The following is a 95,915-nucleotide window of genomic DNA, read 5'->3' as shown; positions in this document are numbered from 1 at the left end:
AGCGCGGCTTCCGAGCACGCCGGTTTCGTTCCGGCCCGGGAAGCCTTCGATCGCAACGGCCACGACCGCGAACGGCCACGGCGGTGCCGCGGTCAGCACCATGGAATCCCGGCGCCCGGCCGGTACGGCGGCCCGGCCGAGGACGCGGCGCCGCGGCGCCGGCCGGAATCACGGTCGGCGGCGCGCAACGGCCAGGAAGCGCGCCCACCGCGCCGGCCGGCGAACCATCCGCCCACCAGCACGCAGCCGGTCGCGCGGGGGTCCGGCGGCAACGGCGGGGTCAAACGCGCGGTGGTCATCGGCGGTATCGCCGGGGCCGCGGTCGTCGGCGGTGTGCTGTTCTTCAACTCCACCGATTCGGGCGACAGCGGTTCGGCGCAGGCGGACACCTCGACCAGCGCCACCGTCTCGAAGTCGCCCGACACCCCGGCGGCGAGCGGTCCCGCGCTCGGCTCCACGGCCAGTACCGGCTCGGTCGAATGGGTCCAGGCGGGCCAACTGATCGAGCAGTTCTATCTCGATCCCGCCGGTTCCTGGTCGCTGCTCACCCCCGCCGCACAGCAGGTGTACGGCAGTCAGCAGGAGTTCCAGCAGTACTGGTCGACCCGCACGGTGGACAATTTCAGCCGGATCGAGGCGTACAAGGGCAACAATCCCGACGGTTCGGTGGATATGCGGGTGAACAACCTCAGTTACGGAGGCCAGACCCGCAATCCGACCCTGCGGATCGTCAGTTCCGGCAGCGGTCTGCTGATCGACAGCGATACCCGCTGACCGCCGGCCGGCTCCGGGGACACCCGGGGGCCGGCCGGGTTACGGTGTGCGACATGGATATCCGGGGGATGCTCGCCGACGAGCGCGCCGAAATGACCGCCCTGCTGCGAGAGCTGTCCGAGGCGGAGTGGGACGCGCCCACCCTGTGCACCGGCTGGCGGGTGCGGGAGCTGGTGGCGCATCTGCGCTACGACAGCATCCCGCTCACCGAATACGCCGGGTTCACGGTACGCAACCGCTTCTCCATCGACGGTGTCAACAACGCCATGGCCGCGGTCGGTACCCGGCGGACACCGGCGCAGCTGCTGGCGGAGTTCGCCGCGGCTCCGGGCTCGGTATCGCGCTGGTGGCCCCGTCTTGGTCTCGCCGACCTGTTCGTCCACCAGCAGGACATCCGCCGCCCGCTCGGCCGGGCCCGCGATATCCCCGCCGACCGGTTGCGCGCGGTACTCGACCGGCCCGACCCCTTCGCCCGCCCCGGCCGGTATACGAAGGGGTTACAGTTCGTCGCCACAGATTTCGACTGGGTCAAAGGGTCCGGTCCTCCGGTACGGGGCCGCGGCGAGGCGCTAGCGTTGGCGATGGTAGGCCGTCCGGCGGTCCTCGACGAACTCGAGGGCGAGGGGGTGGCGGAACTGCGTCGCCGCTGCAGCTGAACATCAGAGTTCGCTCCACCGATGGGAGACGCGCACATGACCGAGTCCGCGCTGTCCGCGATGGGCAGGATGGTCGGGGAATGGAAGACGACCACCAGCCGGTACCCCGATATCACCGGGCATACGGCGATCGAGTGGATGCCCGACGCACGGTTCCTGACGGTCCGTTATACGGTCCCCGATCCCGCGATCAGCTGGACCTGGCTCGTCGGCGCCGACGATCTGTACGAGGAGCGCCTCGTCATCCTGCACTACGACCAGTTCGGTGAGCACCGCGTCTACCAGGGTTCCTTCGACGGGCCGCTGTGGCGGGTGTGGCGCGATGCGCCCGGCCATTCCCAGCGGTTCACCGGGAACCTGGACGAGACGAGTACCACATTCCGCGCCACCTGGGAGCGTTCGGACTCCGAACTGGATCCGCGCAGCTGGGAACACTGGCTCGATTTCGTCTATACACGGATCTCCTGATCACCGACCACGCGGATATTCGGTGGTAGCGGCCCGTTAGGCTGGAACGGCACCTTGTGCTGATGTAGCCAGGCCGGAGACAAGGATCGAAACCACCATGACATCCCGTATCGAGCTCGCCCGCGTGGATCTGCGCGGTCGCACTCCCACGACCGCGCAACTGCGCACCGCGCTGCCGCGCGGTGGTGTCGATGTGGACTCGGTACTGCATCAGGTGCGGCCGGTGGTGGAGGCCGTCCGCGACCGTGGCGCGACCGCGGCGCTGGAATTCGGCGCGAAATTCGACGGGGTCACCCCCGACGCGGTACGCGTGCCGGCCCAGCGGCTCGCTGCGGCGCTGGACGAACTCGATCCGGCGGTACGCGCCGCGCTCGAGGTCGCGATCGACCGCACCCGCGCGGTCCACGCCGATCAGCGGCGCACCGACACCACCACCGAGGTGGTCCCGGGCGGGACGGTGACCGAACGCTGGGTGCCGGTGGAGCGGGTCGGGCTGTACGTACCCGGCGGTAACGCGGTCTATCCGTCCAGTGTCGTGATGAACGTGGTCCCGGCCCAGGCCGCCGGGGTGGAATCGCTGGTGGTCGCCTCGCCGCCGCAGCAGCAGTTCGGCGGGCTCCCGCATCCCACCGTCCTGGCCGCCGCCCGGCTGCTCGGCGTCGATGAGGTGTGGGCGGTCGGCGGGGCCCAGGCGGTGGCGCTGCTGTCCTACGGCGGGACCGATACCGACGGCGCCGAGCTCCTGCCGGTCGATCTGATCACCGGTCCCGGCAATATCTATGTGACCGCCGCCAAACGGCTCTGCCGCGGCCTGGTCGGGATCGACGCCGAAGCCGGCCCCACCGAGATCGCCGTCCTGGCCGACGCCACCGCCGATCCGGTGCACGTGGCCGCCGACCTCATCAGCCAGGCCGAACACGATGTGCTCGCCGCCAGTGTGCTGGTGACCGACAGCCCCGAGCTGGCCGACGCGGTGGACGCGGCGCTGACCGCGCAGCTGACGGTGGTGAAGCATGCCGATCGGGTCACCACCGCACTGACCGGGACGCAATCGGGCACCGTGCTGGTCGACGATATCGAGCAGGGCCTGCGGGTGGTCAACGCCTACGCCGCCGAACACCTGGAGATCCAGACCGCCGACGCCGCCGCGGTGGCCGCGCGGGTGCGCAGCGCGGGCGCGGTCTTCGTCGGTCCCTACGCCCCGGTCAGCCTGGGTGACTACTGCGCCGGATCCAATCACGTCCTGCCCACGGCCGGGTGCGCCCGGCACTCGTCCGGGCTCAGCGTGCAGACCTTCCTGCGCGGAATCCACGTGGTGGAGTACAGCGAGACTGCCCTGAAAGACGTGGCCGGACATGTGGTCGCGCTGGCCGATGCCGAGGACCTGCCCGCGCACGGCCAGGCCGTCCGCGCGCGTTTCGAGGCGCTGTCGTGACCGCCGCCGACGCCGCGGCGACCCCCGCGACCACGATTCCCGGGTCCGCCATCGGACTCGACGCGCTGCCGCTGCGGGAGAACCTGCGCGGCAAATCCCCCTACGGCGCCCCGCAACTCAGCGTGCCGGTGCAGCTCAACACCAACGAGAATCCGCATCCGCCGAGCCGGGCGCTGATCGAGGATGTGGCCGAGGCGGTCCGGGCCGCGGCCGCCGGCCTGCACCGCTATCCGGATCGCGACGCGGTGGCCCTGCGCGCCGATCTCGCCGCCTACCTCACCCGGCAGACCGGGATCGCGGTGGACACGGCCAATGTGTGGGCGGCCAACGGATCCAACGAGATCCTGCAGCAGCTGTTGCAGGCGTTCGGCGGGCCCGGCCGGCGGGCACTGGGTTTCGTGCCCTCGTATTCGATGCATCCGATCATCTCCGAGGGCATCGATACCGAATGGGTCGAGGCGAAGCGGGGTCCCGATTTCGCGATCGATATCGACGCCGCCCTCGCCGCCATCGCCGAACGGCGGCCCGATGTGGTCTTCGTGACGAGCCCGAACAACCCCACCGGGCACAGTATCGCGCCCACGGATCTGGCCCGCATCCTCGACGCGGCCCCCGGAATCGTCATCGTGGACGAGGCCTACGCGGAGTTCTCCGCCGCGCCCAGTGCCATCGGCCTGATCGACCGCTACCCGGCCAAGCTGGTGGTCAGCCGGACGATGAGCAAGGCGTTCGCCTTCGCCGGCGGCCGCCTCGGCTACCTCGTCGCCGCTCCCGCGGTCGTCGACGCCCTGCTGCTGGTGCGGTTGCCCTACCACCTGTCGGTGGTCACCCAGGCCGCGGCACGGGCCGCGCTGCGCCATGCCGACGAGACACTGGCGAGCGTCGCCGAACTGGCCGCGCAGCGTGACCGGGTCGCCGGGGGGCTGACCGAGATGGGGTACGAGGTGGTGCCCAGCGACGCGAACTTCCTGCTGTTCGGGAAGTTCGAGGATTCCGCGCGCGCCTGGCAGCACTACCTGGACGAAGGTGTGCTCATCCGGGATGTCGGGATCGGCGGTTACCTGCGCGCCACCATCGGGCTGGCCGCGGAGAACGACGAATTCCTGCGGGTCAGCGCGAAACTGGCCGCCACCGAACCGACAGCGCACAGCTGATCACCGAGACGGAAGTGAGTATGAACCGAACCGCGCGGGTGGAGCGCACCACCAAGGAATCCAGCATTGTGGTGGAACTGGATCTCGACGGCACCGGCAGGACCGATATCGCCACCGGGGTGCCGTTCTACGACCATATGCTCACCGCGCTCGGCACCCACGCCAGTTTCGACCTGACCGTGCGCGCCGACGGCGATATCGAGATCGAGGCGCACCACACCGTCGAGGACACCGCCATCGTCTTCGGCCAGGCCCTCGGGCAGGCGCTCGGTGACAAGAAGGGCATCCGCCGTTTCGGCGACGCCTACATTCCGATGGACGAGACCCTGGCGCACGCCGCGGTGGACGTCTCGGGACGGCCCTACTGCGTGCACACCGGCGAACCCGACCACCTGCTGCACGCGGTGATCCCCGGCGCGCCGGTGCGCGGCCGCAACGAGCCCGGGGCACCGTATTCGACGGTGCTCAACCGGCACGTCTTCGAATCGATCGCCCTCAATGCGCGGATCGCGTTGCATGTCCGGGTGCTCTACGGCCGCGACCAGCATCATGTGACCGAAGCCGAGTACAAGGCGGTGGCCCGCGCCCTGCGCGCCGCCGTGGAACCCGATCCGCGCGTCCAGGGTGTGCCCTCGACGAAGGGAGCGCTCTGATGCCGATGCCCCGATACCGCTATGGCTGCGCCGCCGCGACCGCGGCCCACGAGCACGGTCCCGCGGCCCCGCAGGTATCACGCACGGAGGTAGTGCGGTGACCTCGGTGGTGCTGTTGGACTACGGGTCCGGCAATCTGCACTCGGCAGAGCGCGCGCTGGTCCGGGCGGGCGCACAGGTCGAGGTGACCGCCGATCCCGAGGCCGCGCTCGCCGCCGACGGCCTGGTGGTCCCCGGTGTCGGCGCGTTCGCGGCCTGTATGGCCGGTCTGCGGGAAGTGCGCGGCGAGCGGATCATCGGGCAGCGGCTCGCCGGTGGGCGGCCGGTGCTGGGCATCTGTGTGGGAATGCAGATTCTGTTCGACCGCGGTGTCGAGTTCGGGGTGGAGACCGAGGGATGCGGGGAATGGCCCGGCACCGTCGACAAACTGGACGCGCCGGTGCTCCCGCATATGGGTTGGAACACCGTCACCGCCCCGGCCGACAGCGTGCTCTTCGCGGGGATGGACCCCGCCACCCGCTTCTATTTCGTGCACACCTACGCCGCCCGCAACTGGGAACTGCCACCCAGTGACCACCTCGCCGCCCCCGGACTGACCTGGTGCGAGTACGGCACCGGCCGGTTCCTGGCCGCGGTGGAGAACGGAGCCCTCTCGGCGACGCAGTTCCACCCGGAGAAGTCGGGCGACGCGGGAGCACAGCTGCTGTCCAACTGGGTGAAATCCCTCTGATCGCCGCCGCCCGCTACGCCGCGCATTTGGCGTTCGGCGGTGGCGGGGGCGCCGCCACGACACCGCGGGCGACATCGACCACGTAATCGCGGTTGCCGTCGAGTGGTTCGGTGCCGAGCGCGAGCCGCTCCACCACACACCCCGCCTCGAACAGGGCCGGGCCGACATTGTGGCGTCCCGGTTCGACCGCTCCGGTCAGGGTGCGCCCGCTCACGATCGAGTACAGCGTGCTGGGTTTTCCGGCGAGCATCAGCGCGGCCCGCATCTGGGTGCTGGCCGCGAACGGCACCACCTCGTCGGCGGTGCCGTGGACGAGGAAGGCATGCCGGATGCCCATCCGGCCGGCCTGTAGTGCCGGCGACCGTTCCGCATAGGCGAGCGGGCAGGTCAGGGGGACGCAGTTACCCGCGTCGCGCTGGATCTGCGCCTGCAGCGCGGGATAGTCCGACGCGGGCCCGGCCCAGTGCGTGGCCAGATCGGAGGGACCGAATGTATCGACCCAGTAGTCGAACAATCCGGCCGGGCCGTAGGCGGCGGCCAGGCCGGAGGTCATCGCACCCTGACTCCAGCCCCACAGGATGGTGCGCGCGACGCCGGGATGCGCGCCCTTGTACCACTGGGTCGCGGCGACCAGGTCCTGCCAGCCGGCCCACAGGTTCCACTCCCCCGTACGCCACTGGGCACTGCCCCGCATATCCATGGACAGGACCGGGGTCCCGGCCCGCGCGGCGATCGCGGTGACGTACTCGGCGTACTGGGCGGACGACCCCTTGTGCCCGTGCGCCGCGACGATCAGCGCGTTCCCGACCGCGCAGCCGTGCGGTTCGTAGACCAGTCCGGTGGCCTGCTCGCCCTGGACCGGTATGGAGACCGGGCGGGTCTGGACCGAGCACGCCTGGGTCGCGCCGGCGGGCGCGGCGGCCGGCAGGGTCGCCGCCGACGCCGCCAACAGCACCCCGGCCAGGAAGCTCATCACGCGTCTGCTCATCCTTCGAATATTCCACGGCCCGCCCTACATTCGCCGCAACCGCGCCGCGGGTTGTCGGATCCCGCCGTTAGCATCCGGGCATGTATTCGATCAGTACCGCGCAGCGCCGGGCCCGGATCGGCGTCCGGCACCGGCTCGCCGGCGCGCATCGCGGCGCCGACCCGCTCGAGATCGTGCGGTCGCTGGTGGTGCTGCACGCGACCGATCCGGCCACCGTGCACCTGTCCGTGGCGGCACGCGGTCACGATCTGGGCCCCGCGCAGGTGGAGCGGGCACTGTACGAGGACCGGTCGCTGGTGCGCATGCTGGCCATGCGGCGCACCATGTTCGTCGCACCGGCCGGCCTGGTCCCTGTGCTGCACGCCGCCTGCGGCGCCGATCTGGCCGCCCGACAACGCCGGACCTACGCGCGGTACCTGGACCAGGCGGGTATCGGCGGGGGTGATGCGGCGTCGTGGCTCGCCGAGGTCGCCGACCGTACGCATCGGGCACTGCTGGCCCGGGGTAGCGCGACCGGGGCACAGCTGAGCAAGGACGTTCCCGAACTGCGCACGCAGATCAATACGGCGCCGGAGAAGTCGTATTCACGGCCGACGAGTATCACCAGCTGGGTGCTGGTACTTCTCGGTACCGAGGGCCGGATCGTGCGGGCACGGCCGAACGGCACCTGGTCGAGCAGCCAGTACTCGTGGGCGCCGGTGGAATCCTGGCTGTCCGGGCCGCTGCCCGAACTCGGGGTCGACGACGCGCGCACCGAACTGGTCCGGGCCTGGTTGCAGACGTTCGGTCCGGCGCCGATCGGTGATATCAAGTGGTGGACCGGGTGGACGCTGGGTCAGGTGCGCAAGGCGTTGGCCGCGCTGGACACGGTGGAGGTCGAGTTGGACGGCGGCACCGGAATACTCCTGGCCGACGACCTGGAACCGGTGGCCGATCCGCCGCCGTGGGCCGCGCTACTGCCCGCACTGGATCCCACTCCGATGGGCTGGCAGTCGCGCGCCTGGTATCTGGGGGAACATCAAGAGCTGCTGTTCGATCGCAACGGCAATATCGGGCCGAGCATCTGGTACGACGGCCGGATCGTCGGCGGCTGGGCCCAGCGCAAGGACGGCGAGATCGTGACCCGGCTGCTGGAGGATATCGGCGCGGACGCCACCGCGCTGGTCGGGGCGGAGGCCGAACGCGCCGCCGGCTGGTTCGGCGCGGTACGCCCGATCCCGCGGTTCCGCACTCCGCTGGAGCGGGAACTCACCGCGTGAAACCGGACACTCCGGCGAAGTAGATTGCCCGGTATGCGAATCCGTGTCTTCCGAGAAACCGACCGTGACGCGTTGCGGCTGCTGTTCGTCCGAGCCGGAGCGGATTCCCCGACCGAGAGTTTGTGGGGACACCCGGAATCGGAGGCCGCGATCTACCTCGAACCGTATATGGACCACGAGCCGGAGTCGTTGTTCCTCGCCGAAGACGACGGTGTGCTGGTCGGTTACCTCACCGGCTGTCTCGACGGCGCGACGTTCCCCGGCGAGGACGCCCGGATAGCGCAGGCCATCCGGGCGCACCGCCTGATACTGCGGCGGCGTCCGGTCGCGTTCTTCGCCCGCAGCGCCTTCGACGCGGCCGCCACGGCCTTGCGCCGTTCCCCGACCGCCGGTGAGATCCATGATCCGCGCTGGCCGGCGCATCTGCACATCAATATGGCACCCGAGGCCCGGGGCACCGGCGCGGCGGCGGGGCTGATGGAGCGCTGGTTCGAGCGGTTGAGCGCGGCCGGGTCCCCGGGCTGTCATCTGCAGACCCTGGTCGAGAACACCCGGGCCGTACGCTTCTTCGAGCGAATGGGATTCACCCCTTACGGCGCCACCCCGCCGGTACCCGGTCTGCGGTACCGGGGTGGGCGAGTCCATCAGCGAACCATGGTCCGCGACTGCTGATTTCGCGGATGCGCTCCGTCACCCCGGTGGTGCGCCGCCGGAAACGGCCGACCAACTGTCGCTGGCCACGGCGGCGAGCTCGGTCCGGGACGAGACGCCGAGTCGGGTGTACAGGCGAGTGAGATGGGCCTCGACGGTTTTCTCGCTGACATGGAGTTCTTCGGAGATCTGCCGGTTGGTCCGCCCGAGTACCACCCGGGCCACGATCTCGGTCTGCCGCTCGGTCAGGTCGCCGAACCGGTCCGTGGTCGCTCGTGGTCGGTCGCGTCGCCGCGGCGACCGGCGTCCGCCGACCCGATGCATGCCCAGGCGGGCCTGCTCGGCCAACCGGGCCGCCCCGCAGATCTCCGCGGTGCTCAGCACGCTGTCGAACTCCCGCTCGGCGGCGGCGGCATCGTGGTCGGACAGGGCGTGCGCGAGCAGCAATCTCGCCCGGGCCGCCTCCACCGGTGTTCCGGCTGCCTCGTACGCGGCAACGGACTGCTCGGCGGTAGCGCGGGCAGCGGCAGCGTCACCGCAGGTCAGCTGGATTCTGGCCCGGCAGTATCTGGCGTCCCCGGCGCGCATGGACAACATCGGCATCGCCTCGGCGATGCACTCGACCTGGCGCGTGGTCTGCTCGGCGGCGTCGATGCGCCCGAGCGCGAGTTCGCCGTCGACGAGGTAGCGGTAGAAGTACGGCATCGTGGTCGGGAACATCGACCGCTGGTCGGGTCCGCCGGCCACGGCGAGCAGTTCGCGGCGACCGTGGCGGAAGCGGCCCGCTTCGATGAGGGCGACCCCGTGGACCAGCGGAGCATGCCAGGCGAACAGGGCAGTCGGCGCCTGCGCGTTCACCCGGACCGCCAGCGCGCCGGAGGCGAGGGATTCGGCGGTCCGGCCCAGCAGCATCAACAGCCAGCAGCGTGTCGCCTCGGTCAGCGCCACCATCGGCGAGTTGCCGAGCAGCAGCGCACTTTCCACAGCGTTCGCGGCCGCCGCGAGCCCGGCCTCCAACCGGCCCTGCATGAGGAAGGCGAGTGCGTGCAGATGCTGGAGTTCCACCAGATGCCTACCGTGCCCGGTATCCCGGGAGAGCTGGATACCGCGCGCCGCGTGCGCGGCCGCGGACGCGAACCGTTCCAGCGATATCTCGGCGTAGGTCACATTGGTGAGCCCGTCCAGCAGGTCGGGCGCGGCCTCGGTATCGGTCAGCGCGTCCAGCGCCGCGGCGGCCTCGTCGAGGTGGGCCGACGCGTGTACGAGCGAATCCCCGCACTGCAGAGTGCCCATATAGGCACCGGCCGCGGTCGCGGCCAGATACAACCGCCGATCGCCGCGGTTCCGCGCACTGTGGCGCACCTGCCGGGTGACCCGGACCGCTTCCTCCCAGTGGCGCGTCATCAGATGGTTCTTGGCCAGCTCGAGCTGGAGCGCGCCCGCCGCGGAACTGTCCGGTGGGGTCAGCGCCAATGCCGCGGTCAGCAGCCGCCCCCCTTCGGTGGCGTTGCCGAGCCCCTGCTCGGTCAGCGCGATCCGGGTCAGCACACCGGCGCGATCGGTGACGGCAGCGGCGGGTATGAGGTCCAGCGCGTGCCGCAGCACCTCGCTGCTCTCGCCGAGACGGCCGGCCGCGTTCAGCGCGTCGGCGAGCGAAAAGGACAGCGAGAGCCGATGTCCGGCCGGTGCGTCGTCGCTCAGCAGACGCAGGGCCGCCCGGAACCAGCGCACCGCCGCAGCCGGTGCGCGGGGGGCCACCGCCACGCCCGCCCGGGTGAGCAGGGTGATCGCCTGTTCGTCGCCGACCGTGCCACAGCGCTCCCAGTGGTGGGCGCGTATCGACAGTGCCGCACCGCGCCGGGCCAGCGCTGCCGCCGCGCGGCGATGCGCCCGGGTCCGCCATCCGTAGCCGGCGCCCTCGTAGACGGCGAGGCGGACGATGGGATGCCGGAACGTCAGTCGGCCCGGCGTCGCCGACCCGTGCACGATCCCGGCTTCCACCACTTCGTTGGTCGCGCGGCGAGCCTGCGCGGGGGTCAGTTCACTGATCTCGACCGCCAGATCCCATTCGACCGTGTTACCGGCCACGGCCGCGCCGTGCAGCAGTCGACGGGCCTCGGGAGACAGTGCGCGGACCTCCTGTGCCAGCGCCGCGCGGACCGCGGCGGGAATCTCGGCCGGACCGGCGCCGGAATCGGCGGGCTCGGTGGTCGCCGATCGCCGCCAGACCCGGGCGAGTTCCTGGAGGTAGAAGGGATTACCGCCGCACTGGTCGTGCAGTCGCGCCAGTTCGCCCTCGTCGAGGTTTTCGTCGTGCACGAGTTCGGCGGTTTCGCCCGGCGACAGCGCCGCGAGCTCCAGCACGGTGAGGGTGCGATCGTAGGCGGCACGGTACAGGGCCGCGGAGGCGATATCGGGAAGCGACGGACTGCGATGGGCCAGCAGCAGCATCAACCGGGGTGACCGGTGCCGCAACAGGTGCACGACCGCTTCGACGGAGGAGTGATCGGCCCACTGCACATCGTCGAGCACCAGCAGCACCGGGCGCCGGGCCGCGAGCCGATGCAGTATCGTCCGGATGGCGTGATGGCAGCGATGGCGTTCGATCTGCAAAGTGGTCGCCGAGGGCGTTGCCCACCCCGCCAGCGAGGGCAGCAGCCGGCCGAGTTCGGCCAGGCTGTCGCGACCGACGGCGGTGAGGTCGGCGCGGCGCAACGTGCTCAGGGGCTCGTCGAGGGCGTCTATCACTGCCGCGTAGGGAATCGCGTGCCCGAGTTCGGTACCGCCCCCGTGCATCACCTGAAAACCCAGCGCCGCGGCCCGGTCGGCGGCTTCCCGCAACAACCGGGTCTTCCCGATACCCGGTTCACCGGTGATCAGGACGGCACCGTCGGCCCCCTGCCGGGTGGCGAGCAACGCCGCCTGGATCACCTGCAGTTCCGCCGTCCTGCCCACCAGGGGCAGGCCATCTCGTCCCGGTGACATCACCGATCCGCTACCTCCGGGCCCAGCGGCCCGGATCGCCGATCTCTCCGGGCTTTGGCCGTGGATGGTAGCCAGCCCGAGTCCTTCTGTCGCGCCGAGGTTCTCGGGCGGGCCACCCGAATGTAGGGATCTCCCTACTGTCTGCGGGCCGGCGAGATCGGTGATCCTGGGCTTCGGCCGCACGCCCACCCCAAACCCGTGGCAGGCGAGGACGCGCCGGAGCAGAGATTGGATACCCAGTGACCCCGCCCGCCAGGCACCCCCGCGTATCGGTCCCGGTGGTGACCGTTCCGCCACACGCGATTCCGCATCCCGAACTCGTCGAGGCGGTGCGCGACCGGTACGAGCGAGTGTTCCCGCCCGGCAGCCCGCGATCCCGCGCGGTGGAGCGCGCCCTCACGATGGCCGGACGGCTCGCCATCGATGTCCATCCCATGCACCTGCGCACTGAGGAGATCATGGGTATGCGAGGGTTCGCGGCCCGTAACGCCGCCGCCTGGGAGGCGTTCCACGCGTACGCGGTACCCGCCGCGCGGGCAGCGCTGGACTCGGTGGGCCGCGGTGGCGCCGATATCGATCTGGTCGTTCTCGAGTCGTCCACCCTGCTGTCGATGCCGGCACCGATCAGCGCATTGTCACAGGCCCTGGGGCTGCGCCCGGACTGCGCCGCGCTACCCGTGTCGGGTATGGGCTGCCGCGGCGGCGCGCACGCGATCACGCTGGCGCACACGTGGATACGGGCCCATCCCGGCCATACGGTCCTGATCGTCACCGCCGATACGGCGTCGCCGCATTTCCACGTCGAAACAGAGCTGGACGAAGCGGGACTGGTGGGCAATATCGTCTCCAGCGCGCTGTTCTCCGACGCCGCGGCGGCGGCTGTGGTGTCCACCTCGCTCGAGGAGGGCGTCGAGCTGCTCGATATCACCCGCTACGAGGTGCCCGGCACCGCGGATGCCATCACCTGGGTCGTCACCGACGAGGGGCCGCGGTTCCGCCTCACCACCGACGCGGTGCGTTCCATCCCGGCCGTGGCCCCTGCGCTCCGGGCTCTGCTGAGCAGGCAGGGATGGACGGGGGCCGATCTCGCCGTCTGTGCCCTGCACGCGGGCGGCAACAACATCATCCGGGATGTCCAGCACACCCTGGGTCTCGAGGCCCACCAGGTGGCACCGGCGTGGCGGTCGCTGCTCCGCGGCAACCTCATGTCGTCGGCTGTGCTGGACGCGATCGCCCTGATCGCCGCGGATCCCGCGCTGCGCCCGGAGTGGGGCGCTCCGCTGCTGGGCGCCGGGTTCGGCCCCGGGTTCGGCACCGACTCGTTCCTCGGCCGGGCGCTGCTGCCCACGACCCGGGCCGCGGCGGCAGACCACACAACCATGGTGCGCGGTGACGTCGCGGTCGGCCGACCGTGGGGACCGCGGATCGAGAGAGAGGAAAGCCATGCCTGAGCCCTGCGGGCGTCCCGAGCGGATCGTCACCGTGGAGGAGCACGTACTTCCGGATTTCCTGAGCGAGTATCTGGACGGCGCCCGGAACAACCTCGACGCCGCGTACTGGGCCGAGGCCGAGCACCGGCTGCGCGACGTCGGCCACGAGCGACTCGCCGCGATGGACGCCCACGGCGTCACCGTGCAGGTGCTGTCGCCGACCGCGCCCGGTATCCAGGTCGAGCCCGATCCGGCGAAGGCCACCCGGCTCGCGGCGCGCACCAACGACTGGCTGGCCGAGGTGGTGGCCTCGGCCCCGGACCGGTTCGCCGGATTCGCGACGGTCGCGCTGCAGAATCCCGCCGCCGCGGTCCGAGAGCTGCACCGGGCGATCGGTGAGCTGGGCCTGGTCGGGGTGCTGGTCAACGGCCACACCTGCGGCTCCTACCTGGACGAGCCGCAGTACCAGGAGTTCCTGGAGGCGGTCGCCGAGCTCGGGGTTCCGTTGTATCTGCATCCGGCCAACGCGCCCGACGCGGCCGCCTGGACGGCCGGTCATCCGCAGTTGCGCGGGCCCCTGTTCGGCTGGGGCGTCGAGACGGCCGCCCATTTCCTGCGGCTGCTGTGCTCGGGCGTCTTCGACCGCCCGGCGACTCGTGAGCTCACGGTGATCCTGGGCCACGCCGGGGAAGGTCTGCTCGCCGCGCCGTCCCGGCTGGACTCGCGCTGGCAGGTGGCCAACGCACAGCGGCACGGCCTGCGGCTCGACCATCCACCATCGCACTACCTGCGCACCAACCTGTTCGTCACCACCTCGGGGGTGACCGACCCGCCGGCCTTCTGGGCGGCGATCGCCGGCGCCGGCGCCGAGCGGGTGGCCGTGGCGCTGGACTATCCGATGGAGGAAATGGGCCCGCAGCTGGCCGCGCTGCGGGCCCGGTGGCGAGTGGACGAGCTGGACGCCGGTGCCGATGACGAACTGCTGGAACGGGTCGCCTGGCGCAATATCAGCGAGTTGCTCGGGTTGACGCCGGCCCCGGCCATCCCGGCCACTTCGGCCCCGGCCGCGATCAACGGCATCCCGGTGCGGAGATGACCGGAGCGCCCGCCCTGGGGGGACATACCGTTTCGGGCGCGTCCGGCCGGACCCGGCTGCTCGGCGCCGCCGCGCTGGTCGTCGCCGGATTCGCTCTGCGCCCGCCGGTCACCGGCCTCGGCGCGGCGCTGGAATTCGTCCCGGCCGGCACCGGCATCGACTCGGCGATGCTCGGGTGGGCCGTCACCATACCGCTGTGGTGCTATGCCGTGGGCGGCCTGTCGACGCCGCGGCTGGCGGCGGTCTGGGATCCGGACCGTGCCTTCGCCGTCGCGCTGGCGGTCATGGCGGGCGGCCAGCTCGTGCGCGTCGCGGGCGGGCCCGGCCTGCTGATCGCCGGCACGACGGTGACCGCGTTGGGTACCGCGGTGGTGGCGACTCTGCTCCCGGTGCTGGCCGGCCGCTCCGGTCCTGGCGCGACCCGGATGACGGCCCTGTACGCCCCCGCGATCGGTGTCGGCAGCGCCGCGGGGGCATTCCTGACCACGCCGGTGAGCGCGGCCGGTTCGTGGCGGTGGGGTCTTGTGCTGTGGGCGCCGGTCTGCGGAGTCGCCGTAGTGCTGTGGCTGGCCGCGCTGCGGCGCCACCCGGAGCCCGCCGTGAGCCCGGCGCCCGCGCCGCCGCTCCGGTGGATACTCGTTCCGCGCGGACGACTGGCCTGGTCGCTGATCGTTTTGTTCGCCGCGTGGGCGACCACGGCGTTCGGTGTCATGAGCCTGCTGCCGTCGTTCTATCGCGAGGCGGGTACCGACCCGGCCACTGCGGGACTGTTGCTCGGCGTCGCGGCCGCCGCCGGTCTGCCGGCCGCGGCGTTGTTCCCCGGATGGGTGCGCCGGGCACCCGGCCGCGTCCTGCCCCTCGCCGTCGCCACCGTGACCCCCGCCCTGGGCCTGCTGGGACTGTCTCGGTACCCGCAGACGGTGCCGTGGCTGTGGGCCGCGGCGATCGGGGTGGGGCTGGGAACCCTGTCGCTCATCCTGAGTCTGATCTCACTGCGTGCCCCCGACCGGGGCTCGGTGACGGTCCTGTCGGCGACGACGCACGGAATCGGTTACGCGCTGGCGGGTGTGGGAGTCGCGGTGCAGAGCGCCCTGCACCTGTGGTCCGGAACCTGGGAGCCGGTCATCTGGCTGTTGGCCGGTCTGTGCCTGGTGCAACTCCTCGCGGGCACGGCTGTGCCGCGGCCGCCGCATCGCCCGAATGTGGTCATGCTCCGCCGCGGGTCGTAGCCGCCGTATGCGCGTCGAGGATGCGGGTGAGCAGACCGACGAGGGTGCGCCGTTCGGCCGCCGAGAGCCCGGCGAGCAGTTCGTCCTGCGCCCGGTCCAGCCGGCGGTCCAGGTCGTCGAGGTGCGCACTGCCCGATGCGGTGAGGGTGACGATATTGCGGCGGCGGTCCCCGGGATCGGCGGCCCGGTCCGCGAAACCCCGGGCGACCAGCTCGTTCAGGACCGCCACCATATCGCTGCGGTCGATACCGGTGCGCCGGCCGAGTTCGGCCTGGCTCGCGGCGCCCGCCTCCCGCAGTGTGGTGAGTACTGCGTAGTGGTATCGCCGCGATCCGGTATCGGCCAGCGCCTGTTCGGTGGCGCGATCGGCGAGTAGCGCGGTCTGGTTGATCAGCCGGGTCGGCAGGGAACGCAGCCTGCCGGGGACGTCCTCGTGCGCGATCTTCATATCCGGAATCTAGCAAGCAATTGTTGGCAGCTCCCACAAAACCCGCTATTGTTGGCCCAGCCAACATTGGCTACACCAACAGTAGTGGAAGGTCTCGTCATGCGAACGCGCCCCCATCACCTCTTCCGCACCGTCCTGCCGGCCGCCGTGCTCGGCGCCACCGTGCTCCATGGCGCGATCGACCCACCCGCACGGGCCGTACGCGAACTCACCGACCGCGCCGAGATCACCGCCCTGGTGGACCGGTTGTCCCGGGCACTGGACGAAGGAGACTTCGACCGCTTCCGCACGATCTACACCGCCGACGCCACCGCGCGCACTCCGGGCGGGGAAGCCCGCGGCCGCGACGCTCTCACCGCACAAGCCGCGCGGACGCACTCCCCGGACAAGGCGATCCAGCACTTCGTCAGCAATATCGCGATCGACCTGGCCGGAGACAGCGCGGAGATCCGGGCGAACCTGCTCGCCGTCTTCGCTCCGGCCCCCACGGACAACGCGCTACCGGCCCCCGGTTACACGCTGGGCGAGGTCTACCGCTTCGCCGCGCGGCGAACGGCCGAGGGCTGGCGCCTGACCCGGGTGCACTCCACTCCGCTCTGGTCGGTCGGGACCCGGTTCTGAGCGCCGGCGCTCCCGCGCGGCGGCCCGGCCGGACCGGTCAGCGGGTCGCCCAGGGCGCGGCGATCAGTGCCTCGGCATCCTCGTCCGGGATATCGATATCGAAAACCTCGCCGAGCACCTTCGCCAGCTCCGCGAGTTCCAGCTCCCGCGACACGCTCGTCCCGTCCGGGTACTCGGTGGTCAGGGTCCGTCCGTCGAGCGTGTGGTGGACGCCCGGAAGGAACCGCTGCACGAACGGCCGCTGGGTGAACGGCGAGCGCGGTGAGGTGGAGACGAAATGGTTACCCACCTCGTAGTCGATCCGGTATTGCGGTTCCAGCGTGAAGGTGTAACGGTCGACCCAGCCGGCCGACGCGAACTGGTACAGCACCCACTGGTCCCCACCGAGTTCGCCCCGGGTGCGTTCGAGCCGGAACCGCCAGCCGCCGAGGGTGAATTCGTCCGGACGATCGACCAGCGGATAGGGTTCGGACGGCCCGGCTCCGAACCCCACATCGGCCAGCCACGCCCGGTCGTCGTCGGAGACGGTGATCCGCAGCAGCGCATGGGTGGCCGGGCGCAGCCCGCCCGACCCCATGGTGACGCGGCCGGACAGTCCGGTGACGCCGAATCCGAAACGCTCCAGCGCCGCCGCGAACACCGTGACGTTCTCGTAGCAGTACCCACCGCGCCGCCGCCGGATCAGCTTGTCCTGTAGCGATTCCAGATCCAGCGGCACCGGCCGGCCCAGCACCGCCTCCAGATTCTCGAACGGCACCGCGGTGGTGTGCGCGGCCACCAGCTCCCGCAGCACGGCCAGCGTCGGAGTGCGCGGGCCGGTGTATCCGATCCGCGTCAGATACGCGTCCAGATCAAGTGCTGCGCCGTTCCAGTGGTAGGCGGCATCGGCCGGTTTCGACATGTCATCCCTTTCGCCCTGGTACACAACGAGCAACCGCCCGCACGCGCCGGATGTTCCGTGACTCCACGGAACTCGCGTCCCAGGCGCTCGATGGCGCTGCTACATATCGAGACCCAGGTCCAGCACGCGGACCGAATGGGTCAGGGCGCCCACCGCCAGGAAATCGACACCGGTCCGGGCATAGTCCGCGGCCATATCGAGGGTGAGGCCGCCGGAGGATTCCAGTTTCGTCTCCGGCGCCACGGCATTGCGGCGCTGGACCGCGGCCTGGGTCTGCCAGAGCGGGAAATTGTCGAGCAGGACCAGTTGAACCTGCTCGCCGAGTACGGCGTCGAGCTGATCGAGATCGTCGACCTCGACCTCGCAGTCGATCTCCGGCGCGGCGGCGCGGACCGCGCGCAGCGCCTCGACCACCGACCCCGCCGCGACGACGTGATTGTCCTTGATCAGCGCGGCGTCGCCCAGACCCATGCGATGGTTCACGCCGCCACCGGCGCGCACCGCGTACTTCTGCAGCGCGCGCAGCCCGGGCAGCGTCTTACGGCTGTCCCGGATCCGGCAGCCGGTGCCCTCGACCGCGTCCACCCAGTCGGCGGTGGCGCTGGCGATACCCGAGAGATGACACATCAGGTTGAGCATGGTGCGCTCCGCGGTGAGCAGCCCGCGGGTCGGCGCCACCACCGCCAGCGCCGTCTGCCCGGGCGCGATCCGGGTGCCGTCGGCCACCCGCTCGGTGACTTCGTAGCCCCCGGCGCCGATCACCTCGTCGAGCACCAGCAGCCCGATATCTATCCCGGCGACGGTGCCCGGCTGCCGGGCCACCACCGCGGCCTTCACCACCGCATCCGCGGGAACGGTGGCCGTGGTGGTGATATCGGGCCCGTAGCGCAAATCCTCGTCCAGTGCCGTCCGGATGAGACCGCGGACTTCCTCGGGATCCAGACCGGAATCCAATGACATTGTCTTCTCCTCGTTCTCGATCCGGGCGCGCGGCCGCGCCGGGTCGCTTCGCCGGCGGATACCGGGTTCCGGATCCGGTCGCGGACCGGTCGCGAACGCCGCGGTCACCCGACCGCTCACGACGGCGCCGCCAAAGGCGTCGGTTCGGTGATCACGCGCGGCGCGCCGCTGTCGTCCAGGCGCACCGCGATCGACTGCGCCGAGCCCGGTGCCGTCTGCGGGTGATCGCCGCGGGTGTGGCAGCCGCGGCTCTCGGTGCGCGCTCGCGCCGCCAGCAACAGCGCCTGTCCGGTGACGGTGAGCGCGGCGTCCTCGAACCGGGCCACGATTTCCGCGGGCGTCCCGGGGCGCGAAGGCGGTAGCGCGGTCGGTTCGTCGCCGCGCGCGGTGTCGAGCATCCGGGCCGCCCGGGCCAGCCCGGCACCGTCGCGCACGACCGAGGCGTACTCGGTCATCGCCTGCTGGAGCGCAGGTCGCGGCAGCACCGGCCTGCCCCGGACCGGCTCGCCCGGCACCTGCGCCGGTTCCCCTACCCGCTCCAGCGCCGCGAACCCGGCCCGCTCGCCCATCACCAGACCCTCGAGCAGACTGTTGGAAGCCAGCCGGTTGGCACCGTGCAGACCGGTCCGCGCGACCTCGCCGGCGGCGTACAGCCCCGGTACGCCGGTGCGCCCGTGCAGATCGGTGATCACGCCGCCGCACTGATAGTGCGCGGCGGGCGCCACGGGAATCAGATCGCGGCGCGGGTCGATACCCGCCGCGCGGCAGGACATGGTGATCGTCGGAAAACGCCGGGTGAAGTCGGGTACCTCCCGGGCGTCGAGGTACACGTGATCGGCGCCCAGCGACCGCATCCGGGCCGCGATGGCCCGGGACACCACATCCCGGGGCGCCAGATCACCGCGCGGATGCACCCCGGCGGTCACCGAGTCACCCCGCGCGTCCACCAGCCGCGCACCCTCACCGCGCACCGCCTCACTGATCAGCGGCTGCCTGCCGAACCCGTCGGGCGTGAACAGGACGGTGGGATGGAACTGCACGAATTCCAGATCCGCCACCGCCGCGCCCGCCCAGAGCGCCAGCGCGACGCCGTCGGCCGTCGCACCGGCCGGGTTCGTACTCAACGCGTACAGCTGCCCGAGACCACCGGTCGCGAGCAACACCGCCGGCGCGTGCACCAGGCCGAGTCCGCGATCGGAGACGGCCAGCACTCCCTGGACGCCGGACACGCCGGTGACCACCTCCAGTACCGCGGTGCCGAACAGCACCGGCAGTCCGGCCGCCGAGAGCGCCCGCTGCACTTCCGCGCCGGTGGCGTCGCCGCCGGCATGGATGATGCGGCGGGTGCTGTGCCCGCCCTCCCGGGTCCGCGACACCTGCCCGTCCCGGCCGAGATCGAACACCGCACCCAGATCGGTGAGAGCGGCCACCGCGTCCGGCCCGCCGGCGACGATGGAACGCACCGCGTCGGGATCGCACAGCCCGCCACCGGCGGCGAGGGTGTCGGCGACATGGGAATCCACCGAGTCCCCGTACGGCGCGACCACGGCGATCCCGCCCTGGGCGTACTGCGTGGCGGTATCGGCCGGGCCACCCTTGCTCAGGATCAGCACCCGCAGCCCGGCCCGCGCCGCCGCGCGCGCGGCCGTCAGCCCGGCGACCCCGCCGCCGATCACCACCAGATCGGCGCGGGCCTCCCACATCCGATCGAGTCGATCGGTCATCACGTACTCCACGTCCGCAGCGACGATGTCACGCCCGGACCGGCGTCATTCCCCGCCGCCCGGGGTGCCGATCTCGATCATCCGCTGGACCGAATGCCGGGCCAGGGCCGCGGTCTCCGGGTCGACGTGGACCTCGTCGCGGTTCTCCTCGAGGCAGCGCAACAGCGCGGCCGGGGTGATCATCTTCATGTACTTGCAGGCGGCACGATCGTTCACGGCCCGGAAATCGATACCCGGGGCGGCCTTGCGCAACTGGTGCAGCATGCCCACCTCGGTCGCGACCAGCACCTGGTTCGATTTCGCCGCGCGGGCGGCGTCGATCATGCCGCCGGTCGACAGGATGTGCACCCGGTCGGCGGGGAACTCGCCCTCACCGGCCAGGTACAGCGCCGAAGTGGCACAGCCGCATTCGGGGTGCACGAAGAGCTCGGCATCGGGGTGGGCGCGGGCCTGGTCGTTGAGCTCGTCACCGTTGATCCCGGCGTGCACATGGCATTCGCCCATCCAGATGTGCATGTTCTCACGCCCGGTCTCGCGCTTGACATGCGCGCCGAGGAACTGGTCGGGCAGGAAGAGCACCTCGCGGCCGGGGTCGATCGAGGCGACCACATCGACGGCGTTGGACGAGGTGCAGCAGATATCGGTGAGCCCCTTGACCGCCGCGGTGGTGTTCACATACGACACCACCACCGCGCCCGGATGCTCGGCCTTCCAGTCGCGCAGTTCCGCGGCCGTGATCGAATCCGCGAGCGAGCATCCGGCGCGCTCGTCGGGGATCAGCACGGTCTTCTTTGGGCTCAGGATCTTGGCGGTCTCGGCCATGAAGTGCACACCGCAGAAGACGATGGTCTCCTCCGGCGCCTCGGCCGCGATCCGGGACAGCGCCAGCGAGTCACCGACGTGATCGGCCACGTCCTGGATCTCGGGCAGCTGGTAATTGTGCGCGAGAATGGTGGCGTTGCGCTGCCGGGCCAGGCGTTTCACCTCGGCCGCCCATTCCGGTGTCGCCTCGACCCCGGTGTAGCCCGACGGCCCGTCGCTGATCCGCTCCCGCAGTGCGGTACCCGGCGCCGGGGCCAATTCTGCTCCCATCGTCGCCATGGTCGCTCCTTCCTCCGCGCGATCGGCGCCGGACGCCGATTCGCACTCAACCAGGTTTTCGACTTATGATCGAAAACGTGGACCAGTTTAGCACCATCCATGAATCGCTCACCGCGGTGTTCCAGGTTCGCCACTTCCCCGCCGACAACGCCGCAGGTCACAGCACTACGAAGACGGGCGACCGCCGCCCGCCCCGCCAACAGCGGGAACTCGCGGTGCTGCTGTGGCAGCGCGCACTGGCCCCCCAGCGGGGCACCTGGTCGCTACCCGGTGGCCGATTGCGCAACGACGAGGACCTGGACACCTCGGCCCGGCGGCAGCTGGCCGAGAAGGTGGACGTGCGCGAGGTCGACCATCTCGAGCAGTTGTCGGTGTTCAGCGCCCCCGACCGCGTCCCCGGACCGCGCCGGATCGCCTCGGCCTACCTGGGCCTGGTCCCCCTCACCGCCGACCCGCAACTGCCGGCGGACACCTCCTGGCACCGAGTGGCCGCACTGCCGGAGATGTCGTTCGATCACGGCACCGTGGTCGAGCACGCCCGGGCGCGGCTGGCCGCGAAACTCTCCTACACCAATATCTCCTTCGCCCTGGCGCCGGATCGGTTCACCATGTCCACGCTGCGCGAGATCTACTGCGCCGCACTGGGTTACGACGTGGATACGACGAACCTGCAACGGGTTCTGACCCGGCGCAAGGTGATCACCCCCACCGGTGACACCGCCGCCCCGGGCCGCGCCGGTGGCCGCCCCGCCTCGGTCTACCGGTTCAGCGATTCCGGACTGCGCGTCACCGACGAATTCGCCGCGCTCCGGCCCCGCGCCTGACGAGCTCCGGCCCAGCTCACAGAGCCGGAACCCGTCAGCGGTGACCGCGACCTCGGCCGAACGGACTGTGCCGATCGGCCACGCGGGCCGGTACCGCTCCTACGGACAGCGGCGGTATCAGGTCCGCATTTCCGGCCGCGGTACCGGCTGCTTCTCCGGGCGCCGCGCCCCGCGGTCCAGCGGCCAGACGACCACTTCGATCACCCAGAACAGCAGCAGGAACACCGTCACCACCACGGTCGGGATCAGCAGGAACAGGATGGACACCACCGAAATAACCGTGAACACCGCCAGCGCCGCCGGGGAGATGCCCTGCAACCGGCTACCGAACCGCACCGCCGCCCACATCATCCAGCGGCGTGGCAGCGAAATCGCGCATTCGCGCAGCGCCCGCCGGAACAGGCCGTCGGCGTCGACCTTGCTCACCAACTCCGAGCGGAGCAGATAGTCGTGCAGGATGGCGGCCCGCGTGTACACGCCGTAACGCGGTATCAGCCACACCACCGGCCGCGGCACCGACGCGAAATCGGTCCGGAATCCGACGGGTACTTCGAAATGTTGGTCCGCGCCCGCGTAACCCAGCGGTTCCCGGACTCTCCAGAACGTCCCATCGATCTCCTCGACCACGAGCGCACTGGTGAACCCCACGAGGCAATCTCCCTGTCGTGACATCGGTTTCGCTCACTCTACGACCGCCGGAGACGACCCCGGTAACCGACCGCGCGCCGGGCCCGCCCGCCGGGACAGCGGCCGGTCGATGGGGGCTACCGGGCATCCGGGACAGGTTTTCGGGCGACCCCGGCAGGCCCCGAACCGGCAGTGCGAGACGAGCGGCGGCGGCCCGCGGAACCGCGGTCGGACCCGGAACGCGAATCGTCGTATACCCGGCGCCGGCCGTCATATCCCCGAGCCGACTGCGGATCGCCGTGTCCGGATCCATTGCGACGACCAAAATGAGCGTGCGCCTCCGCCCGCGCCGCTGATCCGATTGCTCGGCCGGCCCACCGTCCACGACCCCGACCCGATCACTCGGCCCGATCACCGCCCCCGAGCCGACTTGATCATCCGGCGTGACAGTCGCGGCCCACGATCACGACCTCACCGCTCGCCGCGACCGGCACGGCCCCGCAACTTGCAGTTCAGCTCGGCGGCCCGGCGGGCGGGTCGCCGGCGGCGCCTTCACCGAGACCCGCCGGCGCGCCGGCCCGGGCCGGATCGGCGGAGGGCGCGGCGCCGGACCGAACCGGCTGATACCCGATGTCGTCGAACTCCGGATCGGCGTAGGGCTGGGGCCGGGAGTCGCCGAAGGCACTGACGAAACCGGTGCCCAGATCCTCGGCCGGGCTCAAACCGGCCAGCAGCAGGATCACCAGTCCGGCCAGCAGGGGCTGCAGCACCAGCGCGAAATGACTGTCCAGTTCCACCGGCAAGGCGACGATCCGGCCCACCGGCGGATCCTCGGGCCGCGAATTGTCCCAGGCGACGACCGCGTTTCCGACCCACGCCATGACCCAGGCGCCGATCACCGACCCCAGAAGCAGCCCGGCGCACTGGAGGGGACCTCGCATCCGCCGCCACCGCCAGGCCGCCACCGCCGACAGGAAGCCGGTGACCGCCCCGGCGCCGGCGAACAGCGCCGTCGCGTCGAACCGGTGCAGGCTCTCGCCGACCAGCGCCGCGCCGCGGCCCGGTTCCACCACCAGCACTCGTTCGGTCGGTGCCAGCAGACCCCACAGGGCACCCACCAGCACACTCACCACGACCATCGCGAGCAGCAGGACGAGGGCGGCGCGCGCCTCCCGGCGCGTCCCGGCCCGGTTTCGTCCGGGCATCGTTACCGCCTTTCCAGCCGGGCGGAATCGATCCGCCCGTGCCGGGAGCAGGTCGCCCACCAGCCGTCGGGATCGATCTGCACCACCATGCGACGGCCGCAGTGCTCGCAGAACCGCGGCGGTTCCAGCCCCAGTTGCACCGCTCGGGCGATCGGTTCGTCGAGCCCGGGCACGATCGGCCGGCCCGTGAACGGGTTGTAGCGCGCGTCCATATCGCCGACAGTACTCACGGCCTCGGCCCTTCCCCGGCTGACGTCGCCGATCAGAATGTCTCGTTGAGCGCTTTGATCGGCATCTCGAGTTCGCCGAGCAGGTCCAGGTCCTGTTCGGCGGGGCGGCCGAGGGTGGTGAGGTAGTTACCCACGATCACCGCGTTGATACCGCCGAGGATGCCCTGGCGGGCGCCGAGATCGCCGAGGGTGATCTCGCGGCCGCCGGCGAATCGCAGCAGGGTCCGGGGCAGGGCGAGCCGGAACGCCGCGACGGCACGCAACGCGTCGGCGGCCGGGAGGACCTCCAGCTCGCCGAAGGGTGTGCCCGGCCGGGGGTTGAGGAAGTTCAGCGGGACCTCGTCGGGTTCGAGCGCGGCCAGGTCCGCGGCGAATTCGGCGCGCTGCTCCAGAGTTTCGCCCATCCCGAGGATGCCACCGCAGCAGACCTCCATCCCGGCCGCGCGCACCATCCGCAGCGTGTTCCAGCGTTCTTCCCAGCTGTGTGTGGTGACCACGTTCGGGAAGTAGGACCGCGCGGTCTCCAGGTTGTGGTTGTAGCGGTGCACACCCATCGCGGCCAGCCGGTCGACCTGGTCCTGGGTGAGCATGCCGAGTGAGCAGGCGACCTGGATGTCGACCTCGTTGCGGATGGCCTCGACCCCGGCGGCCACCTGGGCCATCAGCCGTTCGTCGGGTCCGCGTACCGCGGCGACGATGCAGAATTCGGTGGCGCCGGTCTTGGCGGTCTGCTTGGCCGCCTCCACCAGGCTCGGGATATCCAGCCAGGCCGCGCGCACCGGTGACTGGAACAGGCCAGACTGGGAGCAGAAATGGCAGTCCTCCGGGCAGCCGCCGGTTTTGAGGCTGATGATGCCTTCCACCTCCACCTCGGGACCGCACCACTTCATCCGGACCTCGTGCGCGAGTTCGAGCAGGGGTTCGAGACGGTCGTCGCCCAGGCGCAGCACGTCGAGGGTCTGGTCCCGGGTCAGACCGATGCCACGCTCCAGGACCTGTTCCCGCGCCACGGTCAGCACGTCCTCGGTGGTCGCGGCGGCATCAGGTGTCCCGGCGGGTGCGTGTGTCACGGGCGGTTCCCTTCGTTCGAAAGGTTTTCCTGGTCCGTCTGCGCGGACCCAGAACTTGAACAGTGTTCAGGACAGGGTAGCGCCAAAGCTTGAACAGCGTTCAGGCTGGGGTAGCGTCAGGAGAAGCCAGCGATATCGGGAGGTCCGCACCGTGCAGTTACACCGGGACGACGTCGTGGAAGGCGCCATCGCCATCCTCGACCAGTACGGCCTGGCCGACCTCACCATGCGCCGGCTCGCCGGCGCGCTGCGGGTCCAGCCCGGTGCGCTGTACTGGCATTTCCCGAACAAACAGGCCCTGCTCGGCGCCGTGGCCGACCGGATTCTCGCACCGATGGAGCACCCGGTACGCGCCGGCGACTGGTCCGGCGCACTCACCGAACTGGCCCATCGACTCCGTGATTGCCTGCTCACCTACCGGGACGGCGCGGAACTGGTCTCGGCGACCTACGCCTCCCGCCTGACCACCAGCAAGGGCCGGGAACGGCTCGCCGCCGCGGTCATCCGCGCCGGTATCCCGCGCGCCGAGGCCGAACTCGCCGCATACACATTGCTGTACTACGTGCTCGGGCACACCGTCGACGAACAGTCCCGGATGCAGATGGACTCCGCCGGGGCCCTCACCGCGGACGACACCCTCGCCGCGTCCGAGGATCCGACGGCCCGCTTCGATTACGGCCTGCAGCTGTTCATCGCCGGAATCCGGCACCGCCTCGGCGCCGAGATCCGCTGACCGCGGCGAGGCGCCTCCCTCGGCCGACGGGGCACTCCACACCACCTTGAACACCGTTCAAGTATGGTGCTCCCGTGACCTCCGATCCACTGGCCTGGCTCGACGACCACGCCGCCGCGCGCACGACCGCCGGACTCCGCCGGCGCCTACGACCGCGCCCGGCCGCCGCGACCGGCCTGGATCTGGCGTCCAACGACTACCTCGGACTCACCCGGCACCCCGAGGTGATCGCGGGAGCCGTCGAGGCCGTGCACCGGTGGGGCGCGGGGTCCACCGGTTCCCGGCTGGTCACCGGGACGACCACCGAACACGAACTCCTCGAAACCGAGCTGGCCGAATTCACCGGAACCGCGGCCGGACTGGTGTTCGCCTCCGGTTACGCCGCCAACCTGGGCGCGGTCACCGCGCTGGCCGGCCGAGGATCGCTGATCGTCTCCGACGCCGGCTGCCACGCCTCCCTCGTGGACGCCTGCCGGCTGTCGCGCGCCCGGGTCGAGATCGCCCCGCATCGCGATATCGGCGCGGTGCGCCGCCTGCTGGCCACCCGCGGCGAGGAACGCGCCCTGGTCCTCACCGATTCGGTGTTCAGCGCCGACGGCGACCTCGCGCCGCTGGCCGAACTCCATCGGGTGACCCGCGCCCACGGCGCGGTACTACTGGTCGACGAGGCGCACGGGCTGGGGGTCCGCGGCGCCGGCGGTCGCGGACTCGTCCACGAGACCGGCCTGGCCGGCGAACCCGATGTGGTGGTCACCGCCACCCTGTCGAAAGCGCTGGCCGCCCAGGGCGGCGTGGTGCTCGGCGCCGGACGGGTGCGAGCGCATCTGATCGACACGGCGCGCACCATGATCTTCGATACCGGTCTGGCACCGGCCGCCGTGGGCGCCGCCCGCGCCGCCCTCCGGATTCTGCGCCGCGACCCCGGGCTGCCCCGGCGCGTACTGGACCGTGCCGCCGAGATCGCCCGGATCGCCGCGGTACCGGCTCCCGAATCGGCGGTGGTCCCGGTGGTGCTGGGCGACCCCCGTGTCGCCTACGAGGCGGCCCTGGCCTGCCGCGAACAGGGCCTGGAGGTCGGTTGCTTCCGGCCCCCCTCGGTTCCGGAGGGCACCTCCCGGTTGCGGATCACCGCCCGCGCCGACCTGTCCGCCGCCGATCTCGCCACCATCGCCGCCGTACTGACTCCGATCCTGGTCCGGGCCCGCGACACCGGGGCGGTCGCGATATGACTCCGCTGTTCGTCACCGGCACCTCGACCGAGGTCGGCAAAACCGTCACCACCGCCGCGCTGGCCGCCGTCGCCCGCGCGGCCGGTCGCGAGGTCGCCGTCTGCAAACCCGCACAGACCGGTATCGCTCCCGGTGAACCCGGTGATCTCGCCGTCGTCACCGCCCTCGCCGGAGTGACCCGGACCGTCGAACCCGCCCGCTACCCCGAACCCCTGGCTCCCGCCACCGCCGCCCGCCGCTGCGGCGCCCCGCTGCTCACCCTGGCCGAAACCGCCGCCGCGATCGACGAGCTCGGGTCCGCCGACCTGGTGCTGGTGGAGGGCGCGGGCGGATTGCTGGTCCGGCTGGGCGAATTCACGCTGCTCGATCTCGCCCGGGAACTGGCCGCCCCGGTGCTGGTGGTCGCCGCTGCCGGTCTCGGCACCCTCAATCACAGCGAGCTCACCACCTGGGCGCTGCGGCAGGCCGGGGTGGAATGCGCGGGCCTGGTGGTGGGATCGTGGCCCGACCGGCCCGATCTCGCGACCCGGACCAACCGCGCGGATCTCCCCCGGGTCACCGGCGTCGAACTCGTCGGCGCCGTACCGGCGGGCGCGGGTTCGTGGAGCCCGGCGCGTTTCCGGGCGGCGGCCCCGGGCTGGTTCGACCGGCACTGGGCGCGGCGGTATCTCGGAACAGCCGCCACGGGACCGGAAGTTGGTCCACCGACCGCCGCCTCGGTACCTGGATGAGTAATTCCAACGGGATGCTGCGCTGATGGTGTTCATCCGCACTTGATGCGCCCCGCGGCAACCCGGCTGCTCAGGTCTTTTCGCGTAGCCGGGCGGTGACGCGCACCGAGGTCTCGTGCAGCCTGTTGAAAATCTCCAGCAGCAGCTCCAGCTGTTCATCGGTGTAGTCGTCGGCGATCTTGGCGAATTCCCTTGCCAGCACATCGTAGTGGGGTGCGATCTCGTCGATGCGCTCGTCGAGGACGGTGATGATGACCCGTCGGCGGTCCTGCGAGTCGTGTTCGCGCCGGACGAAGCCGCCGGCCAGCAGCCGGTCGATCATGCGGGTGATCGCCCCGGTGGTGAGCCCGGTGCGCTGGGCGAGTTCGCCCGCGGTGGCCGGGCCGCCGATGCGCAGCAGATTCAGGCAGCGCAGGTCGGTGACGTGCAGGCCGAGCTTGTCGGCCATTGTGCCGTGCAGCATGACGGCATCGGTGGCGCTGCGCTGGGCGGCGAAGGTCAGCGCGGCGCCCAGTTGGTCGTGTCTGTTCGTCATCCCTTGACACCTTAGTCTTGCTCGGACAATATCTTACCCATTCAACTATTTATTCATTCAGTTGATGATCCATTGAGATGAATGTCAGGGGATTGCCATGACCACCCAGCAAAACGCCGACGAAGCGGCCCTGAACGAGCTGTTCGACCGCATCAACCGGGCTTGGGAGGTGGGCGACGCGAAGGCATACGCCGCCGCCTTCGCTCCCGACGCGGACTACGTGACCTGGTTCGGCGCGCACCTGAAGGGACGCGAGGCCATCGAGGCGTCGCACGCGGCGCTGTTCGCGAAGAACCTGAAGAACACCCGCCTCGACGGCGGGGTCACAGGGGTGCGCTTCGTGACACCGGATGTCGCGGTCGTACACGGTGTGGGCGCGCTGGTGAAGGGCAAGCGCCGCCGCAATCGCTTCAATACGAAGGTCAATGTCTTCGTGGCCGCCCGTTGGAACGGCAAGTGGACATTCGTCGCCTTCCACAACACCAAGTACAGCCGACTGTTGAACACCCTTGTCGCCAAGCATGATCCGGGCGTGCGGATGTCGCGGCAGGCGTAGCTGTCGGATGACCGGAACCCGCAGCCGGGAGGTGATCGGTAATCCCGCAGCATCCCGTGGGAGGAAGCACTCCTCTAGGGTTCGGGTGCGGCCGTCACGCGAATCCGGCGCGAGACCGCGGCGCCGGGCACGCGCCGGAGGGCCGCGCGATTCCGAGTCGGCGGCGCCGGGCGGGTCGCCACTGCCCTGCCGGCAGTCGTACGAGAAAGGCGCCCCTATGCACCCGGACCGGTCCGGCGAACCCGACCCCGCCGATGCCGCGACCGCGCCGCTGTGGCGGGCGGTACAGGCTTTCCGCCTGGTGACCCTCCTGTATGCGGTGGGCCAGCAGATCGCTTCCGTGCGGTACTACGAGAACCAGCGGTTGAGCTGGGCTTTCATCGCGCTCATGGTGCTGTGGTCGGGAGTTTCGGCGCTGCTGCTGGCCCAGTGGCACACCCCCGAGACCGCGCGCACCCGCACGCTGGTGGTGGCCGGCGATCATCTCGTGGTCCTCGGCCTGATCGCGGCGACCCCGCTGGTCGCCGACTACGACTGGTACCACGGACATCAGCCCTTGCCCACCACGATGTGGTCGGCGAACGCGGTGATCTCGGCGGCCATTCTGCGCGGCCCCGTCGCCGGAATCGCGTCCGGCCTGGTCGTCGCCGCCGCCATCATCACCATGCGACAGCAATGGGGTCAGGACGTCTGGGCCGATGCCACCGCCCCGGTACTGGTTTCGGTGGGCCTGGCACTGGGTCTGGCCGCGAATACGGCGCGGCGCGCGCAGGAGCAGCTGCAGCGGGCGGTGCGGCTCACCGCGGCCGCCGCGGAACGGGAACGGCTGGCACGGCAGGTGCACGACGGTGTCCTGCAGATCCTCTCCTACATCACCCGGCGCGGCACCGCCATCGGCGGCCCCGCCGTCGAACTGGCCCAGCGCGCAAGGGAACAGGAGATCGCGCTGCGGCGGCTGATCTCCGAACAGGGCGCCGCCCCCGGCGGTGACGCCACGACCGTCGACCTGCGCCCCCTGCTCACCGCATACGCCGCGCCCGCCGTGGTGGTCTCGACCCCCGGCGATCCGGTGCGGATCGGCCGTTGGATCGCCGAGGAGATCGCCGCCGCCGTCGCGGCCGCGCTCACCAATGTGGAGTTGCACGCGGGCCCCGAAGCCCGGGCGTTCGTCCTACTGGAGGACACGGGCGCGGAGTTGATCGTGAGTGTGCGCGACGACGGGGCCGGGATCGCGCCCGGCCGACTCGCCGAGGCCGAGAACGAAGGCCGGATGGGGGTGTCGCGATCGATCGCCGGGCGGATCGCGGCGCTGGGCGGCACCGCCGAACTGCTCACCGCGGCGACCGTCGGCGAGGGCACCGAATGGGAGTTCCGGATTCCCCGTGGCTGACCTGGTTTTCGTGTTCACCACGCCGGCGCACCGCGCGGCTCTGGCAGGATGAGGACGCGCGAACGCGGAAGGAGCGGCGGCGTGACCGAGCAGGCGGCGGAGACGATTTCGGTGATGGTGGTCGACGACCACCCGATCTGGCGTGACGGGGTCGCCCGCGATCTCACCGAGGCCGGTTTCCGGGTGGCCGCCACCGCCGAGGACGCCGCGGCCGCCGCCCGCCGGGCCGCCGCCACCCGGCCCCGGGTGGTGCTGATGGATATGCAGCTGCCCGACGGCAACGGAGCGTCGGCCACCGCCGAGGTCCTGCGGGTGTCCCCGGAGAGCCGGGTCCTGGTGCTCTCGGCGTCGGGCGAACGCGACGATGTGCTGGACGCGGTGAAGGCCGGGGCCTCCGGCTATCTGGTGAAGAGCGCCTCGGCCGCCGAACTGGTCGCCGCGGTCCGCGCGACGGCCGCCGGGCAGGCGGTGTTCACTCCCGGCCTGGCGGGCCTGGTGCTGGGTGAGTACCGCCGGATGGCCACCGCGCCGACCGATCCCGGCGCACCACACCGGCCCGCGCTGACCGACCGGGAGACCGAAGTGCTGCGGCTGGTCGCCAAGGGCCTGTCCGCCAAGCAGATCGCGACGCGGTTGGATCTGAGCCATCGCACGGTCGAGAACCATGTGCAGGCCACGCTGCGCAAACTACAGCTCGCCAACCGAGTCGAGCTGACCCGCTACGTGATCGAGCAGGGTCTCGACGAGTGAGGCCGCGGTAGGGGCCCGGAATTCGGGTAGATCCCGGCGCGGCACCGAGTAGTCCTACTCATCCGCCCGGCCCGGCGTCCGCCGACCATCGAGATATGACGACTTCGATCGATCCGGCGCTGGTCGCCCGCCTGTCCGGCGAGTTCGCTTCGGTCGCCGGCGACTTCACCACGCTCGGCGGCCGGCTGGACACTCTCGGCAGCGATCTGGAGGCCCTGCACCGGCAGCTGCGGGTGGCGACACCGCCCGGGACCGCCGGCGCGGCCGCGGCGGCCGGACCCGGAACCACGCCCGGGGAGTTCACGAAACCGGCCGGACCGCAGCAGACCCGGCCGACAACCGAACCTTCCGCAGCAGAGGCACCTTCACCCGCCACCGACCCCTCCGCGCCGCGAATTCTTCCGTACGCCACCGCACCGGACGCGGTGGGGACGCCCGGTGCGCGCGGCGGCGGTCCCGCGGGAACATCGGTCGGCCCGGCACCCACCGGTCCCGCCCCCTGGAGCACCCCGGTGGCCGCTGCCCCGCAGCGGCCCTGGCCGGTCCCACCGCCACCGCCGCACGGTGGATACGCCGGTGCGTATCCGAGCTACCGGGACCGGCCACCGACACCACCGCCGATACCTCCCGGCCACATTCCCGCCGGCCCGGCCGCGCCCCGCACACCGTGGTGGCAGCGCGAGGGTGTGATCAGCCGGTTGCTCGCGGTGGCGGGGGTGGCGGTGACCCTCATCGGTGTGGTCATGCTGCTGGTGCTGGCCGCCCAGGCCGGGATCTTCGGTCCGGTCCCCCGTGTCGTCGCCGGGGCGGCGTTCTCGGCGGCACTGGTCGGGATCGGGGTGCGGGTGTACCGGCAGACCGGCGGCCGGGTGGGCGGGGTCGCGCTGGCCGCCACCGGTTTCGCCGGCGCCTACCTGGACGTGGTCGCGACGACCACGATCTACGACTGGCTGCATCCGGTACCGGGCTTCTCCGTCGCGCTCGGCGTCGCCGCGGCCGGGGTGGGGCTGGCGGTGCAGTGGCGTTCCCAGGCGCTGGCGGTTCTCGTCGTCACAGGCGCCGCCGTCCTGGCCCCGTTCGTCGGCATCGAGCTGTCGCTGCTCGCGTTCCTGATCGTGCTGCAACTGGCCTGTGTGCCGGTGCAGTACCGGCACGACTGGCCGTTCCTGCATCTGGTGCGCACGGTTCCGGCCGTACTCGCCGTCCAGATCGCCGTCGTCGCCGCGGCGATCGGCACCTACGATCTCGGCCGGAACGTGCTGGTGCTCGCGGCCGCCACAGCGGTCGCCGTGGTGGGAGTGGCGGGCACCGTCGTCGTGGTGCGGCACCGCCCCGGGGATATCGTCGCCGCCCTGACCTGCGCGCTGGCCACCACCCCGTTGCTGGCCGCACCGGCCCTGTTCGACCGGCCGGTCGCCACCGCGATCTCGTCGGGCTACGCCCTGGTCCTGCTGTCGCTCGCGGCGACCGCACTGGTCCCGAAGGTGCGCGATGTCGCTCGCCTGCCCGGTCATACCACGACCGTCGCGGCCGTCGCCGGTTCGTTCGCGCTGCTGGAGACCTGCTGGGGTGTCACCACCGACGCGACACTCGCCCTGGGCCTTTTCCTCGTCGCCGCCTGCTATCTGGGTATCGCGGGCCGCACGGGCAACCGGGTCGCGGCGGCGCTGGGCGCCGGATACGCCACGCTCGGCGGCCTCGCCTTCCTGGCGGTCGCCGGCCCGGACACCCTGGCCACCGAGGGGCTCGCGGTCCGCGATCTGTCGGCCGGGACCGCGGCCTCGGCGATCGCCGGGCTGGCGGTGGTGGCGGTCGGGCTGTGGGGGTCGGGGCGGCTCACCGCACCGCGGCATCCCGGCGGTTCCCGCGCCACCGGATGGTGGATCGGCGCCGGCGTCGCGGCCCTCTACCTGGTGACCGCCGCCACCGTATCGCTGGGCGTGATCTCCGGTATCGCCGACGGATTCGTCGTCGGCCACAGTATCGCCACCATCGTCTGGATGGCCGGCGCGCTGGCCGCCCTGCTGTACGGACTGCGCCGGCTGAGCGGGGGGACGCCGACGGCGGCGAAGGTCGCTCTCGGGTCCGGGCTGCTGGTCACAGCCGCGGCACTGGCCAAGTTGTTCCTGTTCGATCTGGCGACCCTGGACGGCCTCATCCGGGTGACCGCGTTCCTGGTGGTCGGCGTGCTGTTGCTCATCGCCGGCACCCGCTACGCCCGGGCGTTCGCCGAAAACGGCGCCCGGCGCGGCGGTTCCGGATCCTCGGCCGACCCGCACTGATCCCCGCGCGGGACTGCGGCCCCGGTGGCGCCACAGCCACCGGGGCGGCCCTGGTTCAGGAACCCGTACGTGCCGCCGCGACCATGGCGGCGGTGACGGTCGCGATATCGGCGTCGTCGCTGATGTAGGGCGGCATCGCGTAGATCAGGTTGCGGAACGGCCTGAGCCAGGCACCCGCTGCCACGGCGGCCGCGGTGGCCGCCCGCATATCCACCGGCCGCTCGAGCTCGATCACCCCGATACCGCCCAGCACCCGGACCTCGGTCACCCCCGGCAGTTCCCCCGCCGGAGCCAGCCCCGCACGCAGGCCGGCACCGATCCGAGCCACCTCCGCCCGCCAGTCGCGTGCGAGCAGCAGTTCCACCGACGCCACCGCGACAGCACAGGCCAGCGGATTACCCATGAATGTCGGTCCGTGCATGAGCCCGCCGTGCGCGGCGCTGACGGACTCCGCGATCTCGCTCGTGCACAGCGCGGCGGCGAGGGTCAGGTACCCACCGGTGAGCGCTTTGCCCACGCACATGACATCGGGGGCGACCCGCCCCTGCTCGGCGGCGAAGAGCGTACCGGTCCGCCCGAACCCGGTGGCGATCTCGTCGAACACCAGCAGAACTTCGTGCTCATCGCACAACCGGCGCAGCTCGGCCAGGTAGCGGGGATCGTGCCAGCGCATACCGCCTGCTCCCTGGACCACCGGTTCCACCACGATCGCGGCCAGCTCGGGCGCGTGCCGTGCCACGGCTCGCTCCAGCTCGCGCACATAATCGTCGCGGTAGTCCCGGGGCGGAGCGGAGACGAAGACCTGTTCGGTCAGGACATCGGTCCACAGCGCGTGCATACCGCCCTCGGGATCGCACACGCTCATCGGTGTGAAGGTGTCGCCGTGATATCCGCCCCGCCAGGTGAGCAGCCGGCGCTTCCGCGGCCGCCCTACCGACCGCCAGTACTGCAGGCACATCTTCACCGCGACTTCCACCGAGACCGAACCGGAATCGCAGAGGAACACCCGGTCCAGCCCGTCGGGGGTGTGGCGCACCAGCAACTCGCACAATCGGGCCGCCGGTTCGTGGGTGAGCCCGCCGAACATCACATGGCTCATCCGGCGCGACTGCGCGATCAGCGCCTCGTCCAGGACGGGGTGGCGGTAGCCGTGCACAGCGGCCCACCACGAACTCATTCCGTCCACCAGTTCGCGGCCGTCGGCCAGCGTCAGCCGGGTACCCGCGGCCCCGGCGACGACCAGTGGTTCGGTGCCGGCCGGGAAGCCACCGTAGGGATGCCACACATGGCGCGCGTCGAGGGCGGAAATCTGCGCGGCGGTGAGTTCTGCGGGGGCGGCGGGCACGGCGATCCTCCACGTCGTAGCGCGACCGCGGCCGGCCGCACGAAACCTTGAACGCCGTTCAAGTTACCAAACCCCGCGGGCCGGGACCTCCGCAGCGGGGACACGCCGCCACCGCGCGGGCGTGCGCGCCCGGACCCGGCACGGCCGTGGTGCGGCCGCCACGACGAGGGCGGAGATCATCGGCCAACCCGATCGGGATCCGCGCTCCGATCACCCCCGGCCCCGTCCAGCACCGCCGTCACCCGGGCCAGCAGTCGCCGCAACTCCCCCACTCCGTCCACCCCCACATCCGCCCGGATCCGCTCCTCGATCCGCCCGATCCGCTCCCCGGCCAGTTCGAGCGCCGCCGACCCGGCCGCGGTGCACACCACCCGCCGGGCCCGCCGATCCCGCGGATCGACCTGCCGGCGCACCAGCCCGGCCCGTTCCAGCCGACCCACCAGTTCACCCATCGACTGCTGGGTCATTCCCGCGGCCGCCGCCAATTCGCCCACCCGCGATCCCGCCGGATCCAGATACCGGAACACCGCGTAGTGCGCGGGACCCAGTTCCGCGCCCAACCGCGGACGCAGTTCATCGTTCAGTTCCGCTTCGACGGCCCGGGTGGCCAGGGTGAGCAGTTTCAGCAGTGACGGGGTCGTTGACATATTACGAAGGTAACCTTTCTAATAGAGGTATGCCGGACCGGGTCATCTCCTTCCGCAGCGGTCACCGCGTCACCGTGCTCGCCGAGGGCACCGACGCGCACGGCCCCTATCTGCGATTGCGCCACGAACTGCCCACCCCCGCCCGGCAGGCGGGCCCACACTGGCACCCGGTCATCGGCGAGAGCTGGACGGTGCGGCACGGAGCGCTCGAGTTCCGCGTCGACGGCCACGAGGTCACGGCCGGCCCCGGCGATACGGTGCACGCGGCGGCCCGCACCGTTCACCGGTTCCGCAGCGTGGCGCCCGATACGGTGCTCGACCACGAGATCCGCCCGCCGCTGCGGCATCTGGAGATGTTCGCGCTGTGGAGCGCCCTGGACCGGGCGGGAGCGACCACCCGCTCCGGGATCCCGCGCAATCCACTGGCACTCGCCCTGCTATGGGAACTGCAGGACGGCTACCTCGCCGGAATACCGTCCTGGCTCCAGCGCGCGACCCTGGGGAGCCTCGCCGCAATCGCCCGGCGAACCGGTTACGCACGCCGCTGGACCGACTCGGCCGACCGGCCCCGGGCAATCGACCAGTGACCCCCGGCATCCGCGCGCCGAAATGGCGCTAGTGTCATGCCCATGGACGCGTCCGACTCGCTGCTCGAGGAAGTGACACCACCGGCGGTATATCCGAGCGGCACCCGGCCATCGGGCGACGCCGAGCATCCGCGCTGATTCCGGCCGTTCCAGCACCTGCGCCGGCCGGCTCCGGCGCCCGTCCACCCGCCGCGCTCCGCACCGACCCCGACCGAGAACCGTATGCCCGCTGACCCGCCGAGCTTTCGCCGCAACCCGCGCGCCACTCCGGTCCGCAGCACCTACCGGCTGCAGCTGCGACCGGACGGACTCACCTTCGCCCAGGCCGCGGCCATCGCGGAATACCTTCAGCAACTGGGCGTCTCGCATATCTATCTCTCCCCGGTGATGACGGCCGCGCGCGGTTCCACCCACGGCTACGACGTCACCGACCCCACCGCCGTCTCCGCCTCTCTGGGCGGCCCGCTCGGGCTCAAGGCACTCGCCGACGAAGTACGCAACCGGGGTATGGGCCTGATCATGGATCTGGTGCCCAACCATGTGGGGGTGGCCGATCCGCAGCAGAACCTCTGGTGGTGGCATGTGCTGCAGTACGGTCGCAAATCCCAGTTCGCGTCGTTCTTCGATATCGACTGGAGTCCGGGCAACGGCGTGGGCGGCCGGCTGGCGCTACCGGTGCTGCGCGGCGCGAACGACCCGGCCGCCCTCACCGTCGACCGGTCCGGGCCTGAACCGCTGCTCGCCCTGCACGACCTCCGTTTCCCCATCGCGCCCGGCACCGACGGCGACAACGCGCTGCGGATCCACGACAAACAGCACTATCGGCTGGTGAGCTGGAAATCCGGGATCTGCGGATATCGCCGGTTCCTCTCGATCAGCGGCCTGGCGGCGCTGCGCCAGGAGGATCCGGTGGTGTTCGAGGCCACCCATCGCGAACTCGCGGCCTGGTGCGAACACGATCTGATCGACGGTGTCCGGGTCGATCATCTCGACGGCCTCGCCAACCCGGCCGAGTACCTCCAGCGCCTGCGGCAGCTGATCGGGCCCACCCGACTGCTGCTGGTGGAGAAGACCCTCTCCAACCGGGAACCCCTCGACCCCACCCTGCCGATCGACGGGACCACCGGCTACGACGGCATCGCCGATTTCGGCGGGGTGCTGCTCGAACCGGCCGGGGAACAGATCCTCACCGAACTGTCCCGCCACATCACCGGGCACGGCAGCGATCGGGTGTGGGTCGGCGAGAAGGAACACCGCATCAAGCGCGCGGTCGCGGAGAGCATCTTGGCGCCCGAAATGCGCCGCCTGGTCGCCGCTGTCAAAGCCGACGCGGGCGCCGACGATTTCGACACCATGGCGCTCACCAATGCCACCATCGAGGTGTTGTCCTTCCTGCCCGTCGCCCGGGCCGACTACACCCCGCTGTACGGGATGATCAGCGCGGTGATCGCCGAGGTGGAAAAACGCAACGCTGAACTACGGGCGCCGCTGTCGGTCCTGGTGAGCGCGCTGATCGCCGGAGGCACCGCGTTCACCCGGTTCCATCAGGTGAGCACCGCCATCGGCGCGAAAGCCGTGGAGGACATCCTCTTCTACCGCGCGGCGCGGCTGGTGTCGCTGCAGGAGATCGGCGGCAACCCGGCACGTTTCGGCCGCACCGTCAACGAATTCCATCTCGCCAACGCCTCCCGCGCGCGCCGCTGGCCCGCCTCGATGACCACCCTGTCCACCCACGACACCAAACGCGGCGAAGATGTGCGGGCCCGGATCGGGGTGCTCTCCCAGGTGCCCCGGATGTGGGCCCGCGCGGTCACCCTGTGGCTCGAGAAGCTGCCCCCGCCCGACGGCGCCACCGCACTGTTCCTGCTGCAGAACATGTTCGGCATGTGGCCGGCCGACGGGCGGCCGGCGCCCTCGGTCCCGGGCCTGCGCGACCGGGTACACCGATTCGCCGAGAAGGCGATGCGCGAGTCCGGGGAGCACACCTCCTGGGAGGAACCCGATACCGAGTTCGAGAACGCGGTGCACGCCTGGCTCGATCAGGTGATCGACGGGCCGGTCGGCCGCCAGCTCACCGACCTCGCCCACGACCTGGCCCCGCACGCCTGGTCGGACTCACTGGCACAGAAACTGCTGCAACTGTGCGCGCCGGGTATCCCCGACATCTACCAGGGGTGTGAGATCTGGGAGGACTCGCTGGTCGACCCCGACAATCGCCGCCCGGTCGATTTCGGGTCCCGGGGCGGGATGCTGCACACCCTCACCACGACCCCGCCGCTGGATATCACCGGCGCCGCCAAGATGTGGCTGGTCGCCTACGCGCTGTGGTTGCGGCGGGAACGTCCGGAGTGTTTTGTCGGCGGTACCTACACCCCGGTGTTCGGGCACGGTGAGCACGCCGACAAACTGGTCGCCTACGCCCGGGGCCGGGTCGGCGCCGACCCGGAGATCATCGTGGCCGTCACCCGGCACAGCGTCGCGATCGGCGAGACCGGCTGGGGCGATACCTATATCGACCTCTCCGGCGGGTCCTGGACCGACCGGCTCACCGGGCACACCTTCCAGAACCGCGCCCGTACGGAGAAACTGTTCGCCCGGCTTCCGGTGGCACTGCTGGTGCGCTGACCGCGCCGCCGTCAGGACCCGGTCGCCGCGGCGGCGATCCGCGGGAACGGCGCCTGCGCTTCCAGCAGGAAACCCAGCTCCAGCAGCGTGCGCTCGCCACCGTAGGGCCCACTGAGCATGACCCCGACGGGCAGGCCTGCCGCGGTGAGACCGGCCGGGATCGCGATGGACGGCGAACCGGTGACATTGTTGATCGGGGTATAGCCGACGAAATTCGTGACCCGTTCGATCGATTCGGCGAACGGCACTCCCGGGTTCAGATATCCGATCTCGGGTGTGGTGTGGGTGAGCACCGGTGAGAGGACGGCGTCGTAGCGGGTGAGCACCGCGTCGTAGTCGGCGCGGGCCCGGTTCAGCCGGTACAGCGCACCCGGCGTGGCGAACAGACGCCGGCGGAACGCGGCGGCCAGGCCCTTGGTGAAGGTTTCCAGCCGGGCGGCGTCGAAGGTACGGCCGTGACTCAGCTTCCCGGTGACCCCCGACATCTGCGCGAGAAATCCCCAGTACTGCAGGAAGTCGGCGACGAGCTCCGCGGAGACCGGCGAGGGCATCGGCTCGATCGTATGTCCCGCGCTCTCCAGGATCCCGGCGGTCGCGGTGACGGCGGCCAGGGTTTCCGCGTCGGGTTCCAGGCCGTTGCACGCCGTGGTGAGCAGGCCGATCCGCAGTTTCCGCGTCGTGGGTCCCTCGACGGTGCCGATGGGCGGGAGCTTCGGATTGCGCCAGTAGGTCTCGGCGGCGGCGTGATACGCGGCCTGATCACGGACCGACCGGGACAGCACCCCTTCGGAGACGAGTTTGATCGGCAACTGCCGCGCCTGGGCATTGTCCAGATGCCGGAACCGGCTGGGTTTCAACGAGACCAGACCCGCGCATGCCGCCGGGATACGCAGTGAACCGCCCCCGTCGTTACCGTGCGCCACCGGCACCACACCGGCGGCGACCAGGGCGGCCGATCCGCCCGAGGAACCCCCTACGGTGTACCCGGTATTCCAGGGGTTGCGGGTGGGGTCGCCGTGCTCGAACTCGGTGGTGGAGGTGAAGCCGAATTCGGGCATGGTGGTCTTGCCCAGTACCGTCACCCCGGTGCTCAGCAGTTGGGCGGTGAACCGATCGTCCTTACCGGCGGGATGCGCCGTGATCGCCGCGCTGCCGTGGCAACTCGGCAGTCCGGCCACATCGGCGTTGTCCTTCACGAAAGCCGGCACTCCGTACCACACGCCGTCCCCGGCAGTGGCGGGTCGCGGCTCCGGACACCGGTAGGCGATCGCGTTCAACCTCGGGTTCACCGCTTCGGCCCGGGCCAGTGCCGCGCGGGCCAGTTCCTGCGGACTCGCCGCACCGGCCCGGACGAGGGCCGCGAGCGCCACCGCATCGTGTCCGCCCAGCGCGTCGTCGGTGAAGGCATGTACTCGATCGGTCATGAATCGGCTCGCGTGTACCTCGGGGACCCGGATACCCGATCCGGAACCAAGTGGACGTGTGTTCAACTCGGCCCAGACTAGTACGGAGCGGAACCACACGGGAGCAGTTGCCCGGCGCGGCGTACGAGAGCGGCAGCGACTACCGGCGCGCCGCGCGCCACCATCCGGTGGTCCACAGCACGGCGCCCACGGCCGCGCCCAGCAGTACCCCGGCCTGCGTCGATCCCAGGACGGCCGCCGCCACCAGGAAGACCAGCAACCCCATGACGAGCGCCTCCAGCTTGTACACCGGCCAGCGCGACCCCGCGATATCCACAGCCGCCGCACCGCGGACGGCGGCACGCGGGGCGGTGAGAGGCGATGCGGTCATATGTTCAGGCTACCCGTGCGACCTGTGTTCGGTCCATCGAACTTTCGTCTTCCCGCACACATATTCCGCCCCCGGCGCCCAGCGCCGCCGGAGCGGCCGGCCCGGTCACCGCGGCCCTGTCCGGCCGGGCCGGGCCCACCGGGGAACAAGCGACCCCGTCCGGGACGTTTCCCGGGACATGCCATTGACTGGAGAATACGCACCGTCCACATCCGACTGGGCCCGCGAACAGGCCGAGAAGATCGAGAACTCCGGTGGTACCGAGGGCACCACCCTGCAGGGCATGCCGGTGGTGGTGCTGACGACCGTCGGGAACAAGACCGGCAAACTTCGCAAAACCGCCCTCATGCGGGTGGAACACGACGGCGAGTACGCGATCGTCGCCTCGCTGGGCGGCGCCCCCAAACATCCCGTCTGGTACCACAACGTGGTCGCCGAACCCCATGTCGAACTGCAGGACGGCACGGTCACCAAGGACTACACCGCGCGCGAGGTGTTCGGCGAGGAGAAGGCGCTCTGGTGGGCGCGGGCGGTCGCCGCCTACCCGCCCTATGCCGACTATCAGCTCAAGACCGATCGCCAGATCCCGGTCTTCGTGCTCACCCCGCGCTGACGAACCCGGTCCCGGGGTGGTTCCGGACGTCCGGAACCGCCCCGCCCAGATGAACGAAAGCGCAGGACACGGCCACCCGCTGCGCGCTCCGGCAGGGGTGGATGGCAGCATGGACCGGGTGTCCGATGTGCTCACTCACCTGCCAGAAGCCCGTCCCGCGTTGACCGCGGACGAGATCGACGCCGCAGCCGAACGCATCGCCGACATTATCGAGCCCACTCCCCTGCAACTATGCCCGCGGCTATCGCAGCTGACCGGCTCGCAGGTGTACCTCAAACGCGAGGACCTCACCGTCGTCCGCTCCTACAAGTTGCGCGGCGCATACAACCTGGTGGTCCAGCTCGACGACGCCGAGCGCGCGGCGGGCGTTGTGGCGGCCAGCGCCGGTAACCACGCCCAGGGCGTGGCCTTCGCCTGCCGGGCCATGGGGATCACCGGCCGCATCTATGTCCCCACCACCACCCCCCGGCAGAAGCGTGACCGCATCCGCGTCCACGGCGGCCAATTCGTCGAACTGATCGCCGTCGGCGAAACCTTCGACGCGGCGGCGGCCGCGGCGGCCGACGATGTCCGGCGCACCGGCGCCACCATGGTGCCGCCGTTCGACGACACCCGTACCGCCGCCGGCCAGGGCACCATCGCCGCCGAGATCCTGGATCAGCTGGGGGCAGCGCCGGATCTGGTGGTGGTCCCCGTCGGTGGCGGCGGGTGCCTCGCCGGTATCGGCACCTACCTGCGCAAACGCGCCCCGGAGACCGCCATCCTGGCGGTCGAGCCCGCCGGCGCCGCCTCGATGACCGCGGCCCTGGTGGCGGGCGGACCGGTGACCCTGCCCGAAGTCGACCCGTTCGTCGACGGCGCCGCGGTCCGCCGGATCGGCCGGGTCCCCTACGACGCGGTGGCCGGTTTCGGCGGACGAGTGGTCTCGCACGGTTCCCTGCCCCTGCTCCTCTCGACCGAACCCCCCGGCGGCGCCGGCTCCTTCCGGCTGCTGCGGGTGGACGAGGGCGCCGTGTGCACCGCCATGCTGGACCTGTACCAGAGCGAGGGAATCATCGCCGAGCCCGCGGGCGCGCTGGCGGTCACCGCGCTGCTGGAATCGCCGCCGGAGCCCGGTTCCACCGTGGTCTGCCTGGTCTCGGGGGGCAACAACGATGTGTCCAGGTACGGCGAGGTCATCGAACGCTCGCTCGTACACCAGGGCCTCAAGCACTATTTCCTGGTGGACTTCCCGCAGGAACCGGGAGCGCTGCGCCGGTTCCTCGACGAAGTTCTGGGTCCCGACGACGACATCACCCTGTTCGAATACGTCAAACGCAACAACCGGGAGACCGGCGCCGCGCTCGTCGGGGTCGAACTGGGCGAACGCACCGGCCTGCAACCGCTGCTGGACCGGATCGCGCATTCCCCGATCCAGTGCGAGCGGCTCGAACCGGGCTCCCCCGCCTACCGCTACCTGACCTGAGCGATCAGGCCGCGGCCTCCCGGGTCGCGCCGCGGCCGATCCGGGCGGCCGAGCGGGCTCCGGATATGACCAGGGGCAGTAGCCAGGCGAACGCGGACTGGTCGACGGCCAGGGTTTCCATGGCGAGCCGGTTGTGGACGAAACCGAGCGAGATACCGCTGTCGGGGTCCGCCCAGCCGAACGAGCCACCCAGCCCGATATGGCCGAACCCGCGGGGTGCGCCCAGGGTGGGCATGGCGTGATAGCCGAGATGCCACAGGGGCCCCATGTACAGGAACAACCCGGTGTCGGGCCGGAACCGTTCGATCCGGCGAATGGCCTGGACGGTGGCGCCGGACAGGTACCGGCTGCCGCTGGCGAGCCCGTTGCAGGCCAGCGGTTCGTACACCGCGGCCAGGCCGTTGGCGCTGCACACACCGTTGGCGGCCGGCATCTCGCTGTCCAGCAGTGGCGGGTTCGGGCCGGTCAGGATGGCCTCGGCGCCGGGGATGAACAGGGAACGGCTGCTCACCCCGAGCGCGCCGGGAATGGCCTGCAACAGCGTGACCAGCCGGGAACCGCGCGGCGTGCCGGCGAAGGAGAAGCCGGTGCCGAAGCTCTCGGCCGCCACGGTGACCGAACCCGCGGGTGGACGTCCCAGGTGCACACCGTCGGTGCCCAGCGGGATCGCGACCTCGCGCTGGAACAGTTCCTTCATACTGACGCCGGTGACCTCGCGGGCCAGGCCGGCGAGCAGCCAGCCGAAGGTCATCGCGTGATAGGCGGGAACACCGAGCAGCCGATCCGGGGTGGCGGCAGCCAGGCGTTCGGCCATGAGTTCGTGGTCGAGCAGTTCGGCCCCCTGCGCCGCCAGGGCGCCGACGCCGGAGAGTCCGGCCGAATGGGTGAGCACCTGCCGGACGGTGATCTTGTCCTTGCTGTTACATCCGAACGCGGGCCAGTATTCACACACCGGGGCGTCGTAATCGATGAGACCGCGATCGGCGAGCCGATGCACGACCGTGGCCGCGATGCCCTTGGTCGCCGAGAAGACCACCGCACCGGTATCGCGACTCCAGGGCCGGCCCGGTGCGGCCTCCCCCGTCCAGATATCGAGAACGGGTTCCCCGTGCCGATACACGGCCAGCGCCGCACCTACGCCCTTCCGGCCACCGTAGACCCGGGTGAATGCGGACGTCAGCCGCCGAAATTCTGCTCCGGCACTGCCGGAATAAGCGACGCTGCTCATCCTTACACAGTAAGGTCATCCGAGGTTTCCGGCAATGTCCGTCCCGGACGGTAGGCCGCCGGAAACGCGGCCGGACCCGCCCGGGTGGGCCACCGGAACCGCCCGCGCGACCGGTCGCCAGGGCCCCCGGAACGCGATCGTCCCGGACAGCCATCTCCCGGAAAATACGGCGCGGATACTTTCACTCCGGCAGAAATTCCACCGCCGAATGGAAACAAATCGGTAAAGAATTGACGCGCTCACTCCGGAGCGGAATAGGCACCGCATTCGTTCGGCTCGCGCCCGGCTACCGTGGCGTGCCCTACCGAGGGTCGCGTAAACGATTTCGCGCGGATCGCCCGGTCGAACGCATATTTCGAGAACCGCGAAGCGGCCCCCGCCCAAAGGGTCCGAATACGGTCACGGTGGCCGGCGATACCGGCGCCCGGCAATATCGACGACACTTGATAAACGTCGGAAACTCGACTTTCTCGGACCGAATATCTTCCGTCGATATAGTGGGCCCCATGACCTCCTTGGCACCGCCGGTCGTGCGGGACCGGGAGCGCGGGGACGCGCTCCCGGTCGCCGACGCGGCCATCTACGCAGGCTGGTTCTCCTGCCTGGCCGACCCGACCCGGGTCCGGTTACTGCACCAGGTCGCCACGAGCCCCGCCGGCATCCACATCGGCGAAATCGCCGAAGCACTCGGTATCGGACAGCCGACCGTCTCCCACCATGTCCGCAAGCTCACCGACGCCGGGTTCGTGACAGTACACAAAGAGGGCACTGCCACCCTCGTCACCGTCAATCCACACCGCTGCACCGAACTGCCGCACACCGCCGACGCGGTGATGGGCCTGCTCACCCCCCAGCCGCCCTGTCCGGACGAGCCGCCCGGCGATATCACCGTCCGGGCGCTGACCGACGCGGACTGGGAATCCGTGCGCGCCATCCACGCCGCCCGCGGGACGGCCTACCCCGCCGTCGGCGCGGCCGACGCCCCCGACCGGGAGACCCTGGACCGCCAGTGGCTGCCCGGGCACCGCTGGGTCGCCGAAGCCGACGGCCGGATCGCGGGGTGGGCTGCCCTCACCCCGGTCTCGCGCCACGAGTTCTACCGGGACGTCGCCGACAGCTGCGTAATGGTCGCCGACGAACTCGAAGGCCGCGGCGTGGGGACCGCACTGCTGCGCCGTCAAGTGACGGCCGCCGAGGAGGCGGGTCTGCGCGCCCTGCAGACCACCGTTTTCCCGGAGGACCGGGCCGGGCTCTCCCTGCACCACGCGGCGGGCTTCCGCACCGTCGGTATCCGGGAGCGCAGCGGCCGCTCCGAAGGCCGCTGGCGCGACGCGGTACTGCTGGAGCGCCGCAGTCCGCTGAACTGACCGTCCGGCCGGGCCGGCCGCGGCACGGTCGCCGCCGCTACGGCCCGGTCCGGACCGGCCGCAGGATCACCTTCAACCACAGGGTCGACAGTCCGCACAGCACGCACAACACCGCCACGCCGGCGCTCGCCCACTCGGCGGCGGACAGCCCCCGCAGGCCCGCCTCGCCGAACCGCGCCAGCGGGTACACCCCGACGACGAGCATCGCGATGGTCCCCAGCAGCGAGACCAGCGAAGTGGGCAGCCAGCGCACCCAGCGGAACGGGCGCACGGTCTCCTCCGGCGCCGCTCCGGAGAAAACCCGCTGCACCCGCCCCCAGGCCACACTGTTGACCACCAGCACCGCGAGATCGAGCAGGAGTGCGCCGATCGCGAACGCCACCGCCCCGGGTGGAGCGGCGGGCTCCGGGCCGGGCAGTGGCAGCAGTCCGGCCGCCAGCGGATAGCACGCGAGCACGAGACCGGCCGCGGCCAGCGCCGACCACATCACCGACCAGTTCCGGCGCGTCGCGGCCAGCGTCACCGTGGCGGCCCGTTCGGCCGGCGAGCACGCGTCGTACCACCCGGGCGCACCGGCGGAAATCTTCATAACAACTGCCCCGCACCCCGTCGGTCCTGCCCAACACTGCCGCGTGCGGTCCGATGCCACCGGCCGTCCGCCTGTCCGCAGACTCTAGCCGCGTCCGCCGGTCGGGGCACCGATTCGGCTCCGCCCGGGCCGGCGCCACCGGGACGACCGCCCGGCCGGTCACCCGCCCGCCCGACCGCGCGATCATTACCACGTGGAGCAACGACAGGCGGCGCACAGTACCGAAGAGGTGGTCGGGCTGGTCGCACAGACATTCCTCCGGGACCGCGACCAATTCGTCGACGAGTTGTCGCACCTGATGCGCGCGCAGGTGCCGGCCCTGGATCAGGACCCCCGGCTGCGCGAACTGATGGATGACGGGACGACCGACAACCTGATGGAAGTCCTGCAGTTCCTGCAGAACGAGGCCGGCGAAGATGACGTGCGGGCCCCGGAGCGGGCCCTGGCGTACGCCCGGATCCTCGCCCAGCGCGATGTGCCGGCGTCGGCGTTGATCCGGGCGTACCGGATCGGGCAGGCGGGCTTCCTGGACACCGGTATGCGCTACGCGATCGAATACGGCGGCGGCGGCCCGGTGACCACCTCGGCGATCGTCCACATCGTCAACCGCACCTCGGTGTACATCGACCGCGTCTGCGAGCAGGTCGGCGTCGCCTACGAACAGGAACGCGACCGCTGGGTCGGCGACCGGGGCGGCCTCCGGCAGCAATGGGTGACCCGGCTGCTCAACGGCACGACCACCGATACCGAGGCAGCGGAGCAGGTGCTGCACTACCCGCTCACCCGTGGCCACCTCGCGATCGACGCCTGGACCGGCCCGCATATCGACTCCGCCACGGCTGCGCAGGTGTTCGACCACCTCCGCACCGCGCTGACCACCGTGTTCCACCGGGCGACCGGAAATCTGCTGGTCCCGGTGGACGACCACGAGGTCCGGATGTGGTTCGCCGTCCCGCAGGAGACGTCCGTGGACAGCGCCGCGATCGAACAGTTGCTCGTCGACCGGGCCCTGCCGGTGCGGGTGGCCTTCGGCGGTCACGGCACCGGGGTCGCCGGTTTCCGGCGCAGCGCGGGTCAGGCCGACCGGGTGCGCCGGCTGGCCTTGCTGGGCGGAGAGCACGGCGCCCGGGTGCTGTCCCACCCCGAGGTGTCGGCGGTCGCCCTGCTGGCCGGCGATATGGATACGCTGCGCGAGTTCGTCGCCGACGAACTCGGCGAACTGGCGGTGGACAACGAACGCAATCTCTGGCTGCGGGAGACATTGCGCGTATTCCTCGCCGTGAACCGCAGCTACGCGGCGGCCGCCACGCGACTGGCCGTCCATCGCAATACCGTCCAGTACCGCGTCCGGCAGGCACTGAACCTCATCGGCGTGAGCACCGACGCACCCGGCGCGGATCTGTATCCCCGGCTCGCCCTGCAGGCCACTCATCTGCTCGGCGCCGCGGTGCTGCGACCGGAACGGGGACAGTACTGAGCGGCGGGGCCCCGGCCCCGGCGGCGCAATGCTGTGCGCACGACGGACATTGCGCCGAGCGCACCACGGACATGTGCTGCGCGCACAAATGCCGGCCGAGCTTTCATGCGGCCGGAATATGGTCCACCCCACACCGCGCGTCGTAAGGTTCAGTTATTCCCGGAAACCGGTGTCCACCTGAGTAGTTGGGTCGCCGGCAACCGGTTCGCCGCGCCCGCCACGGCGGTGTCGCGGACCCCGATCCAATCCGTCGTGCCGGCGTCGTCGCGCTGTGTGCTGCCCTTTTCAGGAGTTCTCCGTGCCCTCGATCCAAACCGTCCGCGGTGCCGTGGACACCGCCGATCTCGGCGTCACCCTCATGCACGAGCACGTTTTCGTGCTCAGCTCCGATGTGCAGCAGAACTATTCGCGGGAGTGGGGTTCGGAGGAGGAGCGGGTCGAGGACGCGGTCCGGCAGCTGACCACCGCCTACGAGGCCGGTGTGCGCACGATCGTGGACCCGACCGTGGTGGGTCTGGGCCGCTACATCCCGCGGATCGCCCAGATCGCGCAGCGGGTGCCGCTGCACCTGATCGTGGCCACCGGCCTCTACACCTACAACGATGTCCCGTTCTTCTTCCACTACCGCGGACCGGCGCTCGATCCGCTGGTCGGCACCCATGTCCCCGATCCCATGGTGGATATGTTCGTCGGCGATATCCGCGACGGTATCGCCGGGACCGGTGTGCGGGCGGGCATGCTCAAATGCGCGATCGACGCGGAGGGACTGACGCCCGGTGTCGAACGGGTGATGCGGGCGGTGGCGCGAGCCCATCACGAGACCGGAGTGCCGATCACCGTGCACACCCACCCCGAATCGGGGTCCGGCTTCGAGGTCAAACGCGTCATGTGCGCCGAGGAGGGCGTGGACCCGACCCGGATCGTGCTCGGCCACAGCGGCGACACCACGGATCTGGACTACCTGACCGCCCTGGCGGACTCCGGATTCGTATTGGGCATGGACCGATTCGGGATCAACCTCGAGACCACCTTCGAGGCGCGCGCCGATACCCTCATCGAGATGGTGCGCCGGGGTTACGCCGAGCGCATGGTGCTCTCGCAGGACGCCAGCTGCTATATCGACTGGATCGAACCGGCCATGCGGGCCGCGGTCCTGCCGCAGTGGCACTACACCCACCTGTTCGACGACGTCTTCCCCTATGTGCTGGATCGCGGAATCGAGGAGCGGCAGCTGCAGACGATGCTCGTCGAGGTGCCCCGGAGGTTCTTCACCGCCGGGTGAACCGGAGGCCACGGCGCGAGCGGCCCGACCCGACCCGGGTGCCCGGACCGGGTCGGGGCTGACGCTAGGGTTGTCGATCATGCCTGGTCTGCCCGTTCCGCGCGCCCGTGCGCTGCTCGCCGCCCTCCTGCTCGCCGTCGCCCTGCTGGCGACGGCGTGCGGCAGCGGCGGCGGTGACGGTGCCGCCCGCGACCTGTGCGCGCCGCCGGGACCGGAGTCGGCCGCCGCGGCCCCCGCCGACCTGACCGCCCCGGGTACGGGCAAAGAGGATCGTTTCACCACCGCATCGACCGAACCGCTGGACGCGGTCGACATCTCCCGGCTCGGCCTGATCCGGCCCGGTGTGCTGAGCGTCGGCACCCTCTCCGACGCGCCGCCCAGTATCTGCGTGAACTCCGCCGGCGCGTTCACCGGTTTCGACAACGAACTGCTGCGGGCGGTGGCCGCGAAGCTCGGTCTGCGGGTCGAGTTCTCCGGTACCGAGTTCGCCGGACTGCTGGCCCAGGTCGGGGGCAAACGCTTCGATGTCGGGTCGTCCAACATCACCACCACCGATGCGCGGCGCGAGATGGTCGGTTTCACCAACGGCTACGATTTCGGCTACTTCTCGCTGGTCGTCAAGGACGGCAGCCCGGTGCAGGGGTTCGCCGATCTCGGGCCCGGTTCCCGGGTGGCGGTGGTGCAGGGCACGGTCCAGGACGAATACGTCGTCAACGAACTCGGGCTGGACCCGGTGAAGTTCCCGGACTACAACACCGCCTACGCGAATGTGAAAACCGGCCAGGTGGACGCCTGGGTCGCCCCGTCGGCGCAGGCCGAGGGCGCGATCGCGCCGGGCGATGCGACATCGGTCGTGGACAACTCGTTCAGTCTGGACAATTTCGTCGCCTGGGCGGTCGCCAAGGACAACAAGCCGCTGATCGACGCGCTCAACTCCGGGTTGGACGCGGTGATCGCCGACGGTACCTATGCCCGCCTCTACAGCGACTGGGTGCCCCGCGAACTGCCGCCCGGCTGGAAGCCCGGATCGAAGGCCGCACCGGCCCCGCAGCTGCCCGATTTCGCCGCCATCGCCGCCGGACAGGCCCCGCGGGAGCAGACCACGCAGGCGCCGAAATCGACCCTGGAACAGCTGCGCGACACCTTCTTCGACTGGTCGCTCTACCGGCAGGCCTTCCCCGACCTGTTCAAGACCGGCCTGCCCAACACACTGATCCTCGCCCTGGTCTCCGGCGTACTGGGCACCGTGATCGGCATGCTGCTCGCGGTCGCCGGAATCTCGCGGACCCGCTGGTTGCGCTGGCCGGCCCGGGTGTACACCGATATCTTCCGCGGCCTGCCCGCGGTGGTCATCATCCTGCTCATCGGCCTGGGGGTCGGGCCGGTGGTCAGCGGTCTCACCGGTAACAACCCCTACTGGCTCGGTGCGGTGGCGCTGGCGCTGCTGGCCTCTGCCTATATCGGCGAGATCTTCCGCTCCGGTATCCAATCGGTGGAGCCGGGGCAACTGGAGGCCGCCCGGGCGATCGGCTTCGGCTACCGGCAGGCCATGACGCTGGTGGTGATCCCGCAGGGGGTCCGCCGGGTGCTGCCCGCGCTGATGAACCAGTTCATCGCGTTGATCAAGGACTCCTCGCTGATCTACTTCCTGGGGTTGCTGGCGACCCAGCGCGAACTGTTCGCGGTCGGCCGCGATCTGAACGCCCAGACCGGCAACCTGTCACCGCTGGTGGCCGCCGGTCTGGTCTATCTGCTGCTGACCATCCCACTCACCCATCTGGTGAACTACATCGACCGGCGGATGCGCACCGGCCGGCCCGATCAGCCGATCGACCCGGTCGAACAGTCCGCCATCACCGAAGGCCGGGGGTAACCGATGAGCTCCTCACTGACCGGCACCGGACTCCACCTGCGGCTGGGCGGCAATCAGATCCTGCGCGGGGTGGACATCCATGTCGACGCGGGCAAGACCACGACGGTGATCGGCCCGTCCGGTTCCGGCAAATCCACCCTGCTGCGGGTCCTCAACCGGCTCCACGAACCCGATGCCGGAGATATCCTCATCGACGGCGAATCGGTGCTCGCCGAGAAACCCGACCGGCTGCGCCAGCGCATCGGGATGGTCTTCCAGCAGTTCAATCTCTTCCCGCACCGGACGGTGGCCGACAATATCGCGCTGGGACCGCGCAAGCTGCGCGGACTGTCCAAGGACGAGGCCCGCGCCCTGGCGCTGGAACAACTCGAGGTCGTGGGGCTCACCGGCAAGGCCGATTCCCGGCCCGCCAACCTCTCCGGTGGTCAGCAACAGCGGGTGGCGATCGCCCGGGCGCTGGCCATGAAACCCGACATCATGTTCTTCGACGAGGCCACCTCCGCACTGGACCCGGAACTGGTCAAGGGTGTGCTCGCGCTGATGTCGGAACTGGCCGCGGGCGGTATGTCGATGATCGTGGTGACCCACGAGATGGGATTCGCCCGCAGCGTCTCCGACCATGTGGTGTTCATGGACGGCGGTGTGGTGGTGGAATCGGGCGGTCCGGACGAACTTTTCGACAATGCCGGAACACCGCGGCTGCGAAGGTTTCTCGACCAGGTGCTGTGACCCGACGATACTGAACCCATGAGCGAGGATTCCGGATCGGCGAACCCCTACGGCACCCCTACCACCAGCGGACCCCGGCCCGTAGGCCGGACCCAGGGCTTGACCAACCGGGTGGTCCGCACGCTGCTACGCCTGCCGGGCCTGTCCGGGGTGATCGGTAAACGGCTGGCGACACTGCATGTGGTGGGCCGCAAATCCGGTCGCGCCTACGATATTCCGGTCGCCTACACCGTGCACGGACAGACACTGCTGATCGGCACATCCCGGCGACCGTGGGTGCAGAACCTGGCGACCGGCACCCCGCTCACCATCACCCGCGGCGCCCGGCCCGAACAGTTCGACCCGGTCGTGCACACCGCCGCCGAGGATGTACTGCGCCTGTTCGAGATCATCGCCCGGGACAACCGGACCAACGCCGGCTACAACGGCATCGGTTTCGACGCCGAGGGCAATCCGAACAAGGCCGATATCTACCAGACCTGGCAGCTCGGTGGTGTCGTGATCGAACTGCGGCCGGTGCTATGACACGGAACCGGCCGCGCGTACCGCGCGGCCGGCAGCCTCGATACCGCCACCGAAGCGGAACGCCGGCTCCTGTGGGCCGGAAAGACGGCGAGTTCTCCAGGCATCCGCGCGCACGGACTCGCGTGACCGATCACCGATATCGAACCGCCGGGGAACCTGCAGGCAGTTCTGCGCTTCGGGCGTGAATGCCCGGTCGACCGAGCAACCATCACGGGTCCACGGTGCTCTGTGGTGCCCGCCCATGCCACTGCCGGTGAGTGCGTACGCGGGGTTGACAAACGTGACCGCGCCGGAGAGGCTGATGCGGAACAGCGGGGAGTTGCTTCGTATCGAAAAAGGGGGATGTCAGTGCTTTTGCGTAGCCGATAACCGTAGTCGCATTCGAAGAGGAGAGCACGCAGAGGCAGGACTCGGCAGTATGTCACCACCGGGCTACAACGGCGGATTTTTCAATCACTACGACGACCCGGACGAGTTCTGGGACGAGGAGCCACTGACCCCGACGCAACGGGGCGCAAGCAGCTCGTACACGGCACCGATCACATATCCCGCTCCCCGACCCACTGAACATCCCAGTCCGGGGACGGGACCGGATCGCGAATCCTCGACCCCTACCTGGAACCGATCGGATTCGTTCACCGCGGAAGATACGCGGGCCGCGCCGGGCAGTTCGTTCGCGACAGTCGAAGTCGATCGAGGTCTGCTACCGATCCAGTTGCGACTCGGCCCGCAGTGGCACCGCCACGTGGGCCCCGGCGATACCGGCGACGAGTTGATGCGTGCGTACAAGAAGTCGGTCGAAGCCTGTCTGGGCAAACTGGTGACCGGCGAATTCCGCCACGCTTGCCCGGTTCCCGACCGTCGCACGGTTCTGATGCTCCTCCTCGACACATCGAGCTGGCCGGAATATCGCGAAACCCAGCGGCGCATACTCACGCGAGGCACCTTCGATGTGCACGGTCGAGCGCTGGTCGACGGCGCACCTGCCATCTCGATCACAGCGGACTGTTTTCAGCTGAAATCGATATTCGTACGGCCGGAATGGGCACAAAAAGCCCATCCGATGGACCTGGTCGACGAATTCCTGTCTCTCGCGGATCGGGTTCGCGAACTCCGGCCGAGTTTCCCGGTTCGTGGCGATTACTCGCGATATTCGGACGAAGATCTCGAATTTCACCATTCTCGCCATCGCGACAGTCTCATAGAAGGTTTGGGGGTCTGATCATGGCTACACCGTCACAGCAAGCCATTACCGTCGCCGTAGGCGCTGTACGCACCGCTGCCAACAATTGGGACGAGGCCGCTGCCGCCTTGGAGGCAGCACGAGTCGCCACCGCGGGGGCGAAATTCGAGCAGCTCGAAGCAGGTGTCTTCGCTCTGGCATACGAAAAATACAAGGACGTTCCCGATTTCTTCGCCGAAAGAATGAAAGAGGGAATTTCAGTATGCAATGAAATCGCTACGACACTCCGCCAGGTGGCAGATACCTACGAAGCCGAGGATGCGCAGAACGCGCATGCACTCAGTAATCTCTACTAGGGGGACCGCGTGGCCGAAGATACGAATCCGCAGACCAGGACGGACCTGACCACCAATATCGAACAAATCAAAACGAAGGCGGAAGAGCTCAAAGACCAGCCGGATAGGGTAAACGACGCATTCGGAAATATCGTCCTGGCCGTTCGCGTAACCGGTTGGGGATTCTTCGGGCTCGTGGGAGGCGGGGGCGCAGAAGCCGTCGTCGACCGACTCTGGGACGAGCGGGACAAGGTACTGAAATATATCGAGGACACCGGCACCAAACTGGCGGAACTGATCAAGGGCATAGCGGTACCCATCACTTTCATAAATTACGCCAATGCATGGCGAGATGTCGCGAGCGCGATCACCAATGCCGGTACTCAGATCGACGAGACCAAACTCAATGCCCATTGGACCGGAATCGCCGCCGAGGCATACGAGAATTCTCGCATTCGGCAGGCGAAACCGTGCGGGCAGCAGGCACTTCCGGCCTCGTGCGAAACGATTGCAACCTCCCTGGAGGATGTCGCGGTAAAGACACTGGAACTCTACCGGGAAATAGTCGAAGCGATTCTCTCGTTGATCTCCAGCATCGGCGAGATAGTTGCGGCCGCGGCAACCGGCCCGGTCGCCGCGGCTCAAACCGGTGATATCGTCGCGGCGATCGGAAACGCCTACAATGCGATCGCCCAGGCGGTCGGTAGTATCGCCTCGTCGGCACAGAACAGCATCATCAACGGAAACAAGATCGCGCAGGCCAGTTCGGATATCGACGGACTACCCGATAACAAATGGCCGCCGATGGCTGTCGACGCGAATTCCGTATTCGATGACGCAACCGTCTTGGACGGAACGAACAAGTGGTCGGTCAAGACAGATAGGGTGACCCAATGAGCGGGATCGCGCTGCGCACGATTTCCACGGCGGCAGCGATCATCTCCATCGCACTCGTTTCAGCGTGCGAAGTGGGCAGCAGCAAGGGCGCCGCGGCGGCCGACTCCGGCCACGCGATTCGCGAACAGTGCGACCGAACGCTCACCTTCTTCGAAAGCGACCTGGGCATAGCGGATCTGGCCATCGAATACGGTCACGTCGATCCCGATGACACAATAGGGCGGGGAGCGACCTGCACGCTGACGAAGGCATCCCTCGTAGGAGTGGGTGAAACCCGGCTTCGGGCAATGTTACCCGGCGAGTCGGAACCGGCCTTGATCGAAGACGACCCGAACTACATTCCGCAAACCGGGTACGACGAGAAGGTATGGCTGAACCGAACCAGCGGTTCGGTCCGGATCGTCACGGCAGCGGGCGGCTGGCAGGGAACGCTGAACCTCGATTCGGCTCAGATCAACAATGTCGGTGCGGATCCGGAGTGGGAGATCTCCGACCCCGAGATTCGTGCGGCAGCGGAGTTCCTGATCGATCTGACCAGGGAATTGACGTCACAGAACTGACCTCGATCTCGCACAGGGGACGAGGCGGCCAGATGTGTCCGGTCCACCGGCCGGACAGTCCGTGGACCGAGGCGGGCTCGCCCGCGCAGTGGGCCGGTTGCCGGGCCGACGGACCCGGTGGGTGATCGAATCGCACAGGCTTCGATCACCCACGGCCGTGGCCGAGTATCAGCGCTGACGCCAGCTCAGCGGACCCGGTAGATCGACGCTGTTCTTCTTGGTCCGGGAGTTCCACGACCATGGGCCGATCTTGATACTCCACGAGGACAACCCCGACTGGGTGTAGTTCAACTTCAACGGTCCGAAGGATTGGCGTTTACGGAACCTGATGGGCATGAGCGACCTCCCTGGCTCTGCCCCAGGATAACGGAACGCGATGAGCGTTCGTAGCTTTCGGCAGCATCGCCACCGGTATCGAGCAGACGGCGCGGTGGCCGCCGGTCGCTCAGCTCGCCAGGCAACCCGGCCCGAGCAGGGCCTTCAGGTCGCCCATGAGCGCCGAGGACGGCTCCACCCGCAGGCTGTCGTCGAGTTTGAGCAGCGTCGTCTTCTCCCGCGCGCCCACATGCCGGACGTGCACATCCGAGGTACCCGGGTGCCGGGACAGCACGCGCTTCAGTTCGCCGATCTTGTCGGGGGTGCACATCCGGGTGGAGATGGTGACGGCCAGTGGTTTCGCCACGCCGATCGCCGACAGATCCGGTACCGCGAGATCGTTGGCGATGAGCGAGATCCGGTCGTCCCGCATGGAGACCCGGGCCTTCACCAGCACCACCGCGTCCTCCACCACGTCCATTCCGTACACGGAATAGGCCTGCGGGAAGAACAGCACCTCGATACCACCGGTGAGATCCTCGAGCTGGCAGGACGCCCACGCCAGGCCGTTCTTGTTGATCCGGCGGTTCACCGAGGCGAGGATGCCGCCGACGGTGACCTGGGTGCCGTCCTTGATATCGCCCTCGAGAATGGTCGGGATCTGGGTATCGGCCTGGGCGGCGAGCACATGGTCCACGCCGTTGAGCGGATGGCCGGATACGTAGAGGCCGAGCATCTCCCGCTCCAGCGCGAGACGGTGTTTGCTCTCCCACTCCTCGTCGGGCACCTTCACATCGAAGACCGACGCCACCGATTCGCCACTGTCGTCGTCCATTCCGCCGAACAGATCGAACTGACCGATGGCCTCGGCCTTCTTGGTGGACATCACCGCGTCGATGGCGTCGGAGTGCACCAGCATGAGGCCCTTGCGCGGATGACCGAGCGAATCGAAGGCACCGGCCTTGATGAGCGATTCGGTGACCTTCTTGGTGCAGGCCACCGTATCGATCTTGTTCAGATAATCGGAGAAATCGGTGAACTTCGATTTCTCGGTGCGCGCGTTGATGATCGAGTTGACCACGTTCTGGCCGACATTGCGGACCGCGCCCAGACCGAACCGGATATCGGCACCGACCGAGGCGAAGTTGGTCTCCGATTCGTTCACATCCGGCGGCAGCACGGTGATACCGAGTTTGCGGCAGTCCGACAGATAGATCGCGGCCTTGTCCTTGTCGTCACCGACCGAGGTGAGCAGACCCGCCATGTATTCGGCCTTGTAATTGGCCTTGAGGTAGGCGGTCCAGAAGGAGACGAGTCCGTAGCCGGCGGCATGCGATTTGTTGAACGCGTAACCGGCGAACGGGAGAATCGTGTCCCAGAGGGCTTTGATCGCCGGTTTGGAAAAGCCGTTGGACTGCATACCGGCTTCGAAGCCCTCGAATTCGGCCTCGAGCACCTCGGCTTTCTTCTTACCCATCGCGCGGCGCAGGATATCGGCTCGGCCGAGCGAATACCCGGCGACCTTCTGCGCGATCTGCATGATCTGTTCCTGGTAGACGATCAGGCCGAAGGTATCGGCGAGGATCTCCTTCAGGGGCTCTTCCAGTTCCGGGTGGATGGGTTTGACCTGTTGGCGGCCGTTCTTGCGGTCGGCGTAGTCGTTGTGCGCGTTCATCCCCATCGGACCGGGGCGGTAGAGCGCGAGCACCGCGACGATGTCCTCGAAGCCGGTGGGCTGCATCCGGCGCAGCAGATCGCGCATGGCGCTACCGTCGAGCTGGAAGACGCCGAGAGTGTCACCGCGCGAGAGCAGTTCGTAGGTGGCCGGATCGTCGAGCGGCAGATTATCCATATCGAGGTCGATACCGCGATTGGATTTGATGTTGTCCAGCGCGTCACCGATGACGGTGAGGTTGCGCAGGCCGAGGAAGTCCATCTTCAGCAGGCCGATGGCCTCACACGAGGGGTAATCCCAGCCGGTGATGATGGCGCCGTCCTGCGCCCGCTTCCACAGCGGGATCGCGTCCATCAGCGGTTCGGACGACATGATGACCGCGCAGGCGTGCACGCCGGCATTGCGGATCAGGCCCTCGAGACCGCGGGCGGTCTCGTAGATCTTGGCGACATCGGGGTTGCTGCCGATGAGATCGCGGACCTCGGCGGCTTCCTTGTACCGCTCGTGCTCGGGATCCATGATCCCCGACAGCGGAATGTCCTTGGCCATGATCGGCGGCGGCAGCGCCTTGGAGATCTGGTCGGCGATGGCGAAACCGGGCTGGCCGAACTGGACGCGCGCCGAATCCTTGATCGCGGCCTTGGTTTTGATGGTGCCGAAGGTGATGACCTGGGCCACCCGGTCGCTACCCCAGCGGTCGGTGGCGTAGCGCACCATCTCACCGCGGCGGCGATCGTCGAAGTCGATATCGATATCGGGCATCGAGACGCGTTCGGGATTGAGGAAGCGTTCGAACAGCAGCCCGTGCGGGATCGGGTCGATATTGGTGATGCCCATGGCATAGGCGACCAGCGAACCGGCCGCCGAACCACGACCCGGGCCGACCCGGATCCCGACCTCGCGGGCATGGTTGATCAGGTCACCGACCACCAGGAAGTAGGCGGGAAAGCCCATTTCGATGATCACGTCGAGTTCGAATTCGGCGCGTTCGACGTATTCGCGCGGTACCCCGTTCGGGAAACGCCGTTCCAGGCCGCGGTGCACTTCCTTGCGCAGCCAGCCGGCCTGGTCCTCGCCCTCGGGCACGGGGAAGACCGGCATCCGGTCACGGTGTTCCCAGACCTCGGCGTAGGACTGGACCCGCTCCCCGATCCAGACCGTGTTGTCGCAGGCGCCGGGGATCTCGGCGTCCCACAGCGCGCGCATCTCCGCGGCGGACTTCAGGAAGTAACCGTCGCCGTCGAATTTGAACCGGGTGGGGTCGGACAGGGTCTTACCGGTCTGGACGCACAGCAGCGCCTCGTGGTTGCTCGCCTGCTCCTTGGTGACGTAATGGCAGTCGTTGGTGGCCAGCGGCGGGATGTCCAGGGCGCGGCCGACCTCGATCAGGCCCTGGCGGACCCGCTTCTCGATGGACAGGCCGTGGTCCATCACCTCGAGGAAGAAATTGTCGCGGCCGAAGATCTCCTGCCATTTGGCCGCGGCCTCGAGCGCTTCACGCTCGTGCCCAAGCCGCAACCGGGTCTGTACCTCACCGGACGGACAGCCGGTGGTGGCGATGATGCCCTCGGCGTGCGCGGCGATGAGCTCCTCGTCCATCCGGGCCCATTTACCGAGCTGACCCTCGATACTGGCCAGTGAGGACAGTTTGAACAGATTCCGCAGGCCGGTCGCGTTCTCGGCGACCATGGTCATATGGGTGTAGGCGCCGGAGCCGGAGACATCGTCGCTCTTCTGGCTGGGATCGCCCCACTGGATACGTTTGGTGTCGAACCGGGAGCCGGGCGCGATATAGGCCTCGATCCCGATGATCGGCTTGATCCCGGCCTTCTTCGCCGAATGGAAGAACTCGGCCGCGCCGTACATGTTCCCGTGGTCGGTCATCCCCACCGCGGTCATACCGAGCCTGTCGGCCTCGGCGAACAGCGGCGAGATCTTGGCGGCACCGTCGAGCATCGAGTACTCGGTGTGGTTGTGCAGATGAACGAATCCGGACGAGGCGGCCAAGATCTGTCCTTCCTCCCAATGGCTCGGCGGGGGTTGGTGTAGCGAGTTTATGCGCACCCTCCGACCGGTTCGGCGCCGGATGGGCGTGCCCGCGGGGCCCGGGCGTGTCGGCCCAGGTGTCCCGGCGCGGGAAACCGATTCGGCCACCGGCACGCTCGGTCACTGGTAGGGTCGTGCCGCGTCACATCCGGCGGATCTCCGCCGAGCCCACGATCGACCCGCACGTGCACGATCGACCAGCGAGGTGAACGATGACAGCACGCAGGACCGCGCTCGCGCTGCCCGCCGCCGCGGCTCTCGCGGTGGGCACCTTGGCGGCCACCGCCGCTCCCGCCGCGGCCGACGGCGGTTCGTTCCAGACGATCTATTCCCTCACCGACGGCCCGTGCGTCGCGCAGGTCGACGCCTCGGTCAACGGTCCCGGCTATCCGGAGCACGCCTCCTTCACCGTCTCGGCCATCACGTTCGGCTTCGGTTCGTGCAGCCTGCCGGTCACCCTGAACTGGCGCAACCTCGATACCGGCGAGACGGGGTCGGCCACGCAGATCGCGAACGGCCCCGGACATTGGATGAACGACGGCCGCTCGGCCCTGTTCCGTCCCGGGATCGGGCGTTTCACCGCGACCGTCACCGTCGGCGCGGCCCACACCCCCGAGTCGGGGTCGGTGGAGTTCACCGTCCAGAAGTACCAGGGGTGATCACCGGCCCCCGCAGAGAGCATCCGGCCCGGCCGGCGTAATCGGTCCCGTGCGGCTCCGAACGGCCGCCCCCCGATCTTCCACCTCCTTCCGTCCGGCGCGTTCGCGACGCCGGACCTCCGGCCTCGGCTCGCCGACGCGGGCCGGTCATCGCTTCCGGAGAAGGTTTCCCGCGGCAATGGCGGTTGCCGCGGGAAGCGAGAGACGATGGCCGGCCCCCGGCGGCGAGCCGGACCGGCGGATATCGGCCGGCGAGCCGGACCGCGCCGGTGACCGGTGGCCCGAGACCACGGCCGATACGGCGCGGCCGGACCGCGGGAGTCGCCGACGAACCGGGTCGCGTGGGCAGTCGGCGAGCCTGCTCGTAGCATGTGGCCGGACCACGGATCGCCGGCGTATCGGCGGACCGGGCGATGGGTACAGCGGCGCGACGGCCGGGACGGAACAGGGAGTGCGATGACCGCGACCTTGCTCACCGTGTCCGGGGCGGTGGTGCTGATCACCGCGGCACTGCTCATCTGGGCGCGGACCCGGCGGATGGTCACCACTCCCGCCGAACGCGCGGTGCATACGGCCCTGCACACCGCCTCCCTGGCGGCCCGGCCGCTGCGCCGCGGGCTCACCAGGGAGTCCGCGCAGGAGGCGGCTCCGCATCTGCGGGCCCTGGTCGGTGCCGAGGGGCTGGGAGTGAGCGATCCCGACGGGGAACTCCTCGCCTGGGACGGCAGCCACGAACTGCTGGCGCCCGAGTTCACCGGGACGGCCCGGCGCGCCGTCGCGGCACAGCGGCCCGTACTGGCGCAGCTACCCGAGACCGATCATCCGGGACGTACCCTGGTCACCCAACCGCTGCTCAGCGATAACGGCACCGTGGTGGGGGCGCTGGGGATGGTCACCGGGAACCGGCCGGGCCCCGGCGCGCTCGGTGCGCTGGCCGAAGTCGCCCGTTATGCCTGCGGCCAACTCGAACTCGCCGAACTCGACGCCTCCCGGGCCCGGCTCGACCGTGCCGAGGTGCGCGCGCTACGCGCCCAGATCAGCCCGCATTTCATCTACAACGCCCTGAACACCATTGCCTCGTTCGTCCGGACCGACCCGGACCGGGCCCGGGAACTCATCCTGGATTTCGCGGATTTCACCCGGTATTCGTTCCGTGACGCCGGGGAGTACACGGTATTGGCCGACGAACTCAGCAATATCGAACGCTATCTCGAACTCGAACGCGCCCGGTTCGGTCCGGCACTGCAGGTGCGGTTGCGGATCGCCCCCGAGGTGCTGGGCGTCACCCTGCCCTTCCTGGCCCTGCAACCGCTGGTGGAGAACGCTGTCCGCCACGGGTTGGCGGCCACGCCGGGTGGGGGCACGGTCACCATCGAAGCACTCGACGCCGGGACCGACTGTGTGCTCAGCGTGGAGGACGACGGCGCCGGTATGGATCCCGACCTGTTGCGGTCCGGGTCGCTGGATACGGCCGCGGAGGGTGCGCATATCGGCCTGGCCAATGTGGACGACCGGCTGCGGGCCGCCTTCGGCAACGACTACGGACTGGTGGTGGATACCGCCCCCGGCGCCGGTACCCGAGTGAGTATGCGGGTGCCCAAGTTCCGCCCCGGTATCCGACCGTGACGCGGAAACGGCCGAGCCCCGCTCACCCTCACAGAGCGGGGATCGACCGGTCGGCGCCGGGCGGTACGGGGCCCGGATGCCGCCGACACGGCATCCGGGCCCGCGCTCAGTGCGCGACCGCTTTCTCGGCGCCGACCCCGGTCAGCGCCCGGACCTCCATCTCCGCGGCCTTCGCCGGATCTTCGGTGTCCTTGCCGCCGAGGTAGGTGCCGATCACGCCGAGCACAAAGGCCAGCGGGATGGACACGATCCCCGGGTTGGACAGCGGGAACCAGTCGAAATCCAGGTCCGGCAGCATCGCGGTCGACGACCCGGAGACCGCCGGGGAGAACACGATGAGCACGATCGTGGAGATCAAACCGCCGTACATACTGAACAGCGCGCCGGTGGTGTTGAACCGCCGCCAGAACAGCGAGTACAGAATGGTCGGCAGGTTCGCCGAGGCCGCGACCGCGAACGCCAGCGCCACCAGGAAGGCGATGTTCTGGCCGTTGGCCAGGATGCCCAGTGCGATGGCCAGCACGCCGATCACCACCGCGGTGATCCGGGAGACCCGGACCTGTGCGGCGTCGTCGGCCTTGCCGCGCCGGATGACATTGGCGTAGATGTCGTGGGCGAACGAGGCCGACGCCGTGATGGTGAGGCCGGCGACCACCGCGAGGATGGTCGCGAACGCCACCGCCGAGATGATGCCCAGCAGGATCACGCCACCGAGTTCGAAGGCCAGCAGCGGCGCCGCGGCGTTCTGGCCCCCGGCCGCGCCGAGGATCCGGTCCGGGCCGACGATCGCGGCCGCGCCGTAGCCGAGTACCAGGGTGAACAGATAGAAGGCGCCGATCAGCGCGATCGCCCAGACCACCGAACGGCGGGCCTCCTTGGCGGTCGGCACGGTGTAGAAGCGCATGAGCACATGCGGCAGACCGGCGGTGCCCAGGACCAGCGCCAGGCCGAGCGAGACGAAGTTCAGTTTCGACATCTCGCTGCCGCCGTACTGCGCGCCGGGAGCGAGGACATCACGGGCGGCCACCTTCGCGTTCTCCGACCCGCCGATCGCGCTCTGCGCACCGGAGAGGATGCCGGAGGGGTCGAAGCCGAACTTCGCGAGCACCATCACCGTCATCACCGCGGCGCCCGTGATGAGCAGGACCGCCTTGATGATCTGCACCCAGGTGGTGCCCTTCATCCCGCCCACCAGCACATACACGATCATGAGCACGCCGACCACGGCGATCACCACGGCCTGCCCGGTCTTACTGGACACATCCAGCAGCAGCGCCACCAGACCGCCGGCGCCGGCCATCTGGGCGAGCAGGTAGAACAGCGAGACGGCCAGGGTGCTGATCGCGGCCGCGGTGCGCACGGGCCGTTGCTTCAACCGGAAACTCAGTACATCGGCCATGGTGAACTTGCCGGTGTTGCGCAGCATTTCGGCCACCAGCAGCAGCGCCACCAGCCAGGCCACGAGGAAGCCGATCGAATAGAGGAAGCCGTCGTAGCCGTAGACCGCGATGGCTCCGGCGATTCCGAGGAAACTCGCCGCGGACAGATAGTCCCCGGCGATGGCGATCCCGTTCTGCGGCCCGGTGAATCCGCGGCCACCGGTGAAATAGTCGGTGGCGCCGGAGGTATTGCGGCCCGCCCAGAACACCACGACCATGGTGACCAGGACGAACAGCGCGAAGATGGCGATATTGGCGACCGGATTGCCGACCGTGGCGTCGGCGGCCTGTAGCGTGGTCACGACCGGTTTCCTTCCAGTTCGGCGCGCAGCGCGGCGGCCCGCGGGTCCAGTTCCCGGTTGGCGAACCGCACGTAGAGACCGGTGATCACGAAGGTCGAGACGAACTGGCCCAGCCCCAGCAGCAGTCCGATATTGATCTCCCCGAACACCGGCGTGGCCATGAAATCGTGTGCGTAGGCACCGAGCAGCACATAGCCGAGGTACCACAGCAGGAACAGAGCGGCCATGGGGAAAATGAAGCGGCGCAGCCGGGTTCGGAGCTCCTGGAACTCCGGACTCGCCTGCGCGGTGACGAAGTCGGGCGGCGGATCGGCCCGCTCCCCGCTCTTGTCGAGATCGATATCGGTCATGCCGGGTCCCTCACCATGTGACGTGTACTACTCGGGGAAAAGGTAGCGGCCCGGCGCCGCCTTCAACGGCCTGTGACGGTGGTCACTCGGTGGAGATGGGCAAGTGTGCGGTGAGCGGTCGCTGGGCCGCGACGAGCGGTCGGGCCCGGCGGCTGCCGCCGATCACTCCGGCCGGTGCCCGGGCACCCGGTCCGCGCCCATACCCAGCCGCTCCGGAGCGTGCATCCGGACGAACGCGCGGCCCACCCCAGGCGGTCGCGGGGTCCAGCGGCTGACCAGCACCATGGTCGCGAAGGCCAGCGGGACGGCCACCGCGGCGGGGTATCCGAGCAACGCCGCGGCCCAGCCGTCCGCCAGGTGGTCGGAGACGCCGCCGAGCACCGAGACCAGAGTCGCCGCACCGGCCACGGTGCCACCGGTCACCAGACCGGCGGCCGCGCCCACCGCGGTGAGGCCCCGCCACCAGATCCCCAGCGCCAGCAGCGGGCACAGGGTGGCGGCCGCGAGCGAGAACGCCAACCCGACCGTACGGGACAGATCCAGCGAGACCACCCCCAGCGACAGTGTCAGCGGCACCGCGCCGGCGACGAGCGCCCCGACCCGGAAGTCCCGGATCCGCCCGCGCAACACGTCGGTACTCAGCACGCCGGCGATACTCACCACCAGTCCCGAGGACGTGGACAGGAAGGCGGCCATGGCGCCCGCCGCGACCAGGGCCGCCAGCAACTGCCCGGGCAGCCCGGCCAGCGCCGACGAGGGCAGCAGCAGGACCGCGGCGTCAGAGGTCCCGGTGATCAGCAGTTGCGGCACGTAGAGCCGGGCGAAGACACCCAGCAGCACCGGAAACAGGTAGAACGTGCCGACCAGCGCGATCACGGCGAGCGCGGTGGAGCGGGCGGCGCGGCCGTCCCGGTTGGTGTAGAAGCGCACGAGGACATGCGGCAACCCCATGGTGCCCAGGAAGGTGGCGATCATCAGCGAGTACACCTGATACCGCGGATGCGGCCCGGCGAATCCGCCGCCGGGTAGCAGCCAGTGCGCGCCGTCCGCCGGGGCGCCGGCCACCACCGGCACCGTCGCGCCCGGTTCGAGCACCAGCCGCGTATCCCGGGCCAGTTCGTGGATGCCCGCCGCCAGCAGCACCGGGCCGTCGACCGTGCGGTCGTCCAATACCCCGTGTACCGAGACCCACTGCGGCGCGGCCAGTTGCACGAGTACCGGGGTGGTCACCTCCACCGTGGTCTGCTCGCTCACCGTCGGCGGGGCCGGCGCGCCGAGTTCGCGATCGCCGCCGGGCCGGTCGGCAGCGAAGAAATGCACCAGCAGCACGAGCGCGGGCAGCGCCACCGCGGTCAGTTTCAGCCAGTACTGGAACGCCTGGACCAGGGTGATCGACCGCATCCCCCCGGACACGACATTGGCCACCACGATCACCGCCACCGCGACTGCCCCTACCCAGCCGGGCACCCCGAGCAGAATACGCAGGGTCAGCCCGGCACCCTGGAACTGCGGGATCACGTACACCGCGCACACCAGCACCACCACCACGGCGGCCAGGCGGCGCAAGCGCGGCGAACCCCACCGGAACTCGGCGAAATCGGGCACGGTGTAGGCGCCGGAGCGCCGCAGCGGCGCCGCCACGAAGAGCAGCAGCGCCAGGTAACCGGCGGTGAAACCCACCGGGTACCACAGCGCGTCGGCGCCGTATTTGGCGATCAGCCCGGCGACCCCGAGAAACGATGCGGCGGATAGGTACTCACCGGAGACGGCGGCGGCGTTCCAGCGTGGGCCCACACTGCGCGAGGCCACCAGGAAATCCGAGGTCGTGCGGGCCCAGCGCACTCCGTACACACCGAGGACGACCGTCGCCAGCGCCGCCGCGAGCAATGCCGCCACCGTGAGGCCGGACGCGGTCACCATCGCCGCCCGCCCCTCGGCCGGACCCCCGGCGCGGGCCGCTCAATCACCGGTGAGCTCGAGGAAATCGTTCTCGTTGCGCTCGGAGAGCCGCAGGTACACCCGCCCGGCGAGCCACAGCAGCGGATAGGCGGCCCCACCCAGCACGAGCCACGGCAACCGGATCCCCAGCACCACGGTCTGGGCCACCGCGGTCACGCCGAACAGCAGCGGGAGCGCGGCGAGCAGCAAGGCGATCACCAGCCCACAGCTGAGGGCCAGGCCGAGCTGCGCCCGGATCAGTCCGCCGATCAGCGCCTCGCCGATCTCGGTCTGCTCGGCGACCTCCACCCGGGTCCGGACCCGGCGCGCGCCCCGGCGTTCGGCGAGCACCACCCGCCGGCGCGGCGGCCGCGGGGCCGGGCCGATCATCGCCGGTCCGCCGACGGATGCGGTCCGTGCACCAGCCGCTGTTTGAGTTCGCGCACCTGGCGGCGGCTCACCGGAAGCTCCACCCGCTGCGCCCCGCGCAGGCACACCAGCGTGCCCGAGCCCACCGTCCGCAGGCCGGTCACCCGACCGAGCGCCACCAGATACGAGCGGTGCACCCGCAGGAAATCCTCGCGCCAGCGGTCCTGTAACGCCGAGAGCGGGATGCGTACCAGATGGGAACCGGTGTCGGTGTGCAGCCGGGCGTAGTCGCCCTCGGCTTCCACCCAGTTCACCTGCGACCGGTGCACCAGCGTGGTGACCCCGCCGAGCTCGACCGGAATGACCTCGTGCCCCGAGGCCGTCCCCGGGACCGGCTCCGGATCGCTGGGGGTCCGGCGGTCGGCGATCCGCCGCACCGCGGCGCCCAGCCGCTGCTGCCGTACCGGTTTGAGCAAATAGTCCACCGCGCCGAGATCGAACGCGGCCACCGCGTGATCCTCGTGCGCGGTGACGAAGACGATCGCCGGCGGGTGCACGAATTCGGCGAGGACGCCGGCCAGTTCCATACCGTCCAGGCCGGGCATATTGATATCCAGGAAGACCGCATCGATCGCGTGCGCCCGCAGTATCCGCAGCGCACCGGTCGCATCGGCGGCGCCGTGCAGTTCGGTCACCGCCGGCTCGGCGCGCAGCAGATAGAGCAACTCGTCCAGCGCCGGCTGCTCGTCGTCCACGGCCAGCACCCGCATCCGCCAGACCCTTCCTGCTTCTTCGACTCGACCATGGTAGTCATCGGAGCCCGGCCGCGGGTTCGGTACTCCGGTTCGGAGTCGATCAGGATCCGAGCTGGTCCATTCGCCGTTGCATCTCCTCGGGCTCGATATCCTCCACATGCGTGGCGAGGGTCCACTGATGACCCCAGGGGTCGACGAACGAACCGGTCCGGTCACCGTAGAACTGGGTCTGCGGCGCGCTGATCTCGGTGGCGCCGGCGGCGAGCGCCGCGGCGTGGGCCGCATCCATATCCGGGACGTAGACGTAGAGGTTGACCGGGGTACCACCGATCGAATGCGGATCCCGGAACGCCATATCCGGGGCCGGGTCGCCGAGCATCAGCACCGAGTTGCCGATGAGCAGCTCACAGTGCATCACGGTGCCGCCGGGGCCCGGGATCCGCATCCGTTCGGTGGCCCCCAGCACCCGTTTGTAGAACTCCACCGCGTCCGCGGCCCCGGCGATCGCCAGACCTGGGGAAATAGTGGGATAGCCTTCGGGAACAGGGGGAACATCGGACATCACAGGACCTCCGGTCGCGGAGAGTTGTGTCGGACACCTGTGAGCTTATGCCCGGCTCCCGGCGGCGGCCGCGGACGAACACGGCCGCCGGGTCAGCCGCCCCAGCTGACGTTCGTCTCGATGACCTGACGCAGCACCGTCGAGGTCCGCGGGTCGCGGTAGGACTGGTGGCCGCCGATCGCGATCGACCCGGCCACCGGCAGTGGCAGGCCGAGATCCACGGTGATATCTCCGCTGCCCTGCATCGCGTAGTCCTCGATATCGAGCGTGCCGGCCTCGTTGGGCAGATCCCAGATACTCGATTTCGGCGTCTGGGTGACGTCGAGCCGGATGGACAACCGTCCACCGTCGCGGGCCACCAGGGTGGCCGTGGTCACCTGGTCGAGGTCGACGCCACCGCCCACGGTCTGCTGCACCCGCCATACCGCCCCCACGCCGACCGGTTCGTCGGGGAAGGTGATGGAACGGTAGACCGCCTGATAGAAGGCCTGTTCCAGCGCGGCCCGCGCCGAGTTGGAGGTATCGGGAGCGGGCGCCAGACGCAATGCGGTGATCCCGCCGAGTTCACTCATCTCGAACCCGGCGTGCGTCCCGTCGGCGGCGGTGAGCGCCTCCGACAACGCCGGGTCGGGAGTCGTCACCGAACCGAGGGTGAGCTCCACCCCGTCGGCATCGGTGGTGGCGGTCATCGGGATGGTCAGCGACGGGCTGGAGAAATCGCGGACCTGCTGGGAATCGATCTGCTGCTGGATCCGGTGATCGGTGCGCAGCGTCACCGCCTGGATCGTGCCGTCGTAGTAGGACGGCCGCAACAGCGAACGGGGCTCCTCGCCGTGGTCCACGGTGGTGACCACGGCCGCCGCGATCGGCACGGTGACCTCACCTATTCCGAGCGGTTCGGTGCCGTCGGCCTCGGCCCCGGAGTCGCCGCCGTCCCCGCAGCCGGAACCGAAAGCGGTGAGACCCACCGCGAGAACCACCATCAGCACTCTGGACCTCGCCAGGCGGGGCGTGGGAAACGAACACAACACCGTCACGCCCGACAGCCTACGAGGCGTACCTGAGCGTGGGCTGGGACATCGCGCCGGCTTCCGGAAGCATCCGCCCGGCACCGGCGCCCGCGCCGCGACACACCGGGGTGGCGGCCTGTCACCGGTGCGCGCGGGTGCCCACGGTACTGGGCCGGTGCACCTCGAGAGATGATGGTCGGCGTGAGTGAGGACCGGCCTACGCCCGAGCAGGACCCCGACGACCGCCCCGGCGGGACCGGCGCGCAGCCGCGGCAGCGGCTGCGGCTACTGCTGGCGGTCGCCGCCACGCTGTTCGCCCTCGATCTGGTCACCAAGATCATCGTCGTCGCGCGGATACGTCCCGGCGAACCGGTGTCGATCATCGGTGACTTCGTGGAACTGGCGCTGGTGCGCAATCCGGGCGCCGCGTTCTCCATGGCCACCGGCATGACCTGGCTGCTGACTCTGATCGCGGCCGCGGTGGTGATCGGGGTGCTGCGCATCGGCCGCACCCTCCGTTCGACGCTGTGGGCGATCGGACTCGGCGGGGTCCTCGGCGGCGCGCTCGGCAACCTCATGGACCGGCTGTTCCGCGCGCCGGGTCCACTGCAGGGCCATGTGGTGGATTTCGTCTCGGTCGGCTGGTGGCCGGTGTTCAATGTGGCCGATTCCTCCATCGTGTGCGGGGCGATCCTGCTGGTGACACTCACCGTGTTCGGTTTCGAACCCGACGGCACCCGCTACAAGGACAAGGACAAGGCCGCGCCCGCGACGGATCCCGCCCCGTCCCCGTCCCCCGGGCCCGGCCCCGATCGGGACCGCCCCGCCGGTGACACCACGCCAGAGGACTCCGCGGCCGGCACGGCCCCCGGATCCAGCGCCGGTGCGGCGACCGCGGACTCCGCCACCGCCGACGGTAAGGAGACCGCCGCATGAGAGAGACCAGGACGATGCCCGTCCCCGACGGACTCGACGGGATGCGGGTGGACGCCGGCCTCGCGCGGTTGCTCGGACTGTCCCGGACGGCGGTCGCGGCCCTGGCCGAAGAAGGGTCGGTACAGCTGGACGGAGTGCCCGCCGGCAAATCCGACCGGCTCACCGCCGGGGCCTGGCTCGAAGTGGTGTTCCCCGAACCGCGCCGGGAACTGAGCATCGAAGCCGAACCGGTGGAGGGTATGAAGATCCTCTACGCCGACGACGATATCGTCGCCGTCGACAAGCCTGTCGGTGTCGCCGCGCATACCGGCGTCGGGTGGAGCGGGCCCACCGTGGTCGGTGGACTGGCCGCGGCCGGCTACCGGATCTCCACCTCCGGCGCGCACGAACGACAGGGCATCGTGCACCGCCTCGACGTCGGCACCTCCGGGGTGATGGTGGTGGCGCAGTCCGAACACGCCTACACCGTGCTCAAACGCGCGTTCAAACAGCGCACCGTGGACAAGCGCTATCACGCGCTGGTCCAGGGCCATCCCGATCCCAGCAGCGGCACCATCGACGCCCCCATCGGCCGTGCCCGTGGCAACGACTGGAAATTCGCGGTCACCTCCGACGGCCGGCCCAGCGTCACCCATTACGACACGGTAGAAGCATTCCAGGCGGCGAGCCTGCTCGATATCCATCTGGAAACCGGCCGCACCCATCAGATCCGGGTGCACTTCTCCGCGATCCGGCATCCCTGCTGCGGCGATCTCACCTACGGCGCCGATCCCCGCCTCGCCGAACGACTCGGGTTGCAACGCCAGTGGCTGCACGCCCGCTCGCTGGGCTTCCAGCATCCCGCCGACGGCCGCTACCTGGAGATCACCAGCGAATATCCCGACGATCTCACCCACGCACTGCGCGTGCTCCGCGACGCCTGACCCCGCATATGCCCGAGGTATCCGCAACCCGGCCGCACCGGCCCCCCAACGTTCGCCGGGGGCTGGGCTACGGTGCGGCCGTGGCCGCCTGCGGTGTGTTCGTCCTGGCGCTCGGCTACCTGATACCGCCGGCCGAGGAGATCGTCTCCACCGACCGCCTCGGGCCCGACCAGGGCGAATCCATCGGCGACTATCTCGACCGGGCCCGCGAATCGCTCACCGGAAGCGACGCCGCGGATCGGTGGGCGCTGGTGTCGTTCACCGAGTACCGGTCCGCCACCGAACTCCGCGACCGGGTCGGTGAGCTGCGCATCGGCCAGGCGCTGTACCGGGTTCCGCTGCCCCGCGTGGCGACTCCCCTGGTGGCGGTCCAGACCCCCGCCGATGATGTCGCGCTGCGGCGTTCCGGCACCGACGCCGCCTGGCAGCTGGCCGATCGACGCCGCTACGTCGGCGACGACCGCACCGCCCGCGCCCTGGACGTCGCCGTCGCCCGGCTGCGCGCGGGCTGCGCCTGCTCCCCCGGCGTCGTCGTCCGCGCCCCGCTGCCCCGGCTCCGCGATCTCACGGGACAACCCGGCATCCGCGCGGTAGAGGCCCTCCCGGGTGACGCCGTCGCCGGCCGGTTCGCTGTCGCACCCCTGCTCCCCGACAGCACCGACCCCGTCGGACCGCCGCCGGACGACGGGCCCGTCCCACCGGCCTGATCAGAAATCCAACGTCACCACGCCGTCCAGATATCGGTGGCAGCGACCGGTCAGCAACACCCGGTCCTCGACCAGCTCCACCCCGAGCGAACCACCCCGCCGGGACAACTGGCGCGCGGTCATCCCGGTCCGGCCGAGCTCGGCACTCCACAGCGGCGCCAGCTGGGCATGCGCCGACCCGGTCACCGGATCCTCCGGAACACCCACCCCCGGCGCGAAGAACCGCGAGACGAAATCCACCTCGTCACCCCGGGCGGTGACCACCACACCCCGCTGCACCTTCGGGAAAGCGCTCAGAGCCGGCGCCAGCTCCCGGACCTGCCGCTCACTGTCCACCACCACGACCACATCCGCACCCGAATACACCCGCACCGGCTCCACCCCCAGCGCGGCCACCAGCGCCGCGTCCGGTTCGGCCGGAACGGAGGCCACCGCGGGCAGATCGAGCACGTACTCGTCGTCATCGGTGCGATCCACGCGCAACCAGCCGCTATGGGTGAAGAACCCGACCCGGTCCTCGCCCGGCTGGATATCGCAGAGGATATGCGCCGCCGCCGCCAGCGTCGCGTGCCCGCACATCACCACCTCGGTCATCGGCGTGAACCAGCGCAGATGGTAGGTAGGCCAGTTCCCCGGCGGCGCCCCGGCCTCCGGGGGTAACCGGGAGGTGTAGAAGGCCGTCTCGGCGAGATTGTTCTCCTCGGCCAACTGTTGCAGCACGGTATCGGGCAACCACGTGGGCAACGGCATCACCGCGGCCGGGTTCCCCGAGAACGGTGCGTCGGCGAACGCGTCGATCTGGTGCAGCAGAACCTCCATGCCACGAAGGTACTGTGTTTTTTGGCGCGCCTTCGGCGCGCGGGGTCGAGGCCCCCTCGGTCCCGCCGTTCAGGCCTCGAGACTTGCGATGTGCGGTAGGCCGTCCATAGAGTGCGACCATTGAGCACCTGCGGCCAAGGGGGGACGGCCTCGACCCTTTCAGGGCTTCGCTGAACTCGGCACCGAGAGGGCGCTTCTGTTCGTGTAGGTGATCCGACGCCAGGTCGGTCGGGCGTGGCGGTCGAGTCGGCATCCGTTCCGGACATCGAATGCCAACGCAACCCGCATGTGTCGAGTTTTACGAGACACCTGAAAGGGTTGAGGCCCGTCTCGCCGTTTCGGCCTCGAAAGCGCCCGCGCCGAAGGCGCAAGTCTCGAGGCCGAAACGGCGAGACCAAGGGGGCCTCAACCCCGCGCGCGCCAGCGCGCCAAAAACACAGACCTTCACGAGCAAAGCCACCCCCCACCTTCACGAGCAGGCCCCCCACCTTCACGAGTAAGCCCGCATCACCCGTTCTGTGCCGACCCACCCTGCGCGTGCCGACTCATTTGATACCGCTCACTACCCGACCTCGGCCTTCTGTTGCCCGGGAGCTGGGCCCCGGCGTGCCGCTGGTCGCCGGGAACACGGTCCCGGCCGAGAGCCCCCCGGATCCGTCGCCGCACGGCGCGATCGGTTCGCCCGGCTGCAGGAGGTCGCCACCACCGGTTTCGTCACCGTCCCGGCACCCTTCGTGGCGCCCGGCTACCCGGAGCCGAGTCCGGCCTGCCCTACCTCATACTTCGCCCGGTGCCGCGGGAATCAGTTTGTGCGACTCCCCCCGCACACTCGCCTGGACCCACCAGGCGACCTCCACCAGCACGATGCCCACCGCGCCGCACACGAACGCGGCGACGGTCAGGCGCGGGTTGGACGGGTCCAGCGCGAAGAATTCGCGGGTGGACGGGACCGTGAAGAGCACCAGGTAGGCCACCACCGAGACGGCGATCAGCACGACTTTCCACCAGGTGTAGGGACGGGCGACGATTGCCAGCACCCAGACCGCGATCATGATCAGGGTGATGAGCGCGGTGGTGCCGGCCTGCATCTTCTGCTGTTCGCTGGCGTCGGGGCCGGCGTAGGCGATGAGGTAGGCGACGAAGGTCGCGGTACCGATGACCACGCCGGAGGGGATCGCCAGCCGCATCACCCGGCCGACGAAGCCGGTGCGGGCCCGCTCGTTGTTCGGTGCCAGGGAGAGAATGAAGGCCGGGATACCGATGGTGAACCAGGCGGCGATCGTCACGTGCCGGGGCAGGAACGGGTAGCCGATGGGTTCGTAGCCGAAGATCTGCGAGCCCACACCGGCGACGCCGATCAGGAAGGCCAGCAGCACCGAGTAGACGGTTTTGGTCAGGAACAGGTTGGAGACCCGTTCGATATTGCCGATCACCCGGCGGCCCTCACCCACCACATAGGGCAGGGTGGCGAACTTGTTGTCCAGCAGTACGATCTGCGCGACCGCCCGGGTGGCGGGGCTGCCCGCGCCCATGGCCACACCGATATCGGCGTCCTTGAGTGCCAGCACGTCGTTGACCCCGTCGCCGGTCATGGCCACGGTGTGCCCGCGGGACTGCAGCGCGCCGACCATGGCCCGCTTCTGGTCGGGGCGGACCCGCCCGAAGGTGGTGCGCTCCTCCAGCACGCCGGCGAGTTCGGCGCGGTCCTCGGGCAGGGTGCGCGCGTCGACGGCGTGGTCGCCGCCGGGCAGGTCCAGGGAGGAGGCCACCGCGCCCACCGAGACCGCGTTGTCGCCGGAGATCACCTTGATCGACACATCCTGGCTCGCGAAGTAGTCCAGGGTGTCGCGGGCGTCGGGCCGTACCTTCTGTTCGAGGACCACCAGGGCGACCGGGGAGATGGTGCCGGGGGCGCCGTCCGCGTCCACGGCGCGGTCGCCGCGGGCGAGCAACAGCACGCGCAGGCCGGTGGCGCCGAGTTCCTCGGCGGCGCGGGCGTCGGCCGATCCGGCGTCGAGCAGCACATCGGGTGCGCCCAGCAGCCAGTCCCCGTGCTCTCCGTAGGAGAAACCGCTCCACTTCTTGGCCGAGGAGAACGGCGCGACGGCCGTGTACTCCCAACCGGGTGTCTCCGGGAGCGCTTCGGCGATGGCCTGCACGCTGGCATTGGGCCGGGGATCGTCGGCGGCCATGGCGGCCAGCGCCTGCCGGGCCCGGTCCTCGGCGTCCGGGCCGGCGTCGATCATCCGGAGCTCGGCCAGGCGCATACCGTTCTCGGTGAGGGTGCCGGTCTTGTCCGCGCACACCACATCCACCCGGGCCAGGCCTTCGATGGCAGGCAACTCTTGAACCAGGCATTTGCGCTGCCCCAGCCGCACCACGCCGACCGCGAACGCGATCGAGGTCATCAGCACCAGCCCCTCGGGCACCATCGGCACCAGGGCGGCCACCATCCCGGTGACGGCCGGCCGCCAGGACTCCCCGCTGGACACGAGCTGGTTGTAGATACTCAGGACACCGGCCGGGATCAGCAGATAGGTGATGACCTTGAGGATGGTGTCGATACCGTTGCGCAGTTCGGAGTTCACCAGGGTGAATTTGCTGGCCTCGTCGGCCAGTTTCGCGGCGTAGGCGTCCTTGCCGACCTTGGTCGCCCGGTAGGAGCCCGAACCGGACACCACATAGCTGCCCGAGAGCACCTGGGCACCGGATTCCTTGGCGACATCATCGGATTCGCCGGTGAGCAGCGATTCGTCGACTTCGAGCAGTTCGGCTTCGACCACCTCGCCGTCGACCACGATCTGATCGCCCGGCCCGAGTTCGATGAGATCGTCGAGAACCACCTCGTTGGGCGGGACCTGTTCGGACCTACCTTCCCGGCGCACGGTCGGTTTCGCCTGCCCGACGATCGCCAACCGGTCCAGGGTGCGCTTGGCCCGGATCTCCTGCACGATGCCGACCGCGCTGTTGGCCACGATCAGCAGCCCGAACATGCCGTCGATCACCGAGCCGGTGGCCATCACCAGGACGAACAGCACACCCAGGATGGCATTGATCCGGGTGAACACGTTCGCCCGGACGATATCGCGCACCGAACGGCTGGCCCGGTCCGGTACATCGTTGGTGAGCCCGTCGCGCCGGCGCTGCGCCACCTCTTCGGCGGTGAGACCGGGTATCCCGACGGACTGCACAGTTGTCGACATGGCTGTCAGCGTAACCAGCGCCGCGGGGCGCGACTCACCAGGCGACGTTGATCGGCCCGGGCGTCCAGGTCCCGGAGTGGTCCTCCTGTGTCGTGCGCGGGCGGGCCGGGACCGCGTCGGGGTCGATGGGGAGGAACTGCTGTAGCTGTCCCCAATCGCGATCCCAGTCCTGGTCGAGATAGGTCGGCAGGGTGCGGGCGTACAGCAGCAGACCGGTCCAGCCCAGCGGGCCGCCGCCGTCGTGGTTCTGCCACAGGTTGGTGTCGTGCGCACCGATCCGGTCCGGCAGGATGCGGTACTTCGGCACTTCGGCGATCCCGACGCGGTGGTCGAACGGGCGCTGGCACGGGAACTGCAGGCCCACCGCCCAATCCAGCAGTACCGGATCGGTGGATCCGACGACCGTGTTCAAGTCCTGGGTCTGCGGCATGCGCGGCGGAGTGAAGGCCAGCCACTGCTTCGGATCACGGTCGCGGTCGGCGGCGACGACGCGCACGGTGTCGGCATCGGCGTAGGGCCCCAGCGGGACCCGCAGATTGCGCCAGGACGGCGCCGGGCCGATATCGATCGGATTGACCCGGCGCAGTGGGACCGGGTCCGTGGCCGAACCGCCCGGCGCGGTGGTGGAGCCGAACTCCAGTTCCAGCGACTGCCCGTGGGTCACCACACCGTCGGCGTCCCGCGACCAGATACGGCCCGCGGCGCTGAGGGCGAGAATATCCGCGCGGTCGGCGACCGGCGGCAGCCGGTACCAGCCGGAGGTGAGCTGGGCCGGGCCGTCGGCGTGATCGCTGCCCAGCACCGGGGTGCCCGGGTCCAGCCCGAAGGGCAGTGCGGGACTGTCGGTTTCGGTCGCGACCCCGGTACCCCCGGTCGCCTCGCCCACCGAATCGGCGATGGCGGCGTCGGCGCCTTCCTCGGCGTCGGCGCTCAGATCCGCCGCGACGCCGGTGGGGCTGAAGCCCGTCCCGGTACCGGCCAGGGCCGAGGCGGGATCGCCGGAGAGCGGGGTGAGCATGCCGCGGTTGGGGTCGGGCTCCACCAGCACATGCGGGGCCAGGCCGCAGGTGTCCCCGGCGAGCGCGCTGAGGTTCGAACTCGCCAGCGAGAAGGCCGGGTACTGGGAGACCGCGCCCTTCGCGAACGACGCCACCTCGAACAGCACCATGAAGGCGGCGGCGACCGTCAGGGCCGGAATCTTGGCGAACCGCCAGCCCCAGGGTGAGATCCGGTGCTGCCCGTCGTCGGGTGCCCGCACATGCCACCACGCCGCCAGCGCCAGCAGGGCCACCGCGCCGAACAGGAAGACCTTGTTGACGGCGATACCGGCCAGCGAGGGTTGTTTGTCCCACCACGGGACACTGTAGGAGGAGACGTACCACCAGCCGTTGGGGCCGGCGAACACGAGGGCCAGCAGGAACGACACCGCGGCGGCGAACAGTGCCCGGTTGCGCGGTGCGCGCATGACCCGCGGCCCGATCGCGACGGCCGTCAGCACGGCCACCGCACCGGCCAGCCCGGCGAAGACGCCGAGGTGATGGGTCCATTTGGTGGGGGTGGTCATCATCAGCGCCATGGCACCGACGGTGACTCCGAGGATGCGCCGCGACGGCCCCACCGCGGCGGTGGGGATCCGGCCGCCCTTACGTAGCAGGGTGAGCAGGCATACCGCCAATCCGGCGATCATGACGAAGATCCCGAAGCGGCGGGCCACCGAGCCGTCGACCGTGCCCATGAACAGGTACTGGTAGCGCAGGTATTCGTCGAACCACAGCACACTCGGGCCGGCGAGTTCGTGCACCCGGCGCATCTCCATCATGGCGCTGAACGGCTGGTCGGCGAAGGCCACCACCAGCACGAGAACACCCGCGGCGGCCAGCGGTAGCACTTGCGCGAGCCAGCCGATCCGCGGCGCGCGGGCGGCGAGCATCTTGATCAGCGGCCGCAGCCCGGCCAGCAGTGCGGCCACGCAGATGATGCCGTGCGGGCCGGCGGTGCAGCTGAAGGCGGCGATCAGGATGGCCACCGCGAACGGCAGCAGCCGGCGGGTGGCGATACCGCGCTCGACCGAACACCAGGTGAGCAGCACGCCGAGCGCGACGATCGGCTCGGGCCGCAGCCCGTTGTTGTAGGGCAGCCACACGGCCAGGAACACCAGCGCGCCGGTCCACGGGACGAACCGATTGCGATGCAGCGCGGCCCCGAACCGGGGCACCACCTCGCGGCTGATCACCAGCCAGGCCAGGATGCCGGCCAGCAGACTCGGCAGCCGCACCCAGGGGCTGGCGGTGGTGAGATCGGCCATCAGGCCGATGAGGTCGTAGTACGGGGTGCCGACCGGGTTCTCCGGGACCCCGAAGTAGCGGAAGTAGTTCGCCATGTACCCGGCGGCCTGCGAGGTGCGGCCCATGCTGAACTGGTAGCCGTCGTCGGAGGTGGTGGCGCCGATGAAATGCCAGAGCACCAGCGTGCCCAGCACCACCACATCGACCGGACGGAAGGTCCACCACCGGGCCGGCAGGAACCGGCGGGCACGCCGGCCGTCGAGGCCGTCCAACCGGTGCAGCGCGAAGAGCGAGAGCAGCGTGGCGGCGACCGCCACCCAGATCGCGACCTGTTTCAGCGGGGTCGGGCTGGAGGTGAATCGGCTGTCGACCGCGGCGGTGACCCGGGTGCCCGCGGGATCGACCAGGTCGCTGAACACCCCGACCAGCTGGGGCCGGAAATCACCGCTCAGCACCACCGGCTCGGATCCGGTGAGCGAGGCGACGGCTTCGGTCATCCCGGCGCGCACATCGAGTTCACAGTTCGGGGGCAGTTCCGCGACCGGGACGCTGAACAGCGACTGGTTGCGCAGGACGACGTCGAGTTGCGCCCCGGACTCCGGTGTGGCGGGCCGGACCCGGGCCAGGAAACCGTAGCGCTCCAAATCGGGTGCGCCGTAGGGCGCGGTGGCGGTCAGCACCCCGCCACCGGGCCCGAGTTGCCGGATCGCCGCGCACGGCACCGTGGCCGTGTAGTCCAGGGGCGCGTACGCGACCAGCGGGGCCTCGATCGAGGCGGCGGAATCGTCCTGCGGCCAGGACAGTGTGGCGGCGTCGACCCGGACCGGCAGCAGCGGTACCGCTATCGCGAGCAGTGCTCCGATGAGCGCCGAGATCAGCGCGACCGGTCGCGCCCAGCCACCCCGTGTTCGGGATCGGGGACCGTCGGAGAGATCTGTCGGCTCGGGCGCCGCCACCACCATCGTGTCAGCCACGGGGCGCAATCCTAGCGGGGGCCGCGCGCGGCACTACGGCTGCGCTCGCCGATCCCACCGAAGCGGATAACGAGACCGGCCGGTCCGCTCATAGCGGACCGGCCGGTTCACACGCTGCGATATCAGGCCGCGCAGGCCGGGGACTGCACCTGGGCCTGGGCGAGCATATTGCAGGTCCAGGTCTTCTCGACCTTCCACACACCGTCTTCGGCGACGAACGGGACATCGACCACGTTCTGGGTGTCGCCCAGTTTGAAGTTGGCCTTGGCGTTGATGGTGTCGGCGAAATCGTTGACCTCGGTGACCTCGATGGTGGCGCCCGAATCCGTGTAGAACTGGGCCAGTTTGCCCGGCAGTTCCGGATCCGCCTCGGCGCCCTGCACCATGTCCAGCTTCTCCTCGTTGGGTACGGCCGGGTCGAGGGCGCGCTGGAGTTGAGCGTTCAGATCGGCCACGGTGGGCACCGGCGGCAGATCGGACGCCTCTTCCGAGGCGGCCGCCGACGCGGACGTGGTGGCGGCGGCCTTGCTGTCCGAGTCGGAATCATCGCTACCACACGCCGTCAGGGTCAGCGCGGCCACGGCGGCCACGCCGGCGATCGCGATACGTCCGGTCTTGCGAAGCTTCAACTGCTCGTCCTTTGCGTTCGAGGGTTCGGTGTCGTGCACTACGACAGAGCCACCGGAACCGGCGACGCTGCCCGGACCAACCTACCCGGCGGGCCCTCAGGACAAGCTGGCGAGCGGATCCGCTGAGCACAACTCCGTATTGTCGGCAGCGAAAGTACGCGCGATCCCCGGTCCTGTCGAGCGGGTCTCGAACCGGACGGTCACTCGTCCGTGGCCCGCCCCCTGCACCCAGCCGAACCCGTATTCCGGATGCCGCACATCCGAACCCGGCCGCCAGAGTGTGCCACTGCCAGCGGAAACGTCGGAATTCCGCCGCCCGGGCGAGTTTTCGGCGGGCGCCCCGGGCACCGGGGGCGAACCGATGGTCGTGTCCACGGAACTCGCCGGTCCGCCCGGATGTCTTACCGAATCCACAGAGCTCTCTTCGATCGCCGTCAGAGAATCCGGGGTACCACCCGGCTCACCGGCGGCTCCACCGGGCTCACCACCCAGCCGGTCCAGTTCCGGGAACAGCGATTCCTGCCGGATGGTGGACAAACCGGCGTAGCCGACACCGACCAACCGGATCGGCCCCAGGTCACGCGGGTCGATCGCGGCCCGCTGCGCGGCGGCGGTCAGGGTGGGCAGATCCTCGGTCGCGTACGGCAGGGTGGTCGAACGCGTGGTGATACTCATATCGGCGCGCCGGAGTTTCAGCACCACGGTCCGGGCGGCGCGGCCGTCGCGACCGAGCCGGCGGTGCGCGGCGGCGGCCATCTCGGTGATCGCCGGGCGCAACCGCTCCAGCGTGACGATATCGTGCTCGTAGGTGGTCTCGGCACTGATCTGTTTGGCCTCGGCGCGTTCGGTGACCGGACGGTCGTCGATACCGCGGGCGAGCCGGTGCAGCGCCGCGCCGATACTGCCGCCCAGGATCGATACCGCCTCGGCCTCCGGCAGCGCGGCGAAGGCACCCACGGTTTCGATTCCGAGGGTGCGCAACCGGCCCTCGGCCACCGGGCCGATACCCCAGAGTTTGCGCACCGGCAGCGCGGACAGCAGCGCCTGCTGCTCACCCGGCGCGATCACCCGGATCCCATCGGGTTTGGCCATGCCGGAGGCGATCTTGGCCAGTTGCTTCCCGCTGCCGGCTCCCACCGAGGCCACCAGGCCCGTACTCTCCCGCACCGCCGCCCGCAATCCGGCGCAGAACGCGGCCACCTCCGCCGCACTCGCCCCGGCCAGTTCGGCGGGCTCGGCGAACGCCTCGTCGAACGACAGGGTCTCCAGCACCGGGATACGGGCCCGCAGGGTATCGAAGACCCGTCCGCTCAGCACGCTGTACAGCGCGCCCCGGGGCGGGACCACCACCGCCGACACCCCGACCAGCCGCCGCGCCTGCTGCATCGGCATGGCCGAACGCGCGCCGAACACCCGCGCCTCGTAACTCGCCCCGGCCACCACCCCGCGCGCCCCGGTCCCGCCGACCAGCACCGGGCGGCCGCGCAGCGTGGGGCGGGTGAGCTGTTCACAGGAGGCGAAGAAGGCATCCATATCGATATGGAGCACCCAGCGCCGGGAAGTTTCGCCGACCGCCTCCGGGGCCGGTCCGGCGGCGGCCCCGGAATGCTCGGCGCTCACCACGGGTCCGCTCGCGGTTCGCCGGCCGGCCACCACCGCGGCACCCGGCGGCGGGCGCTCCCGCCGCGGCCGCTGTCGGTGACCGTGGAGTCCATGAGCGCAGAATGTACGCGGCGATACCGACAGGAGAGGAGAGGCGGATCGGTCCCCACGCGGTTGCGGGGAGTTCTCTCGGCCGGGTGTCCTGTCACGGGGCCTAGCCACCGGCGGACCCACCCGCCCCCGATCGACCCGGCCACGCGGCGTTTCCGGGATCGCGGGAGCAGGCTGGGATACCGCGCCGCGCCCGACGGATATGTGATGATCGGACGATGAAGATCCGTAAGGCCGTCATTCCCGCTGCCGGTATCGGTTCCCGACTGCTACCGCTGACCAAGGCGATCCCCAAGGAGATGCTGCCGGTCGGCGACAAGCCGGTGATCGAGCACACGGTACGTGAGCTGGTGGCCTCCGGGATCACCGATATCACCATTGTGGTCAGTGGCGGGAAATCGCTGATCCAGGATCATTTCCGGCCCAATCCCGCACTCGTGGCCCAGCTGCGCGCCGACGGTAAGACCGCCTACGCGGACGCGGTGGAGGAGGTCGGCGAACTGTCCCGGCTGGGTCACATCACCTATCTGGACCAGCACGGCCCGTACGGCAACGGGACCCCGGTACTCAACGCCGCCCGCACCGCCGGCGACGAACCGATGCTGGTGCTGTGGCCCGACGACGTCTTCGTCGCCGAGGAACCGCGGGCCCAGCAGCTGATCCGCGCCTACGAATCGACGGGCTGCCCGGTACTGGCACTGATGCCGATGAATCCGAACGAATCGCAGCGCTACGGTGTCCCGGTGGTCCGGGAGGACCTGGATGACGGCCTGCTGCGCATATCGGGGCTGGTGGAGAAACCCAAACCCGAGGATGCCCCCTCGGCCTTCGCCGCGATCGGCGGCTACGTGGTGACGCCAGGGATCATCGACGAACTGCGGGCGCAGACGGAGAACTGGTACACCCATCGCACCGGCGAGGTCTACCTGACCGATTCCATCAACGCCTATGCCGCCAACCACGCGGTCTACGGGCAGGTCATCCAGGGCCGCTGGTACGACACAGGTAACCCCGGCGACTATCTCATCGCGCAGTTCGCCTCGGCGCTGGCCCACCCCGACTATGGGCCGCTGCTGCGCCGGCAGGTCGACTGACCGCGGTTCGGCGGCGACGCTGCCGCCGCAGCCTCAGAAACGACGGATGCTGTAGATGTAGAACTGATCGAGCGGGCTGAGCCCGACCGGTACGCCGGCACCGTAGGCATTGAGTACCTGGCCGAATCCGGCGTAGATCCCGACATGGGAGGCGTCGGGGTTGATGATGATCACATCACCGGGCGAGAGCGCGTACCGCGGCACCGAAGCACCCACTTCGGCCTGCTCCCAGGTGGTGCGCGGCAGCATGACACCCACCTGGCGGAAGGCCCACTGCACCAGACCGGAGCAGTCCCAGGTGTCCGGACCGGTGGCGCCCCATTCGTACATCTTCCCGGTCTGCGAGGTCGCGGCGGCCAGTGCGCCGAGCCCGTTGCTGCTGGAGACCGGTAACGCGGCCGATCCACTGGCGCTGAGCGATCCGGAGCCGGAGGCCGATCCGGTGGCCCCGCTTCCGGTCTGCGCCCACCCGGGTCCGGCGGCGACGGCGCCGACGGCCGTCGCGAAAAGCATGCCGGCGATACCCCGGCGCAGTGCAATTCCGATCACTTGCCCACCCTTCTGCCCGTCGGTGCCCGGGACACCGTGCGGCGCCCGGGTTTTCTCGCGGCCTCCGCACCGCAGGGTGGGGACACCGCCAACCACAGGGGTCGCGCCGGGTGAATGGGCTCCGGCGCAACTTCACTCAGGTAGAACCGAACGAAATGATCACCGTTCCCGGTGGTCCGGAGGGCCGGACTCAGCGGTATCGAGGATGATTTTGCCCGGCCCGCAGAAGGGCGACAAGCTCCTGGCAAACTTCTAGCATGTGATGAACATCACAAAAATGTTTATTGCGTTTGGGTGGCTATATCGTTCAGCGTCTTGAGAACCACGTCCTTGGTAGCCGCCGGCGACTCCACGTAGACCCCCACCTGCCACACCGGCCCATCACCCGGTTCCGCCGCGAAAAAGCGGCTGAAATCCACCGTGAACTTGCCTTCGTCATTGGCCGCGGTCTCCACGTAGGAGGTCCGGTCGTCGAACGTGCGCGCCTTGTCCGGCTGATCGAACCAGTCGGCATTGAACCGGGCCTGCGTGGCGGCATCACAAGTCGCTGGACATTTGCGGAGAATGAGGTTGACCTTCTGTCCGGCAGCGGAATTGCTCTCGTCCACACAACCCCACGCCTGGGCATCCGGAATCTTGTCGATCGACCCCTTCATACACCCCCAGGAGCCGGGCGCACGGAAAGCGAAGGGCCAGTCCTTGAAAGCCATCGTGTAGGTGCTCTCACCGGCCTGCCACGTCGGGCCGAGCACGGCGACCGGCGCCAGTCCCTCGCGCAGCACCGGCTCGCCCGCGGAGGGCAGGGCGCTGGTGGTCGCGGTGGTGGAGGTCGCGGGCGCCGAACTCGACGGCCGCACGGAACCTGTTGCCTCCGTGGAGTTTCCGCTCGCTGTATTCTCCGCCGAACCCCGCGACTGCAGCGCCACCAGCCCGACCACACCGATCAGGACGAGCACCACCACGGCGACCAGCACCGCGATCAACGGGCCGTTGTTCTTCGGCGGCGGGCCGCCGTAGCCCCCGCTCCCCAGCGGTGGCACCTCCCACGCACCCTGCTGCGGAGCGGGTTGCGGGGCGTGGCCCGCCGTCTGCCCCCACTGCACGCCCGGTCCCTGCTGCCCGCCCTGGGACGGGTACTCCTGCTGCTGCCACTGACCCGACGGGGATTTCTTCTGTTGTCCCTCAGGGGAATGCTGCCACCACTCGTCGGGATTGTCCGAAGCCATAAGACTTCACCCTAGTGCGCGGCCACGGCTCGGTCATGGGCACCGATGGCGCGGCCCGGCCCGTTCCGGCCGCTACGGCGCGGACGCGCACCGGTCGGCGCAGGCATACCCCGAGCGGCGCGGGCGTCGACCGCCGCGGCGATATCCACCGGTCGGCGCCACCGCTCAGCCGGACAGCCCACCTTCGGGAACCGCTGGGACGCGGCCTACACCTGAGTCATCGAACCTTGGTGCCCTACCGGGAAATACAGCGAGAACCCGCTCCGGGTGCGGCGGCGCTCCCTGCCGTTCCACCGCCGAACGGCCGGGTGGCACGCCGCCGGCCGGACCGGTGATCCGGCCGGCGGCGACGCACTCAGACCGCTTTGACGAGCCGGGCCCGCACTCCGCCGGTGAGCTCCGCGGCATCCGGTCCGGCCGGTCCGAAGTCCAGCTTGAGCGCCAGGATCTCCCCCGCGATCAACTCGCGATGGGTACGCGCCCATTCCCGCCGATCGTCCGGCACCTCCAGCGTGGCCGTGATGCGGTCGGAGACGTCGAGGCCGAGCGATTTCCGGGTCTCCTGCAGATCCCGGATCACATCGCGGGCCCAGCCCTCGGCCTCCAGTTCCTCGGTGACCACCGAGTCCAGTACCACCAGGCCCGCGTTACCGGGCAGGGCGGCGGTCGATTCCGGTTCGGCCGCCACCAGCCGCTGGGTGTACTCCTCGGGCAGCAGTTCGATTCCCGCCGCACTGACCACACCGTCGGCGGTCTCCGACCAGTCACCCGCCTTGACCGCCTTGATCACCCGCTGCACATCCTTGCCCAGGCGGGGTCCGGCGGCACGCGCGTTGACCGCCAGCTCGAAACGGCCGTGCGCGGCGACATCGGTGGTCAGGTCCACCTTCTTGACATTCACCTCGTCGGCGATGATATCGGCGTAGGGGGCAAGCCGTTCCGCGTCGGAAGCGGCGATCGTCACCTCCGCCAACGGCAGCCGGACCCGCAGTTTCTGTGCCTTGCGCAGGCTCAGCACGGTCGAACACACGCTGCGCGCCTCGTCCATCGCGGCGACCAGCTCCGGATCGTGCGGGAACGTATCGGCGGCCGGCCAGTCCGTCAGGTGCACCGAGCGCCCACCGGTGAGCCCCCGCCAGACGACCTCGGTGACCAGCGGCAGCAGCGGAGCCGCCAGCCGCGTCACCACCTCGAGCACCGTGTGCAGGGTGTCGACGGCGTCGCGGTCCTCGGCCCAGAACCGGGAACGCGACCGGCGCACATACCAGTTCGTCAGCGCGTCGGCGAACATGCGCAGTTCCTCGCAGGCACCGGCGATATCGAACTCCTCCAGCGCCGTGGTCATCACATCGCGGGTCTGCGCCAGCTTCGCCAGGATGTAGCGATCCAGCGCATTGGGTGAATCCGTCCGCCACACTCCGGGTTCGGCGGCATACAACTGCAGGAAGGTCCAGGCGTTCCACAGCGGCCGCAGCGCATGACTCACGCCTTCGCGGATACCGCGCTCGGTGACGATGAGGTTGCCGCCCCGCAGGATGGGCGAACTCATCAGGAACCAGCGCATCGCGTCGGAGCCGTCCCGGTCGAACACTTCGTTCACATCGGGATAGTTGCGCTTGGACTTGCTCATCTTGAGCCCGTCGTCGCCGAGCACGATGCCGTGCGCGACCACATTCTTGAACGCCGGACTGTCGAACAAGGCCGTGGACAGGACGTGCAGGTTGTAGAACCAGCCGCGGGTCTGCCCGTTGTACTCGACGATGAAATCGCCGGGGAAGTGGGAGTCGAACCACTCCTTGTTCTCGAACGGGAAATGGACCTGCGCGTACGGCATGGACCCCGATTCGAACCAGCAGTCCAGTACCTCCGGCACCCGGCGCATGGTGGACTGCCCGGTCGGGTCGTCCGGGTTGGGCCGGGTCAGCTCATCGATGGCGGGACGGTGCAGATCCGTGGGCCGCACCCCGAAATCGCGTTCGAGTTCGTCGAGCGAACCGTAGACATCGATCCGCGGATACGTGGGATCGTCGGACATCCACACCGGGATCGGGCTGCCCCAGTACCGATTCCGGCTGATGTTCCAATCGCGCGCGTTCTCGAGCCATTTGCCGAACTGCCCGTCACGGATGTGCTCGGGTACCCAGCTGATCTGCTTGTTCAGCTCGACCATTCGCTCGCGGAACTGCGTCACCGCCACGAACCACGAGGGCACGGCCATATAGATCAGCGGCTGACCGGAACGCCAGCTGTGCGGATAGGAGTGATCGACGGTTTCCTGCCGCAGCAGTTTTCCGGCGGCCTTGAGATCCTTGATGATCACCGGATTGGCGTCGAACACCATGAGGCCCTCGTACGGCGGCACCATGGAGGTGAACTTGCCGCCGGGGTCGAGCGGCTGCACCAGCTCGATACCGTTCGCGCTGCAGACGTCCATATCTTCTTCACCGAAGGCGGGCGCCATGTGCACGATGCCGGTACCGGAATCGGTGGTGACATAGTCGGCCGAGAGCACCCGGTGCGCATTCGGATGTCCGGCGAAGAAGTCGAACGGCGGCGTATAGCGCAGATCGACCAGCGCGGCACCGTCGTACTCCCCGAGTACCTCGGGCTGCTCGCCGAGTTCCCGCGCATAGTGGCCGACCCGCTCGGCCGCGAGGACATAGCGTTTACCGTCCGCGCCGCGCACCTGCACATAGCGGAGGTCCGGATGGACCGCGACGGCGAGGTTGGACGGCAGTGTCCACGGGGTGGTGGTCCAGATGAGCGCATTGGCGCCGTCCAGTTCACGCAGCGGATGATCCTCGCCGACCGTGAGCACCATATCCACCGTCACCGCCGGGTCCTGGCGCATCCGGTAGGCGTCGTCGAGTTTGGCCTCCTGGTTCGACAGCGGCGTCTGCTCGTACCAGCTGTAGGGCAGCACCCGGAAACCCTGGTAGATCAGGCCCTTGTCGTAGAGCGACTTGAACGCCCACATCACCGACTCCATGAAGTCGAGATCGAGTGTCTTGTAGTCGTTGTCGAAGTCGACCCAGCGGGCCTGCCGGGTCACATAATCGCGCCATTCCCCGGTATAGCGGAGCACCGACGACTTGCACGCGGCATTGAATTCCGCGAGCCCCATCGAGTCGATCTGTGATTTGTCCGTGATACCGAGCTGCTTTTCCGCTTCGATTTCCGCGGGCAGCCCGTGCGTATCCCATCCGAAACGGCGCTCGACCCGCTTACCGCGCATGGTCTGGAAGCGGGGGATGACATCTTTGACGTAGCCGGTCAGCAAATGACCGTAATGCGGCAGACCGTTGGCAAACGGGGGTCCGTCGTAGAAGACGAACTCCTCGGCGCCGGCCCGGTTGTCGATACTGGCGCGGAAGGTTCCGTCGGCGGCCCAGGCGTCCAGCACGGCCCGCTCCAGCTCGGGGAAGGACACACCGGATCCGCCGCCGAGATCGACGCGCGGATATGCGCTGCTACTGGATTTCTCGTCCGCCATCGCGGATACACATCTCCTCGTGCCCGGCGCGCTCTGTGGCGCGGTATCTCGGCACGGGGACGATCGCGGCGCAACGGGTGCGCCGGAACCGCGGTACCACCCCGCTTGTCCGGCCCCGGCGAACCGGGTGGACCTCTCGTTACGAGCTGTGACGGGCTCACCCGTTCGGTTCTACTGAGCGTGCGCGGCCTGGAGGCGCCGCACGACGCCGTTCTTCCGAAAGCTCCCCGGTGATGGCCGGATCATCGCCGACTTACAGGTTTGATTCTAACCAGGACGGTCAACCACTTATACAACCGCCCGCGGGGCCGCAGCATCTCGCAACCCGGAAGGACGTTTTGGTTCTCGCCCGTTTTTCTCGTCAGCGCTTCGCGTGCTGATCCCGCGGGGGCAGTTCCTCATCGGGTGCGCGCATCGACAGCGCGCTCGCCAGCAACACCACAGCGCCGGCAACACACACCGCGATACAGCCCCACGCCCAGATCACCGATCCCGTCGCCAGGGACAGGATCAGCAGGGCCAGGCCGATCGTGGCCAGGGCCAGTGTCAGGACAAGCATGATGACCCCCAGAACAGCAGGCCGGGCGCCCGTGCGCTCCCAGCGGTATCGGGCGGTTACTCGCCTTTGCCGAACGAGGCGGGAGCGAGCTGGTTGGCTCCGGTATCGAAGGAGTCACCCTCGTCGACCGGCACCGCCGAACCACGGTTCTCCAACTCTTCGAGCTGCGATTCCAGATACGACTTGAGCCGCACCCGGTATTCGCGCTCGAAGGTTTTCAGGGTCTGGATCCGGCTCTCCAGCACATTGCGCTGCTGGGTGATGGTCCCCATGATCTCGGTGTGCTTGCGCTCGGCGTCGGCCTGCAGCGCGTCGGCCTTCTCCTTGGCCTGGCGCAGCTGGCTGTCGGAGCGGGTCTGGGCGTCGCTGAGCATGGCATCGGACTTGTGCCGCGCATCGGCGATCATCTCGTCCGACCGCACCCGCGCGTCGTTGACCATGCGCTCGGAATTGGCCCGCGCGTTCGCCAGCAAATTCTCGGCTTCGCTCTTGGCGTCGCTGGTGAGCCGATCGGCCATCTCCTGGGCCAGGCTCAGCACCTTGGCGGCCTGCATATTCGCGTCGGCCGCGGCGTCGGCGGCCGACGGAGCGGCCGGGACCACCGGGATGGGTGCCGACGGCGGTGCCTGGACCGGGGGTTTGATCGGTTCCGGAGGCGGGGCCTGCTGCACCGGTTTGCCCAGACCCGGACCCCGGCTGGACTTGGCATCGGCCAATTCGGCGTCGAGCTCGGCAACCCGCTGGCGAAGGTCGGCGTTCTCCTCGATCAACCGGGAAAGTTCCTGCTCCACCAGATCCAGGAAGGCATCGACTTCGTCCTCGTTGTAGCCGCGTTTGCCGATAGGCGGTTTGCTGAACGCGACGTTGTGCACATCGGCTGGGGTCAGCGGCATGGAAGGATCCCTTCGCGCGTTGGCAGATCTAGCGGCTCTGGCAAGTCTTCACGGCCCATTCTGTCACACCGGAGCTACCGGCTGTCCGAGCCGGCTCACCACCGACATCAGGATGAAGACCAGGAACAGCAGAACCATAATCGATAAATCGAGCCGAATTCCGCCCAGGGAGACCGGTGGTATCAGCCGCCGCAGCAGCTTCACGGGGGGATCGGTGATGGTGAAGATCACCTCGAGGATCACGACCACCACCCCGGTGGGACGCCAGTCGCGGGCGAAGCTCCGGATGAACTCGACGATCACCCGGCTGATGAGCAACAGCCAGAAGATGAACAGTACGAAGTACAGCACCGCGAACAAGGCCACGCCATCACTCTGCCGCAAAATCGGCGCGGTGCAAAATGCCCGCGCCGATCTTGTTCGTACCATGTCGGCGCCCGGCCGGGCGAGCCGGTCGCTATTTCTGGTTGTAAAACCCGGTTTCCGCGATCCGGCGCCGCTCCTCGGCCGATACGTCCACATCGGCCGGGGAGAGCAGGAACACCTTGGTCGCCACCTTGTCGAACGAACCACGCAGGGCGAAGGCCAGCCCGGCGGCGAAGTCGACCAGGCGTTTGGCATCGGCATTGCTCAGGTCGACCAGATCCATGATCACCGGGTTGCCCTCACGGAACCGCTCCCCGATGATCGCGGCTTCGCTGTAATCACGCGGACGCAGCGTGGTGATCTTGGACAAGGGACCTCCGTCCTCGAAGATCGCGGGACGGCGGGCGGCGACCGGCTCGGGACGGACCCGTTCGGCCAGCCGCCGCTCCTCGGCATCGGGATCGACCGCCAGGGCTCCCCTGGTCGCGCCGCGCAACGAGGCGCCACCGCCCGGGCGGTACCGGCCGGAGGAGGAGGCGGCGTCGATCCGGGTGGGGCGGCGTGGTCCCTCGTAATCGTCGTCGTAGGCGTCGCCCGGGTAGTCGTCACGGCGCGGCGCGGGGTAGCTGGGCTGGTAGGACGACTTGTACGGCACGTCGCGGTAGTCGGGACCGTCGTAGCGGTCCTCGGGGTACCGGTCGTAGTCCGGACGATCGCCGTAGTCGCGGGGCGCGCGGTCGGAGTAGTCACGCGACCGGCGCCCGCCACGATCCTCCACCCCACGCGGGGTGCGATCGTCGACGTAGTCGTCTTCGTAATCCTCGAGCGGAACCATGCCGAAGTACGCCTTGAACTTGTGCAGCGTGCTCATGCCGGTGCCTCGCTATCGCTCGGCTCCGTCATGATCACGATGGTGGCTGCGTCGAGTACTCGCTCGCTGCGCTCGCTCATTCTGGTCGACCTTCCTTCGGCCCCGGTGGCGGCCGGGTGTTGAAGTCTTGCTCAGCCCTCGTCGTGTCCCAGCATATGTGTCGAATGTGACTGATGAGGTTTGTTTGCTACGCCGAGGTTATCGGTCGGCTCCCCATCAGAGCGGTACCGACACGCACACACGTGGAACCATGGGCAATAGCTCTTTCAAGATCATCGGACATTCCGGCGGACAGCTCGGTCGCCGCCGGATGTCCGGTGCGCAGCCGGGCATGGATTTCGGCCAGCCGCGCGAACTCCACATCGGGATCGGCGGCCCGCGGTGGAATGGCCATAATCCCTGCCAGGCGCAGTTCCGGGGCGTCGGCGATCCGATCGGCCAGCGCCGGCAGCGCAGCCGGATCCACCCCGCCGCGCGCCGGGTCGGCGTCCAGACTCACCTGGATCAACACCTCCAGCGCAGTGGACCGCTCACCGGCATCCAGGGCGGCCGCGGCGGCCGCGGCGAGCGCGGTCGCCAGGCGTTCGCTGTCCACCGAATGCACCGCGTGGGCCCAGCGCACCACCTGACGCGCCTTGTTCCGCTGCAACCGCCCGATGAGATGCCAGCGCACCCCCGGATCGCTCACCTCGGCCGCCTTGGCGCCGGCCTCCTGTGGACGGTTCTCACCGAAGTCGCGGCGGCCCAGACGATAGAGCGCGGCGATATCGGAGGCCGGAAAATATTTCGTCACCGGCAGCAGCCGGACCTCCCCCGGATCACGACCGGCAGCCGCGCACGCTGCATCGATACGTGCGAGCAGCCGCGCGAGATTATCGGCCAGTTCCGCGGTGCGGGAGTCGTTCCCGGTCCCGGCGTCGCCACTGTCCGGGACAGACCGGCCCGGCTCTTCGGCGAAATCCACCACCGGGCGAGTGGATTCGGGCCCGCCGGGGCCCGCGGCGCGGGCGCCGCTCATCTCCGCGTGCCGATCCGCCACGGTCTCTGCGCCGTCATCGGTCTCCCATCTCCCAGTGACCGAGCCTCGGCCGTACTCCGAACATTATGCGCGAGTTGGTATTTCGCACCGGCCGCGCGATCGTGACCGCCGCATGCGGCGCCGCGGACCGCTCGGCCTTTCACGCTGTACCCGATTCCATCCAGATGACACTGCCCAATCGTCCGGTCGGCGCGCCCCGGCGGTGGCTGAAGAGTGTGGTGTCCTCGATCGTGCAGCGCGGATCCTCGGCGACCGCCGCGACCCCGGCGGCGGTGAGCTGCCGCCGGATGCCCGCGCGCAGATCCAGTCCGGGAGTACCGCGCACCGTGGTGGTGGCGCTGCCGGGCAGATGCGCTTCCACATCGGCCCGCATCTCGGCGGGCACCTCGTACTGCCGGCCGCTGGCGGCGGGACCGAGCAGAGCACCGATCCGATCGATCCGGGCACCGGCGGCGACCATGGCCTCCAGCACCCGCGGCACGATACCGATGCGGGCGCCCACCCGCCCGGCGTGCACCGCGGCCACGACCCCCGCCTCGTCGTCGGACAACAGCAGCGGTACACAATCGGCGGACAACACCACCAGCGCCAGCCCCGGCCGGGTGGTCACCAGGGCGTCGGTGCCGGGAAACGGTTCGGTCCGCGGCCCGTCCACCGTCGCGACCGTGCGGCCGTGGATCTGTTCCATCCAGATCACATGATCGGTGGGCAGCCCGAGCGTCTCGGCGAGCCGGGCGCGATTGCGCCGCACCGCCTCCGGATCGTCGCCGACATGATCGCCGAGGTTGAACGAATCGTAGGGCGGCGCGGAGAAACCTCCCGCGCGCGTGGTGACGACCCGTCGAACAGTGAGTACCGGTGCCGCAGTCATGACACCGAGCCTAATGGCAGTTCGCGGCGGTCCCGCCCGGTCCGGCGGCGGCACGCGCGCCCGGGACAGCGGACCGCCCGCGCACTCGGCGCGGGCGGGTCATCACCGGTGACGCGGGTTCAGCGGCGCATGAAGTCCGGGACGTCCACATCGTCGTCGTCATCATCGGGCAGATCCGGCGGCGGCTGGATATGGGACCGGCTGTTGTGGCTCAGCGTCGGATCGACCGGCGGACGGGTGCGTTCGGTATCGCGGTAGCTCGGGGCCGGGCCCCGCGCGACCGCCGAACCGGGATCCGACGAGCGGGTCGAGGCCGGATCCTCGGCGTGCCCACGGGCCGCACCGAGTTCGGCGGTTCGCGACTGCCCGAGTTCGGCGGTCCGCGACTGCGCCGAGATCTCCGCGGTGCGCCCGGATCCCAGCGATCCCCGGGTGGTCGCGGGATCGAACGTCCGGCGCGCGGGTCCACCACCGTCGAATCCCGCGGCGATCACGGTGACGCGCACCTCGTCGCCGAGCGAATCGTCGATGACCGTACCGAATATGATGTTGGCCTCGATATGCGCGGCCTCCTGCACCAGCGAGGCGGCCTCGTTGATCTCGAACAGGCCCAGATCCGAACCGCCGGCGATCGAGAGCAGCACCCCGTGCGCACCGTCCATCGAGGCCTCCAGCAGCGGTGAATTGATCGCCGCCTCGGCCGCTTTGACCGACCTGCCCTCCCCTCTGGACGAACCGATACCCATCAGGGCGCTACCGGCCCCCGACATCACGCTCTTGACGTCGGCGAAGTCGACGTTGATCAGACCCGGGGTGGTGATCAGGTCGGTGATGCCCTGCACACCGTTGAGGAGTACCTCGTCGGCCGAACGGAAGGCGTCCATCAGGCTCACCGCGGCGTCGCCCAGCTGCAGCAGCCGATCGTTGGGAATGACGATCAGGGTGTCGCAGGATTCGCGCAGCAGGTTGATACCGACCTCGGCCTGATTACCGCGGCGCTTCCCCTCGAAGGAGAAGGGCCGGGTCACCACACCGATGGTCAGCGCACCCAGTTTGCGGGCGATACTCGCCACGACGGGCGCGCCGCCGGTACCCGTACCGCCGCCCTCACCGGCGGTCACGAAGACCATATCGGCACCCTTGAGCACCTCTTCGATCTCGTCCTTGTGATCCTCGGCGGCCTTACGACCTACCTCGGGGTCGGCGCCGGCGCCGAGCCCCCGGGTGAGCTCCCGCCCGACATCGAGCTTCACGTCGGCATCGCTCATCAGCAGTGCCTGGGCGTCGGTGTTCACCGCGATGAACTCGACACCCTTGAGACCCTGCTCGATCATTCGGTTGACGGCGTTCACGCCGCCGCCGCCGATACCGACGACCTTGATCACGGCAAGGTAGTTGTGCGGGGGCGTCATGAGCTCTCGCCTTCCTTCGATCCAAAGTCTGTCGTTTTCGGATGCCCGATATCGTTCCGCGCGACCACGATCCGCGGCCCACGATCCGGGCAAACCCTGAACCTCAACCATAGGGTTGGAGTTATGTCAAGTATCCGACTGGTGCGGAACGCTATTCGCCGCCGTCGCGATCCGCTCGCAGGCGCGCCGAGACGATAACCAGTTTCTTCGGCGAACTTGCTTCTACCCGGGCGGTACGCGACGTATCGTGAACGGTTGCCCAGCGGCCCGCGCCCACATCGTGGGACGCCCCCGGCTCCCGCCGCATGCGGTCTCCGGGTGATCGTCCGGAGCCGAGGCGGCGTTGCGAACCGAACAGGGTCGAACCGAACAAGAGTGCTGGGAATCATTTTACCGTGACCAGACTGGGACTCGAGACGTCGAACACGGTTCCCGGCTGAGTGAGCAGCGGCAGTACCACCGCCGATTTGCGTTCGCCGTCCTCGCTGCTGCCCCACAGTACCGTGCGACCGTCGCGCAATGTCAGGGAAATCTCCGACGCGCCCGCCGCGCGTACGGTTTCCACCTGCACCTCCAGCGCCGGGGGTAGCACGCGAGCCACGGCGACCGCGGCCCGGGTGAGTTCGTCGGCGCTGCCCGGCCGGGCGGTGACCAGCTGCGGCACCCCGATCGGCGCGGGCTCGATCGCATACTCGATACCGTCGGCGTCCAGTAGATGCGCGCCCTCGGGAGAATCGTAGTACAGCACCGCGGTTCGCGGCTCGATCCGTACCCGCACCGTCGACGGCAGCACCCGCTGTACCCGCGCGCTGCGGACCTTCGGAATCGTCGCCACCCGCGCGGCCATCGCGGCGGTGTCGATCCGCAGGATCGAACCGGTCGCCGGGACCTGGAGCAGTTCGCGGATCTGTTCCTCGGGGATCTCGCCCGCCCCGTCGATCCGCACCTCGCGGACCGAGAGCAGCGGCGAGAACCAGGCGAGCGCGGCCAGCGTGATCACCAGCGCGAGTGCGGGCAGCGCCCACAGCCGGAATCGCCGCAATCCGCCCACCTCGAATCGCCGCGTCCCGGCCCGCACCCCGCCTCACCGCCCGTACTGCGGACGCGCGCGTAGTCCGTCCAGGATCTGGCTGCCGAGCATGGTGACATCACCGGCGCCCATGGTGATCACGACATCACCGGGCTGGGCGAGACCCGCGACCTGGCGGCCCACCCGCGACATATCCGGTTGGTAGTGCACGGGTTTGTGCACCGACTGGGCGACCAGCGCGCCGTTGACACCGGGTAACGGCTCCTCACGGGCTCCGTAGACGTCGAGCACCACCACTTCGTCGGCCAGATCCAGGGCGGCGCCGAATTCGGCGGCGAAGGTCGCGGTGCGGCTGTAGAGATGCGGCTGGAAGACCACGATCACCCGGCCCCGGCGCGACAGCGCGCCGTCACGTGCCTCCTGCTCCACCAGTTCGGCGGCGGCCCCGAGCACCGCCCGGACCTCGGTGGGATGGTGGGCGTAGTCGTCGAAGACCCGCACCCGGTTCTCCCGGCCCACGAACTGGAAGCGGCGGTGGACCCCGCCGAAACCCTCCAGCCCCTGGATGATCTCGTCCACATCGGCGCCGGCGGCCCGCGCGGTCAGCAGGGCGGCCAGCGCGTTGAGCGCCATATGCCGGCCGGGCACGGAAAGACGCAGCGTACGCGGGGCGGGTTCGTCGGCGAGCTGGAACTGGGCGATACCGCCGACATCACGCGGTTCCCAGCTGTGCAGCCGCACCCCCACCGGAACCGGCGCATCGGGCAGTTCGCCGGTGCCGTACCCGAGCACCCGCACGCCGCGATCGGCCAGCCGCTGCCCGGTGCGCTCGGCGAGCGCCCGGGCACCGGGATCGTCCAGGCACACCACCAGCAGGCCGCCGTCGGCGAGGCGATCGGTGAAATCGTCGAACACCTGCACGTAGGCGTCGTCGGAACCGAAGAAATCCAGGTGGTCGGACTCGATATTGGTGACCACCGCGACATCCGGGTCGTACTGCAGCAGCGACCCGTCGCTCTCGTCGGCCTCGGCGACGAAGATATCGCCGCTGCCGTGGTGCGCGTTGGTCCCCGCCTCGTTGAGTTCACCGCCCACCGCGAACGACGGGTCCAGCCCGCAGTGCTGCAGGGAGACGATGAGCATCGAGGTGGTGGAGGTCTTCCCGTGTGTACCCGAGACGAGCAGCGTGCGATGCCCGCTCATCAGGGCCGCCAGCACGGTCGGCCGCAGCAGCACGGGGATCTCGCGGCGGTGCGCCTCCACGAGTTCGGGGTTGGTCTTCGGGATGGCCGCGTAGGTCGTCACCACCACCGTGGGCCCGCCGGGCAGCAGATCCAGCGCGCCGGCGTCGTGACCGATCCGCACCTGGGCGCCCCGGGCCCGCAGGGCGAGGACACCGCGGCTCTCCTTGGCGTCCGACCCGGAGACCTCGCCGCCGCGCGAGAGCAGGATGCGGGCGATACCCGACATCCCGGCGCCGCCGATACCGACCATGTGCACCCGGGCCAGCTCCGGCGGCAGCGCGCCGGGACCGGTCTCGGGCGCGGTCACCTGCTCGCCGGTCACCGGCCCGCCGCCCGCAGCACGATCCGGGCGACCTCGTCGGCGGCATCGCGATGGCCGGCGCCGGCGGCGGCACGGCCCATCTCGGCTATGCGTGCTGGATCCGTGAGCAGCGGTATCACCTCGTCGATCACATATTTCGGGGACAGTTCGGCATCGGCAACGATTCTGCCACCACCGGCGGCGACAACGGGCCGGGCATTCAGTTCCTGTTCACCGTTTCCGTGCGGCAGCGGTACGTACACCGCGGGCAGCCCGACCGCCGACACCTCGGCGACGGTCATCGCCCCGGACCGGCAGACCACCGCGTCGGCGGCGGCGTAGGCCAGATCCATCCGCGACAGATACGGCACCGCCACATACGGCGCGGCGGGATCCACCGATTCGATATCCAGCGTGTTCTTGGGCCCGTGGGCGTGCAGGACCGAGATACCGGCCGCGGCCAGCTGCGGAGCCGCACCCGAGATGGCGTCGTTGAGCGACCGCGCGCCCTGGGAACCACCGAAGACCAGGAGCACCGGTCCGGTCGCGGGCAGCCCGAAATGCTCCCGCGCCTGCGCCCGCAACCCGGGCCGGTCGAGCGAGGTGATGGCGGCCCGCACCGGGATGCCGACGATCTCGGCATCGAGCCCGGAATCGGGGACCGCGGCCAGCACCCGGGTCGCGCGCCGCGCGCCGACCTTGTTGGCGATACCCGCCTTCGCGTTGGCCTCGTGCACCACCACCGGCACCGCGCGCCGGCGCCGCAGCGCCCCGCGGCCCGCGGCGAGATAGGCCGGCAGCGCCACATAACCGCCGAACCCGACGATCACATCCGCCTCCACGGCGTCGATGATCTCGCGGGTACGCCGTACCGAGGCCCGGACCCGGCCCGGCAGCCGCAGCAGATCCGCACTGGGCTTGCGCGGCAACGGCACCGGCGGGATCAGCTCGAGCGGATACCCCCGTTCGGGCACCAGGGTCGTCTCCAGTCCGCGCGCGGTGCCGAGCGCGGTCACCCGGATCCCGGGATCGAGCCGCCGCAGCGCGTCGGCGACGGCCAGGGCCGGTTCGATATGCCCGGCCGTGCCGCCACCGGCGACGATCACCGATATCCCGTCCGTGCGCGATGCTGTGTGCTCGCCTGCGGACTGAGGTGCGCTCACCTGTTTCTTCCCCGTTCTCGTGC

At 69.6% G+C, this 95,915-nt stretch carries 85 protein-coding genes and 1 pseudogene; 41 read left to right on the top strand and 45 right to left on the bottom strand.

Translation table 11 applies throughout. From position 1 onward, the window contains the following. The 7 genes and pseudogenes from ON38_RS08785 to hisH form a co-directional block, all read left to right on the top strand. Positions 1 to 774, top strand: a pseudogene (locus ON38_RS08785) (serine/threonine protein kinase); the annotation flags it as partial. Between the two features lie 53 nt (positions 775 to 827). Then, positions 828 to 1,430: a maleylpyruvate isomerase family mycothiol-dependent enzyme gene (locus ON38_RS08780; RefSeq protein ID WP_039823843.1), complete on the top strand. Its 603-nt coding sequence runs from the start codon at positions 828 to 830 to the stop codon at positions 1,428 to 1,430. A gap of 36 nt (positions 1,431 to 1,466) precedes the next feature. Further along, entirely contained in the window at positions 1,467 to 1,898 is a 432-nt protein-coding gene (locus ON38_RS08775; protein WP_039823842.1) for a hypothetical protein, read from the top strand. Between the two features lie 97 nt (positions 1,899 to 1,995). Next, complete coding sequence (gene hisD / locus ON38_RS08770; RefSeq protein ID WP_039823840.1) at positions 1,996 to 3,333, top strand: histidinol dehydrogenase; 1,338 nt, start codon at positions 1,996 to 1,998, stop codon at positions 3,331 to 3,333. Beyond that, positions 3,330 to 4,487, top strand: coding sequence for a histidinol-phosphate transaminase (locus ON38_RS08765; protein ID WP_051164516.1), 1,158 nt, complete (start codon positions 3,330 to 3,332; stop codon positions 4,485 to 4,487). The genes hisD and ON38_RS08765 overlap by 4 nt, the downstream gene beginning before the upstream one ends. A 20-nt stretch (positions 4,488 to 4,507) precedes the next feature. Further along, positions 4,508 to 5,140 carry an imidazoleglycerol-phosphate dehydratase HisB gene (gene hisB / locus ON38_RS08760; protein WP_039823839.1) on the top strand — a complete coding sequence of 211 codons (633 nt, stop codon included), beginning with the start codon at positions 4,508 to 4,510 and terminating at the stop codon, positions 5,138 to 5,140. A gap of 106 nt (positions 5,141 to 5,246) precedes the next feature. Beyond that, positions 5,247 to 5,870 carry an imidazole glycerol phosphate synthase subunit HisH gene (gene hisH, locus ON38_RS08755; RefSeq protein ID WP_373281199.1) on the top strand — a complete coding sequence of 208 codons (624 nt, stop codon included), beginning with the start codon at positions 5,247 to 5,249 and terminating at the stop codon, positions 5,868 to 5,870. A 13-nt stretch (positions 5,871 to 5,883) separates the two neighbouring features. Here hisH and ON38_RS08750 read toward each other — a convergent pair whose 3' ends face one another. Further along, entirely contained in the window at positions 5,884 to 6,858 is a 975-nt protein-coding gene (locus ON38_RS08750) for an alpha/beta hydrolase family protein (RefSeq protein ID WP_245563970.1), read from the bottom strand. An 80-nt stretch (positions 6,859 to 6,938) separates the two neighbouring features. On the opposite strand from ON38_RS08750, the gene ON38_RS08745 reads away from it, so the two are divergent. Both ON38_RS08745 and ON38_RS08740 read left to right on the top strand, forming a co-directional pair. Continuing rightward, positions 6,939 to 8,117: a winged helix DNA-binding domain-containing protein gene (locus tag ON38_RS08745; RefSeq protein WP_039823836.1), complete on the top strand. Its 1,179-nt coding sequence runs from the start codon at positions 6,939 to 6,941 to the stop codon at positions 8,115 to 8,117. A 33-nt stretch (positions 8,118 to 8,150) separates the two neighbouring features. Next, positions 8,151 to 8,789 carry a GNAT family N-acetyltransferase gene (locus ON38_RS08740; protein WP_039823834.1) on the top strand — a complete coding sequence of 213 codons (639 nt, stop codon included), beginning with the start codon at positions 8,151 to 8,153 and terminating at the stop codon, positions 8,787 to 8,789. Between the two features lie 18 nt (positions 8,790 to 8,807). On the opposite strand, the gene ON38_RS08735 is transcribed toward ON38_RS08740, so the two are convergent. Further along, complete coding sequence (locus ON38_RS08735; protein ID WP_083872436.1) at positions 8,808 to 11,753, bottom strand: helix-turn-helix transcriptional regulator; 2,946 nt, start codon at positions 11,751 to 11,753, stop codon at positions 8,808 to 8,810. 281 nt (positions 11,754 to 12,034) lie between these two features. Here ON38_RS08735 and ON38_RS08730 point away from each other — a divergent pair, with 281 nt between their 5' ends. Genes ON38_RS08730 through ON38_RS08720 form a run of 3 tightly spaced genes read left to right on the top strand, consistent with a single transcriptional unit; the run spans position 12,035 to position 15,508 of the window. After that, positions 12,035 to 13,204 (top strand): beta-ketoacyl-[acyl-carrier-protein] synthase family protein, encoded by a 1,170-nt coding sequence (locus ON38_RS08730; RefSeq protein ID WP_157181705.1) that lies wholly within the window; start codon positions 12,035 to 12,037, stop codon positions 13,202 to 13,204. After that, positions 13,197 to 14,279: an amidohydrolase family protein gene (locus ON38_RS08725; protein ID WP_051164515.1), complete on the top strand. Its 1,083-nt coding sequence runs from the start codon at positions 13,197 to 13,199 to the stop codon at positions 14,277 to 14,279. The genes ON38_RS08730 and ON38_RS08725 overlap by 8 nt, the downstream gene beginning before the upstream one ends. Continuing rightward, the gene (locus ON38_RS08720) at positions 14,276 to 15,508 is read left to right on the top strand and encodes an MFS transporter (RefSeq protein WP_039823830.1); all 1,233 of its coding nucleotides are present in this window, start codon (positions 14,276 to 14,278) and stop codon (positions 15,506 to 15,508) included. Before ON38_RS08725 ends, ON38_RS08720 begins: the two co-directional genes overlap by 4 nt. On the opposite strand, the gene ON38_RS08715 is transcribed toward ON38_RS08720, so the two are convergent. Continuing rightward, positions 15,486 to 15,956: a MarR family winged helix-turn-helix transcriptional regulator gene (locus ON38_RS08715; RefSeq protein ID WP_039823828.1), complete on the bottom strand. Its 471-nt coding sequence runs from the start codon at positions 15,954 to 15,956 to the stop codon at positions 15,486 to 15,488. The genes ON38_RS08720 and ON38_RS08715 overlap by 23 nt on opposite strands. A 99-nt stretch (positions 15,957 to 16,055) precedes the next feature. On the opposite strand from ON38_RS08715, the gene ON38_RS08710 reads away from it, so the two are divergent. Further along, the gene (locus ON38_RS08710) at positions 16,056 to 16,577 is read left to right on the top strand and encodes a nuclear transport factor 2 family protein (RefSeq protein ID WP_157181704.1); all 522 of its coding nucleotides are present in this window, start codon (positions 16,056 to 16,058) and stop codon (positions 16,575 to 16,577) included. Between the two features lie 37 nt (positions 16,578 to 16,614). On the opposite strand, the gene ON38_RS08705 is transcribed toward ON38_RS08710, so the two are convergent. From ON38_RS08705 to nadA, 4 genes are all read right to left on the bottom strand, one after another. Next, the gene (locus ON38_RS08705) at positions 16,615 to 17,478 is read right to left on the bottom strand and encodes an arylamine N-acetyltransferase family protein (protein ID WP_039823827.1); all 864 of its coding nucleotides are present in this window, start codon (positions 17,476 to 17,478) and stop codon (positions 16,615 to 16,617) included. Positions 17,479 to 17,577: 99 nt separating this feature from the next. Then, on the bottom strand, positions 17,578 to 18,438 hold the full coding sequence (gene nadC / locus ON38_RS08700) for a carboxylating nicotinate-nucleotide diphosphorylase (RefSeq protein WP_039823875.1): 861 nt from the start codon (positions 18,436 to 18,438) through the stop codon (positions 17,578 to 17,580). A gap of 116 nt (positions 18,439 to 18,554) precedes the next feature. After that, positions 18,555 to 20,162 carry an L-aspartate oxidase gene (locus ON38_RS08695; RefSeq protein ID WP_039823874.1) on the bottom strand — a complete coding sequence of 536 codons (1,608 nt, stop codon included), beginning with the start codon at positions 20,160 to 20,162 and terminating at the stop codon, positions 18,555 to 18,557. 45 nt (positions 20,163 to 20,207) lie between these two features. Next, complete coding sequence (nadA, locus tag ON38_RS08690) at positions 20,208 to 21,263, bottom strand: quinolinate synthase NadA (RefSeq protein ID WP_039823826.1); 1,056 nt, start codon at positions 21,261 to 21,263, stop codon at positions 20,208 to 20,210. Positions 21,264 to 21,328: 65 nt separating this feature from the next. Here nadA and ON38_RS08685 point away from each other — a divergent pair, with 65 nt between their 5' ends. Continuing rightward, a complete protein-coding gene (locus ON38_RS08685) occupies positions 21,329 to 22,087 on the top strand; it encodes an NUDIX hydrolase (protein WP_039823825.1) in 759 nt (252 codons plus the stop codon). A 117-nt stretch (positions 22,088 to 22,204) separates the two neighbouring features. Here ON38_RS08685 and ON38_RS08680 read toward each other — a convergent pair whose 3' ends face one another. The 4 genes from ON38_RS08680 to bioB all read right to left on the bottom strand — a co-directional run bounded on the left by ON38_RS08680 (position 22,205) and on the right by bioB (position 25,219). Further along, the gene (locus tag ON38_RS08680) at positions 22,205 to 22,735 is read right to left on the bottom strand and encodes a DUF1353 domain-containing protein (protein WP_039823823.1); all 531 of its coding nucleotides are present in this window, start codon (positions 22,733 to 22,735) and stop codon (positions 22,205 to 22,207) included. Positions 22,736 to 23,226: 491 nt separating this feature from the next. Further along, entirely contained in the window at positions 23,227 to 23,919 is a 693-nt protein-coding gene (locus ON38_RS08675; protein WP_083872434.1) for a DUF2567 domain-containing protein, read from the bottom strand. A 2-nt stretch (positions 23,920 to 23,921) separates the two neighbouring features. Then, the gene (gene bsaP / locus ON38_RS08670; protein WP_039823871.1) at positions 23,922 to 24,131 is read right to left on the bottom strand and encodes a biotin synthase auxiliary protein BsaP; all 210 of its coding nucleotides are present in this window, start codon (positions 24,129 to 24,131) and stop codon (positions 23,922 to 23,924) included. Positions 24,132 to 24,181: 50 nt separating this feature from the next. After that, positions 24,182 to 25,219, bottom strand: coding sequence for a biotin synthase BioB (gene bioB, locus ON38_RS08665; protein ID WP_039823821.1), 1,038 nt, complete (start codon positions 25,217 to 25,219; stop codon positions 24,182 to 24,184). A gap of 151 nt (positions 25,220 to 25,370) precedes the next feature. Between bioB and ON38_RS08660 the strand changes: the two genes are divergently transcribed. From ON38_RS08660 to bioD, 3 genes are all read left to right on the top strand, one after another. After that, the gene (locus tag ON38_RS08660) at positions 25,371 to 25,952 is read left to right on the top strand and encodes a TetR/AcrR family transcriptional regulator C-terminal domain-containing protein (RefSeq protein ID WP_039823819.1); all 582 of its coding nucleotides are present in this window, start codon (positions 25,371 to 25,373) and stop codon (positions 25,950 to 25,952) included. Between the two features lie 74 nt (positions 25,953 to 26,026). Beyond that, entirely contained in the window at positions 26,027 to 27,181 is a 1,155-nt protein-coding gene (locus ON38_RS08655; protein WP_039823818.1) for an 8-amino-7-oxononanoate synthase, read from the top strand. Continuing rightward, complete coding sequence (gene bioD, locus ON38_RS08650) at positions 27,178 to 27,912, top strand: dethiobiotin synthase (RefSeq protein WP_051164512.1); 735 nt, start codon at positions 27,178 to 27,180, stop codon at positions 27,910 to 27,912. Before ON38_RS08655 ends, bioD begins: the two co-directional genes overlap by 4 nt. A gap of 70 nt (positions 27,913 to 27,982) precedes the next feature. Here the strand turns inward: bioD and ON38_RS08645 are convergent, their stop codons facing one another. Beyond that, a complete protein-coding gene (locus ON38_RS08645; RefSeq protein WP_039823816.1) occupies positions 27,983 to 28,447 on the bottom strand; it encodes a MarR family winged helix-turn-helix transcriptional regulator in 465 nt (154 codons plus the stop codon). A 97-nt stretch (positions 28,448 to 28,544) separates the two neighbouring features. Here ON38_RS08645 and ON38_RS08640 point away from each other — a divergent pair, with 97 nt between their 5' ends. From ON38_RS08640 to ON38_RS08625, 4 genes are all read left to right on the top strand, one after another. After that, positions 28,545 to 29,003, top strand: coding sequence for an SgcJ/EcaC family oxidoreductase (locus tag ON38_RS08640; protein ID WP_051164511.1), 459 nt, complete (start codon positions 28,545 to 28,547; stop codon positions 29,001 to 29,003). A gap of 217 nt (positions 29,004 to 29,220) precedes the next feature. Next, positions 29,221 to 30,393 (top strand): MacS family sensor histidine kinase, encoded by a 1,173-nt coding sequence (macS, locus tag ON38_RS08635; protein WP_051164510.1) that lies wholly within the window; start codon positions 29,221 to 29,223, stop codon positions 30,391 to 30,393. Between the two features lie 114 nt (positions 30,394 to 30,507). Next, positions 30,508 to 31,143, top strand: coding sequence for a response regulator (locus ON38_RS08630; RefSeq protein ID WP_245563971.1), 636 nt, complete (start codon positions 30,508 to 30,510; stop codon positions 31,141 to 31,143). A gap of 95 nt (positions 31,144 to 31,238) precedes the next feature. Next, positions 31,239 to 33,425: a DUF2339 domain-containing protein gene (locus ON38_RS08625; protein ID WP_051164509.1), complete on the top strand. Its 2,187-nt coding sequence runs from the start codon at positions 31,239 to 31,241 to the stop codon at positions 33,423 to 33,425. Positions 33,426 to 33,480: 55 nt separating this feature from the next. Here ON38_RS08625 and ON38_RS08620 read toward each other — a convergent pair whose 3' ends face one another. Together ON38_RS08620 and ON38_RS08615 are read right to left on the bottom strand one after the other, a co-directional pair. Further along, on the bottom strand, positions 33,481 to 34,770 hold the full coding sequence (locus ON38_RS08620) for an adenosylmethionine--8-amino-7-oxononanoate transaminase (RefSeq protein WP_039823813.1): 1,290 nt from the start codon (positions 34,768 to 34,770) through the stop codon (positions 33,481 to 33,483). Positions 34,771 to 34,946: 176 nt separating this feature from the next. Continuing rightward, positions 34,947 to 35,417: a MarR family winged helix-turn-helix transcriptional regulator gene (locus ON38_RS08615; RefSeq protein ID WP_039823811.1), complete on the bottom strand. Its 471-nt coding sequence runs from the start codon at positions 35,415 to 35,417 to the stop codon at positions 34,947 to 34,949. Positions 35,418 to 35,446: 29 nt separating this feature from the next. On the opposite strand from ON38_RS08615, the gene ON38_RS08610 reads away from it, so the two are divergent. After that, entirely contained in the window at positions 35,447 to 36,004 is a 558-nt protein-coding gene (locus ON38_RS08610) for a cupin domain-containing protein (protein WP_039823809.1), read from the top strand. Positions 36,005 to 36,226: 222 nt separating this feature from the next. After that, positions 36,227 to 38,629, top strand: a complete 2,403-nt coding sequence (gene treY / locus ON38_RS08605) for a malto-oligosyltrehalose synthase (RefSeq protein ID WP_051164508.1) — start codon at positions 36,227 to 36,229, stop codon at positions 38,627 to 38,629. Between the two features lie 11 nt (positions 38,630 to 38,640). On the opposite strand, the gene ON38_RS08600 is transcribed toward treY, so the two are convergent. Continuing rightward, entirely contained in the window at positions 38,641 to 40,053 is a 1,413-nt protein-coding gene (locus ON38_RS08600; protein ID WP_039823808.1) for an amidase, read from the bottom strand. A gap of 139 nt (positions 40,054 to 40,192) precedes the next feature. After that, positions 40,193 to 40,423: a hypothetical protein gene (locus tag ON38_RS08595; RefSeq protein ID WP_039823807.1), complete on the bottom strand. Its 231-nt coding sequence runs from the start codon at positions 40,421 to 40,423 to the stop codon at positions 40,193 to 40,195. Between the two features lie 178 nt (positions 40,424 to 40,601). Between ON38_RS08595 and ON38_RS08590 the strand changes: the two genes are divergently transcribed. Both ON38_RS08590 and ilvA read left to right on the top strand, forming a co-directional pair. Then, the gene (locus ON38_RS08590; protein WP_039823806.1) at positions 40,602 to 41,036 is read left to right on the top strand and encodes a nitroreductase family deazaflavin-dependent oxidoreductase; all 435 of its coding nucleotides are present in this window, start codon (positions 40,602 to 40,604) and stop codon (positions 41,034 to 41,036) included. A gap of 109 nt (positions 41,037 to 41,145) precedes the next feature. Beyond that, positions 41,146 to 42,501: a threonine ammonia-lyase IlvA gene (ilvA, locus tag ON38_RS08585; RefSeq protein ID WP_051164507.1), complete on the top strand. Its 1,356-nt coding sequence runs from the start codon at positions 41,146 to 41,148 to the stop codon at positions 42,499 to 42,501. A gap of 4 nt (positions 42,502 to 42,505) precedes the next feature. Here the strand turns inward: ilvA and ON38_RS08580 are convergent, their stop codons facing one another. Further along, positions 42,506 to 43,729, bottom strand: coding sequence for a serine hydrolase domain-containing protein (locus tag ON38_RS08580; protein ID WP_051164506.1), 1,224 nt, complete (start codon positions 43,727 to 43,729; stop codon positions 42,506 to 42,508). 506 nt (positions 43,730 to 44,235) lie between these two features. On the opposite strand from ON38_RS08580, the gene ON38_RS08575 reads away from it, so the two are divergent. Then, positions 44,236 to 45,096 (top strand): helix-turn-helix domain-containing GNAT family N-acetyltransferase, encoded by an 861-nt coding sequence (locus ON38_RS08575; RefSeq protein WP_039823804.1) that lies wholly within the window; start codon positions 44,236 to 44,238, stop codon positions 45,094 to 45,096. Between the two features lie 37 nt (positions 45,097 to 45,133). On the opposite strand, the gene ON38_RS08570 is transcribed toward ON38_RS08575, so the two are convergent. After that, the gene (locus tag ON38_RS08570; RefSeq protein WP_039823801.1) at positions 45,134 to 45,685 is read right to left on the bottom strand and encodes a hypothetical protein; all 552 of its coding nucleotides are present in this window, start codon (positions 45,683 to 45,685) and stop codon (positions 45,134 to 45,136) included. A 193-nt stretch (positions 45,686 to 45,878) separates the two neighbouring features. On the opposite strand from ON38_RS08570, the gene ON38_RS08565 reads away from it, so the two are divergent. The 9 genes from ON38_RS08565 to ON38_RS08525 all read left to right on the top strand — a co-directional run bounded on the left by ON38_RS08565 (position 45,879) and on the right by ON38_RS08525 (position 54,546). After that, a complete protein-coding gene (locus tag ON38_RS08565; protein WP_051164505.1) occupies positions 45,879 to 47,162 on the top strand; it encodes a PucR family transcriptional regulator in 1,284 nt (427 codons plus the stop codon). Between the two features lie 298 nt (positions 47,163 to 47,460). Beyond that, positions 47,461 to 48,444, top strand: coding sequence for a phosphotriesterase family protein (locus tag ON38_RS08560; RefSeq protein WP_039823799.1), 984 nt, complete (start codon positions 47,461 to 47,463; stop codon positions 48,442 to 48,444). Between the two features lie 79 nt (positions 48,445 to 48,523). Next, positions 48,524 to 50,317 (top strand): ABC transporter substrate-binding protein/permease, encoded by a 1,794-nt coding sequence (locus ON38_RS08555; RefSeq protein ID WP_039823797.1) that lies wholly within the window; start codon positions 48,524 to 48,526, stop codon positions 50,315 to 50,317. 3 nt (positions 50,318 to 50,320) lie between these two features. Then, the gene (locus ON38_RS08550) at positions 50,321 to 51,046 is read left to right on the top strand and encodes an amino acid ABC transporter ATP-binding protein (RefSeq protein WP_039823795.1); all 726 of its coding nucleotides are present in this window, start codon (positions 50,321 to 50,323) and stop codon (positions 51,044 to 51,046) included. Positions 51,047 to 51,064: 18 nt separating this feature from the next. Then, entirely contained in the window at positions 51,065 to 51,571 is a 507-nt protein-coding gene (locus tag ON38_RS08545; RefSeq protein ID WP_051164504.1) for a PNPOx family protein, read from the top strand. Between the two features lie 280 nt (positions 51,572 to 51,851). Beyond that, complete coding sequence (locus ON38_RS08540; RefSeq protein ID WP_157181703.1) at positions 51,852 to 52,793, top strand: hypothetical protein; 942 nt, start codon at positions 51,852 to 51,854, stop codon at positions 52,791 to 52,793. A gap of 2 nt (positions 52,794 to 52,795) precedes the next feature. After that, positions 52,796 to 53,110, top strand: a complete 315-nt coding sequence (locus ON38_RS08535; RefSeq protein WP_157181702.1) for a type VII secretion target — start codon at positions 52,796 to 52,798, stop codon at positions 53,108 to 53,110. 9 nt (positions 53,111 to 53,119) lie between these two features. Next, positions 53,120 to 53,986, top strand: coding sequence for a hypothetical protein (locus ON38_RS08530; protein WP_039823792.1), 867 nt, complete (start codon positions 53,120 to 53,122; stop codon positions 53,984 to 53,986). Then, entirely contained in the window at positions 53,983 to 54,546 is a 564-nt protein-coding gene (locus ON38_RS08525; RefSeq protein WP_039823791.1) for a hypothetical protein, read from the top strand. Before ON38_RS08530 ends, ON38_RS08525 begins: the two co-directional genes overlap by 4 nt. Positions 54,547 to 54,714: 168 nt before the next feature. Here ON38_RS08525 and ON38_RS34770 read toward each other — a convergent pair whose 3' ends face one another. Together ON38_RS34770 and dnaE are read right to left on the bottom strand one after the other, a co-directional pair. After that, complete coding sequence (locus tag ON38_RS34770; RefSeq protein WP_081877120.1) at positions 54,715 to 54,882, bottom strand: DUF4236 domain-containing protein; 168 nt, start codon at positions 54,880 to 54,882, stop codon at positions 54,715 to 54,717. A gap of 109 nt (positions 54,883 to 54,991) precedes the next feature. Further along, positions 54,992 to 58,543, bottom strand: a complete 3,552-nt coding sequence (dnaE, locus tag ON38_RS08520) for a DNA polymerase III subunit alpha (protein ID WP_039823790.1) — start codon at positions 58,541 to 58,543, stop codon at positions 54,992 to 54,994. 251 nt (positions 58,544 to 58,794) lie between these two features. On the opposite strand from dnaE, the gene ON38_RS08515 reads away from it, so the two are divergent. Together ON38_RS08515 and ON38_RS08510 are read left to right on the top strand one after the other, a co-directional pair. Further along, positions 58,795 to 59,241 carry a hypothetical protein gene (locus ON38_RS08515; RefSeq protein ID WP_039823789.1) on the top strand — a complete coding sequence of 149 codons (447 nt, stop codon included), beginning with the start codon at positions 58,795 to 58,797 and terminating at the stop codon, positions 59,239 to 59,241. 456 nt (positions 59,242 to 59,697) lie between these two features. Next, positions 59,698 to 60,867, top strand: a complete 1,170-nt coding sequence (locus tag ON38_RS08510; protein WP_039823859.1) for a sensor histidine kinase — start codon at positions 59,698 to 59,700, stop codon at positions 60,865 to 60,867. Positions 60,868 to 60,973: 106 nt separating this feature from the next. Here ON38_RS08510 and ON38_RS08505 read toward each other — a convergent pair whose 3' ends face one another. The 7 genes from ON38_RS08505 to ON38_RS08475 all read right to left on the bottom strand — a co-directional run bounded on the left by ON38_RS08505 (position 60,974) and on the right by ON38_RS08475 (position 67,565). Continuing rightward, positions 60,974 to 62,608, bottom strand: a complete 1,635-nt coding sequence (locus tag ON38_RS08505; RefSeq protein ID WP_039823788.1) for a monocarboxylic acid transporter — start codon at positions 62,606 to 62,608, stop codon at positions 60,974 to 60,976. Further along, positions 62,605 to 62,958, bottom strand: coding sequence for a DUF485 domain-containing protein (locus ON38_RS08500; protein ID WP_039823787.1), 354 nt, complete (start codon positions 62,956 to 62,958; stop codon positions 62,605 to 62,607). The genes ON38_RS08505 and ON38_RS08500 overlap by 4 nt, the downstream gene beginning before the upstream one ends. A gap of 162 nt (positions 62,959 to 63,120) precedes the next feature. Next, positions 63,121 to 64,878, bottom strand: a complete 1,758-nt coding sequence (locus ON38_RS08495; protein WP_039823786.1) for a sodium/solute symporter — start codon at positions 64,876 to 64,878, stop codon at positions 63,121 to 63,123. A 39-nt stretch (positions 64,879 to 64,917) separates the two neighbouring features. After that, complete coding sequence (locus ON38_RS08490; RefSeq protein WP_039823785.1) at positions 64,918 to 65,286, bottom strand: hypothetical protein; 369 nt, start codon at positions 65,284 to 65,286, stop codon at positions 64,918 to 64,920. Further along, a complete protein-coding gene (locus ON38_RS08485) occupies positions 65,283 to 66,035 on the bottom strand; it encodes a LytR/AlgR family response regulator transcription factor (protein WP_039823784.1) in 753 nt (250 codons plus the stop codon). The genes ON38_RS08490 and ON38_RS08485 overlap by 4 nt, the downstream gene beginning before the upstream one ends. Before the next feature lie 85 nt (positions 66,036 to 66,120). After that, positions 66,121 to 66,582, bottom strand: coding sequence for a VOC family protein (locus ON38_RS08480; protein WP_039823783.1), 462 nt, complete (start codon positions 66,580 to 66,582; stop codon positions 66,121 to 66,123). Positions 66,583 to 66,674: 92 nt separating this feature from the next. Then, positions 66,675 to 67,565, bottom strand: coding sequence for a hypothetical protein (locus ON38_RS08475; protein ID WP_051164520.1), 891 nt, complete (start codon positions 67,563 to 67,565; stop codon positions 66,675 to 66,677). Between the two features lie 216 nt (positions 67,566 to 67,781). Here ON38_RS08475 and lspA point away from each other — a divergent pair, with 216 nt between their 5' ends. From lspA to ON38_RS08460, 3 genes are all read left to right on the top strand, one after another. Next, on the top strand, positions 67,782 to 68,528 hold the full coding sequence (gene lspA, locus ON38_RS08470) for a signal peptidase II (RefSeq protein ID WP_083872432.1): 747 nt from the start codon (positions 67,782 to 67,784) through the stop codon (positions 68,526 to 68,528). After that, positions 68,525 to 69,451: an RluA family pseudouridine synthase gene (locus tag ON38_RS08465; RefSeq protein ID WP_039823782.1), complete on the top strand. Its 927-nt coding sequence runs from the start codon at positions 68,525 to 68,527 to the stop codon at positions 69,449 to 69,451. The genes lspA and ON38_RS08465 overlap by 4 nt, the downstream gene beginning before the upstream one ends. Before the next feature lie 80 nt (positions 69,452 to 69,531). Next, complete coding sequence (locus ON38_RS08460) at positions 69,532 to 70,158, top strand: hypothetical protein (protein ID WP_039823779.1); 627 nt, start codon at positions 69,532 to 69,534, stop codon at positions 70,156 to 70,158. Here ON38_RS08460 and ON38_RS08455 read toward each other — a convergent pair whose 3' ends face one another. The 5 genes from ON38_RS08455 to ON38_RS08435 form a co-directional block, all read right to left on the bottom strand. Then, positions 70,159 to 70,977, bottom strand: coding sequence for a PhzF family phenazine biosynthesis protein (locus ON38_RS08455; protein ID WP_039823776.1), 819 nt, complete (start codon positions 70,975 to 70,977; stop codon positions 70,159 to 70,161). 776 nt (positions 70,978 to 71,753) lie between these two features. After that, a complete protein-coding gene (locus ON38_RS08450; protein ID WP_051164503.1) occupies positions 71,754 to 74,180 on the bottom strand; it encodes an HAD-IC family P-type ATPase in 2,427 nt (808 codons plus the stop codon). Between the two features lie 34 nt (positions 74,181 to 74,214). Continuing rightward, a complete protein-coding gene (locus ON38_RS08445) occupies positions 74,215 to 77,439 on the bottom strand; it encodes an arabinosyltransferase domain-containing protein (protein ID WP_039823774.1) in 3,225 nt (1,074 codons plus the stop codon). A gap of 122 nt (positions 77,440 to 77,561) precedes the next feature. Then, positions 77,562 to 78,068 (bottom strand): WKL family lipoprotein, encoded by a 507-nt coding sequence (locus ON38_RS08440; protein ID WP_039823854.1) that lies wholly within the window; start codon positions 78,066 to 78,068, stop codon positions 77,562 to 77,564. 96 nt (positions 78,069 to 78,164) lie between these two features. Continuing rightward, on the bottom strand, positions 78,165 to 79,616 hold the full coding sequence (locus ON38_RS08435) for a DNA polymerase IV (protein WP_083872441.1): 1,452 nt from the start codon (positions 79,614 to 79,616) through the stop codon (positions 78,165 to 78,167). Positions 79,617 to 79,999: 383 nt separating this feature from the next. Here ON38_RS08435 and ON38_RS08430 point away from each other — a divergent pair, with 383 nt between their 5' ends. Then, positions 80,000 to 80,875, top strand: coding sequence for a UTP--glucose-1-phosphate uridylyltransferase (locus ON38_RS08430; RefSeq protein WP_039823773.1), 876 nt, complete (start codon positions 80,000 to 80,002; stop codon positions 80,873 to 80,875). A 33-nt stretch (positions 80,876 to 80,908) separates the two neighbouring features. Here ON38_RS08430 and ON38_RS08425 read toward each other — a convergent pair whose 3' ends face one another. From ON38_RS08425 to murG, 13 genes are all read right to left on the bottom strand, one after another. Beyond that, positions 80,909 to 81,388 carry an NlpC/P60 family protein gene (locus tag ON38_RS08425; RefSeq protein WP_083872439.1) on the bottom strand — a complete coding sequence of 160 codons (480 nt, stop codon included), beginning with the start codon at positions 81,386 to 81,388 and terminating at the stop codon, positions 80,909 to 80,911. Between the two features lie 317 nt (positions 81,389 to 81,705). Continuing rightward, positions 81,706 to 82,650, bottom strand: a complete 945-nt coding sequence (locus ON38_RS08420) for a hypothetical protein (RefSeq protein ID WP_039823771.1) — start codon at positions 82,648 to 82,650, stop codon at positions 81,706 to 81,708. A 355-nt stretch (positions 82,651 to 83,005) separates the two neighbouring features. Beyond that, positions 83,006 to 86,143, bottom strand: coding sequence for an isoleucine--tRNA ligase (gene ileS, locus ON38_RS08415; protein WP_039823769.1), 3,138 nt, complete (start codon positions 86,141 to 86,143; stop codon positions 83,006 to 83,008). Between the two features lie 361 nt (positions 86,144 to 86,504). Continuing rightward, positions 86,505 to 86,702 (bottom strand): hypothetical protein, encoded by a 198-nt coding sequence (locus ON38_RS08410; RefSeq protein ID WP_030523837.1) that lies wholly within the window; start codon positions 86,700 to 86,702, stop codon positions 86,505 to 86,507. Between the two features lie 56 nt (positions 86,703 to 86,758). Continuing rightward, entirely contained in the window at positions 86,759 to 87,595 is an 837-nt protein-coding gene (gene wag31, locus ON38_RS08405) for a DivIVA-like cell division protein Wag31 (protein ID WP_039823768.1), read from the bottom strand. Between the two features lie 63 nt (positions 87,596 to 87,658). Next, positions 87,659 to 87,961, bottom strand: a complete 303-nt coding sequence (locus ON38_RS08400; RefSeq protein ID WP_030523839.1) for a YggT family protein — start codon at positions 87,959 to 87,961, stop codon at positions 87,659 to 87,661. 91 nt (positions 87,962 to 88,052) lie between these two features. After that, positions 88,053 to 88,832, bottom strand: coding sequence for a cell division protein SepF (locus ON38_RS08395; RefSeq protein ID WP_039823767.1), 780 nt, complete (start codon positions 88,830 to 88,832; stop codon positions 88,053 to 88,055). A 187-nt stretch (positions 88,833 to 89,019) separates the two neighbouring features. Beyond that, the gene (locus tag ON38_RS08390) at positions 89,020 to 89,871 is read right to left on the bottom strand and encodes a YggS family pyridoxal phosphate-dependent enzyme (protein WP_245563969.1); all 852 of its coding nucleotides are present in this window, start codon (positions 89,869 to 89,871) and stop codon (positions 89,020 to 89,022) included. Positions 89,872 to 90,010: 139 nt separating this feature from the next. Further along, positions 90,011 to 90,742, bottom strand: coding sequence for a peptidoglycan editing factor PgeF (gene pgeF, locus ON38_RS08385; protein WP_039823765.1), 732 nt, complete (start codon positions 90,740 to 90,742; stop codon positions 90,011 to 90,013). 119 nt (positions 90,743 to 90,861) lie between these two features. Further along, positions 90,862 to 92,154, bottom strand: a complete 1,293-nt coding sequence (gene ftsZ / locus ON38_RS08380; RefSeq protein ID WP_039823763.1) for a cell division protein FtsZ — start codon at positions 92,152 to 92,154, stop codon at positions 90,862 to 90,864. Between the two features lie 385 nt (positions 92,155 to 92,539). Then, positions 92,540 to 93,232, bottom strand: a complete 693-nt coding sequence (locus ON38_RS08375; protein WP_083872424.1) for a cell division protein FtsQ/DivIB — start codon at positions 93,230 to 93,232, stop codon at positions 92,540 to 92,542. A 6-nt stretch (positions 93,233 to 93,238) separates the two neighbouring features. Next, on the bottom strand, positions 93,239 to 94,678 hold the full coding sequence (gene murC / locus ON38_RS08370) for a UDP-N-acetylmuramate--L-alanine ligase (protein WP_051164517.1): 1,440 nt from the start codon (positions 94,676 to 94,678) through the stop codon (positions 93,239 to 93,241). A gap of 68 nt (positions 94,679 to 94,746) precedes the next feature. Beyond that, on the bottom strand, positions 94,747 to 95,892 hold the full coding sequence (gene murG / locus ON38_RS08365; protein WP_051164502.1) for an undecaprenyldiphospho-muramoylpentapeptide beta-N-acetylglucosaminyltransferase: 1,146 nt from the start codon (positions 95,890 to 95,892) through the stop codon (positions 94,747 to 94,749). Positions 95,893 to 95,915 lie beyond the last annotated feature (23 nt).

Origin of the sequence: Nocardia testacea NBRC 100365, assembly GCF_000308775.1 — a bacterium.
Taxonomy (GTDB): Bacteria; Actinomycetota; Actinomycetes; order Mycobacteriales; family Mycobacteriaceae; genus Nocardia; species Nocardia testacea.
This window is presented reverse-complemented; position numbering and strand designations above follow the sequence as displayed.

Bases quoted from the DNA above. Each gene is read 5' to 3' on its own strand.
- ON38_RS08780 (WP_039823843.1), top strand. From the start codon at position 828: ATGGATATCCGGGGGATGCTCGCCGACGAGCGCGCCGAAATGACCGCC.
- ON38_RS08775 (WP_039823842.1), top strand. From the start codon at position 1,467: ATGACCGAGTCCGCGCTGTCCGCGATGGGCAGGATGGTCGGGGAATGG.
- hisD (WP_039823840.1), top strand. From the start codon at position 1,996: ATGACATCCCGTATCGAGCTCGCCCGCGTGGATCTGCGCGGTCGCACT.
- hisB (WP_039823839.1), top strand. From the start codon at position 4,508: ATGAACCGAACCGCGCGGGTGGAGCGCACCACCAAGGAATCCAGCATT.
- ON38_RS08750 (WP_245563970.1), bottom strand. From the start codon at position 6,858: ATGAGCAGACGCGTGATGAGCTTCCTGGCCGGGGTGCTGTTGGCGGCG.
- ON38_RS08745 (WP_039823836.1), top strand. From the start codon at position 6,939: ATGTATTCGATCAGTACCGCGCAGCGCCGGGCCCGGATCGGCGTCCGG.
- ON38_RS08740 (WP_039823834.1), top strand. From the start codon at position 8,151: ATGCGAATCCGTGTCTTCCGAGAAACCGACCGTGACGCGTTGCGGCTG.
- ON38_RS08735 (WP_083872436.1), bottom strand. From the start codon at position 11,753: ATGTCACCGGGACGAGATGGCCTGCCCCTGGTGGGCAGGACGGCGGAA.
- ON38_RS08725 (WP_051164515.1), top strand. From the start codon at position 13,197: ATGCCTGAGCCCTGCGGGCGTCCCGAGCGGATCGTCACCGTGGAGGAG.
- ON38_RS08720 (WP_039823830.1), top strand. From the start codon at position 14,276: ATGACCGGAGCGCCCGCCCTGGGGGGACATACCGTTTCGGGCGCGTCC.
- ON38_RS08715 (WP_039823828.1), bottom strand. From the start codon at position 15,956: ATGAAGATCGCGCACGAGGACGTCCCCGGCAGGCTGCGTTCCCTGCCG.
- ON38_RS08710 (WP_157181704.1), top strand. From the start codon at position 16,056: ATGCGAACGCGCCCCCATCACCTCTTCCGCACCGTCCTGCCGGCCGCC.
- ON38_RS08705 (WP_039823827.1), bottom strand. From the start codon at position 17,478: ATGTCGAAACCGGCCGATGCCGCCTACCACTGGAACGGCGCAGCACTT.
- nadC (WP_039823875.1), bottom strand. From the start codon at position 18,438: ATGTCATTGGATTCCGGTCTGGATCCCGAGGAAGTCCGCGGTCTCATC.
- ON38_RS08695 (WP_039823874.1), bottom strand. From the start codon at position 20,162: ATGACCGATCGACTCGATCGGATGTGGGAGGCCCGCGCCGATCTGGTG.
- nadA (WP_039823826.1), bottom strand. From the start codon at position 21,263: ATGGCGACGATGGGAGCAGAATTGGCCCCGGCGCCGGGTACCGCACTG.
- ON38_RS08685 (WP_039823825.1), top strand. From the start codon at position 21,329: ATGATCGAAAACGTGGACCAGTTTAGCACCATCCATGAATCGCTCACC.
- ON38_RS08675 (WP_083872434.1), bottom strand. From the start codon at position 23,919: ATGCCCGGACGAAACCGGGCCGGGACGCGCCGGGAGGCGCGCGCCGCC.
- bsaP (WP_039823871.1), bottom strand. From the start codon at position 24,131: ATGGACGCGCGCTACAACCCGTTCACGGGCCGGCCGATCGTGCCCGGG.
- bioD (WP_051164512.1), top strand. From the start codon at position 27,178: ATGACTCCGCTGTTCGTCACCGGCACCTCGACCGAGGTCGGCAAAACC.
- ON38_RS08645 (WP_039823816.1), bottom strand. From the start codon at position 28,447: ATGACGAACAGACACGACCAACTGGGCGCCGCGCTGACCTTCGCCGCC.
- ON38_RS08640 (WP_051164511.1), top strand. From the start codon at position 28,545: ATGACCACCCAGCAAAACGCCGACGAAGCGGCCCTGAACGAGCTGTTC.
- macS (WP_051164510.1), top strand. From the start codon at position 29,221: ATGCACCCGGACCGGTCCGGCGAACCCGACCCCGCCGATGCCGCGACC.
- ON38_RS08630 (WP_245563971.1), top strand. From the start codon at position 30,508: ATGGTGGTCGACGACCACCCGATCTGGCGTGACGGGGTCGCCCGCGAT.
- ON38_RS08625 (WP_051164509.1), top strand. From the start codon at position 31,239: ATGACGACTTCGATCGATCCGGCGCTGGTCGCCCGCCTGTCCGGCGAG.
- ON38_RS08615 (WP_039823811.1), bottom strand. From the start codon at position 35,417: ATGTCAACGACCCCGTCACTGCTGAAACTGCTCACCCTGGCCACCCGG.
- ON38_RS08610 (WP_039823809.1), top strand. From the start codon at position 35,447: ATGCCGGACCGGGTCATCTCCTTCCGCAGCGGTCACCGCGTCACCGTG.
- treY (WP_051164508.1), top strand. From the start codon at position 36,227: ATGCCCGCTGACCCGCCGAGCTTTCGCCGCAACCCGCGCGCCACTCCG.
- ON38_RS08600 (WP_039823808.1), bottom strand. From the start codon at position 40,053: ATGACCGATCGAGTACATGCCTTCACCGACGACGCGCTGGGCGGACAC.
- ON38_RS08595 (WP_039823807.1), bottom strand. From the start codon at position 40,423: ATGACCGCATCGCCTCTCACCGCCCCGCGTGCCGCCGTCCGCGGTGCG.
- ON38_RS08590 (WP_039823806.1), top strand. From the start codon at position 40,602: ATGCCATTGACTGGAGAATACGCACCGTCCACATCCGACTGGGCCCGC.
- ilvA (WP_051164507.1), top strand. From the start codon at position 41,146: ATGGACCGGGTGTCCGATGTGCTCACTCACCTGCCAGAAGCCCGTCCC.
- ON38_RS08580 (WP_051164506.1), bottom strand. From the start codon at position 43,729: ATGAGCAGCGTCGCTTATTCCGGCAGTGCCGGAGCAGAATTTCGGCGG.
- ON38_RS08575 (WP_039823804.1), top strand. From the start codon at position 44,236: ATGACCTCCTTGGCACCGCCGGTCGTGCGGGACCGGGAGCGCGGGGAC.
- ON38_RS08570 (WP_039823801.1), bottom strand. From the start codon at position 45,685: ATGAAGATTTCCGCCGGTGCGCCCGGGTGGTACGACGCGTGCTCGCCG.
- ON38_RS08555 (WP_039823797.1), top strand. From the start codon at position 48,524: ATGCCTGGTCTGCCCGTTCCGCGCGCCCGTGCGCTGCTCGCCGCCCTC.
- ON38_RS08550 (WP_039823795.1), top strand. From the start codon at position 50,321: ATGAGCTCCTCACTGACCGGCACCGGACTCCACCTGCGGCTGGGCGGC.
- ON38_RS08545 (WP_051164504.1), top strand. From the start codon at position 51,065: ATGAGCGAGGATTCCGGATCGGCGAACCCCTACGGCACCCCTACCACC.
- ON38_RS08535 (WP_157181702.1), top strand. From the start codon at position 52,796: ATGGCTACACCGTCACAGCAAGCCATTACCGTCGCCGTAGGCGCTGTA.
- ON38_RS08525 (WP_039823791.1), top strand. From the start codon at position 53,983: ATGAGCGGGATCGCGCTGCGCACGATTTCCACGGCGGCAGCGATCATC.
- ON38_RS34770 (WP_081877120.1), bottom strand. From the start codon at position 54,882: ATGCCCATCAGGTTCCGTAAACGCCAATCCTTCGGACCGTTGAAGTTG.
- ON38_RS08515 (WP_039823789.1), top strand. From the start codon at position 58,795: ATGACAGCACGCAGGACCGCGCTCGCGCTGCCCGCCGCCGCGGCTCTC.
- ON38_RS08510 (WP_039823859.1), top strand. From the start codon at position 59,698: ATGACCGCGACCTTGCTCACCGTGTCCGGGGCGGTGGTGCTGATCACC.
- ON38_RS08500 (WP_039823787.1), bottom strand. From the start codon at position 62,958: ATGACCGATATCGATCTCGACAAGAGCGGGGAGCGGGCCGATCCGCCG.
- ON38_RS08495 (WP_039823786.1), bottom strand. From the start codon at position 64,878: ATGGTGACCGCGTCCGGCCTCACGGTGGCGGCATTGCTCGCGGCGGCG.
- ON38_RS08490 (WP_039823785.1), bottom strand. From the start codon at position 65,286: ATGATCGGCCCGGCCCCGCGGCCGCCGCGCCGGCGGGTGGTGCTCGCC.
- ON38_RS08485 (WP_039823784.1), bottom strand. From the start codon at position 66,035: ATGCGGGTGCTGGCCGTGGACGACGAGCAGCCGGCGCTGGACGAGTTG.
- ON38_RS08480 (WP_039823783.1), bottom strand. From the start codon at position 66,582: ATGTCCGATGTTCCCCCTGTTCCCGAAGGCTATCCCACTATTTCCCCA.
- ON38_RS08475 (WP_051164520.1), bottom strand. From the start codon at position 67,565: ATGGTGGTTCTCGCGGTGGGTCTCACCGCTTTCGGTTCCGGCTGCGGG.
- lspA (WP_083872432.1), top strand. From the start codon at position 67,782: ATGATGGTCGGCGTGAGTGAGGACCGGCCTACGCCCGAGCAGGACCCC.
- ON38_RS08465 (WP_039823782.1), top strand. From the start codon at position 68,525: ATGAGAGAGACCAGGACGATGCCCGTCCCCGACGGACTCGACGGGATG.
- ON38_RS08455 (WP_039823776.1), bottom strand. From the start codon at position 70,977: ATGGAGGTTCTGCTGCACCAGATCGACGCGTTCGCCGACGCACCGTTC.
- ON38_RS08450 (WP_051164503.1), bottom strand. From the start codon at position 74,180: ATGTCGACAACTGTGCAGTCCGTCGGGATACCCGGTCTCACCGCCGAA.
- ON38_RS08430 (WP_039823773.1), top strand. From the start codon at position 80,000: ATGAAGATCCGTAAGGCCGTCATTCCCGCTGCCGGTATCGGTTCCCGA.
- ON38_RS08425 (WP_083872439.1), bottom strand. From the start codon at position 81,388: ATGCTTTTCGCGACGGCCGTCGGCGCCGTCGCCGCCGGACCCGGGTGG.
- ON38_RS08420 (WP_039823771.1), bottom strand. From the start codon at position 82,650: ATGGCTTCGGACAATCCCGACGAGTGGTGGCAGCATTCCCCTGAGGGA.
- ileS (WP_039823769.1), bottom strand. From the start codon at position 86,143: ATGGCGGACGAGAAATCCAGTAGCAGCGCATATCCGCGCGTCGATCTC.
- ON38_RS08410 (WP_030523837.1), bottom strand. From the start codon at position 86,702: ATGCTTGTCCTGACACTGGCCCTGGCCACGATCGGCCTGGCCCTGCTG.
- wag31 (WP_039823768.1), bottom strand. From the start codon at position 87,595: ATGCCGCTGACCCCAGCCGATGTGCACAACGTCGCGTTCAGCAAACCG.
- ON38_RS08395 (WP_039823767.1), bottom strand. From the start codon at position 88,832: ATGAGCACGCTGCACAAGTTCAAGGCGTACTTCGGCATGGTTCCGCTC.
- pgeF (WP_039823765.1), bottom strand. From the start codon at position 90,742: ATGACTGCGGCACCGGTACTCACTGTTCGACGGGTCGTCACCACGCGC.
- ftsZ (WP_039823763.1), bottom strand. From the start codon at position 92,154: ATGACGCCCCCGCACAACTACCTTGCCGTGATCAAGGTCGTCGGTATC.
- murC (WP_051164517.1), bottom strand. From the start codon at position 94,678: ATGGTCGGTATCGGCGGCGCCGGGATGTCGGGTATCGCCCGCATCCTG.